Source organism: Anoxybacillus sp. TBDG-1 (genome assembly GCF_054815885.1).
The window spans coordinates 1-115,343 of the sequence record NZ_JBTZSY010000003.1 but is presented as its reverse complement, the minus strand read 5'-3'; the positions used below and the strand labels follow the sequence as shown (position 1 = coordinate 115,343).

The window sequence follows — 115,343 nt, the reverse complement described above, 5'->3', positions numbered from 1 at the left end:
AACTCGCCTATACTATAATACTTCATCATCATCACCTCTCTATATACAATAATGCCATACTTTTTTTACAATTTGTATATAGAGTTTTACAATTTTTTATAAAAACATTTTAACAGCACTTCACCTCCCTAAACGATTGTTTCCAAATACATTCTCCTTTTATTTGCAATGTGCAAATATTTATGCAAACCATAGACAAGAAAAACTTTGCCTTAAAACAACGGTTTGCAACAGACAGTTGATTTCGCCATACATTCATTCAATAAGCGAATCGAACGAATCACAGTTTCGCGCTCAAACTCGCTCATATGCGAAAGTACTTCTCCCAAATATTCATTCACTTCCGAGTCAATTTTCGCTACAACATATTTTCCTTCTGGCGTTAATGACAAAATGTAAATACGACGATCGTGCGGATAAGGCGTTTTTTTCACTAAATTCATTTTCACAAGCGTTTGAATTTGACGGCTAAACGTCGTAATGTCGATCGCCAAGGCGTCAGCGACTTGCTGCATCGACGGTTCGTTCATGCGACCGATTTCGTATAAAATATGGCTTTGCACGAGCGATAGCTCAACACCGCCAACCGTGCAGCAATTGCGGTCTAACAGCCCAAGCCGTTTCGTCATCGTATGGAATAGTTCGCGAACATTTTCCATTTTCTCACCTCTTGCTTTTATTATACGTTATTATTTGTATTTTGCAAATAAAAAATTGTCGCTTCGTTTTTTCAACAACAAAGACAGAAGCCGATCGACTTCTGTCTTTTGCGTTTATGCAATTTGAAGCGGCATGCTTTCTTTTAAGCCAAGCGTTTGGGCAGCAAGCGTTTGTACATCGCGTAAAAGCGTTTCGTTTTTCATAAGTGATACACCATACGATGGAATCATTTCTTTAATTTTCGCTTCCCATTGTTTCATTTCGTTCGGGAAACATTTTTCAATCACTTCAAGCATGACGTGAACAGCCGTTGACGCGCCTGGCGATGCACCAAGTAAAGCAGCAACTGATCCGTCATGGGCGGCAACAACTTCCGTACCGAATTGAAGCGTACCTTTGCCACCTGCTTCTGTATCTTTAATGACTTGTACACGCTGACCGGCAATAATGACATCCCAATCTTCACTTTTCGCATGCGGGATAAATTCACGCAATTCTTCCATACGCTGTTCTTTTGATAACATCACTTGTTCAATCAAATATTTTGTTAGCGCCATGTTTTTAGCCCCTGCCGCAAGCATCGTTAACACGTTATGTGGCTTGACAGACGTGATTAAATCAAACAGCGATCCGTTCTTTAAAAACTTCGGTGAAAATCCAGCGAATGGTCCGAACAATAACATTTTTTTACCGTCAATAAAACGTGTATCTAAATGAGGAACAGACATCGGCGGAGCGCCAACTTTCGCTTTGCCGTACACTTTCGCATGATGTTGGTCGATAATGTCTTGATTGTTGCACACCATAAATAGCCCGCTTACTGGGAAGCCACCGATTCCTTTTCCTTCAGGGATCCCCGACTTTTGTAATAAATGCAAACTTCCCCCACCCGCGCCGATAAAAACGAACTTCGCTATGTGAACGTCAACTTCCCCAGTCGCTAAATTGCGCACTTTTACTTCCCATAAGTTGTCATTTGTCCGTTTCATATCTTCCACATGATGTTTATAATACAAATTCACATGCTTATGTTCTAAATGTTCAAATAACATGCGCGTTAAAGCGCCAAAATTCACATCTGTACCTGACTCGATGTGCGTTGCGGCAATCGGTTCGGTGACGATTCGGTCTTCCATCATCAGCGGAATCCATTCTTTTAATTTTTGTGGATCATCAGAAAATTCCATGCCCTTAAACAAAGGATGAGCCGCCATTTGTTCAAAGCGCTTCTTCAAAAATGCGACGTTTTCTTCCCCTTGTACGAAACTCATATGTGGGATTGGCATAATAAATTGTTTCGGATCACGGATGCGTTTGTTTTGAACGAGATAAGACCAGAATTGCAATGACTCTTGAAACTGCTCATTAATTTTAATCGCTTTGCTTATATCAATTGATCCATCCGCTTTTTCAACTGTGTAGTTTAGTTCACAAAGTGCGGCATGACCCGTTCCGGCATTGTTCCATTCATTCGAGCTTTCTTCTGCTGGTTGGTCAAGTCGTTCAAATACAGTGATCTCCCACTCTGGTGCTAGCTCTTTCAACAACGTCCCTAATGTCGCACTCATAATCCCCGCGCCAATTAAAATGACATCTGTCTTCATTGTAGACCCCCTAAATGTTCCCGTCGATTCGACTAAAAATTTCTCCATATTTATTATAACACATTTCAATTATAGTATGTCACTATTATTCTTCATTTTACAAACGTGCGTATATGGTTAAATAAAAACGAATGCAGTTACATATTTTCGACAAAAAGAAACAATATTCTTTTTTTAATGATTTTACAAAATGATTTGATATTTTGCTAGTTTTATTTATAAAAAAACGAACAAGGCTGCCCTTGTTCGGTTTACTCAGCTTGCACTTCTTGCGTCCGAATAAATTGATCATAAAATGCAGCAAGCGATGTGTAGACGTACGGAACGAGCCATAAAAGTCCGATCCCGAACGTTACAATAGAGAGAAGTCCCCAGCCGATAAAACTCAAATATAATAAAAATAATTTCCCTTTATACCCTTTCATTCGTTTTTTACTTTCGCTAATCGCTTGCAGTGAACCATATTCTGGATGGTCTTTTAATAAAAAGAATGTTTGTGAGTAAGATAACGTTTTAATGATTCCGGGGATAATAAGTAGTAAACTCCATAAAAATACAAAAATACCAAACAAAATAGACGTACCAATGAGTTTTAATGATAGCTTTCCATTTTTATATACCGTAAACATCGGGGAGATCCGAACAGGTTCATGGCGATACGCATCCAAAAACACCCAATACAAGACCACACTAAACGGAATGAGTGCAAATGAAATAATCATACTGACAATCGAAGCGGATACGGGCACGTTTTCTTGTTCAATCCATATATCCCATCCTCCACTTAATCCAATTTCAACTACCATCGGGAAAATAATTGTTACAACCGCATAAACAAGCATAAGAAGTACCGCACTGCCCCATTTTCCTCTCAACGCTTCCCTTGCTTCACGCCTTAATGATGATAATGTCATATGATGAAACCTCCCTTTGCATAATAATGCCTACACATATATTGTATGGTATCCATGTTCATTGTAGCATATATTCTAACTTTTTTATCCAAAAACAAATGAATAATCCTTATTTTTTGTATATAATGGATGCAGCAAACAGATTGGGGGAAAACAAATGAAAAGCATTAAACCTGGTCGTGGACCATCGATACAGGGGTTCGTTGGAAGCATTTTCTCGATTATTTTTGGTGTTTTCTGGACATTTATGACCCTTTCTATGACGCGAGATTCGCCGTTTCCAGGGACACAAATTTTTCCTCTTTTCGGACTCATTTTTATTGGTCTTAGTATTTTTCAGGCAGTTTATCATTATAAAAACGCCACAGGAAAAGAACGGATGTCCATCGTTGATATCGTTGATGAAAGTGAAGAAAAAGATCCGCTAAACACTCACTTTCGTCGTAACGGAGGAGAAAAATTTTGTCCGTATTGTGGAACAACCGTACAAACAAACTTTCAATTTTGTCCATCTTGTGGGAAATGATTATAAAACCCGAGCATGTCGCTCGGGTTTAATGTCCAATCGTTTGTTCAAGACCGCCCGGCTTGTTATACAGTGCAAGGCGATTTACAAGTGTTTCGCATGCTTCACTTAAACCGATGACATGGGCTTCAATGCCATTTTGATGCATTTTCAGCACGACGCGATCGATTGCATGTACGCCCGTTTCATCTTTAATACGTGCTTTCGCTAAGTTAATGTTTACTTTTTTTACATTATCACTGTAATGAAATGAACGGACAAAATCGTTTGCCGAAGCAAAAAATAGTGTTCCCTCTACGTCGTATATCGCCACATCGCCTTTCATCGTTTTTGTTACTTTCACTTTTGACATGTCTGCCGCAAAAAATAAAGCACTTAAAACAATTCCGACGATCACGCCAATCGCTAAGTTATGCGTGATTACCACCGTGGCAACAGTTAAAATCATGACAAAAGCATCCGCTCTCGGCACTTTTGCTAGTCGTTGAAGCGAACCCCAATCAAACGTACTAATAGATACCATAATCATAACTGCAACGAGTGCCGCAAGCGGAATTGCAATAACAAGACGGTTCAACGCAACGATGAGCACCATTAAAAACACACCAGCAACCAAGGTAGAGAGACGGCCGCGTCCGCCAGATTTGACATTAATAACCGATTGTCCAATCATTGCGCAACCTGCCATACCGCCAAAAAAGCCGGTAATAATATTAGCGATCCCTTGTCCGCGTGACTCTTTATTTTTATCGCTTTCTGAATCCGTCAAATCATCGACAATTTGCGCAGTCAAAAGAGATTCAATTAATCCAACGAGCGCAAGTGATAAGGAATATGGAAAAATGATGGTAAGCGTTTCAAGCGTCAATGGCACATTTGGGATAAAAAAACTTGGCAACGTTGCTGAAATTTCTCCCATGTCCCCTACTGTACGCACATCAAGTTTAGCTACGAAAGCAATTGCTGTAATGACAACAATCGCAACAAGAGGAGATGGAACAGCCGTTGTCATGCGCGGAAACACGTAAATAATGAATAAGCCAAGCGCAACAAGCGCGTACATTATCCAAGATTCACCTTGAAAATGCGGCAGTTGAGCTGCAAAAATTAAAATCGCAAGTGCATTAACAAAACCGACAATCACTGGACGTGGAATAAATTTTATTAAATTTCCGACCCGAAGTATTCCTAAAACAATTTGAATAACTCCTGTCAAGATCGTTGCTGCAAGCATATATTGAACTCCATGTTCTGCCACTAAATTGACGAGAATAAGCGCCATCGCTCCCGTTGCAGCTGAAACCATTCCAGATCTTCCACCGACAAAAGCGATAACGACAGCAATACAAAACGAAGCGTATAAACCAACCATTGGATCGACACCTAGAATAATTGAAAAAGCAATTGCTTCTGGAATAAGTGCAAGCGCAACAACAAGCCCTGCCAGTACATCTCCTCGAACGTTTCCAAACCATTCTTGTTTCCAACTATTAAACATACAACCCCTCTTTCCTTGTTATATTGCTTCTCCCATAGAGAAGCCGTTCCGAACATAACAAAGCGATTATACATAACAACGTTCATATACTCAACCTTGCGCACAATAAAAAAAAGCGCTATAAACATATACATATCAAGTAGGAAAGCGGTACCAAAAATTTTTTTGAAAAACCTTTCTTAACAAGGTATAATGAATAAAAAACGATTGCGAGGTTAAAACAATGAAACGTATTTTATTAGCATCAGACGGATCAGAGCATGCTTTACGCGCAGCCAAAAAAGCGATTGAATTTTGTTTATATATAAAAGATGCAATGATTACAGTTGTGTACGTCATTAATACGACGACAGCGAAAACAGATGTATTGTTAGAAGGAAATGCGGAAGAACGTGAAGCAATGCGTAAAAAACGGTTAGCTTCAACCGAGTCGTTGCTGAAAGAAGCAAATATTCCGTACGAGATTCGTATGTTAAAAGGGGAACCAGGGCCAGCTATTGTGGAATTTGCAAATGCTCATCCTTTTGACCTCGTCGTTGTCGGTAGCCGTGGATTAAATACGTTACAAGAAATGGTGCTAGGGAGCGTTAGCCATAAAATTGCAAAACGAGTGGAAGCACCCGTATTAATCGTCAAATAAAAAAGTTCGGCAATCGCCGAACTTTTTTGCTGATTTTTCCTTATTGTTAAACGTATGAACCATATCACTCCGAAAACAAATAAAGCAATCATTCCAAGCATGACGAGTTGAAAAATAATGTCCCCAATGTACATGAAATCACCTCTTTTTATTTCCATTGTACATTATTTTTCATATACGAGCCATGTCGGTTGATTAATTTTCGCTGACAAATTTACAATCTTTGTTTTTACGCGACTTGCTTCTTCTCCTTGAAGCGGAATCGGTTGATAATTGTTTCGTGTCGTCACAGACGAGATGCGGAATGGGATAATGCGAATTGTTGTTTTTGGTTGTTTTATGCCGCTTGCGAAATAAAATGTTTGTTGATAAACGAACGTATCTTTATCGCTCGGATTTTTGTTGCCTCCAAACATAAAGTTGCCTAAGCTATAAACAATTATTTTTCCCTTATATTGTTCAATACCTTGAATGACATGCGGATGATGACCTACAACAAGATCTGCTCCACTGTCGATCGCAAATCTTCCTAACGCTTTTTGCGTAGGATTTGGTACATAGCTTCGCTCTTCGCCCCAATGAAAATGAACGAGAATAATTTGTGCCCCTTGCTTTTGTAATGAACGTATGTCGTTTGTGATTTGCTTGCGTACCGCTGTCGTATCGCTCCAACCTTTATAGCCGAGCGTTCCAATTTTCACTCCTTTGACTGTTTTTACAAGCGGTATGCCGTTTCCAAAATAACCGATGTTCGCTCGTTTTAACGTCGCAATCGTATCCGTATATCCCTTTTGTCCATAGTCGAACGTATGATTATTGGCAAGATTCACCCCTTCAATGCTCGCGCGCGTTAAAATATCGACATACGACGGATCGCCTCGAAACCGAAACTTCTTCTCTGCTTTTTGCGTGGCTGTCGTTAACGTCGTTTCCAAATTAACTGTTGTAAAATCATCTTGTTTAAAAATGGGCTCGATATATTTAGTAAAAAAAGCAAGACCGTTTTTTTTCGCCTCATGATCAAATGAATAAGCATAGCCATAATTTTCATCACGACCGAGCGTGACATCGCCAGCAACGCTTAATGTAATGCTCGTTTCCCCTTGTGCCCAAGCTGGGCGGGCGAATAAAAATAGACAAACGCCTAAACATATACATATGCTTCTCATGTCTCCTACTCCCCCTTTTATGTATATCATTCTTTTTCTACGCATGGGTTAGAAATCCTTTTTTTATTTTATTTGTTGATTATTTAGAACATAGTTTTATAAAAATATATAAAAAATGATCGTAGATGTTGTTGCGATTGCTATGCCGATAAGCGTTTCGTATGGAAGCAATGTTAGTCTTTCTTTCGTTGACATATGTATACTGGCTGCAGTAATATGAAAAAAGCTACCGTGCGGTAAATGATCGAGCACTGTTGCGCCCGCATGCACCATGGCCGCTCCGGCAAGCGATGAAACACCAGCTTCAATTAATGTTTCTCCAAACACGTGGCTCGCGATGGCTGTGCCTGCTGTTGTTGATGCGGTAACACCTGATAATAGCGCACCGGCAAGAGGGGCGATCACATATGGAGAAAAACCAAACGATTCAAGCGTAAGCATAAACGTTTGATGTAACGATGAATTTGCAATCACCCCCGCTAACGTTCCTGTGCCAACAAGCATAAAAACAACGCCGCTCATTTTTTCCATCCCTACACGTAAAAAGACGTTTAGCTCACTCATTTTATTCATAACCATTACGCCAATTAATGCGCCGACCGGTAAAGCAATAAGTGGATCAATTGACACCCCTAAAAGCGGACGAGACAATAAAAGAATGATCGCAACACTAGGAGCAACGATCGCCTTTTGCCATGAAAGTGTTTCTTTTTCAACTGTTTCGACTTCTAATATATGTCCCATATCATGATCGCGCCGCCATCGCTTGGCGAGTTGATACGTCACAAAAAGACCGACAATAGCTGGTACGATGCCTGCGATCATAAGTGAAGAAAGGGGCACATGAAACGCCTCCGCTGCGGTGATCGTGTTTGGGTTAGGTGAAATGATATTCCCTGCTTTTCCCCCACCAATTAATGCGAGCAATATCGCAAAACGCGAAATTTCAAGCCGATGCGCAATAGCAAGCGCAACAGGGGCAATTGTCATAATGGCAACATCAACAAACACCCCACAAGCTGTTAAAACCATTGCTGTACAACATAACGCAAATAGCGCATATTTTTCCCCACACGCTCGCACAAGCTTTTCCGCAATTGCCACAGCCGCTCCCGATTCCATCAATACACCAGCAAGCACACCCGCAGCTAAAATGCGCAAAATAGACGGAGTCATCTCTTTTGCCCCATTAATCATCAAATAAACTGCCCCATCGATGGAAGCACCACCAAGTAAAGCACCAATAAACGCTCCGCACATCATTCCATACCCTACTGGAACGTTTCGTAAAATAAGAACAACAGCTAACAAAAAAGCGATTATTGCTCCAAATGTGCTCACTTTCATTCCCCCAAACATGTCATTTATAAATGTTAACGACTTTTTTTGTAAATATATCATAAAACAATATCAATGATGTGTAAAAATTCTAAAAAATACATACATACGTATTGCTACACATATATGATTGTAGTACTTTTGAAATAGTCTTTTTGTTGGAGGTGACATATGTGTTGTCAAGTGTAACTGGACGCTTTTTACTTACTTCTGTTGGAACAGGCATTGCAATGGGGCTTGCCTTTCCGATCATTGCTAGTTTTTTTACGGTATATAAACATCCGTCATACGCTACATATTTTACACTTCTTTGTATTGGAGCTGGTATCATCGTCGGACTGATTAGTTTTTTTATCGGAAAAGTGACATTCATTCGAGCGATGAAAGAGATGAACAAACAGTTCGAAACCATTGTACAAAATGGAGATTTTACATCTCGACTTGCCTTAAAGAGCAATGACGAAATCGGACGTATCGTTGCTAACTTTAACGTCGTATTAGATACGCTCGCCACGATGATTTGGCGTATCCAACACGAAGCCCATGAGCTTGATGGAATCATTTCTACCGTCTATCAAGATATTCGCCATTTAAGTAATCAACTTGGACATATTTCATCTGCAACGAAAAACATGTCTGGAAACGTCGAAGAAACAGCAGCGTTTGCTGAGCAAATGTCTGCTACATCAAAAGAGATTGAAAACGCTGTTCAACAAATGATTTACAAAATGAAAGAGGGCGAACAAAGCGCTTCAACTATTCGCCAACAAGCTATGAAAATTGACCATACCGTCACATCATCATCGGAAAAGGCAGTCAAACTGTTAACAGAAACGAAAACAAGATTAGAAAAAGCGATTGAAGCTTCACATGTTGTAACAGATATTGAACTATTTACAAATACGATTATGAATATTGCAAAACAAACAAATTTATTAGCCCTCAATGCTTCGATTGAAGCTTCTCGCGTTGGAGAACAAGGAAGAGGTTTTGCTGTCGTTGCAGAAGAAATTCGTAAATTAGCTGAACAATCACAACAAGCGGTTGAAAATATTCAACATGTCGCCAAACAGTTGACATCTGCTGTAGAGCAGCTGTCAACAAGCGCTTCAGCTGTAGTATTATACGTTTCAACAGACGTCCAACGCGATTATGAACAAATGAAAAATGTTACAAAACAATATGAACAAACCGCCTCCTTTATCGAACATGTTGTCGCTCAATTCAGCCGCACAGCTACCGAGTTAAATCGTGCTTTACATGAAATGATTACTTCTATTCATGAAGTGTCTACAGCCACAGCAAATAGTGCTCGAGAAGTAAATGAACTATCTAGCCGATTAATCGAAACAAATGAGGTTATTGAACAAATAGCAACATCTGCTTCAAAATCAGAGTATATTTCGAATGAAATGAAACGAGCCATCCGACAATTTTCTGTATAAAAAGATAAAAAAGGTGCCCAGTTGGACACCTTTTTCTTATAATGAAATGGTACGTTGAAACGTATCAAATTGCTCTGTAATCTTTTTCTCTGGGGTAGCTGTCAATAAGCTAACGATAATGATCGCAACAAAGCTTGCAATAAAGCCTGGTACCATTTCGTACATGACGCTTGCGTATGAAGAGTTCGCCCAAACGATAACAGTCGTTGCACCCGCAATCATCCCTGCAAGCGCTCCCCATTTTGTCATACGACGCCAATATAGGCTTAATATAATGACAGGACCAAACGAAGCACCAAATCCAGCCCATGCATAACCAACGAGATTTAAAATCGTATTGTTTTGCTCGTATGCTAGTATTAAAGCAACAATAGCAACAAGCAACACCGATAAACGACCGACAAATACAAGCTCTTTATCGGACGCTGAGCGACGGAATAAAATTTTATATAAATCTTCCGTTAGCGAGCTTGATGTCACAAGTAATTGCGATGAAATCGTGCTCATAATTGCCGCTAAAATGGCTGCAAGTAAAAATCCTGTAATAAGCGGATGGAATAAAATTTCACCAAGTTTAATAAATACCGTTTCTGGATCTTCTAACGTCATACCGGCTTGTTTAAAGTAAGCGATTCCAAAAAGACCTGTTAACATCGCGCCAACAGACGAAAAGATCATCCATCCCATCCCGATACGACGCGCTTGTTTCATCTCTTTGACCGATGAAATCGCCATAAAGCGAACGATAATGTGTGGCTGTCCGAAATAACCAAGCCCCCATGCAAATAAGGAAATGATACCGACGACGCTTGTCCCTTTAAACAAATCGAGCAAATTCGGATCGATGTCGCGAATCGTTGTTGTTGTCTCTGTTAATCCCCCTGTATGCATAAGCGTCACAACAGGGACGAGAATAAGTGCAATAAACATGATGAGACCTTGTACAAAATCTGTCCAACTAACCGCTAAAAATCCCCCAAACAACGTGTATGCAACGACAACGCCTGCGACAATCCATAGCCCTGTATGATAATCTGTACCGAACGAGTTTTTAAACATAACCCCGCCAGAGACGAGACCAGAAGAAACGTAAAACGTAAAGAAAATCATAATCACGAATCCGGAGACGAGACGCAATAGCTTCGATGTATCACCAAAACGATTTTCTAAAAATGACGGAATTGTAATCGAATCGTTCGCCACTTCCGTATATACCCGTAAGCGTGGCGCAACATATAGCCAGTTCGCATATGCACCAAGGGCTAATCCGATGACAATCCATGAAGCGCTTAACCCTTGCGCATACATGGCACCAGGTAAACCGAGAAGCAACCAACCGCTCATGTCGGACGCCCCGGCGCTTAACGCCGTCACCGCTGGTCCGAGCGTTCGTCCACCTAACATATAATCGGACAAGTTCGATGTCCGCTTATACGCCCAATACCCGATAAGCAACATCCCAATTAAATACGTCACAACTGATGCAATAACCAAAGTAATCTCCCCTTCCCTTGTTGTCGATAAAACCCCTTTGTAACTATCATTATACTAAAATATGTTCACAATTTGTACAAAAAATTATTTTCCAAAAAACCCTTTGAATGCGAACGCCACGTTTTGTGGACGTTCTGCTAGCCGACGCATAAAATAACCGAACCAGTCATTTCCGAACGGAACGTATACACGCATCGTATATCCTTCTTTTGCTAACTGTCGTTGCATATCTGTCCGAAAACCATACAACATTTGAAACTCAAATTGATTACGCGAAATGTTATTTTCTTCTACAAATTTTTTTACTTTTTCGATAATATGATGGTCGTGTGTAGCAATTGCTGTATAACTTCCGCTTAATAAATGAAGTCGAATAATATTCATATAGTTTTCATCAATTTGTTGTTTATCTTGAAACGCCACTTCTGGCGGCTCTTTATACGCCCCTTTCACCAAACGAAGCGATACTCCTTTCAAATCTTTTACATCTTGTTCAGCGCGATATAAATAGGCTTGAATGACAGTTCCAACGTTGTCGTACGTGCGGCGAAGTTCATGTAATAAATCGAGCGTCGCTTGGCAATGTCCTGAATCTTCCATATCGATGCGCACAAAATTGTTGTACCGTTTTGCCGTTTCAACAATTTGACGCATATTGTTTAAACAAAAATCAAAATCAATATCGAGCCCAAGTTGTGTCAACTTGACAGATAAATTGCTATGGACGCCTGCGCGATAAATCGCTTCTAACGTGCGAATATTATATTGTGTCGCTTCAAGGGCTTCTTCGCGGCTTGAAACAAACTCTCCTAAATGATCAAGTGTACAAACGAGCCCTTTTTCGTTTAGTTCACGCACTTTTTTGATAGCGCTTTCAATCGTCTCCCCTGCAACGACTTGGGAAGCTCCGAAACGGAGCCCCCATTTTTTCGCAGCCTGATTTAGCATTTTACTTTGCGAAGCATATAGAAAGATGTTTTTCGATAGTTGTGCGAGCATGTTGTTCACCTCTTTTAAATGTTAAAACATTTCGCTAACCGTTTTTGCTTGCATATGGAGCAATAAATAGTCCGGACCGCCTGCTTTAGAATCTGTTCCTGACATGTTAAACCCACCAAACGGATGATAGCCGACAATCGCACCTGTGCAACCGCGATTGAAATATAAATTCCCAACATGAAACTGTTCACGCGCTTTTTCTAAATGAGCACGATTGTTTGAAATGACTGCCCCTGTTAATCCGTAATCTGTATTGTTCGCCACGTCAAGCGCTTCATCAAACGTACGCACTTTCGTAAACGCAACGATCGGACCAAAAATTTCTTCTTGCATAATTCGGGCAGTTGGTGCGACGTCTGCAAAAATTGTCGGTTCGATAAAAAATCCTTGTGAATCGTCTCCTTTCCCACCCGTCATGAGTCTCCCTTCTTGCTTGCCAATTTCGATATAGCCCATAATTTTATCGTACGATACTTGATCAATGACCGGTCCCATAAATGTGCTTTGCTCTTTTGGATTGCCAACTTTTAATTGTTTTGTTAGCTCGACAACACGCGCAAGCACTTCATCGTATACATCTTCAAGCACGATCGCTCGCGAGCATGCGGAACATTTTTGCCCTGAAAAACCGAATGCAGAAGCGACAATTGACTGTGCTGCTAATTCAAGGTCAGCATCCTTGTCAACGATAATCGCATCTTTTCCACCCATTTCCGCAATAACACGCTTCAACCATTTTTGACCAGGTTGAACAATTGCAGCACGCTCGTAAATGCGGCAGCCAACGGCGCGTGATCCTGTAAACGAAATAAAGCGCGTTTGCGGATGTTCGACGATATATTCCCCTACTTCTGCTTCCCCGCCCGGCAAATAATTTAATACCCCTTTTGGAAGACCGGCTTCTTCCATGAGCTCAACAAATTTTGCAGCGACAATTGGCGCACGATCAGATGGACGTAAAATAACCGTGTTGCCTGTCACAATAGCAGCCACCGTCGTTCCAGCCATAATCGCAAGCGGAAAGTTAAATGGCGAAATAATTAAACCGACACCAAGCGGCACGTAAAAAAATCGGTTCGCTTCACCCGGACGACTCAATACGGGCACACCTTCCGAAAGAGAAATCATTTGCCGAGCGTAATACTCTAAAAAATCAATCGCTTCTGCCGTATCAGCATCTGCTTCTTTCCACGGCTTACCGACTTCTTTCACTAGCCATGCGGAAAATTCATGTTTTCTTCTTCTTAACATCGCTGCGGCACGAAGTAACACATCGGCACGTGCCTGTGGTGACACGCGCTTCCACGTTTCAAACGCAGAAAGTGCAGCAGACATCGCTTCATCAGCAAGCGCTTTCGTCGCTTTCGACACAACGCCAACGACTTGTTGTTTATTGGCTGGATTCGTCGACACCACCTTTTCTTCGGTGATGACTCGCCTTTCCCCGATGATGAGGGGATACTCTTGTCCAAGTTGCGTTTCGACGTAAGCAAGCGCTTTCCGAAACGCTTCCGATTCATGTTCAAGAGCAAAGTTTGTAAATGGTTCATGTTTGTATGGTACTGTCACATGCATCGATCCTTTCACGAATTTGTCACATATTCTACGATTCATTATAATTTATACTTTCTGAAAATTGTTTGTCGTCTACATATAATCATTTCTACTTATTTTTGTTGTTCATCCACAACATCTTCCTTATATTTGTATAAAAGGAGATCAATATACAACATCATTCGTTGTTCAAAATCATGAAGCGGTAGATTTGTAATTGCCTGCATGCGCTTTAGTCGATAATGCAACGTGTTGGGATGAATGTATAAACTTTCGGCTGTTTGCTTTATATTGCAGTCATGTTGAATGTATGCACGAAGCGTGTGCAAAAAGTCCGTCCCGTGTTGTTCGTCGTGCTTTTTTAGTTTTGCTAATGCTTCGTTTGTATAGCGACGTTGTTTGTATTGTTCGTATATGAATGGAATGATGCGATAAATCCCTAAATCACCGTAAGCATGTGGTAAACACTCATCTATATGTCTTTTCAAATGGATCACTTCGATCGCTTCTTTGTAGCTATCACGCAGTCTTTGAAATCCACTATATTCATTGCCAATACCAACAATAACGTCACGATCCATATCACAACGAAAGTCCTGTTGTAATTTTGTAATTATCATTTTTAACACATCAATCGGTCGTTGTGTAGTCGTCCCTCCGACAATGAGTAAAAATGGGTGATGATGTTCGATAAAAAAAATTGGGGCATGTATTGTTCTTGTTATAAACGTCATGTATTGACGAATATCATCTTTCTTTTCATTCTTCTGAACATATAAAGCGGAAACAACAAATGACGAAGGGAGCGTCACACCAAGTAGCTGGGCTTCCATTTGAACATCACGTTCACTTATGTCACGATATTGAATAAAACGGAGAAAGAGATCATTGATTTCTTCTTGACGTTTATAACGTTTTCCCATTTGTTCATGTAACATATGTGCCGCTTCTTTTGCTACGTCTTCGATTCGTTTTCGCTGTTCCTCTGTCAAATCGTGAAACGCAGCTTGCACCCAAAGATAGCCATACACTTTCTCTCCATGCTTTAAACAAACGACCGCGCGAGCACCAAGATCAATATCGGGAAGTGGAGGGATGCTAACAACTCCGTCTGCCTGTTCAATTTTTTTCATCCATCCATGTTCGTGTAAATATTGAAAGACGTGGGCAGCCGCCCTTTTACTTAAAATCGTGCGCATGCGTACTTCGTCCGTTTGATCATGATGACCGCTATATGCAAGCAATTCAAAATCGCGTGATTCAATCGTTACTGGACGCTGCAATTCAAAAAATAATTGATCAACTAATTTATGCAATGAAATCCCCTCCTTACTTTTATTATGCGTGATCGAGCATGCGAAAAAAAGACTTCGGGCTGTCCCGAAGTCTTTTGTCATTAACGTTTTCCTTTTACATAAGGCGTACCGAGCGCTTTTGGCGCATCTGCTCGTCCGATAAAGCCAGTTAGCGCTAAAATCGTTAAGGCATACGGTAAAATGAGCAAATAAACAGTCGGTACGTTTTTTAAAAACGGAATGGTTTGCCCAACGATACTTAAGCTTTGTGCAAATCCAAAGAAAAGGGCCGCTCCCATTGCACCAAGCGGATGCCATTTTCCGAAAATCATCGCAGCGAGCGCCATAAATCCTTGACCAGAAATTGTCGCATGGCTAAAATCGCGTGAAATGATTGTTGCATAAATGGAACCGCCAATTCCCGCGAGTGCACCACTTAACATCACCGCGATATAACGCATTTTCGCTACGTTAATTCCCATTGTATCCGCCGCCATCGGATGTTCCCCAACCGCGCGAAGACGAAGACCAAACGGCGTTTTGTAAATGACGTACCATACAACAAACGCGAGTACAATCGCTAAATAAGATGGCAAATATCCGTTTGAAAATAAAATCGGACCGATGACTGGAATTTTGCTTAAAATCGGAATATCGATTTTATCGAATCCAACTTGCACTTGATCTGTTTGGCCTTTTCCATACCACATTTTCACAAGGAATAACGATAATCCTAACGCTAGAAAGTTGATAGCTACCCCACTAACAACTTGATCGGCACGAAGCGAAATGGCTGCCACTGCATGCATAAGCGAGAAAATAGAAGCAACAACCATCGCAACAAGTATGGCGAGCCACGGTGTTAATTCGCCAAATTGATCGGCAAACGTTAAGTTAAACACTACACCGGTAAACGCACCGATGACCATCAACCCTTCTAATCCGATATTTACAACACCGGAGCGTTCACTAAATACGCCACCGAGCGCCGTAAAAATGAGCGGTGCCGCAAAGAAAATCGCGGAAGGAATAATAATTTCAAGGATGTGTAACATTTATTTTCCCTCCTTTTTGAAGCGCGTAAGCACAAGACGAATTAAGTAGCTTGAAGCCACGAAGAAAATAATTAACGCAATGACGATGTCAACAAGCTCTGTCGGCACGTCGGCTGCTGATGGCATTTCAAGCGCTCCGACTTTTAACGCTCCAAATAAAACGGCTGCTAAAATAATTCCAAATGCATGATTTCCGCCAAGAAGAGCGACCGCGATTCCATCAAATCCGACTCCGGTAAACCCAGCTTTGACAGAGACGTTTTCAAACGTTCCTAATCCTTCCATCGCCCCGGCGATGCCTGCGAATGCCCCTGAAATAACCATCGCTAATACAATATTGCGATTGACGTTCATACCGGCATAATGCGATGCATGTTGATTAAAACCGACGGCACGAAGTTCATATCCTGTCGTTGTTTTTTCAAGCAAAAACCACATGACGACAGCCGCAATTAATGAAATAATAATGCCGTAATGAAGCGTAGAGTAATCTGTTAACGATTGTAAAAACTCTGAACGTAACGATGCTGACGGATGGATTTTTTCTGATTTAAATCCTTGATCGGATAAAACAGAACGAATGACCGCATTCGATACATATAGCGCAATATAGTTCATCATAATTGTAACGATGACTTCATGCACGCGGAAACGTGCTTTTAAAAAGCCTGGAATGAACCCCCAAAGCGCCCCGGCTGCCGCGGCTGCAAAAATGGCGAGCGGCAAATGAATGACTTTTGGTAGTTCAAACGCCACACCAACCCAAACGGCAGCTAGCCATCCAACAATAAGCTGTCCTTCTACACCGATATTAAATAACCCTGTACGAAAAGCGAACGCAACAGCTAAACCTGCTAAAATATATGGTGTCACTTGACGAATCGTTTCCCCAATATAATATCGATCACCAAAAGCGCCATACAATAAAGCAGAATATCCCGCAATTGGGTCGTAGCCGCTGACGATCATGACAATGGCTCCGGCGATAATTCCGAGAATGACCGCAAACACAGGGACGAGAATATTCGTTAAACGATTTTCACTCATGATGATACACCTGCTTCCTTCCGTTTGCTTCCTGCCATCAATAAACCAAGCTCTTGCTCCGTCGTTTCTTTCGGATCGACAATCGCCACAATTTTCCCTTCATAAATAACAGCAATGCGATCGCTAACATTCATAATTTCATCTAATTCGAACGAAACAAGCAATACTGCTTTTCCCCTATCGCGTTGTTCAATAAGACGTTTATGAATAAACTCAATCGCCCCAACGTCGAGCCCGCGCGTCGGTTGCGCTGCAATGAGTAAATCCGGATCGCGGTCTACTTCGCGTCCAATAATGGCTTTTTGTTGGTTTCCCCCTGATAAGGCGCGCGCTTTCGTATATTCATCTGGCGTACGAACATCGAACTCTTGAATAAGCTGGCGCGCTTTATCGTAAATGGCTTTAAAGTTCAAAATACCGCGTTTTGAATATGGCTCTTTATAATACGTTTGGAGCACCATGTTTTCTCCAATTGGGAAGTCAAGCACAAGACCATGTTTATGACGGTCTTGTGGAATGTGTCCTACACCTGTTTCTGTAATTTGACGTGGTGTTAAATTGCGAATTTCTTTTCCATTTAGACGAATGGAGCCTGATTCTGATTTGATTAAGCCCGTAATCGCTTCAATCAACTCTGTTTGTCCATTTCCGTCTACCCCTGCAATGCCGACGATTTCCCCTGCATGTACCGTTAAATTTAAATGATCAACAGCGGTAATTCCACGTGAATCTTTTACAACTAAATTTTCAATTTCAAGGACAGGATTACCAACTTTCGGCGGTTGTTTTTCTGTTTTGAAATGTACTTCACGTCCAACCATTAATGAAGCGAGTTCGTTCGGATTTGTTTCCGATACATTTAATGTGCCAATGCCTTTTCCGCGTCGAATGACAGTGACGCGATCGCACACTTCCATAATTTCTTTTAATTTGTGCGTAATTAAAATAATGGATTTCCCTTCGCGTACAAGCGCTTTCATAATTTGGATAAGTTCTTGAATTTCTTGTGGTGTTAACACAGCTGTCGGCTCGTCAAAAATTAAAATATCTGCTCCGCGATATAGCGTTTTTAAAATTTCTACACGTTGTTGCATACCGACAGAAATGTCTGCAATCTTCGCTTTTGGATCAACCGCTAACCCATAACGTTCAGAAAGCTCGCGCACTTCTTTTTCTGCTTTTTCAATATCAATTTGACCAGCCTTTGTTGGCTCACTTCCTAAAATAATGTTTTCTGTCACCGTAAACGTATCAACAAGCATAAAATGTTGATGTACCATCCCAATCCCTAAGTCGTTCGCAACATTCGGGTTTGCGATATTTACTTTTTTTCCTTTGACACGAATTTCTCCACCATCCGGTTGATATAAACCGAATAGCACGTTCATTAACGTCGATTTCCCTGCACCGTTTTCACCTAATAGCGCATGAATTTCCCCTTTTTTCAGCTGTAACGTAATGTTATCATTCGCCACAAAATTCCCGAAAACTTTGCGGATGTTTAGCATCTCAATTACGTATTCCAAACGTGATCCACTCCTTATATGAGCATGGTTTACATCACTAAATGAAAAGCTGCAACATGTTGCAACTTTTCATTTAGTGATTCTCCGAAGAGCTTCCCCTTCGGAGAACAGTCATTTTCTTATTTCAATTCTTCACGAGTTGTAGGTACTTTTACTTCACCGTTAATAATTTTTTGCTTCCATTCGTCTACTTTTTTCAACACGTCTTCAGGAACGTTGTTTTTCGATGTTGGCGCAATACCTACACCATCTTCTTGTAAGCCATACTCTACTACTTGACCGCCAGGGAAGTTACCGTTTTTCGTTTTTGTCGCTAAATCATATACAGCAACGTCAACACGTTTCACCATAGATGTTAACGTTACGCTTTTATCTGTTCCTGGTACTTTTCCTTCTTCGTATTGGTCGCGGTCAACACCGATCACCCAAATTTCTTTGTTCGGATCTTGTTTTTTCAAGTCAATCGCTTCAGAAAATACACCGTTTCCTGTTCCACCAGAAGCATGGTAAATGATATCAATACCAGAAGCGTACATGCTTGATGCGATCGCTTTTCCTTTATCCGCTTTGTCAAACGCACCGGCATATTGCACTTCAACTGTTGCATTTGGATTTACAGCTTTCACACCTGCGATAAAACCGCTTTCGAATTTTTCGATTAACGGCATTTCTACTCCGCCAACGAAACCGATTTTATTTGTTTTTGTCATTAACCCAGCAACAACACCGACAAGGAATGAGCCTTCATGCTCTTTAAATGTAATGCTTGCTACGTTTGGTTTTTCCACAACGCTATCAACAATCGCGAATTTGTTATCAGGCTTTTGATCTGCAATTTCTGTAATAGCATCTGTCATTAAAAAGCCGATTCCGTAAATTAAATCAAAATCGTTACGTACAAGTTTATTTAAGTTTGTTGCATAATCAGCATCGCCTTTTGACTGTAAGTAGTCATAGCCACCTTTTCCTTTTTTCAAGCCGTTTTCTTCACCAAATCTTTGCAAACCTTCCCATGCAGATTGGTTGAACGACTTATCGTCAATTCCACCTACGTCTGTAACCATTGCTACGCTAAACTCAGACGCTTTTCCTTCTTCTTTTTTCGGCTCTTCTTTTGCTTGTCCGCAACCGCCAAGAAGCATGCCGGCAGTTAATAATAGAGACATCGTCAATCCAAAACGCTTTTTATTCATGAATCATTACCCCCTAAGTTTTAAAATATAGTTTAGTGAAAAAAGTATAAAATAACCTTCTCCCTCCAATGTCACCTCCTTAATAGGATAAGCGCTTTTATAAGTTACACACGTTTCCGTAAAACGTGGAAGCTAAACTTATCTGATTTGAAATAGTCGATCGAGTATAAAATAGGTTCGTCATTTTCATCAAAATGCATTTGTTTTAAAACTAAAAGTGCTGTTTCTGGCTCACATTCTAAAATCGGTGACACTTTTTCATGATAGCCGAGCGGTTCAATGTGGGTAACAGCATACGCGATATATCGATTCGCTTCATTATGTAATATTTCTAATAACGACTCATTTTCATAAGCAATTCCTTTAGGTAAATATTTACACGGTATTTTATCAATGCAGTAAACGACCGGCTCGTTATTCGCTGTGCGCACCCGCTCAACAACAAGTAAATCTTCCTCTTTATGACATTGAAAGCGCTTTACATCATCTTCAGTCGGTTTCTGAATGGAAGAAGATAAAAAAATCGTTCCTGGTTTACGTCCAGCTTGGCGAATCATCTCCGTCACACTACTTAGTTGTTCAATACCTGATGTAAACATCGGTCGGGAACTCACAAACGTCCCAACACCGTGGCGGCGGATGATGACGTTTTCTTCTTCTAATACCCGCAATGCTTCACGCAACGTCGCTCGGCTAACTCCTAATTGTTTTGCTAATTCAAACTCAGAAGGAAGCTTTTCTTTCTCCTTATATACCCCTTGCTCAATATCTTTTTTAATCCGATCAATGACTTGTAAATATAAGTGTCGATGATCCGTTTTAACAGACATTCACCATCCCCCACCTTAGATATCAGACATCTGATGTTAGACAAATTTCCTACTAATAATATAACATTTTTTCACGTATAAATAAATAGTGAATAAAAAAAATGTCGAAAAAAGTCGTACGAAATGATATGTAAGCGATTGTAATAATATATCATTATTATGTCCCATTTATACAAAAAAGAGGCTTATTTTTCAGCCTCTTTTACGACGTTTTTGCTTCATCATTTGACGATACGAGCACAGCGCGTGGTTTACTTCCTTCATAAGGCCCGACGATGCCACGCGCTTCCATCGCATCAATTAAACGTGCAGCTCGGTTATAACCGATGCGAAATCGTCGTTGCAACATCGAAACAGATGCACTTTGCATGTCAATGACGAGCTGGACCGCTTCATCAAACAACTCATCATCGAACGCTTCTTGCGGTTCATCATCTTGCGCCATCATCGTTTCTTCGTATTGTGCTTTTTGTTGTGAAATGACATATTGCACGATGTTTTCTACTTCTTGATCGGACACAAAAGCACCTTGCACGCGAACAGGCTTGGAAGCACCAACAGGTAAAAAGAGCATGTCACCACGTCCAAGTAACTTTTCGGCCCCTCCCATGTCTAAAATCGTTCGGGAGTCGGTTTGTGATGATACGCTAAATGCGATGCGAGACGGGATGTTTGCTTTAATGACGCCTGTAATGACATCAACAGATGGACGCTGCGTGGCAATAATTAAATGAATGCCCGCCGCACGTGCCATTTGAGCAAGACGGGTAATGGAATCTTCTACATCACTTGAGGCAACCATCATTAAATCAGCGAGCTCATCAACAATAACAACTATATACGGCAACAGTGGCTGCTTCGTTTCCGCTGTTTCATTATGTCGCTCGATATATTCGTTATATCCTTCAATATTGCGCGTGCCAGTATGCGAAAATAATTCATAGCGTCGCTCCATTTCGCTTACTACTTTTTTTAATGCTTGGGACGCTTTTTTCGGATCGGTTACGACCGGAGAAAGCAAATGCGGAATACCATTATATACGCTTAACTCAACCATTTTCGGGTCAATCATCATCATTTTTACTTCATGTGGTTTCGTACGCATCAGTAAACTAACGATAATGGCATTAATACATACACTTTTTCCGCTTCCTGTCGCACCTGCAACAAGTAAATGTGGCATTTTATTCAGTTCAGCAAGCACCGCTTGTCCGGAGATGTCACGGCCAAGTCCTATTAACAGCTTCGCCTCTTTCTTATCTGCTTCTTTCGCCTCTAACACTTCACGTAAACAAACCATTGCAATTTCCTCATTTGGCACTTCAATGCCGATCGCTGATTTTCCTGGAATCGGTGCTTCAATGCGAATATCTTTTGCTGCTAAGGCAAGCGCTAAATCATCGCTTAAACTAACAATTTTACTTACTTTCACACCGACATCTGGATATACTTCATATCTTGTGACGGCTGGTCCAATATGCACTTTTGTTACTTTTGCCTTTACACCGAAGCTTTGAAACGTTTTTTCAAGTTTGCGAGCATTTTCATAAATACTTTCTTTTTCTTGCGATTGATCAACGGTTCTTGATGGAGAAAGCAAGTCAATAGGTGGCAACGCATAATCTGTTTCATTTGTTTGCATAAATGCGATCGGCTTTTCTTCTTCCACTCCTTCATTGAAGTTAGAAATGACAGGACCTTCCACGACGATCATTTCGTCTTCCTCTTCCTCTTTTTCTTTTTCCTCCAGCGCCGTCACCACTTCAATATGTGGCTGCTGTTGTTTTTCTTTTTTCGGACGATTCAAAAACGAACGAACATCAGCGATGACAGCTGCTGTTTGCGTCCGCATAAACGAAAGGAACCACTCTATTCCTTTTCCTGCTGTATCACGCAACGTTTTACCTGTGAGAAGCAACACGCCAATGACCAGCAACAATGAAGCAATCCATTTTGTTCCTAATTGATCAAATAAATAGTAGCTTATCGTATACAGTAAAGCGCCAAGCATCCCACCGCCTAAATCAGAAAAAGAGCCACTTTCTCCACGCACATCTGCCCAAAATAATTCCCACGTTGTTTGAATAATGCTTGGATTTACTAATTTCCCATTGCGCGATAAAATGTGAAATAACGTTTCGTGACTAAATAACAATAATGAAAAAATAATTAAATACAATCCAATCAACACGCGTTGAAAAAACTGTGGCCACGCTCGTTTCCAAATGACATATAGCGACGTCACAAGCGCCCCTAATAACGCAACGATATACCACTCGCCCATAAAAAAGCGGGTAGCAAAAACGAGCGAACGCCCGACGGCTCCGACATTCGCCATCGCAATGACCGTACATGCTAACATCGTTAAACCGATTAACTCGAAGCGTAACGTTTTTTTCCATTGATCTTGTTTGTTTGCGCGACGCTTACTTTTCTTTCCCATTTCGCCCACTCCAACATGTAAGATGAAAAAGCAGCCAACAGAGAAGCGTGGCTGCTTGTTCTTATTATACCATAAATTGTAGTGATGTCGCATGAAGTTTTGTGCCCGGTTCATACGTCAAATAATGTTTCGGATCGCTGCTTAATACACGCACAATTTCATACTCATTCGTTTCGGTTTGTTGTACAAGTAACGTCACTCCGTTATGTTGAACGGTGCGGTGTTTTCTATACTCCGTTTCGTTCGTTTGAAAAACTAAAAACTCTGGAACGATTGTATGTAAAATCATTGTAACATTGCCCCTTGTTGGTTGGAATGATCAATTAATTCGCCCAATTTGCGCATCGCCTGTGAAAGACCTCCGACTTCATCAATTAAACCGTATTTCACGGCATCTGTTCCTACCACATTCGTTCCGATATCACGCGTTAAATTGCCTTTAGAAAACATAAGTTCTTTAAATTTTTCTTCACTAATGTTTGAATGTTTCACAACAAAATTGACGACGCGCTCTTGCATTTTATCTAAGTACTCAAACGTTTGCGGCACGCCGATAACAAGACCTGTGAGGCGAATCGGGTGAATCGTCATCGTTGCCGTTTCTGCGATAAACGAATAGTCGCACGATACCGCAATTGGCACTCCGATCGAATGTCCTCCGCCGAGCACAATAGAAACAGTCGGCTTGGACATCGATGCTAACATTTCTGCAATGGCTAGCCCCGCCTCAACATCTCCCCCAACTGTATTCAATACGACAAGCAATCCTTCAATATTAGGGTTTTGCTCGATTGCTACAATTTGTGGAATAATATGTTCGTACTTTGTCGTTTTATTTTGCGGTGGTAGTTGAATGTGTCCTTCAATTTGTCCAACGATCGTTAAACAATGGATCGTTGAATCAGAAGAAAGTTGCGGAACATTCGTTTGACCGAGCTGAACAATATTTTCTGCTGGAGACGGCTTCGTTTCCTCTTGAGATATATCTCGTTCTTCCATAACAATCCCCTTTCTGTTGCGTGATGTCGTTAGTATACGTGAACATCGACATGTTCATACAAAAAACACCTGCGTATCGCAGGTGTTTTTCTTGACTTTGAGCATGTTGTTTTATACTTCCATAATAATTGGTAAAATCATCGGTTTTCGTTTTGTTTTTTCAAATAAATATTGGCTAAGTGCATCACGAATGTTTGTTTTTAATGAAGACCATTCAATGACGTAATCTTCCATACTCTTTTCTACAATCTCTTTCACAATTTTTACGGACTCCCCAAACAGCGTTTCCGATTCGCGCACATATACGAAACCGCGTGAAATGATTTCCGGACCAGCAACAATGCGCTTATCTTGCTTACTTAACGTCACAACAACGATCATTATTCCATCTTGTGAAAGCAGGCGACGATCGCGCAACACAATATTTCCTACATCGCCAATGCCCAATCCGTCAATTAAAATTTGACCACTCGGCACTTTGCCACCGAAACGGGCGTGACCATTACGAAATTCAATTACTTCTCCTTTTTCAATCAAAAAGATCGCATCTTGACGAATGCCTACAGCTTGGGCGATTTTTCCATGCGCTTTTTGCATACGAAATTCTCCGTGTACCGGGATAAAGTATTTTGGTTTCATAAAATTTAACATTAGCTTTAATTCTTCCTGATATCCGTGACCAGACACATGAACTTGGCGTTGTCCGTATACGACATTTGCTCCTGCACGATATAATGCATCAATCGTTCGAGCAATAAATAGTTCATGACCTGGCATTGGAGAAGAAGCGACGATGACCGTGTCCCCTTCTTTAATGTTGATATATTTATGCGCTTGTTTCGCCATGCGCGCTAGTGCCGCCATCGGTTCTCCTTGATTGCCTGTCGTTAAAATGACTAAATCACGATCATTGTAGCGATCCACTTCGCTCATTGGAATGATCATATGTTCATCAAATCTCAAATACCCTAGACGCACGGCAATATCAATCACTTTATGCATGTGACGGCTCATAATGACGACTTTCCTTCTATGATCACGTGCAGCATTTAACACTTGTTGAATGCGTGTAATGTTTGATGCAAAGCAAGCAACAATAATGCGTCCGTGCGCGTTGTAAATGACATCGGAAATTTCTTGACCAACGACAGCTTCTGATCCGGTATATCCCGGCTTTTCTGCATTCGTGCTATCGGATAATAAGCAGAGCACACCTTTCTCCCCGATTTTTGCCATTTTACCAAAATCGGTACGGCATATACCAACAGGTGTTTGATCAAATTTAAAATCGCTCGTATATACTATGGCACCTTGCGATGTTTGAATACTTACCCCTAGACAATCTGGAATGCTATGATTCGTTTGGAAAAATGATACGACAGCTTTGTCAAATACAATTTCACTATCTGCGTTTATTTCGATACGTTTTGCTTTCGTTGTAATTCCTTGTTCCTTTAACTTTTCTTCCATCAACGCAAGCGTTAATTTCGCCCCGTACACAGGTACAGTCATTTTTCTTAACACATACGCAATAGCGCCAATATGATCGTCATGACCGTGCGTTAAGAAAATGCCACGAATACGCTCTTGTTGCTCAGCTAAGTACGAAATATCAGGAATGACCATATCAATACCGAACATTTCGTCCTCTGGAAACATAAGACCTGCATCAAGGACGAAAATGTCTTCGTCGACCTCGACGACATACATATTTTTTCCTACCTCTCCAACGCCGCCGAGGGCAAACACACGAATTTTCTCTGCTTGTTTCATCTTAAAATCCTCCTACAGTCAACCAAACTCACCCGCTCAAAGTCACTTACATCCATTATAACTGATTCAACAATAAAAAAGAAAGGGATGAATTCCCTTTCTTTTAACCTTGTAACACATGCATCAGTTGCAAACGTTCTGATTCAGTAAGTGGCACAAGTGGAAGTCGAACAGAACCAACATCTAATCCCTTCAACTGTAAAGCCGTTTTTACTGGCACAGGGCTTGGCGCAGCAAATAATGCTTTCATGATCGGTAGTAGCTGTTGATGCATCGTTGCCGCTTTTTTATTGTCTCCACGCATGAAAGCTTCCATCATTTCTTTCATTTCATTGCCGATAATATGGGAGGCAACGGAAACAACGCCCTTTCCGCCAATGGCTAACACCGGGAGCGTCAAGCCATCATCTCCGCTATACAACATGAAATCATCGCGCGTTTTTGCGATAATTTCCGTCATCGCATCTAAATTGCCGCTTGCATCTTTGACGGCTACAATGTTCGGAATTTCGGAAAGACGAACGATCGTTTCAACGGAAATATTGACGACCGCCCGACCCGGAATGTTATACACCATAACGGGCAACGATGTGTTTTCAGCAATCGCTTTATAATGTTGGTAAATTCCTTCTTGATTTGGCTTATTGTAATAAGGTGCGACGACCATAACAGCATCGACACCGATTTCTTCTGCCTTTTTCGTTAGTTCAATCGATGCACGCGTATTGTTGCTTCCTGTTCCTGCAATGACAGGTACGCGCCCGTTAACAACTTCGACAACATGGCGAAAAAGTGCCAATTTTTCTTCTGTCGTTAACGTCGGCGATTCCCCTGTTGTTCCAGCAACAACAAGTGAATCCGTACCGTTTTCAATTAAATAGTTAATTAATTGCGTTGTTTTCGCAAAATCAATGTTCCCTTTATTGTCAAATGGGGTGACCATCGCTGTGGCAATTTGACCAAATTGAACCACAATTTTTCACTCCTAACTAAAATCATATTGTTTCTGTTCGGCAAGTTGAAATGCATCGTGTAATGCATTCACCGCTTCTTTTAAATGCTCTTCCTTCACCAATACCCAAATGGTCGTATGGCTATCGGCTGATTGTAAAATTTGAATGCCGCGTTCAGATAATGCGGTGACAATTTTCGCTGTCACACCTGGAACACCAGCAATGCCTGCCCCAACAGTCGATACTTTCGCGCAACCACGTGTGACTGTTGGCTCATAACCAAGCTTTTGCAACGTCGCAATAGCTCGATCTGCCACATCGCTTGATACGGTATATACGACCCCGTTCGGTGAAATGTTAATAAAGTCCACACTAATTCCTTCGTTCGCCATTGCTTTAAATACTTCTGCTTGTAAATCGTAATGTCCCTCTTTCGCTGGCACTTTAATTTGCGTAATGTTTGAAACGTGGGCAATTCCTGTCACTAGCCGCTCTTTCACATCGCTTCCTTTTTTCCCAATCGAAGTGACAAGCGTCCCTGGGGCATCAGAATACGTCGAGCGAATACGAAGCGGCACTTTCGCTTGCATTGCAATTTCGACCGCACGTGGATGAATGACTTTCGCCCCTTGATATGCCATATTGCAAATTTCTGTATATGTCACAACATCAAGTGGTCGTGCATTTTCTACGATGCGTGGATCTGCTGTCATCACACCTTCGACGTCGGTAAAAATGTCAATCCATTCCGCCCCAAGTGCAGCGCCGAGTGCGGCTGCTGACGTGTCGCTCCCACCGCGTCCAATCGTTGTCACATCTCCGTTTTCAGCAGCACCTTGAAAACCTGCGACAACGACAACATCATGCTCTTTTAGTGCACGCAACAACCGTTCACAACGCATATCGATAATTTTCGCATTCGTATGATCGTTGTTTGTACGAAAGCCTGCTTGCGCTCCGGTAAAGGCTGTCGCTTTGACACCATGTTTGTTTAACATGTTTGAAAAAACGACGCTTGAAATAATTTCCCCACACGCCATCAATAAATCTTTTTCACGGTTTGTCACATATGCATTCGCTCCGTCAATGAGGCTAAGAAGGGTATCCGTTGCATACGGATCCCCTTTTCGTCCCATCGCTGAAACGACGACAACGGCTTTATAACCGTCTTGCAACGCTTTTTCAATATGTTTGCGCGCTAAATTTCGGCCGTGTTCATCACGAACAGACGTACCGCCAAACTTTTGAACGATAATTTTCAACGTCAACACCTCGATGCTGATTTTACGCTTTCACAAGCCCTAATTTTAAAAGACTTTCAGCAATTTGAACAGAGTTCCATGCCGCTCCTTTTAACAAGTTATCAGAAACGATCCATAAATGGAACCCTGTATCGCGATGTAAATCTTTGCGAATGCGACCGACGAATACGTCATTTTGCCCTGTTGCAAACAACGGCATCGGATATAGCTGTTCGCTCGGATCGTCTTGCAACACGACGCCAGGCGCTTCTTTTAATAACGACTTCAACTGCTCGACCGTCACGCCTTCTTGCTCAATTTCAATATATACAGATTCGGAATGCCCTGTCATGACCGGAATGCGTACGCACGTTGCTGCTACTTCCAATTCAGGCATATGCATAATTTTTTTCGTCTCGTTAATCATTTTCATTTCTTCAAATGTAAACCCGTTATCTTGAAATTTATCAATTTGTGGAATGGCGTTAAATGCAATCGGATAATGTTTGCGATCCGATTTCACCGGTAAAATTTCTGGTGTCACTTCTTCTCCGTTTAACATATGCGCGGTTTGCGTTTTTAACTCTTCAACTGCTTGCGCTCCCGCTCCTGACACCGCTTGATATGTCGAGACGATGACACGCTTTAGTCCGAACGCTTGACGAATCGGTTCAAGGGCAACGACCATTTGAATCGTTGAGCAGTTTGGATTAGCAATAATTCCATTATGCCAATGTACATCTGTTTCATTCACTTCAGGAACGACAAGCGGAACGTTTTCATCCATACGAAACGCGCTCGTATTATCAACAACAATCGCTCCACGTTTCACCGCTTCAGGAGCAAGTTGCTTCGATACCGCTCCTCCTGCACTAAATAATGCAATATGCACTCCTTCAAAGCTTTCTGGCTTTGCTGCTTGCACTTCAATTTCTTCACCTTTAAACATGACTTTTTTTCCAGCTGAACGCTCTGATGAAAGTAAAGATAATTTAGCAATGGGGAAGTTTCTTTTTTCTAACGTTTGAATCATTTGCTGTCCGACAGCTCCTGTCGCGCCAACGACGGCGACATGTAATCCTTTTTGCTCCATCTCTTCTTCTCCTTCCAACTGATAGACAATTTTAATATCATTTATTTTAGCACATTCATTCATAAAGGAGAGACATTTTTTATAAATTTTCTTGCAACTGTTTATTTATGAGCGACGATATTCAACGATGACCGGCTGAATTTGCCGACCTTCTAGCGCTGCTTCTACTGTATCGAGCAGTAAAGGCATATGAGCCACCATCGAATTTGGTTTTTTAAATGGATCATCTTGCCCAAATGGAATGAAGTAAATATTTTTTGCCGCCATCAATCGCATTAAATTCACTCCATTTAAACCGAGCGCGTCGTTTGTCGAAATGCCGATCACAACGGGACGATGGTTGCGCATCGTCGCTTTCGCAGCCATTAGTACAGGAGAATCTGTCATTGCGTTCGCTAATTTGCTCATCGAATTTCCGGTTAACGGTGCAATGACCATACAATCAAGCGGTAATTTCGGTCCTAACGGCTCCGCCTTTACAATTGTATCAATGACTTGATGACCTGTCATCTCTTCAAGTTTTTTCACCCATTCTTCTCCTTTGCCAAATCGGGTATTTGTCGATTGTACGGTATAGGAAACGATCGGAATGACGTCTGCCCCTTTAGCAATTAATTTTTCAATTTCCGGCATCACCGCATCATATGTGCAATGTGATCCCGTTAAACCGAAGCCAATACGCTTTCCTTGTACGTTCATTTTTTATTCTCCTTTCTTTTTTTCAAATCTGCTGAAAGAAGTTGTGCCAATACGTTCGCGACAATTTGCCCCGCTGTTTTCGGAGCGACAATACCAGGAAGCCCTGGAGCTAATAATGCTTGAATGCCGCGTTTTTCCGCATATCGAAAATCCGTTCCGCCCGGTTTTGACGCTAAATCGATGATGAGCGTATGAGCAGGCATTTTCGCAATGACGCTTGCGGTTACAACGGGATGTGGGATCGTATTAATACAAACGTCAATATCTTTCACGTGTTGTTCTAAATCGTTTAAATGAAACGGTTCGAGCGCCATCTCTGCAATGCGCGCTAAATGTTCGGAGCGGCGGGCTCCCACTTTTACTTTCGCTCCTAAAGCCGCAAACGTTCGGGCAACGGTCATACCTACACGCCCTAACCCTAAAACAGCAACGCGTGATCCATGAATTGTCACATCTGTATGTTGAATGACCATCATGATCGTTCCTTCTGCCGTAGGAATCGAGTTATAAATAGCGACATCATCCCGTTCGAATAGTTGAACATGTTTTCGTCCGACCGACTTAACGACACGATCTAAATAGTCGTTGGTAATCCCTGAGTAAACGGTACAATGCATCGGGGTCTGGCGGAGTAATTCTTCTGTAAACGTCATTTTTTCGTTTGAAAATACCGTTTGAATTTCACCATCCATACTCGTTCCGTGAACAGGTAAAATGATAGCATCCACTTCGTGGAAATCGACTTCGTGAATTTTCATTTTCGTTACCCCAGCAAAGCCATGGTCTAATTGATCGAAGCCAACAAGTGACAATCTCGCGTCAAGTTCCATCAATTTCCGAATGACTTCAAGCTGCCGAGCGTCCCCACCGATGATCGCAACGTGCATTCCTGTCAGCATGAGTTCATTCACCCTCTTATACATCTAGTTTTTTGCCCATCGTTACTTTCACATCTTATGATATCGGTCATAAAACGGTGAGCGGAAAATGAAAAAAGACACCCCTTCAGGTGTCTAGTCATCGACATCAATTAAAATCATATCAGAGCCGATCTTTTTTACACGACTCCACGGCACGCGTATATCTGTCCCATCTTTCCGAAAACCGAACCATTTTGTTGTCGGAATTAAAAGCGCTTGAATTTGACCCGTTCGCTCATTGATTTCTAAATCCGTTTGTCCTAGAATACCGAGACGCTCTGCTCGCTTCATATCGACAATTTCTTTCCCGCTTAATTCACTTAATCGCATACGACGTCCCCCTTTCTTTATCATTGTAGAAAAAAGAGCATAAAAAAATGCCTGCAAGTTTATTGTTGCAGGCTTTTTGGTAATGTTCCTTCCGGACTAATGAGCGCAACGGAGAAATCGTCTGTAAAAATCGTTTGCGCCATGCGGTCAACGCTTTCTTTTGTCACGCGATCAATGCTTTCAATGATTTCATCAAGCGAGCGATGACGACCGAGCAACAGCTCATTTTTTCCATTTCGGCTCATACGACTATTTGTACTTTCTAAACTTAACATTAAGTTCCCTTTCATTTGCTCTTTGCTATTTTCTAGCTCTTTTTCGGTAATTCCATTTTGTTTTAGTTGTTCAATCGTTTGTTGAATCGTATCGAATAAAAGATTAAGCTGATGGCTTCCTGTCCCTCCATAAATTGTGATCATTCCTCCGTCGCGATAGGCGGAATGATAAGAGAAAACAGAATAAGCTAATCCACGTTGCTCACGCACTTCTTGGAAAAGGCGGCTACTCATACTTCCACCTAAAATGTTGTTTAAAATAATTAAGCTATAAATATCTTCATGACCGATTGGCAATCCATTAAATCCAATACATACGTGTGCTTGCTCCGTATCTTTTTTGCGTGCAATTTTATTTGGATAAAACGTTGGTGCAATGTGCACATCGTTACTTTTTTGTCTTGTAAATGATCCAAAATAAGCTTCGACTTGTTGAATAAACGACTTATCGACATTTCCTGCAATGGAAATGACAACACGATCGGGCGTATACGATTCATGCATATATTGTCGTAACGTGTCCCCTGTAAACGCCGCTAGTGTTTGCTCTGTTCCTAAAATCGGATAACCGAGCGGATGATCTCCATAACTTGCCTTACTTAATAGGTCATGAACGAGATCATCTGGTGTATCTTCATACATTTTGATTTCTTCGAATACGACATTTTTTTCTTTTTGTAACTCTTCATCTACAAACGTAGAGTGGAAAAACATATCGGCTAGTATATCTAAAGCAAATGATGCATGTGTATCTAATACTTTAGCATAGTAGCACGTATATTCTTTTGATGTAAATGCATTTACTTGACCGCCGATGCGATCAAACGATTCCGCAATATCACGCGCTGAACGCGTTTTCGTTCCTTTGAAAAACATATGCTCGAGAAAATGCGAAATGCCATTGTTTCGTTCGTTTTCATTGCGTGATCCGGTGCCAATCCAAATTCCGATCGCCACAGAGCGAACAGTTGGAATGTGCTCGAGTACAACTCTTACCCCGTTTTGACACGTATATGTTTTAATCAAGTCCCTTCCTCCTACTTTTTACAATTCTTTCCTCACTTAATAATGTAGACACGTTGTCAATTGCGTATTCTTGTTTTTGTAACGATTGAATTAACGGCTCTAACGCCTTTACCGTTGATACAGTCGGATGCATTAAAATCATCGCTCCGTTATGCACTTTTGATGTTACTCGTTCCACTATAACAGAAGGCGATGGTTTTTGCCAATCAATTGTATCGACCGTCCATAAAATCGTGTACATGCCAAGCTCATGAGCGATATATACGACATCATCTCGATAGCTACCGCTTGGCGGAGCAAATAAACGAGGTTTGATGTCTGTCGCTGCTTCAATCGCATCGTTCGTTTTGACGATTTGTTCCCGAATCGCTTGTTTACTCATCATTTTCATATCTGGATGGTTGTACGAATGATTGCCAATTTCATGACCGGCATCTGCAATCATTTTTGCCAGTTGTGGGTTTTCTTTTACCCAACGCCCTTCTAAAAAAAACGTTGCACGGACGTTGTATTTTTTAAAAATATGTAACATGCTTGGGATATGCTCGCTTCCCCAAGCGACGTTAATTAGAAAAGAGACCATCGGTTTATCTGGATGCCCCCGATAAATAGGTGATGGAGGCAAATCAGACAAATGAATAGACGGCGATACTTGTTTATATACAAGCTGTTGTTCAGAAAATATTCCATTTTGCTTCATTTGCTTATATGATGCCTCAATATCTACTTCTAATCCGTTGTAACCAGGGATTGCTTTCCATACACGATCAACTTTCGCATTTTGCGCAGGAACGTTATATTGTTTTGCCCGTTCGATAACTTGAATATATAACGGATCGCTTTGTTTCGCCGCTGTCATATGCCGTAATTCGTGGATATACGTCGTCGTCCATGGATTTTGTACAATGATGGCCGACACACATATGATTATCGTTAAAAAAAACGCTCGCCGCACGCTTCGTCCCCTCCTTTTCTAATAAAGAGGGTATGTGTAAGAGGGACAAGGTAGAACGGGCGCACAAAAATTTTACACACAGCAAAGAAGCCAAGGGGATGTGAACCCAAGGCTTCGGTTTTATTGCTCGGCTTCTTTTTGATCGCGCAATACCGCTTTTCGCGATAAATTTACACGACCTTGTTTATCGATTTCCGTTACTTTCACTAAAATTTCATCGCCAATAGAAACGACATCTTCCACTTTTCCGACACGTTCCTCCGCCAATTCTGAAATGTGTACGAGACCGTCTTTGCCGCTAAACAATTCGACAAACGCTCCGAATTTTTCAATCCGCTTGACTTTTCCTAAATACACTTGTCCAACTTCCACTTCACGAACGATATCTTCAATAATCTTTTTCGCCTTTTGATTCATTTCTTCATTTACAGACGAAATGAAAATTGTACCATCTTGTTCAATATCAATTTTCACGCCAGTTTCTTCAATAATTTTGTTAATTTGTTTTCCGCTTGGACCGATGACGTCACGAATTTTATCCGGGTTAATTTGCATCGTTAAAATTTTTGGCGCATATCTCGATAATTCTTTGCGCGGTTCGCTAATCGTTTGCATCATATGTTTTAAAATTTCGAGGCGACCTTTGCGTGCTTGTTGCAACGCTTCTTCTAAAATTTCACGCGACAATCCTTTAATTTTAATATCCATCTGCAAGGCGGTAACTCCTTTTTCCGTACCGGCCACTTTAAAGTCCATGTCACCAAGATGGTCTTCCATGCCTTGAATATCCGTTAAAATTGTATAATGTTCACCACTTTTCACAAGTCCCATCGCAATACCAGCAACCGGTGCTTTAATTGGCACTCCCGCATCCATCATCGCAAGCGTACTTGCACAAATGCTCGCTTGAGACGTTGAGCCGTTTGACTCTAACACTTCCGATACAAGGCGAATCGTATATGGAAAGTCTTTTTCAGACGGAATGATCGGTTCAAGCGCGCGCTCACCAAGCGCTCCATGCCCGATTTCCCGACGGCCTGGTCCACGCATCGGTCCTGTTTCTCCAACAGAAAACGGTGGGAAGTTATAATGATGCATAAACCGTTTCGTTTCTTCAATACCAAGCCCATCTAAAATTTGTACATCGCCAAGTGCTCCAAGCGTACATACGCTAAGCGCTTGCGTTTGACCGCGTGTAAACAAGCCGGATCCGTGCGTACGTGGTAAAAGTCCAACAGCTGACGAAAGCGGGCGAATTTCATCGACTTTTCGTCCGTCTGGGCGTACTTTTTCTTCTGTAATTAAGCGACGCACTTCTTCTTTCACAAGTTTATATAAAATTTCTTTTACTTGCTTAATCGTGTCTTCGTCTGCTTCTTGCTCTTCATATGAAGCAACAACTTCCGCTTTTAATTGTTCAATCGCTGCCTCGCGCGCTAATTTTTCAGGCACTTGAACGGCACGCTTCACTTCGCCTTCGACACGAGCGCGAATATGTGCTTCTAGCTGAGGGTCAAGTTCGTAGAGAACGACTTCCATTTTTTCTTTGCCCACTTTTGCTGCGATGTCTTCTTGGAAGGCGATAAGCCGCTTAATTTCTTCATGTCCAAACATGATCGCTTCAAGCATGACTTCTTCTGGTACTTCATTCGCCCCTGCTTCAACCATGTTGATCGCATCCTTTGTCCCTGCAACAACAAGATGCATATCGCTTTGTTCCATTTGTGCGACAGATGGGTTAATGACAAACTCCCCATTGACGCGACCGACTGTCACTCCTGCAATCGGTCCTTCAAACGGAATGTCAGAAATCGTCAACGCTAACGAAGAACCAAACATGGCTGCCATTTCTGGTGAGCAGTCTTGATCAACGCTCATCACCATGCTGACAACTTGCACTTCGTTACGAAATCCTTCAGCAAATAGCGGCCGAATCGGGCGGTCGATGAGACGGCTCGCCAAAATCGCTTTTTCGCTCGGACGTCCTTCTCGTTTAATAAATCCCCCTGGAATTTTACCGACAGCGTATAAACGTTCCTCATAGTTAACTGTTAACGGGAAAAAATCCACGTTTTTTGGTTCTTTGGACGCTGTCGCTGTGCTCAATACGACCGTATCACCGTAGCGAACTAATACAGCGCCGTTTGCTTGTTTGGCTAATTCGCCAATTTCAACGGTTAACGGCCGACCTGCCCAGTCGATCGAAAACAGATGTTTTTCTTTTTCCATATAAACCGAGTACCCCTCTCTATGTACAAATGAAAAATCGTATTTGTTTTAGTATAATCAAATATCGGTGCAAATACTAATAAAAAGCGGGAATGCTCCCGCTTTTTACTTATCGGCGTAATCCGAGTTTGTTAATTAATTCACGATAACGGTTGACATCTTTGTTTCGTAAGTACGTAAGTAGGTTACGACGACGACCAACCATTTTCAAAAGACCACGACGAGAATGATGGTCTTTACGATGAACGCGTAAATGTTCGTTCAAGTTGTTAATTTGCTCTGTAAGGATAGCAACTTGTACTTCAGGAGAACCTGTGTCAGTTTCGTGAATTTTGAACTGGTTGATGATCTCGTTTTTACGCTCTTGTGTTAATGCCATCCTTGTTCACCTCCTCTTTTTTCAGCCCCAATTACCGAGCAAACGGCGGTGACTCGTATTGCCCAGCAATGGTTAACATACATTAAATAGAATACATGTTTTTCCGGCAAAATGCAAGGGGATTTTGAAAATATTCGCGTGCCGCTTGAACATCGCGGTGAATTTGTTCGATCAGCTCATGAACAGAAGAAAATGCCCGTTCGTCACGCAATCGTTTATGCCATTGGATCGATACGCTCGCACCGTAAATATGTGCTGAAAAATCGAATAAATGCACTTCAATCGTTGGCTCTTTCGGCTGTTCCGTATGAAATGTCGGCTTATATCCAACATTACATACTCCCGTCCACGTTTGATCGTCGATCGTGACTGTTACCGCATATACACCGATATGCGGAATAATGTAATCATCGTCAAGTGCAACATTCGCCGTTGGAAATCCGATTGTACGCCCGCGTTTATCCCCATGAACTACTGTGCCTGTCACTTCATATAATCGCCCAAGCAAATGTGGAAGTTGCTCCACGTCCCCTTTAGCTAAACATTGGCGAATATATGTCGAACTAATTTTCTCTTCACCAAACGTCTGTTTTGGAATAACCGTTTGCGTAAATTGTTCACGGGAATGAAACGGCAATGTTTCCATCGTTCCTTTCCCTAACCGTCCGTACGTAAAGTCAAAGCCAGCTACCACATGTTTGACACCAAGCCCAATAATGTATTCGTCAACAAATTGTTGCGGTAACAAATGAGCAAATTCAGGCGTAAATTGAACGATGTATAAATAATCTACCCCAAGTTTTGCAATTTGGTTTTCTTTTTCTTTTAAAGGCGTAATAAAACGAACATGTTGCTGTGAGCGTCCAAGCACGACAGACGGATGCGGATGAAATGTCATGACCGCACTTTTGTATTGATGATCGTCGGCAATTCGCTTTGCCGTCTGAATAACTTTTTGATGTCCAAGATGAACACCGTCAAAATAACCGAGTGCCATGACGAGCGGATCATCGTTTTTTTCTTTTAACGGATGGGACAGCCAAATCGTTTTCATCGTTTTCACCTACAATATTTTTAAAGGTTTCATATAGCTTTGCTTTGTCGGATGAGGCATGTAGATCGCTAACGCTTCACCTTGCTTATTTATCATCAATAGACGTGTAGGCATAGCAGATAAGGCAGGTAAAACCGACCCGTTTTTTACTTTTTTTTCTTCCTCATCGCTCAGTACGTATGTCGGCAAATGGGCTAACGCTCGTTCAATCGGCAAAAGCAACGTATGCGCTGTACCATTTTCTATATGTTGTTCAATATCGGCAAACGTCACGCATTGATCGAGCGTAAACGATCCAGACGCTGTGCGAACAAGATGTGACATGTGCGCCGGATACCCAAGTCGCTCTCCGATTTGAACAGCGAGTGTACGCACGTATGTCCCTTTACTACATGTCACACGAAAACGAAACGATATCCTTTCACCTGTAAATACTTGTCTATCATCAAGAAGGAGCAGTTCAAAAATGTGGACGTTTCGTTTCGGCCGTTCCACGTCAATACCTGCGCGTGCATACTCATATAGTTTTTTTCCATTTACTTTTACTGCGGAATACATCGGTGGAACTTGTTCAATGTCCCCTGTGAGATTAGCAAATACTTGCTCGATGTCATGTCGGAAAATCGGCTGTTCGATCGATTTTACTGAAACGATGTCACCTGATGCATCTTCTGTTGTCGTCGCTATGCCTAACGTCACTTCCCCTTCATACGTTTTTTTCTCCGCCGTTAATAGTTCAACAATTTTCGTCGCTTTGCCGATACAAATCGGCAATACACCACACACATTAGGGTCGAGCGTTCCTGTATGACCAACTTTTTTCGTTTGGAATAACTTACGAATACGCATGACACAATCGTGCGACGTCATGCCAGCAGGTTTATGTAACAATAACACTCCGTCCATCGCTTCACCTCTAAAATAGCGGAAATGGATAGACCGATGTCTATCCATTATTCTTCTTTATGTTCTTTTTCTTCGGAAATTTGTTTAATTAAACTTTCAATTCGTTGTCCGTAATCAATTGTTTCATCAATTTCAAAGTAAATTTCCGGCGTCTTGCGTAAACGAATACGTTGACCAATTTCTGAACGGATAAATCCCGTTGCTTTTGCTAATCCTTTGAGCGTATTCTTCTTTTGCTCTTCATCCCCAAGAACAGAAATGTACACTTTTGCTTGTTGCAAATCGCCCGTTACTCGAACATCCGTTACAGTAACGAAACCGATGCGTGGGTCTTTTAGTTTGCGTCCGATAATATCACTTAATTCTTTTTTCATTTGTTCGCCTACACGTGTGGCTCGCAAACTCATCATCATCACCTCGATTAAAACCACTCAAATGTTGTAACCGTTCGCTCGATTTCTGGAAACGAATCGATCAATTGCAACGCACGTTGAAGTTCTTGTTCCGTCGCTATTCGCTCGGCTGTAATAGCTACAATTCCAAGCTTCGTTCGTTGCCATACGTTTTGATAATCTACTTCGGCTACGGATATATTATATTTTTGTTTGAGCCGTGTGACAATGCGTTGCAACACGGCTCGCTTTTCTTTCAATGATTGAACGTCGTAAATGATACATTCACATTCGACGTACCCGATCATTTTCGTGCCACTTCTTGCATGACATATGCTTCAATAATGTCGCCTTCTTTAATATCATTAAAGTTTTTAATCGTTATACCACACTCGTATCCTTGTGCCACTTCTTTCACATCGTCTTTGTAACGTTTTAGCGTATCGATTTGTCCTTCATAAACAACGATGCCTTGACGAATGAGGCGAACGCTACTATCGCGCGTAATTTTTCCATCTGTCACATAGCATCCAGCTATTGTGCCGACTTTCGATACTTTAAACGTTTGACGAACTTCTGCTTGACCGATCACTTTTTCTTCGTACTCTGGATCAAGCATACCTTTCATCGCTGCTTCAATTTCTTCGATAACTTTGTAAATGATACGGTGGAGACGAATATCGACTTTTTCTGCTTCTGCAACACGTTTAGCATTCGCATCCGGACGAACGTTAAAGCCGATGACAATCGCGTTCGATGCAGATGCAAGCATAATGTCGTACTCTGTTACTGCGCCAACACCAGAGTGAATAATTTTGACGCGCACACCTTCTACTTCAATTTTTTGCAATGCGGCCACAAGCGCCTCGACAGAACCTTGAACATCCGCTTTGACGATAATGTTTAATTCTTTCATTTCGCCTTGTTTAATTTTTTCAAACAAGTCATCTAGGCTTACGCGCGCTTTGACGCTTCGTTGTTGCACAATTTGTTTTTGGGCACGCGCTTCACCAATTTGACGTGCTTTTTTCTCATCTTCAAATACCATAAAGCGATCGCCCGCTTGTGGTACTTCGTTTAATCCTGTAATTTCCACAGGTGTCGATGGACCTGCTTCTTTCACACGGCGACCGAGATCATTTGTCATCGCCCGCACGCGTCCATACGTATAGCCGACAACAATCGGGTCACCGACATGCAACGTACCAGATTGAACGAGAAGGGTAGCAACTGGTCCGCGGCCTTTATCTAATTTTGCTTCAATGACCGTTCCTGTCGCACGGCGGTTTGGATTTGCTTTTAATTCTTCCATTTCGCTAACAAGCAAAATCATTTCAAGTAAGTTGTCAATTCCTTCTCCTGTTAACGCTGATAATTTACAATAAATTGTATCTCCGCCCCATTCTTCCGGAACGAGTTCGTATTCCATTAATTCTTGCATGACGCGGTCTGGATTTGCCGTTGGCTTGTCGATTTTATTGACTGCGACGATGATTGGAACTTTTGCCGCTTTCGCATGGTTAATCGCCTCAACGGTTTGTGGCATGACACCATCATCAGCTGCGACAACAAGAATAACGATGTCCGTTACTTGCGCACCGCGTGCACGCATCGTTGTGAACGCTTCATGACCCGGTGTATCTAAAAACGTAATTTTTTTGCCGTTAACAACGACTTGATACGCACCGATATGTTGTGTAATACCGCCTGCCTCTTGTTCCGTTACTTTCGTATGACGAATTGAGTCAAGCAACGTTGTTTTTCCGTGGTCAACGTGCCCCATAATCGTGACGACTGGTGGGCGCTCGACTAAATCTTCTGGATTATCAACAATTTCAATCGTCTCAAATTCTGTTTCGTCAATCGTTACTTTTTCTTCTACTTCGACACCGTAATCCGAGCAGATTAACTCGATGGCATCTTTGTCTAAATCTTTGTTAATCGTTGCAATAATGCCAAGCATAAATAGCTTTTTAATAATTTCAGAAGGCTCTTTACCTAGTTTTTTCGCTAGTTCAGCAACCGTTAATGATCCTTCAAACGTAATTTTTTTCGGAAGCTCTTTTTCCTTTTTCTTTTGTACTTCTTGTTGTGGAGCTTGCTGAGGTTTTTGTTTTTTATTTTTTTTGTTATTGAAAATTTTCTTTTCTTTTTGTTGAATTTGCAAGTCGTGTTTTTTCCCTTCGCGATTTTTTACTACTGCTTTTTTAATTGGCACTTTCGTTTGAATGACTTCTTCGTCTTCTTCAAATTGTTCTAAAACAGGCTTTTTCACTGGTGCCTTCTTTTCTTCTTTTTTCGCTTCTTGTTTTTGTTCTTGTTTTTGCCCGTTTTTAAATGAACGATTTAATTGCTCAACAACATCTGCTTCAATCATCGTCATATGGTTCGATACGTCGATGTTCATTTCTTTTAGCTTATGAATCACATCTTTACTTGACACATTATGTTTTTTGGCATATTCGTATACACGCATTTTTGACATACATTCACCCCCAAAATGTTAGAGCATCGTTTTCAGTTTTTGTGCGAATCCTTCATCCGTAATCGCTACAACAACTCGTGCTCCTTTTCCAATCGCCCAACCTAATTCGTGACGATTGTCCACGTAACAAAGCGGAACGCGATAAAACGCACATTTATCGGAAATTTTTTTTCTTGTATTTTCTGACGCATCTTCCGATAAAATAACAAGCTTCGCGCGCTTACGCTGAATCTCTTTCACAACAAGCTCTTCTCCCGAAATGACTTTGCGCGCCCGATTCGCTAATCCGAGAAAAGAAGTCCACGGTTTATGATCCATTTGTTTCTCCGTTCTCCTTTTCAGCGAGCTGTAATAGCTGTTCATAAATGGAATCGTCAATGGTCGTTTTTAAATGATACGCTAAAGTATTTTTCTTTTTCGCAAGCAAAATACATTCTTTGCTTAGCGTAATGTACGCACCACGTCCCGCTTTTTTTCCTGTTGGGTCAATCGACACGTCGCCTTCTTTCGAACGAACAATGCGAATGAGCTCTTTTTTTGGTTTCATTTCCCCTGTGACTACGCATTTGCGCATCGGGATTTTTTTTGGCATATCATTCCACCTCACTAATCTCCTCTTCGTCAACTTGGAACGATGATGAAGAACGAGGGTAAATACCTAGTTGCTCCGCTTCAGACTCACTTTTAATATCAATTTTCCAATTCGTTAATTTCGCTGCTAGACGAGCGTTTTGCCCACGCTTTCCGATCGCAAGCGACAGTTGATAATCTGGTACAATGACCGTTGTCGCTTTTTCTTCTTCGTTAACGATGACGTCAAGCACTTTAGATGGACTTAGCGCATTCGCTACAAATTCAACCGGATCAGCAGACCAACGAACGATATCGATTTTTTCGCCTTTTAACTCGTTCACAATTGCTTGTACACGTTGTCCTTTTGGTCCAACGCATGCACCAACTGGATCGACCTCTGGATTATCAGAATGAACAGAAATTTTCGAGCGATCTCCCGCTTCGCGTGCAACGGACTTAATTTCGACTGTCCCGTCATAAATTTCCGGCACTTCTAATTCAAACAACCGCTTTAATAGCCCTGGATGCGTGCGCGATACGTAAATTTGTGGCCCTTTTGTCGTTTTTTCTACCTTTGTAATGTACACTTTAATGCGATCATGTGGTTTATATGTCTCATTCGGCATTTGTTCGCTCACCGGAAGCAACGCCTCAATTTTACCGAGGCTGACGTAAATAAATTTCGAGTCTGTCCGCTGGACAATGCCAGTCATAATATCTTCTTCACGATCGACAAATTCAGAATAAATGACGCCACGTTCTGCTTCGCGAACGCGTTGTGTCACGACTTGCTTCGCTGTTTGGGCAGCGATGCGTCCAAAGTTTTTCGGCGTCACTTCAATTTCAACAACGTCGCCTACTTGATAATTTGGATTGATTCGCTTCGCTTCATCGAGCGAAATTTCTAAGCGTGAATCGTACACTTCATCTACGACTTCTTTGCGCGCAAATACGCGAATCGTTCCCGTTTCTTGATTAAAATCAACGCGAACGTTTTGCGCTTGATTAAAATTGCGTTTATAAGCGGACACGATCGCCGCCTCAATCGCTTCAATTAACACTTCTTTACTAATGCCTTTATCGCGCTCAAGCGCCGTTAAGGCATCTAACAATTCTGTATTCATGAACCGGTCGTCCCCCTTTAATGTGAATTAAGAGAAAATGACAGCTAGCCGTGCACTAGCTACTTTTTCATATGGAATCGTGATCGTTTTTTTCTTTGTTTTCACTTTCACTTCTACCGTCACCGTTTGCCCGTCAAATGCAGTTAGCAATCCTTCAAACTCTTTTTGACCGTCGATTGGCTCATACGTTTTGACATAAATGTTTTTCCCGACAGCGCGCTCGAAATCTTTCGTCTTTTTGAGCGGACGCTCTGCCCCTGGTGATGATACTTCTAAAAAGTAATTGTGTGGAATTGGATCAACTTCATCAAGCTTTTCACTTAGCCGCTCACTTACGACACCGCATTGATCGATATCAATTCCCGTTGGTGAATCAATAAAAATACGTAGAAACCAATTTTTACCTTCTTTCACATATTCAATGTCGACAAGTTCTAACCCCATCTCTGTCACAATCGGAGTAACGAGCTCCTCGACGATGTGCGTGACTTTTTTCATGTCGATCCTCCTAACTGCAAGAAAATCCCTTGCAACGGCAAGGAATCTCGAATCAATACGAAAGAGTGGGTTTCCCCACTCTTTTTGTCCATTATCTTTACCATTTCCACTAGAACTATAACATATTGACAAAAAAATTGCAACTCATTCAAAAGAGCGACAATTGATTGTGATCTGGTAGCGACTGCAAGCACCCTCGGCTTTCAAGATATTCTAAAATCGTTTTTGACACTTTGCCTCGTTGTTGCAAGTCTTCTTTCGATAAAAACTCCCCTTCTTCACGTGCTCGCACAATGCTGAGGGCAACGTTTGTCCCTAGTCCAGGAATGGCATTAAACGGTGGAATAAGCGAGTTTCCGTCAATGATAAACTCTGTTGCTTGTGAACGATACAAATCAATATTTTTAAATGAAAAGCCTCGTTCGCACATTTCTAGCGCGATTTCAAGCACGGTTAACAAGTTTTTCTCCTTCGCAGACGCATCAAGCCCTTTTGACTGAATTTCCTCAATGCGTTTGCGAATCGCCGCAGATCCTTGAATCATGGCGTCTAAATCAAAGTCTTCTGCACGTACGGTAAAATACGATGCGTAATAAAGAAGCGGATGGTGGACTTTAAAGTACGCGATGCGTACCGCCATGAGAACATAGGCGGCTGCATGCGCTTTCGGGAACATGTATTTAATTTTTTTACATGATTCAATGTACCATTCTGGCACGTCATGTTTGCGCATTTCTTCTTCAAATTCTGGCGTCAATCCTTTTCCTTTACGAACGGACTCCATAATTTTAAATGCTAATGACGGTTCTAAACCGCGGTAAATTAAATACACCATAATGTCATCGCGACATCCAATCACTTCTGATAGTGTACACGTTCCGCTTTGAATAAGCTCTTGCGCGTTGCCGAGCCAAACGTCCGTCCCATGCGATAAGCCTGAAATTTGCACAAGCTCTGAAAACGTCTTCGGTTTCGTTTCCTCTAACATTTGGCGAACAAAGCGCGTGCCAAACTCTGGGATACCGAGCGTTCCTGTATTACACATAATTTGTTCAGGTGTCACCCCAAGCGATTCCGTACTACTAAAAATTTTCATCACCTCGGGATCATCGGTCGGAATGGTCTTTGGATCAATTCCGCTCAAATCTTGTAACATCCGAATGACTGTCGGATCATCGTGCCCGAGAATATCGAGTTTTAATAAATTGTCGTGAATAGAGTGGAAGTCAAAATGCGTCGTGCGCCACTCCGCGCTCGTATCGTCGGCTGGATATTGAATTGGTGTAAAGTCATAAATATCCATGTAATCTGGCACGACAATAATCCCACCTGGATGTTGCCCTGTCGTTCGTTTCACTCCCGTGCATCCGGCTGCTAAACGATCAATTTCTGCTGCGCGTACATGAAGGTTTTTATCGCTTATATACCCTTTGACAAATCCGTACGCCGTTTTGTCAGCGACAGTACCGATCGTCCCTGCACGATATACGTTATCTCCACCGAATAGCACCTTCGTGTAGTTATGCGCTCGCGGTTGATACTCGCCTGAAAAGTTTAAATCAATATCTGGAACTTTATCACCTTTAAACCCTAAAAATGTCTCGAACGGAATGTCGTGACCGTCTTTATTGTATCGCGTACCACATTTTGGGCAGTCTTTATCTGGCAAGTCAAATCCCGACCCGACCGAACCGTCATCGAAAAACTCGGAATGTTTGCAGTTCGGACAAACGTAATGCGGTGGGAGCGGATTCACCTCTGTAATCTCGGTCATCGTCGCGACAAACGATGAGCCAACTGAACCGCGCGAACCGACAAGATAACCGTCATCAAGCGATTTTTTTACGAGTTTATGAGAGATTAAATAAATGACCGCAAAGCCGTGACCAATAATGCTTTTTAATTCTTTTTCTAACCGTTTTTCAACGATGTCTGGAAGTGGGTCACCATAAATGCTCTTCGCTCGTTCGTAACTCATTCGGCGAATTTCTTCGTCCGCTCCCTCAATTCTCGGTGTGTATAACTCATCTTTAATCGGTTTCACGTCTCCAATGAGGTCGGCAATTTTTCTTGTATTTATGATAACAATTTCTTTTGCTTTTTGTTCACCGAGAAACGAAAATGCTTCTAACATTTCGTTTGTTGTACGGAAGTGAACATTTGGGAGTTTATGACGATTTAACGGATGACCACCAGATTGTGAGTGAATTAAAATTTTGCGATAAATTTTATCTTCTTTATTGATATAATGCACGTTCCCTGTCGCGACAACCGGAATGCCGAGCCGTTCGCCAAGCTGCACAATATTTGTAATAATTTCTTTTAGTGCCTCTTCGTCGCGTACATATTCCATCTCAATAAGGGGAGCGTATACTTCTGGCGGATGCACTTCAAGGAAATCATAAAATGGGGCAATTGCCTCTGCTTCTTCGATTCCTTTTTGCATCATCGCTTCAAATAGCTCGCCTTTATCACAGCCTGATCCGACTAAAATACCTTCGCGATGGTGTTGCAATACCGAACGCGGAATGCGTGGAACGCGATAAAAATAGTTCACATGTGAAAATGATACGAGTTTAAATAAATTTTTTAACCCAACTTCATTTTGTACAAGCAATGTTGCATGAAACGGTCGAGATCGTTGAAACGCCCCTTGCTCCTTTGATGCTTCGTTGAGCTGATCAAGATATTGAATTCCTTTTTCCTCAAGTTCTTTTAACAAGTGAATGAGCAAATACCCTGTCGCTTCTGCATCATAAATTGCGCGATGGTGTTGAGTTAATTCAATATTAAACTTTTTACAAAGCGTATTTAAACGATGGTTTTTTAACTCTGGATATAAATAGCGAGCAAGTTCTAATGTATCAATCACCGGATTTGTTACTTTGCCGCGATTGATTTTTTTAAACCCTGCATTTAAAAAACCAATATCAAACGTGGCATTATGGGCAACGAGCACACAATCGTCGATCCAATGGTAAAACTTTTTTAATACTTCTTCGACGTCTGGTGCGTCTTTTAACATATCATCTGTAATCTTTGTTAGTTCGATTGTCGTTGCGGAAAGCGGGTGATGCGGATTCGCAAACGACTCAAAACGGTCGATAATTTCTCCGTTTTTCACTTTTACTGCTGCCAACTCAATGATCGTGTCATATACAGCGGAAAGCCCCGTCGTTTCCACGTCAAATACGACAAACGTATCGTCCATGAGCCGACGATGCGCTTCATTATAAGCGATTGGTACCCCGTCATCGACAATATTTGCCTCTAGTCCATATAAAATTTTCACACCGTATTTTTTTCCTGCACTATACGCTTCCGGAAACGACTGAACGACCGCATGATCCGTTACAGCAATTGCTTCATGCCCCCATTTTTTCGCTTGTTCGACAAGCTTTGTAATGGAAGCGACCGCATCCATTTGACTCATTTGGGTATGAACGTGCAATTCTACACGCTTTTCTTCGGCTGTATCTTGACGCTCGTTTGGTTTCACTTCATTTAAGTCATTTGCAATAAGTACAAGATCGCGAACGAATGTGTCGTTTTGTACGCTGCCGCGCACTTTCACCCACATACCTTTTTTTACACGTTGCATCAATTCCGCGTCTTCTTTATCGCGTGAAAACATTTTGACAAGAATAGAGTTTGTATAGTCTGTCATTTTTAACGTCAATAACGTTCGTCCGCTTTTTAGTTCTTTTGCTTCAGCATCAAATACGTATCCTTGCACAACGACACGACGTTCTTCTTCTACAATTTGATCAAGCGAACGAATATGTTCCTCATCTTTAATTTGATAACCAATCACAAGCGAACCACTTTCTTCCCTTACGTTAGACGGTTCTTGTTTCGGCATCGCCTCTATAAAAGCAGCTAACGCTCGCTCCTCATCTTCTTTTTGTTTTTGTGCTAAAAATTGTTCAAACTGTTGTTCATCGTATTTCACGTCCGCTTCTAATTGTAAATATGGGAAGCCAAACGAAGCGTACGTCTCAGCAAATATTTCTGCAAATCGCTTTTTTAAAGCAATCGCTTCTGCTTCATTGCGTGCTTGGACAATTACTTTCGTTCCTTTGACGTGCGGTTGCTGCTGTGTCATTAGTGGAAGAAGAGGCGAGCTTTGTTGAATCGTTTCCACAAACATCGGCCAATACGATATGACGTCTTCGTCGGTAAACGTTTGATCTTCCGCTTCAATCGTGCATTGCACATGAGCGATGTGACGAAACTGTTCGATTAATCGTTTACGAAATTCCGCATATACATCCGCTCGTAAAATCGCTGGAAATTGAAAATAAAAATGCCAACATTTCGCACGTTTGTCGACAACTACTTTGTTAATCTGTCCATGTGCTAAGTCATTCGCTATATTAGACGAAGAAAGTTGTAGCTGTTGCAACAAAATAGAAAATCGTTCTTTTTGTTCTTCTCTCATCGTTGTTCGTTACAAAAAATGTAACGGTACACCTCCCTTTCTTTTTTATACATCGTTTGGGAGCGATAGACGACAGAAAGAGGGGGGGATCCCCCTCTCTGCCTATAAGTAACGGTGCAACGTTTCGATTAATTGCGACACGTGTACTTCTTCTGTTTCACCTGTTTTTCGTACTTTTACTTCAACGATTCCTTCATTTGCACGTTTTCCGACCGTCACACGCACAGGTAACCCAATTAAATCGCTGTCAGCAAATTTGACTCCTGGGCGCTCTGCTCGATCGTCATACAACACTTCAAACCCTTCTTGTTGCAAACGTACGTACCATTCGTCTGCAAGTTCTCGTTGCTCGTCCACTTTCGGATTGACAGAAATTAAATGCACATGGAACGGTGCAACCGCTGTCGGCCAAATGAGCCCATGCTCATCGTTATATTGTTCAGCGATGGCTGCAAGCGTACGAGATACGCCAATGCCATAGCATCCCATAATCATCGGTTGCATGCGTCCATTTTCATCTAAATACGTGGCATTCATCGCTTCGCTATAACGTGTTCCGAGTTTAAATACGTGACCAACTTCAATGCCGCGTGCAAAACGAATCGTTCCTTTTCCATCTGGCGACGGATCCCCTTCTTGAATGAAACGAACATCCGCATATTGCGCAACAAAGTCACGATCTGGATTGACCCCTTTATAATGATAATGTACTTCATTGGCTCCGCATACACCGTTGACAATCGCTTTTACCGCATGGTCAGCTAAAACGAGTACATCATGGCTCACGCCGATTGGGCCAAGCGAACCAACTTCACAGTTCATGACTTGCTTCGTTTCTTCTGGCGTCGCTAATTCCACAACAGTGGCTTCTAATATATTTTTTACTTTCACGTCATTGACTTCATGATCGCCGCGCACAAGAACAAGCACATAACGATCGTCTACTTTAAATAATAACGACTTGATGCATTTTTCTTTTGGTACTTGCAGAAATTGACTTACTTCTTCAATCGAACGTTGTTCCGGTGTATGCACTTTCTCAAGCGGCGCATGCGGTTCATCGCTTCGCTCATACGTCGCAATGACTGGCGCCATTTCAATATTCGCTGCATAATCGGACGAATCGGAATATGCAATCGTATCTTCCCCAACATCAGATAAAACCATGAACTCATGCGTATCTTTTCCACCCATCGCACCAGAGTCAGCAATGACCGCGCGGAAATTTAATCCGCAACGACGGAATACGTTTGCATATGCTTCGTACATTTTATTGTACACTTCATCTAAACTTTCGTGTGAAGCATGAAACGAATACGCGTCTTTCATAATAAACTCACGACCACGAAGTAAACCGAAACGCGGACGTTTTTCGTCGCGAAACTTCGTTTGAATTTGGTAAAGCGTAAGTGGCAAACGTTTATACGATTTCACTTCATCGCGAACGAGAGCCGTAATGACTTCCTCATGTGTTGCACCGAGCGCAAAATCACGATCGTGGCGATCTTTTAAGCGCATTAATTCCGGCCCATATGAATACCAGCGGCCTGACTCTTGCCATAACTCTGCTTGTTGTAGCGCTGGCATCAACAGCTCTATAGCACCTGCACGATCCATTTCTTCACGAATGATCGCTTCAACTTTTTGTAATACACGTTTACCAAGTGGTAAAAAGCTATATACTCCACTCGCGTTTTGACGAATGAAGCCAGCGCGAAGCAGCAGTTGATGACTTTTAATTTCTGCATCTGCCGGCACTTCACGCAATGTAGGAATAAACGACATACTTTGTTTCATCTTTTTTTAGCACCTCTTACTTCATTGATTTATAGGAAAAATTTTTGAATATCATTCCATGTAACAACAAGCATAAGCAACATCAGAAGAGCAAAACCGATAAAATGCACAATCCCTTCTTTTTGGCGATCAATTGGCTTTCCACGCAACGCTTCAATCGCAAAAAACGTTAAGCGTCCTCCATCAAGTGCTGGAAGCGGAAGTAAGTTGATAATCCCTAAGTTAATGCTTAAAATCGCACCCCATTTCATTAAGTAATACACGCCAGATTGAGCGACTTTATGTGTGGAAACGGCAATGCCAACAGGTCCAGATAGCATATCAAATGAAAATTTCCCCGTCAATAAATGACCCAAACCAACGATAATTTCCTTTGTCCAATAGTACGTTTCTAACGCACCTTGCTTGATCGCCCCAACAACCGATTTTTCCATCGGTCCATATACACCGATCAGTCCGATCGTCTCCCCTTCTATCGTTTTCTTTTCTGGTGTGACAGTGAGATCGATCATTTGACCGTTGCGCTTCACTTGAAATTGGAGCGGTTTTTCTGGGCTTTTTCGAATCATTGTAACGACATCCGTCCATGAAGACATCGGCTGTCCGTCAATCGAAACGACAATATCACCTTGTTTCAATCCTGCTTGACGCGCAGCACCGTCTTCTGTCAATTCACCAACAATCGGTTTATCAACAGGGTAGCCTTGTAATAGTCCAATAACAATAAAAATGACAAGCGCTAAGATGAAATTCATAAGCGGACCAGCGAAAATAGCCATCGCCCGCTGTCCGAGCGTTTTTGAACCGAATTGACGATCGTACGGTGCTATTTGTACTTCTTCGCGATCAATAACGATGTACGCTGGATCGCTTAGCTCAAAGCGTTGTAAGCGATCATCCTCATTCTCGTAACCTTCAATATATAGCTCATGTTCAAAGTCTGCGCGCTCCACCTCAATGATTTTCGCATCGGGATATTCGTCTTTATGATTGATGATCACTTTTTTCACTTTCCCGTCTGAATGAAACAATAAGCCGACAACTTGACCGCGCTTAACATCAATCATCTCTGGGTCTTCACCCGCCATGCGTACAAAACCGCCGAGCGGGAGCAAACGAATCGTATATGTCGTTTCTCCTTTTTTTATCGAAAACACTTTCGGACCGAATCCAATCGCAAACTCGCGGCATAAAATACCTGCTCGCTTAGCGAAAATGAAGTGACCTAATTCATGAAAAAACACAAGCGCACCAAAAATGATAAGAAAAGCAATAACCGTCTCCAAAGTTTCAACCACCTTTTACATGTGTAGTGATTTTACATATCGTCTCGTTTCAAGATCAACTGCATGAATCGTCTCAAGATCCGGATGAGCAATCGGTACGTGCCGCTCCATCGCTTTTTCAATACATTGTTCAATTGCTAGAAACGATATTCGTCCAGCTAAAAAGGCTGCCACCGCTTCTTCGTTGGCTGCGTTTAATACCGTTGGCATCGTTCCGCCTATTTTTCCTGCTTCATAAGCAAATTGTAAACAACGAAATCGGTTCATGTCCACTTTTTGAAAATGCAACGTGGCTACTTGTGCTAAGTTCAGTCGTTCATTATGTAGCGGAAAACGATCAGGATATGTTAATGCATATTGAATCGGTACCCGCATATCTGGCGTTCCGAGTTGAGCAATGACACTCCCATCATGAAATTGCACCATCGAATGAATGATGCTTTCTTTATGTAAAAGGACGTCAATTTGTTCATACGGTAATTGGAATAACCAATGTGCTTCGATCACTTCGAGTCCTTTGTTCATCATCGTTGCAGAATCAATTGTAATTTTTGCTCCCATCGACCAATTCGGGTGTTTTAACGCTTCTTCGACTGTGACGTATTGTAGTTGTTCGCGAGTCCGATCGCGAAAACTACCACCAGATGCCGTCAAAATAATACATTCGATATTTTTTTGCTGTTCTCCTTGCAGGCATTGAAAAATCGCAGAATGCTCACTATCGACAGGCAAAATAGTTACGCCGTAATCGGCAGCGTGTTTCATGACAAGATGACCTGCGGTAACTAACGTTTCTTTATTCGCTAACGCAATCGTTTTTTTCGCCTCAATCGCTCGTAACGTAGGTACTAATCCAACGCTTCCGACAACCGCATTGACGACAATGTCTGCTTCTTGAACTGTCGCTACTTCAACGAGACCATCTTCACCAGAAACGATGCGCACTCGCCCCGTATATTCGCTTTGTAGCATATGTGCATCTTCTTTTTGAGCAACACATACGACTTTCGGTGAAAATTGTTCAATAATATGTCGAGCTTGTTCTATATTTCGCCCGGCGGAAAACGCGACGAGACGAAACGCATCGCGATGAGTACGAATGACGTCTAGCGTTTGCATGCCGATTGAGCCCGTCGCTCCTAATAAACTAATTGCTCGCAAAAGCCCCACTCCTTTTTACGCAATAAGGTAAAACAGATGCAAAATTGGCAAAACAAATAACAAACTATCGAAGCGATCTAAAATGCCACCATGTCCTGGCAAAATAGCTCCTGAATCCTTTACTCCATAGTGGCGTTTAAATGCCGATTCCACTAAATCACCAAGCTGTCCGAAAACGGATAAAACGACTGTCGCAATGAGTAACATGAGAGAAGACGGAGCAAATGGCGATAACCACTCATACACGCTCACGACAACAAGGGCGCACAAAACACCACCAATAGCACCTTCAACTGTTTTGTTTGGGCTAATATGCTCCCATAGCTTTCTTTTTCCGAACGCGCGACCAACAAAGTACGCTCCGCTATCTGTTGCCCAAATTAAAAAGAGCGCATAAAAAATGTACGACAGCCCTGCTTCACGCACTTGAACAAAAGAATAAAAACCAACCCCTACATATAGTAAAGAGACAATCATAAATCCAACATCATCAAACGTAAACGCATTTTTAGATATTACCGTATAAATAAGCAACAAAAAGAGCCCAACGACGAGGATCCATATATTTATCATATGTTCATATGGATATAAAAAGAGCCATAATATAAGAAAACTAACGATGCTCGGAAACGAAAAAAGCGATATGCGTTTCATACGAATCAGTTCAAATAAACCAACTGTAGCTAGTATATACGTTAACACTAAAAATGGCCATCTGCCATATATGACGATCGGTAAAAAGACTGAAGCTGCAATAATTGCTGTTACAATTCTTTGTTTCATATGAAATTATACGCCCCCAAATCGACGGCTTCGTTGTTGAAATTCATGTACCGCCTGTAAAAAATGTTGTTCGGTGAAGTCTGGCCATAATACGTCTGTAAACCAAAATTCTGTATAAGCCAATTGCCAAAGCATAAAATTACTTAAACGAATCTCTCCGCTTGTACGAATAAGCAAATCGGGATCTGGTAAATCGTTTGTCATTAAATAGGAATGGAACATCTGTTCATTCACATCGCTTGCTTGAATCGTTCCATGTTGCACATCGTCAACAAGCTTTTGAACGGCATGCACAATTTCCGCACGACTTCCGTAGTTTAACGCAAAGTTTAAAATTAAGCCCGTATTTTGTTTTGTCTCTTCGATTGCTTTATCGACTGCACGTAACGTATGTAAAGGTAGCTGATCTTTATGTCCCATGACGCGTACTTGCACATTTTCAGCAATTAACTCTGGCAAAAATGTGTTCAAAAATTGCTCAGGCAACTGCATTAAATAATCGACTTCTGTTTTTGGTCGTTTCCAATTTTCTGTTGAAAATGCGTATAACGTTAACACTTTTACGCCGAGTTCATTCGCAAAGCGCGTAATTTTTCGTACCGTTTGCATGCCTTCATAATGTCCAGCCATCCGTGGCAACGCGCGTTTGTTCGCCCATCGCCCGTTCCCGTCCATGATGATCGCCACATGCGCAGGAATCGGTCCTTGTAAAATTGTTTCTTTTTCATATCCTTCTTCTTTGTTTTTCCATCTTTTTATCTTTTCAAACATAAGCGCGTGTCCTCCAGCTTTGATCCAACATGATTAGGCTGTGCGCCCTATTTTGTAATTATAACAAAAAACCCTCTATAAACATAGAGGGACTTATACTTCCATCACTTCTTTCTCTTTTTCTTTCGTAATCACATCAATTTTTGCGATATGATCGTCTGTTAATTTTTGAATGTCTTCTGTATAACCACGCAACTCATCTTCTGTAATTTCGCCATTTTTCTCTAGCTTTTTCAACTCATCATTTGCATCGCGGCGAATGTTGCGCACAGCGACTTTCGCTTCTTCCGCATATTTTTTTACTAACTTCACCAACTCACGACGGCGCTCTTCCGTTAGCGGTGGGATGGAAATACGAATGACTGAACCGTCGTTTGAAGGTGTTAAACCTAAATCTGATGCTAAAATCGCTTTTTCGATTTCCTTTAATACGGATTTGTCATACGGCTGAATAACAAGAAGGCGCGCTTCTGGCACTTGAATGCCTGCTAACTGAATAATTGGTGTCGGCATGCCGTAGTAATCGACTGTAATTTTTTCTAATAATGCAGGATTCGCACGACCTGCACGAATCGTTGCAAGTTCACGTGAAAAAGCTTGAACCGCTTTATCCATCTTTTCTTTCGCGTTCGTTAATACTTGCATATTATTTCCCCCTTACAATTGTTCCGATATTTTCGCCTAATACGGCACGTTTTATATTTCCTTCTTCCATGATCGAGAAAACAATAAGTGGAATATCGTTATCCATACATAACGATGAAGCGGTTGAATCCATGACGCCTAACCCTTGTTTAATCACATCTAAGTAGGAAAGTTCATCGTACTTCACTGCATTTTTGTCTACTTTTGGATCGGCGCTATATACACCGTCTACGTTGTTTTTCGCCATTAAAATGACGTCCGCTTCAATTTCTGCAGCACGAAGCGCAGCTGTCGTATCTGTCGAAAAGTACGGATTCCCTGTTCCTGCCGCAAAAATGACGACACGTTTTTTCTCTAAGTGACGAATCGCTCTTCGACGAATGTACGGCTCTGCCACTTGGCGCATTTCAATAGACGTTTGTACGCGCGTTTGCACACCAAGTTGCTCTAGGCTATCTTGCAAAGCAAGCGAGTTCATCACCGTTGCTAACATGCCCATGTAATCAGCTGTGGCGCGATCCATTCCCATTTCACTGCCGATTTTTCCGCGCCAAATGTTTCCGCCCCCAACGACAACGGCAACTTCGACTCCTAGTTCTGCTACTTCTTTTACTTGTTGCGCAATAGATTTAATGACAGACGGATTAATGCCAAATCCTTGATCACCAGCTAGCGCTTCACCGCTTAATTTTAAAACGACACGTTTATATTTTGGGCTTTTCATTGTAAACCTCCATACCGTTCTTTAAAAATAGGGAACACATATGTGTTCCCTATTTGTATTCATTACTTACGAACTTGGCTCATAACTTCTTCAGCGAAGTTATCTTGACGTTTTTCAATACCTTCGCCTACTTCGTAACGGATGAAGCTTTTTACAGTTGCGCCATTAGATTCTACAAATTGACGTACTTTTACATCTGGATTTTTTACAAAGCTTTGCTCAAGTAGGCAAATGTCTTCAAAGAATTTGCCTAAGCGACCTTCAACCATTTTTTCAACGATGTTTTCTGGTTTTCCTTCATTTAATGCTTGTTGTTTTAATACTTCGCGCTCACGAGCGATTTCTTCCGCAGATACTGCATCGCGAGAGACGTACTTTGGATTAATCGCAGCAATGTGCATCGCTACATCTTTTGCAATGTCGCTATTTGTTGTACCTTCCAATACTGTTAATACGGCAATGCGACCACCCATGTGTAAATATGCACCGAACGCTGCATGATCATCTTTTTCTACAACTGCAAAGCGACGTAACGTAATTTTTTCACCAATTTTAGCGATCGCTGCGTTGATATGTTCCTCTACTGTCGCACCGTTATCCATTTTTTGCTGCAACGCTTCTTCTACTGTTGCAGGCTTATGTTTTAATAAATGATCTGCTAATTCTTTTACTAATGTTTTAAATCCTTCGTTTTTCGCAACGAAGTCTGTTTCAGAGTTTACTTCTAAAATGACAGCTGCATTTCCGTCAACTTCAATTAATGTTGTCCCTTCAGCTGCAATGCGATCCGCTTTTTTCGCTGCCTTTGCCATTCCTTTTTCACGAAGCCAGTCAATCGCTTTTTCCATATCACCGTTTGTTTCTGTTAACGCTTTTTTGCAGTCCATCATTCCTGCGCCAGTTTTTTCGCGCAATTCTTTTACCATTTGAGCAGTAATTGCCATATTAAACATCCTCCTTTTTATGTGCCAAATCGTATGTACACAAACCGAAATGGTTCGTATGCTTATTATGCCCGATTTTCTTAAAAAAAGGTGATAAAAGGCTCCCCCTCTTATCACCTTTCACATGCTTACTCAGCTGTGACAACGGCCTCTTCGCCTTGTTTTGCTTCTAAAATCGCATCAGCAATTTTAGATGTAAGAAGTTTCACAGCGCGAATCGCATCGTCGTTCGCAGGAATGACATAGTCGATTTCATCTGGATCACAGTTTGTATCCACGATTCCGATGATCGGAATGTTTAATTTACGAGCTTCTGCAACGGCAATGCGCTCTTTGCGTGGGTCGATGACAAATAATGCATCTGGCAATTCTTTCATTTCTTTAATACCGCCTAAAAACTTTTCAAGACGCTCTAACTCTTTCTTTAGTTTTACCACTTCTTTTTTAGGCAATACATCGAATGTGCCATCTTCAGCCATTCTTTCGATTTCTTTTAAGCGTTTAATGCGTTTTTGAATAGTCGCAAAGTTTGTTAACGTTCCACCTAACCAACGTTGGTTCACGTAGAACATGCCAGAGCGCTCTGCTTCTTCTTTCACAGAATCTTGCGCTTGTTTTTTCGTACCAACGAATAAAATTTTACCACCGTTTGCCGCAAGTTCTTTGACGAAGTTATACGCTTCTTCTACTTTTTTCACTGTTTTTTGTAAGTCAATGATATAAATACCATTGCGCTCAGTGAAAATGTACTTTTTCATTTTCGGGTTCCAGCGACGTGTTTGATGCCCGAAGTGAACCCCTGCTTCAAGCAATTGTTTCATTGAAATGACAGACATCTTTCATCCTCCTACACGGTTTTTTTCCTCCGCTCATGTCATTTTTAAGCAAGACTGCAATGCAGCACCGTTGCTTAAATCGATGAGCGTGTGTATTCACACCAAGTAGAACTATATCATAATTAAAAAGCACATTCAACTACTTTTGGTGAAATTTAAGCAAAAGCTCCATTTCTGTTTTGCCACGTTTGAGCGTCTTCGCGATCTCATCGATCGTTTTTCCTTGTTGTTGAAGTTTTAATGCTTCTGAAACAAGCGACTCGAGCGGTTGCTCTTCCTTTGGCGCAGTTGACGATAATTCGATCCGATCAACAACATGCTCAACTGGAGGAGACATTTGTTCTTTTCGCAACGAACGAAAATGTTGGCGAACAGTCGATGATGTAATTTGTTTCACAAATCGTTCATTTTCTTCTTTAAACTGCATTAAATATGTTGTCATCATCGTTTCCATTTCGCGAATAAGCTCCGCTTGCTCTTTTTCCGTCTCTTTAATTTTCACCCATCTTAAAGATAAAAGGATGATAAGAAAGAGCGAAATACCATGCAAAACAAAGCTAATAAACCATAAAAACGTTGTCATATCATCCCTCTTATCCGGTAAAATCAATATGCGTTCCTTTGTAAGGATGTTTGCTTTTTTCTTTCTTCTCAGATTGCTTTTTCCATTTGGCACGTTCGCTTTGTTCAGCTTTCGTCACTTGCTGCCGAATACGCTCGTCTTGTTTTTTCATTTCTGTTGCAAGCTGTTGTTGAGCAAGCTGTCCGTACTGTTGCATATGTTCTTGCCACTTTCCGAGCTCATGCGTTTTCGGCAACGCTACTTGTAACTCGACTAACTTTAAGCTCATCGTTTCACTTCCTTCATAAAAATTGTTTGATGAAGGACTGTCATATCGCTTGCTCAATCAGTTTGCGCATTTTAAATAAAGCTTTTGCATGAATTTGGGAAATCCGTGACGTCGACAGTCCCATAATATGCCCGATTTCTGTAAACGTCAGTTCCTCTTTGTAAAACAAACTAATGACTAACTGTTCTTTTTCATTCAATTGTTGTATGACGTTTGCTAGTTGAGCAATTTGTTCTTCTCGCAATATGTGCTCTTCAGGCGATGGCGATCGGTCATCACGTATCGTAAACGATGATTGATCATCGTCATCGTCAAACGGTCGCTCATCAAGCGATAAAATATTCGCGAAAAATTGCTCATTCATGATTGCGTATACTTCATCTTCTGATATATTTAACGCGTGAGCCACTTCCTCGGCACTAACGTCACGCATATGCATTTGTTGCAACTGCTCAATTGTCGCTTCAATTTTTTTCGCTTTTTCTCGCACACTTCGGGGAAGCCAATCTTCTTTGCGCAAACCATCTAAAATGGCGCCACGAATACGAAATGAAGCATACGTGTCAAACTTTAAATCACGCGAAGGATCGAATTTTTCAAGCGCATCGTATAAACCGAGTAGCGCTAAACTTTTTAAATCTTCTTTTTTCACGCTTTTCGGAAGGGATGAAGCCATACGTTGTACGTGATAATCGACAAGTGGCATATACTTTTCAATCAGTTGGTTGCCCGCCTCACGATCGCGGGCATCAATCCACTTTTGCCAGCACAATATATCATCCCCCCTAAGCTACTATTTGTCTTCGTGACTTAATAATTGACGAATATACTCGGCTACTTTTTGTTGTTCTTCTTCACTTAAGTCTTCAATCATCTGTTCAACTTCAGTGTCATTCCGTTGTGCAAACGAAACGTTCGATGTTGATTCATCTCTTTGGATAAATCCGATCATCCAGCGAACAATAAATGCAAAGACAAAGAAAACAACAAATGTAATGAACGCCCGTATTGTAGATGTCCATATACTATTTTGCAATAGTGAAGAAAAAAAGGCGATCATACAGCCGAATAAAGCAAAGCCAATGTTAAATTTCCATGTACCAGTCATTACATTTCCCGTACCCCTTGATTTACTGTTCGAATGAGCAATATACCTGTTTTCGGATGAAATTCAATTGTCCGTCCACTACTTCCCCCAACGTCTTCCGCAACAACAGAGATGCGAAAGCGTTGAAGCTGCTGGCGAACAGCCTCAACGTTGCGCGGTCCGATTCGCATCATATCCGTCGTTCCTGTGCGAAACTGAAACATTTGTGCACCACCAGCCATCTTCGCTTTCAAATGACCGTTCCTTCCCCCTGCCTCAATGACGCGCCGTACTAACTCTTCAATCGCAGTGTCGGCATATTTGGCTACATTCATTTGGTCAGATTTTGCTAACGATGAATCAGGTAACATGACGTGCGCCATCCCGGCCACTTCTTTTGCTAAATCATATACGACCACACCAACGCACGAGCCAAGCCCGCATGTACGAATGACATGTGGCGCTTTTACAACGTTCATGTCAGCAATCCCGACTTTCACTACTTGAACAATTTCACTCATCATCGTCCACACCTAAAGCCCGAAAAATGATACGAAATGATTCAGGGTCAGGAAGTAGGAAAAAGTGGCCATTGACACGATCATCCGGCTGATGTTCTTCATGAATGGCTGTATCAACGACGATGACATGATCACCGACGCGCGACATTTCAATTAATCCGTAGCTTAAAATTGCACCGATCATATCAATGCTGAGCGCCGGAACAGATGGATGTAAATTTAAATTGGTAAAATCTGATAAAGATGATAAATACGAACCAGCTAAAATGTTACCCAGCTCTTGCAATGCCGACAACGATAGTTCTGAACAATCTTGTTGTAATTTAAACTGTTCGTCACCAATCATTTGTTGAATAAATCGTTCCGCCTGCTCGATTGATAATACGAAAAACATATTGCCCGGTGCATCTCCTTCAATACGCAAAAAAACAGCAGCAACGACATTGTCAGCTCCTCCGACAATGTCCATCATTTCATCAAAAGAAATGATGCGCACATCAGGAATCGTCATTTCAATTCTTTTATTTAAAAGCTTTGATAACGCTGTTGCTGCGTGACCCGCACCAATATTTCCAATTTCTTTTAGTATGTCCATATGGACGGCATTCATCCGTTCAAAATATGACATGGACGATTTATCCTTTCTCTGTTTTTAATACTTTTTCTAAGTTTAATAAAATAAATAGGCGCTTTCCGATTTTTACAACACCGTTAATATAGTCTGCTGTTGTTGCATCAACTACTTCTGGCGGCGGTTCAATCGCTTCTGTTGAAATATCAACGACATCGTTTGCCGCATCAACAATTAAACCGACTTCCATATCATCAAGCGCGACGATAATGACGCGCGTATGATCGGAAAATGTCGCTTCTTCCAATCCAAACCGCATGCGTAAATCGATAATCGGTGTAACGACTCCACGCAAATTAATGACGCCCTTTACATATTTCGGAACGCGTGGAACGCGTGTAATATGTTGAATTTTTTCAATCGAGCGCACTTGTTGAACCGGAATCGCGTATTCTTCGTCTTTTAGTTGGAACACAATTACTTTCAGCTCAGCCACATTTCATTCCCCCTCTCGCTTGCTCCTACTTAATTAACGCGTTGCAATCAATAATGAGCGCGACTTGTCCGTCACCTAAAATCGTTGCCCCAGAAATCGCAAACACGGACGTTAAGTAGTTACCAAGCGATTTTAACACCACTTCCTGTTGACCGATAAATGAATCGACGACAAGTCCAGCCATTTTTTCACCTTTACGCACCATGACGACCGATAAGAAATCGTCTTCTTCTGTAATGACCGGCACTTCAAAAATATCTTTTAAGAATAAAAGCGGAACAACTTTTCCACGAAAATCAATAACTTTTTGATTGTGAGCATGTAAAATATCTTCTTTTTTCACAATGGCTGTCTCGATAATCGATGACAACGGAATCGCATATTTTTCGTTTTGAATTTCAACTAGCATGACAGAGATGATCGATAATGTAAGCGGTAGCTGAATCGAAAAGACTGAACCGATCCCTTCTTCCGAGTCAATCGATACCGATCCACCAAGCGACTCAATCGTACTTTTTACAACATCTAATCCGACACCACGTCCTGAAATGTCAGATACTTTATCCGCTGTTGAAAAACCTGAAGCAAAAATAAGTTCATATACTTGCTTATCCGTTAAATTGGCTGCGTTTTGTTCCGAGATAACGCCTTTACTAATGGCTTTTTTCAACACTTTTTCACGGCTAATGCCCGCACCGTCATCTTCAATTTCAATGAATACATGGTTGCCGCTATGATATGCTTTGAGTTTGACTGTTCCTTCTTCCGGTTTCCCTTTCGCCCGACGCACATCTGGTGTTTCAATGCCATGATCGATCGCGTTGCGCAACAAGTGAACAAGCGGATCGCCAATTTCATCAATCACTGTGCGATCGAGCTCCGTTTCTGCTCCGATAATTTCAAGATTAATTTTCTTTCCTAAATCACGAGCTAATTGACGAACCATCCGCGGAAAGCGGTTAAATACCGTTTCAACAGGCACCATGCGCATATTTAAAATAATGTTTTGTAAGTCTCCTGAAATGCGCGACATCCGTTCAACTGTTTCATGTAATTCAGGGTTGTTTAACTCACGCGAAATTTGTTCTAGTCGACCGCGATCAATGACAAGTTCTTCAAATAAGTTCATTAATACGTCAAGACGTTCAATATTGACGCGAATCGTTTTGTTGCTTACTTGCTTTCCGATCGCTTTTTCTTCTTGTCCTTCTTGTTTTTTCTCCACAACTTGTTCAACTGTTTTTGGCTCTTCTTTTTGTTCCACCGGTTTTTCGTGCGCATTTTCCTGCGCAACAGGTCTATGTAAATCAACCGGTTGGACGTTTACTTCTTCTACTTCAGATACTTTCATAATGCGCTTTTGTAATTCATCTTGTGATACTTTTGTCACTACCGTCACAACAAATTGATCGTCAAACTGTTCGGCCTCAAGCATTTCAACAGTCGGAACAGACTTGATCACTTCCCCGACTTGTTCAATCACTTCAAAAATCATAAATACACGGGCAGCTTTTAATAAACAGTCAGAGCGCAGTTTGATCGTCACTTCATAACTGTGGAACCCTTGTTCAGCCGACTGTTTTAAAATCGTGTATTCAAACTCATCGTATGTTTGTTCATATGTTGGAGTGCTTTTTTGTGCTACAACGGCTTCTCCTTTTTCAATTTGCTTTAACTGCGCAACAACTTCTGCGACGTCACGTTTTCCATCTCCGCCTTCTGCAATGGAAACGACCATCGCTTCTAAATCGTCAACAGCGCGAAAAATAACGTCAAGCAGCTCAGGCGTAACCGCAATTTTCCCATTACGAATCGCATCGAGTACATTTTCCATTTGATGTGTTAAATTTGCTAAGTCCTCAAATCCCATCGTTGCTGACATTCCTTTTAACGTATGGGCGGAGCGGAAAATTTCATTGACGATCGACACATCGTCTGGATTTTTCTCCAGTTCTAGCAGTTGCTCGTTAATTGTTTGTAAATGCTCTTTACTTTCATCAATAAACACTTCGAGGTATTGACTCATGTCCATTGTTCCTATCCCCCTCAAACTTGTACGTGTTTCATTACCGCTTCAGCAATATCGTCCACGTGAACGATCTCGTCAACAACGTTTGCAGCAATGGCTGACTTAGGCATGCCGAATACAACGGAAGATTCGGCAGATTCTGCAATAACAAACGTCTTACCCGAAGACTTTAATTGTTTTAATCCTGCTGTACCGTCTGAACCCATGCCTGTCATAATAACAGCGATTTTCTCGTAATCTGTGAACACACTTAACGATTCAAACATGACATCAACAGAAGGACGATGTCCGTTTCGCGGTGTTCCTTCATCGAGATGAATGGCAAGCGATGTGCCGACACGTTTGACACATAAATGTTTTCCTCCTGGTGCGATATACGCTGTCCCCTTTTGAATAATTTCACCATCTTCTGCTTCTTTGACGCGAATGTGACATAATGAATCAAGTCGAGTCGCTAACGACTTTGTAAACCCTTTTGGCATATGTTGAACGACTAAAATCGGTGCGGCAATCGTTGCTGGAAATTTTGTTAATACGTGTTGAAGCGCACGCGGTCCACCTGTTGATGTACCGATCGCGATGATTTTTTTCTTTCCACTTACATTTTGTCGTTCACTTACCTCTATTTTACTATATTGCTTTTGTGGCAACATAGACATTTTTTGTTTTGTTTTCACCGTTCGTAAATTCGCTTCGCTTGCCAAAAGCACTTTTTCGATCATTTTATCTTTGATTTTATATAAATCTAGCGAGATCGCTCCGGAAGGCTTCGCAATAAAGTCAACCGCCCCGTATTGCAACGCTAAAATCGTATTTTCCGCCCCTTCTGTCGTCGTGCTTGAGATCATCACGACAGGAAGAGGTCGTTTCTGCATAATATGCTTTAACGTTTCAAGCCCGTTCATGACAGGCATCTCAACATCTAGCGTCACGACATCCGGATTTAATTTCTCAATTTTTTGTAACGCTTCTTGTCCGTCACGTGCTGTACCGACAACGTGCAGCCGCGGATGTTCGGACAAAAAATCGCTAATTAATTTTCGCATAAAAGCCGAGTCATCAACGACGAGCACTTTTGCTTTCTTCACAGCGATGATAACCTACCTTTCTAAAAAGTATTGACGCAGCTTGGCAAAAAAGTGAAACGGGCGTTTCGCTTGTTCTTCATGTTCTTCATTTGCTAAATAGCGATCTGCCATTTGCACAAGCGCCCTGCTCGCCTTCGCGCCTGGGTCAAACAAAATAAAAGGCGTTTGACGAATGACAGCAGTGCTTACTATTCGATCTTCTGGTACATAACCTAACGCATGTAGTTCTTTTCCTAAAAACCGTTTCGCCACTTGTTTTAAACGTTGCAACGTTTCAGCTCCTTCTTTATCCGAACGTGCGCGATTGACTAACACATAAATCGGGAGTTGGGGAGCCGTTACATGAATGTATTTCATTGTTGCATATGCATCTGTCAACGCGGTCGGTTCAGGTGTCGTTACGATAAAAATATCATCTACTGCCTTGAGCAACTGAAGACGATCTTCAGACATACCCGCTCCCATATCGAAAATGAGATAGTCGTATTGCTCGGAAACGAGTTGCAATTGTTCAATAAAATATTCGACTTTTTGCCCATCCATATGAAAAATTTCCGTTAATCCCGTTCCCCCTGCAATAAACGATAACTGTTCTGGTCCTGTTTTTATAATATCATGAATAGTAACGTTTGGACGAAAAATATCCATAATTGTATGAGATGACGTTTGTCCAAGTAAAATATCGATGTTTCCCATGCCAATATCCATATCAAACAACAATACATGTTTTCCTCGTTGGCGCAACGCTAAGGAAAAGTTTAACGAAACGTTCGACTTTCCAACGCCACCTTTGCCGCTCAATACAGCAATCGCTTTCGTTTCTGCTCCATGTTGCATTTTTTTCACACGTAAACGTAAGCTTTCCGCTTGATCTCTCATCATCATTGCTCGACCCCAGTAACCATATTTGCCACAAGCTGTGGAGTAGCTTCAACAATATCATCAGGTACGTTTTGCCCGTGCGTCATATACGCTGCACCGATGCCGCACTGGATCATCATATTTAACATCGCTCCGTGTCGACTCGTTTCATCGACTTTCGTAAAAATAAATTTATGAATCGGAATAATGGAAAACTGCGTGTAAATGTCTTTCATATCCCGCCATTTTGCTGTAAGTGATAATACAAGGAACGTTTCCATTTCTTCATTAAAATCAATCATTTCTTTTAAATCGTTCACATATTGAGCGTTACGAAAATTTCGTCCGGCTGTATCAATAAATACAATATCGTATGACGCGAGCTTTTCTTTCGCTTGGCGAAAATCTTCAAGATTGTAGCATACTTCAAGTGGAACATTTAAAATTTTGGCATATGTTTTTAACTGATCGATCGCGGCAATACGATACGTATCTGTCGTAATAAACGCGACTTTTTTTCCATGTTTAATGACGCAATCGGCGGCCATTTTCGCAAGCGTTGTCGTTTTGCCAACACCCGTCGGTCCAACAACGTTGACAAATTTTTTTTGAAAAGAAATACCGCCGAACGAAAGAGAAGATAATGTGTTTACAATTTCCTCATAAAGCCATTTCTTTACTTCGTCATCCGATCCGTTCGCACCCGACGTGTACCATCGTTGCAACAACGTAGACATAAACATCGCTCGCACATCATCGCTTACTTCTTGATCAATTAAATGGGCATCTATCGCTTTCAACGAAGCGGGGTAATGCTCAACTCCCCCTCCTTGTGACAATTGACGGATCGTCGCCTTTAATTCATGAATTTCTTTTAATAGCTGTTCATCACGCAACGGTTCTGTGCGCTCTTTTCGTTTTTCTTTCATTTTTTGAACAGGCGGAGTGGTTGGTTTTGGATCAACAGCAGCAATCACTTCAATATTTTTTCGGGAAAACAATCCAAAAAAACCTTTTTTGTGTACAACTTTCGAGTTTAAAATAACAGCATCATTTCCAAGTTCCGCACGAATCATTTTCATCGCTTCTGGCATAGACGAAGCAACAAACTTTTTTACTTTCATTCCACATTCACCACCCCAACACTTTGAACTTCCACATTGGCTTCAAGTTCATTATACGACAATACCGGAACGTGACGGAAATATCGTTCGGTTAATTGTCTCACATACATGCGCACAGCCGGCGAGCAAAGCAAAATCGGCGATTGATCTTGAAAAGGAAATTGCTCAATTTGCATCGCAATTGCTTCAATAATTGCTTGTGAAACAACGGGATCAAGCGCTAAATAATTACCGTGCTCCGTTTGTTGCACACCTTCGGCAATCATTTTTTCGACTTTTCCTGATAACGTAATGACACGTAACGGTTGACCTTCAACCACATATTGGCTCGTAATTTGACGGGCGAGTGCTTGACGAACGTATTCTGTTAAAAGATCTGGATCTGTCGTCATTCGAGCAAAATCCGCAAGCGTCTCAAAAATGACCGGCAAATTGCGAATCGATACTTTTTCACGCAATAAATTCGCCAGCACTTTTTGAATGTCGCCTACCGATAACGGATTTGGTGTCACTTCTTCGACTAAAATAGGATACGATTCTTTCACATGATCGATTAACTGCTTCGTTTCTTGACGACCAAGCAACTCATGCGCATGCGCTTTTAACAACTCCGTTATATGTGTCGATACGACAGACGGAGGATCAACAACTGTATATCCAAACATTTCAGCTCGCTCTTTCATTTCTTCAGAAATCCATTTTGCCGGCAAGCCGAATGCTGGCTCAACCGTATCGATTCCTTCAATCGAATCATCTTCAATGCCCGGACTCATCGCCAAATAATGATCAAGCAGCAACTCCCCTCGTGCCACTTCATTCCCTTTAATTTTTAGTCGATATTCATTCGGTTGCAGTTGAATGTTATCGCGAATACGAACAACTGGAATAACGATACCAAGCTCTAAAGCAAGTTGGCGACGAATCATGACGATACGATCTAATAAATCCCCACCTTGATTCGCGTCAGCAAGCGGAATTAATCCATATCCAAACTCGAACTCAATCGGATCAACGCTTAATAAACTAACGACGCTTTCTGGGCTTTTCATTTGATCCATTTCGATTTCTTCTTCTGTTTCTTCTTGTGTTGTTTCAGACACATGCGCTTGTTTTGTTAATTGATATGCTCCAAAAGCAAGCAAAGCCGCGATCGGCATCGTTAATAAATCATAAATTGGCGTCAACAATCCGAGTAAAAAAATCGTCCCTGCTGTGACATATAGCATTTTCGGATAAGCAAACAGTTGCCGCATAATGTCGGCACCTAAGTTATCATCGGAAGCGGCACGCGTGACGACAATTCCTGTCGCTGTTGAAATTAATAGCGCTGGAATTTGGCTAACAATTCCATCTCCAACAGTTAATAGTGTATATCGTCTTGCCGCCTCCCCAATATCCATCCCTTGTTGTACCATACCGATGACAATTCCAAATAGCATATTAATTAACACAATAATAATTCCTGCGATGGCATCACCTTTAACAAATTTGCTTGCTCCGTCCATCGCACCATAAAAATCAGCTTCTTGCGCAACTTTTTCGCGTCGTTCTCTCGCCTGTTGTTCAGAGATGATGCCCGCATTTAAATCCGCATCAATGCTCATTTGTTTTCCAGGCATCGCATCGAGCGTAAAGCGCGCCGCAACTTCAGATACGCGCTCTGCCCCTTTTGTGATGACAACGAATTGAATAATAACTAAAATTAAAAACACAACGAAACCGACAACAACATTTCCACCAATAACGAACGTTCCAAACGTTTCAACAACTCCCCCTGCTTCTCCTTTACTTAAAATCGAACGAGTCGTTGAAACGTTTAAACCGAGGCGAAATAATGTAAGCAAAAGGAGAAGCGAAGGGAAGATCGAAAATTGGAGCGGTTCGCGCATATTCATTGATGTTAAGAGAACGAGCAACGCAAGAGAAATATTCATAATAATGAGGACGCTAAGCAACCATGATGGTAGAGGAATGATAAGCATCGCTACAATTAATACAACCATAAGTAATACAGATAAGTCCCTTGCCGACATAAACGTTCTCTCCTGTCTACATACATGAAATTAAAGTTTATTTTTCGTTTTATAGACGTACGCTAAAATTTCCGCCACCGCTTTAAAAAACGCTTCTGGAATGACCATCCCGACATCGGTTTGATCGTATAATGCGCGGGCGAGCGGACGATTTTCAACGATCATGACATCGTTTTTTTTAGCAATATCTTTTATTTTTTGTGCCATATAGTCTGCTCCTTTAGCGACAACGATTGGGGCATCTGCTTGTTGTTCATCATACTTTAACGCAACCGCAAAATGTGTCGGGTTTGTAATGACGACATCCGCTTTCGGTACTTCTTGCATCATGCGACGCATTGCCATTTCCCGTTGCTTTTGCTTAATGCGCGATTTAATTAATGGATCACCTTCTGTCTTTTTGTATTCATCTTTAATGTCTTGCTTTGACATACGAATATTTTTTTCAAAATCGTACCGTTGATACAAATAATCGAACAGCGAAAGAAACAGTAAAGCGACAGAAGCAGCAATCCCCATTTGAATCGTTAAACGTCCAAGCGTAGCCGCGCTTGCGCCAATGGATTTATGGGATAGTGATAAAATATCGTCGATGTGTAGCCATAAAACAGAAAATGTGACAACACCAACAAACAATACTTTTAAAATGGACTTTAACAATTCCACAAGCGCACGAAGTGAAAATATGCGCTTAAACCCTTGAATCGGATCGAGTTTACTTAATTTCATTTGCAACGGTTCCGTCGTGAATAAAAAACCGACTTGTACAAAATTAGCAAATAGTGCCGCGGCAATCGCAGCTAAAAAAATTGGTCCGACGAGCATAGCAAGTTGTCGCAGAAGATCAACGAAAATGAGATGCACAGAATCGACCGTGACGTCCATAAAAAAGTAATGTTGAAACGACTGGCGAAATAGCCGTACAACCGCATCTCCCCATACGCCCGAAGAAAACGAAAGAACGAGAAAAACAACGAGCATTAAAAAGGCAGCGGTCGCATCCGCACTTTTTGCTACTTGTCCTTTTTTACGCACTTCTTGCCGTTTTCTCGGCGTTGCTTTTTCTGTTTTTTCTGCGGCGAAAAACTGCAAATCAACGGACAGCCAGTTCACGCTACGCGCCTCCTAATAGTTTCATCATGCCGCGCATCGACATAAAGGTGAATTCAAACAATTGTTTTGTAACGACAAACATACTTGAAAACACAATGACAAACAAAACAAAACTAACGATAATTTTCACAGGTAGTCCAATGACAAAAATGTTCATTTGTGGAACAGTACGCGCCACAATGCCAAGCGCTACATCAACTAAAAATAAACAACCGACAATCGGAATCGCCATTTGCAATGCAATAACAAACATCGCTTGAAATAAACGAACTGCTTGTTCTGCGATTTGTCCATTCCCGAAAGAAATGAGATGATCGAGCGGAATAAACTGATAGCTATAAAAAATACCGTCTAACAACAAATGATGTCCATTGACGGCGAGCAAAAAAAACAAAGCAAGCGTGTATAAATATTGTCCCATTAATGGGCTTTGGGCGCCTGTTTGCGGATCGATAACGTTTGCGATCGCAAATCCCATTTGAAAATCAATGAATCCGCCTGCAATTTGAATTGCTGACATGATCATAAAAGCAACAAGCCCAATAAGTAGCCCAACAAGCACTTCTTTCATTAGCAACATCATATACGTTCCGTCAATATTTAATGGCTTTGGATCAAGTGAAAAAAACATGAGCCAACTGATAAAAAAAGCAAAACCGATTTTATGAACGTTTGGTATGTTACGATAAGAGAAAAGCGGCATCGTCACAAAAAACGAAGCGACGCGCGCAAAAATAAGCAAAAACGTCGGTACATACGTGTATAACTCCATACGCTTCATCCTACAAATTTGCTTAAGTTATTAAAAATGTTGTATGCATATGAAATCATGCGCGAAAGCATCCACGGTCCGAAAAAAACTAAACCAATTAACACAGCAACAATTTTTGGAACAAATGCTAACGTTTGTTCTTGAATTTGCGTCGTCGCTTGCAAAATGCTGACAAACAATCCGACGGCAAGCGCCAGCAACATAAGCGGTCCACATACAATTAGCACCATATATACGCCACGCTCAGCAACTTGAATGACAAAATCGGGACTCATTTTCCCACCTACTTTAAAAACTTTCTAATAATGATTTTACGACTAAATACCAACCATCCACTAGGACAAACAATAAAATTTTAAACGGCAACGAAATCATAACCGGCGGTAACATCATCATTCCCATCGACATTAATACACTTGCAACAATTATATCAATAACTAAAAACGGGATGAATAACATAAAGCCGATTTGAAACGCTGTTTTTAATTCACTGATCGCAAAAGCGGGGACGAGCGCTGACATCGGAATGTCTTGTACCGTCTTTGGCTGTTCAGCCCCTGCGTAGCTTAAAAATAAAGCTAAATCTTTTTGACGCGTATGTTTGCTCATAAATTCTTTTAGCGGTGCTTCGGCTCGTTCATAAGCTTGCTCTAAATTAATTTTTTCATCAAACAATGGCTGCAAAGCGTCACGATTTATTTGTTGAAACGTCGGCGCCATAATAAAAAACGTTAAAAATAGCGACAGTCCAATAATGACTTGGTTTGGCGGCATTTGTTGCGTGCCGAGCGCCGTTCTAACAAACGATAAAACAATGACGATGCGCGTAAACGATGTCACCATAATTAAAATGCCTGGCGCAATCGACAAAACCGTCAAGAGCAATAACAGTTTGACAGATGTTGCTACGTTTTCAGGCGCGCTATTATTAAAAAACTGCATCACTTCATTCATGTGAATCCCTTTCTTTTTCGAGCGCTCTCATCGCCTGTTTTCGCTTTTCAGCCAACTGTTGTAATTCTCGATCAAACAACTGGCGAAAGCGAGGTTCGTTTGTTTTTCGTTGCAAAAGCGATTGGAGCGATTTCCATACGTTCGTATCAAGCAATGAATCAAGACGCGCTTCATGTTGCTTAAGCAACTCTTCGATTTCTTGTTCATCTGTAATTTCTTTCAATAAGTGGATCGACTCACCTACACCGACAACAAATACGCGTCGACCGACTTTCACGATTTGAATCGTTCGATTCGTTCCTAAACTTGTCCCACCTAAATGTTGGATAAGACCTTTTCGCTCATAAAATCGGTTTTGTTTATTTAACCACTTTAAAAGCGCATATAACAAAAATATAACAAAAGCCGTTGCAGCAATCAGTTTGACAAAGTCCCAAACTGTAATCGGAGACGGTTGGGCAACGATTTCCGATTCCGTTGCCTTGTCCGCTTGTTGTCCTTTACACTTTTCTGGATGTTCTACACATTCTTTTACGCTATTCGCTTGTTCTGCAAAAGCAGGAGAAACTGCTTGCAGAACAACGAACGCGCACAACATGATGATGCGAATATAGCGCAATGAATTCCACCTCTAACCGAGCGTTTTGTTAATCGCTTCAATGACGCGATCTGCTTGGAACGGCTTGACGATAAAGTCTTTTGCTCCTGCTTGAATTGCATCAATAACCATCGCTTGTTGCCCCATAGCTGAACACATAATGACTTTGGCGTTGCTGTCAATTTTTTTAATTTCTTTCAGCGCCGTAATGCCATCCATTTCTGGCATCGTAATGTCCATTGTGACTAAGTCAGGGCGAAACTCTTTATATTTTTCGACCGCTTGCGCTCCGTCTGCTGCTTCTGCGACGACTTCATGTCCGTTTTTCGTTAAAATATCTTTAATCATCATTCTCATAAATGCTGCATCATCAACAATTAAAATTCTCGCCATTCTCCAAAAACCTCCCAAATTATCGTAATTTGTTTAACCGATCGCTTTGGCTAATAATACTTGTCACACGTACCCCAAAATTTTCATCAATGACAACAACTTCGCCTTTCGCGATCAATTTATTGTTCACTAAAATGTCAACCGGTTCACCAGCCAGCTTATCGAGTTCAATGATAGAACCTGACGATAAACTTAAAATGTCTTGTACAGAGCGCTTCGTTCGCCCGAGCTCTACCGTCACTTGCAGCGGGATATCAAGCAACATGTCGAGATTGCGCGTCTCGGCTTCTGGCAATGGCGCTGGTTCAAAACTTGCAAAAGCAACAGGCTGAACGTTGACAGGCTGCTGCACAGCTCCTACGCCAAAATGCTGAGGAGCTTCCTTTTGCGTTTGTTGAGCCGATGAAGGCGCTGGTTGCGTTTGTGCGGATGGCGCGGTTTGACGTGGCTCGTTCGTATTTATTGTAGCTGATGTTTGTGCATTTGTACTAGACGGATTTAATAAATTTTCGACTAATTCTTTCGCAAAATGAATCGGCAACAATTGCATAATGTTAGAATCAATTAAGTTACCTACTTTTAAACGGAACGATACTTTTACAAGCACGTCGTCCGGCGGTAAATATTCAAATCCTTCGCCTTCCGATAAATCAAGCAAGTGTAAGGTTGGTGGTGAAATATCAACTTTTTTACTAAAAATTGTGGACATCGATGTCGCAGCTGAACCCATCATTTGGTTCATCGCTTCTTGTACAGCACTTAGTTGAATTTCATCCATAAAGGCAGGCGGATTTGTACCATCTCCCCCCATCATTAAATCTGCGATAATCGCGGCATCAGATTGTTTAATGACAAGTAAATTCGTTCCTAAAAATCCTTCCGTATAACTAACTTGAATCGCAACGTACGGATGCGGAAACTCTTCTGCCACGCGCGCTCGTTCAATAAGTGAAACGCTCGGCGTCGTAATTTCAACCTTTTGATTTAATAACATCGATAACGCTGTCGCGGAACTGCCAAATGAAATATTTCCAATTTCACCAAGTGCATCTTGTTCAATTGGTGTTAACACTTCATCGATCGACATTGTGCTAGACGGCATCGGATCTTCATCAATTCCTCGCAACAACGCATCAATCTCGTCTTGAGATAACATATCGTCACTCATCATCGCCGTCTTCCCCCTTTATGACATCTAAAATTTGTACAGCTAGTCGTTTATTCATTTTTCCAGGCTGCCCAATAAATTTCGGCACCTCTCCTACCTTAATGATGAGCGGATCGCGCACCGTTTGATCAAGCTGAATGACATCGCCAACGGAAAGTTGCAAAAATTCTTGGACAGAAATAGTTGACGTACCAAGCTCTGCGATCATCGGGACTTTCGTTTGTCTTAACCGCTTTTGTAACGCTTCAACTTCTTCTGGTTCACGCTCTTTCTTTTGCGTTTGCATCCAATAATGAACAGATAATTTCGGGATAATTGGTTCTAACACAACATGTGGGATACAAATGTTAATCATTCCACTCGTATCACCAATTTGTGTATTTAACGAAATGACAACAACCGTTTCATTTGGTGATACCATTTGTAAAAATTGTGGATTGACTTCAAAGTCTGTGAGCATCGGATCCATGTCCGCGACAGACTCCCACGCTTCACGTAAGTTGCTAAACGCTTTTTCAAACAAGTTGGACATAATTTTTGTTTCAATTTCAGTTAAATTTTCGATTTTATTTAAACTGACACCTCTGCCACCTAGTACGCGATCAAGCATCGCATAAGCGATATTAGGGTTCACTTCTAACAGTACGCGCCCATCAAGCGGTGGAACTTCAAACACTGTTAAAATGGTCATTTTCGGAATGGAACGAATAAATTCCTCATACGGCAATTGGTCAGCTGATGCGACTGAAATTTGCACGTACGTGCGCAACTGCGCGGAAAAAAACGTCGTTAATAACCGAGCAAAGTTTTCATGTATGCGCGTTAAACTGCGAATTTGGTCTTTCGAAAACCGCAACGCCCGTTTAAAGTCATACACTTTTACTTTTTTCTCTGCTTCTTCTTTTTTCAACTCATCCGCGCTCATCTCTCCAGCAGATAGCGCCGCCAGCAAGGCATCAATTTCACTTTGCGATAAAACTTCTCCTGACACCGTTCTCACCTCCTGCTCCTATTCATTTTATTTACTGGAGAATAAAGGAGGTTATATAAATTTTCTCAACTTTTCCTTCTTGCATAAGCTCATTTATACGTTCGCGCAGTTTTTTCTCTAAAAGGAGCTTTCCTTGTTTTCCTTTAAACTGCTCCGCTGTCATTTCTGATAGCTCTTCAATAATGATGTTTTTAATTTGAAAATCGCGTTTTTCCGCTTCTTCTTTTGCTTTTTTACTATCTGTTTGAACTTTAAACGCAATTTTAATAAAACTTCCGTCCATTAAATTTGTCATCATTTCAGGTACATCAAACGAACTGGCGACAATTTCATCAACCGTCGGTTCTTTCGGCTCATCATTGCCCATAAATTTCATGACAACAACAAGGGCGACGACGCTAACAAGCGTAATAACCCCCATAACAATAAGCATCATTTTTAACATTTTATTGTCCTTCAATGTCGGATCCCTCCGCATCTCTCCTTAATCCGAGAACAGAAATGTTACGATAAAACGTTTCTACTAATAACATAACATCTTCCACAGACTCCCGCACGACAAACTTTTTGCCATTCGTTAACGTAATAGTCGTGTCTGGGAACGCTTCAACTTGCTCTATGTAAATGGCATTCAGTGTGAATGGTTTTCCATTTAGACGAGTTAATGTAATCATATGTATGTGGGCACTAGACAGAGCCTAGTGCCCTCCCTCCCTTATTATTTCTTTAAGTTAACTAATTCTTGTAAAATCTCATCCGATGTTGTAATAATGCGCGTATTTGCTTGGAATCCACGTTGAGCGACGATCATTTCTGTAAACTCTTCAGATAAATCAACGTTGGACATTTCAAGCGCACCAGAAATAATTTCACCTGCGCCGTTCAAACCAGGTCGTGATAACTCATTAATCGTCAACCCGTTGGCATTTCGGTCGAGCTTACCAGAGTTGTTTGTTTCTTTAAACGTATTCCCGCCCATTTTTTCTAAACCGCTCGGATTTGGAAATTGTGCTAATAAAATTTGTCCTGCAATTTTTAATTGCCCATTGCTATCAATGAACGTCACTTTTCCATCCGCCGTAATCCCGAAGCTTTTTGCCGTTTTCGGGATTTGAATTAATCCTGGCTCAAAGCTTGTCACATTTCCGTATTTCGGTTCGCTATAATCTTGTAATACTTGCTGGACGCTTTCCACAAAACCGCTAATCCCTTCTAAGTACGGTCCCATCATTTTTTCAGCCTCCGCTAACGTATCCGGCCAATCGGCATCGTTTTCTGGAAGTAGCGGAACTGGATTAATACTTGCTTTCGGAGATACACGATCATTGAAATACGTCCCAGCCGCAGCAAGCGTTTGATCATCTGGATCTGTCTTTCCTGTAATTTTTTCGTTTAGACTTTTGAGTTCATTGTTAAAGTTTTTAATAAAATTAGTGAAATCTGTTTGTGTAGTTGGGTTATTATCAGGGTCTTTCGTAAACTCATCCTTCCACTTCTTTATAAAGTTCACAAGACCATTCGTGCTATTAAGAAATGTGTCCAAATCACGTCTCGCCTGAGCCACATGGGAAGCATTTGCAAGGACTGTATCTACATCTTTAATCGCAGCTTCCCCAATTAAATATTGTCCGTCCGAGTTAACGATATAACCGTACTCATCTAAATAAAAGTTACCCGCACGTGTAAAACTTAAGTTAAATACACGATCAATCGGTACACCTGTATTTACTTTATTTGTTCCTAATTTCCCAGCTGGACCGTCCATGCTAATTAGCGTTACATCATTAATCGAGCCAACGACGAAAAAGCCGTCGCCGCCGAGTGCTAAGTCAAGTGGGCGTGCTGTTGTTTGCGTTGATCCTTGCGTATGAATCGTTTCGATCGAACCGAGCCCGCTTCCTAATCCGATTTGTTTTCCGTTAATTCCCCCGCGCGTTCCTGTCGATGATGTCGCGGCAGAAATTTGTTGGGAAACGAGATCTTTAAATGTGACGCGCGCTTTTTTGTAGCCATACGTATTGACGTTAGAAATATTGTTACCAATTACATCTAATTTATATTGAAAGTTGCGGATACCACCAATTCCAGTAAACATGGAACGTAACATAATAATCCTCTCCTTTTCGTTGTTTGAGCGGCTTCTGTCATTCCGCACGCTCGAAGGCTTCCTATAAAGGTCCGGCCTTATATAATAATGGCTCCGTTAATGTTTGTGAACAATTGGCTCTGTGCTTCTTCCCGATGCATCGCTGTAATGACCGTTTGATTGACAGCGCTCACGATTAAGGCAGCTTCATCTGTAATGACGAGCGAGTCGCGCACACCTTTTTGTTTTGCCTCGACAATTTTTTGTCCAATCACCGCCCATTGTTCCTCGTTAATGTGAATATTTCGTTCTTGTAACCGTTGCTGGGCATGTTTGCTTATTTTTAATGCTTTTCCTGCTTCCGCAAGCGCATCGCGAAACGATTGCCGCTCCGTTGAAACGACTGTCTGTTTTTGCGACGGAATCAATGGGGTGTGCGGAAAAAACTGAATGCGATTCATTTTTTCACCTCCTTTATTGCGACACTTTTGTGACGCGAGAGGCTAACACGATCTCCCCTTGATCAAGCTCTAACCATACGTCTGTTCCTTTTTGAACGACAGCTTTCACTACACCGCTTTGTTCATCCCATGTGACGGTTTTGCCAATCCATTCGCTATATTGAGCCAAGGACGGTGTGGATTGTTGTTGAATGAGCTTTTGCAATGCATCTAATGTGCCTGCAAGTTTTTCGGATGTGCCCGTTTGTGTCTCAATAAATTTGCCCATCATATTCGACATATTAACCATTTGTTCAAGCGATGAAAAGTTTGCCATTTGCGAAATAAATTCACGGTCTTCCATCGGATTTAACGGATCTTGATGTTGCAATTGAGCAATTAAAATTTTTAAAAAATCATCTTTCCCTAACGAGCTTTTCCCGGTCTCACGTTGTGCGGCTTGGCGCTGCGATAAAAGCAAACTCGGATCGATCGTTGCCACGTACATCACCTCTACATATCAAAATCAAACCACTCTTTTAACCACTCATCAAAAGATTGATCAGACTGATTTTTTTCTTCTCTTTGCTGTTCTTGCTGCTGTTGCTGCTGTTTTTGTTGGTGGAAAGAATGGTCGCGAAATTTCGTTTGATCAAATACATTGAATTGCTCCACCGTAATACGGTCGGCAATGTGCGCAAGCTGATGAATATGCTGTTCCACTAACTGCTTCGCTGCTTCGGTTGACGTAATCATTTTTGCAGTGAGTTTCCCTTTTTGTTCAATGAGTTTAATCGTTACATGTCCTAAATGTTCAGGATGTAAACGAATAAGCAGTTGCGTATTGCCATTTTTCCACCTTGTCAATTGACTCGAACGAATGATTCGCTCGAATTGTGCAGCAAACGGTGTTTCATTTGTCGTATCAATTGTTCGTAGTTCAAACGGTATATGTTTATCGTTTGATTGTTGAACAGTATGGTTCAAATCAAAAATACGAGTACTTGTTATCCATTGTTTGTGCTTTTGTGGCAATGAAGCCACTTCCTTTGGCATAGTCCCCGATAATTGTCGTTCTTGTAAATGCGTGCTTACTAATTGAGTTTGAGAAGTGATTGAATACTTTTCGGTTAAACCACGATGTATGTTTCCATTTTTCAATATTTTTTCGAAATCTGTAGCTGACAACTCACGAGCTAACGGAGTTGTGTTCAACAATCTGCCTTGTTTTACTTTTTCTTTACTATTCCATCGCGCTTGATGGTCTACAATCGTTTCGCCCGTCAATTGCATCGCTTTACTGTCCACTTCGTTTGCGCGATGCACATCGCTTAAACGCGTTTGACTGTCTATCACTGCTTGCAACATGTCTTTCATCGTATGGCTTTGTTCATTGTTTGTTCCAAACATGTTGCGAAGCGTTGCACGTGCATGTTCAATGATCGGCTCTGGAATCGTCCATTGCTTTTGTTCAAGTTGAAACAAAGCGATGACGAGCATCAGTTCATCTTTCTCATCCCGATCATCTTGTAGTGAAAACATCGTTTCAAACGGCTGATCGGCTGAAAATTGTTGAACGATTTGCTCTTTCGCTTCTTCTGGTAAAAGAGAAAGAAACGATTGTATCATTTCGTTTGATAATATTTGTTTGTCTGCGTATCCATCATGAAGCGGAAGTTGGGCAAACCATTGCTGCAACTGCTCCCAATCTATTCGTTGCATCGTTTCTGGCTGTTCCGATAATGATTGTAACGATTGTGACGTTTGACGCAACGAAGAAAGCAACTGAGCAAATGCATGTCCATCGCCCGTTTCAACAGTCGTCTGTTGATTTGATCCGCTAAATGGAGCCATGAAAGAAACCCCGACGATATTCATTTTTTCACCTCCTTTCAATTGTTCGCTTTTTTCGCAAGTAAGCTCGTATATTTTGCTGCGTTTGTTGCATCCATTTTTTCTAAAATGGCCGCCACTTTGTCTGTTTTAAGCTTGGACAATAAATTAACCGCTTCTTGATCGGACATTTGTGGAATAATTTCTGCAGCTTTTTTTGGTGACATCGTTTCGTACATTTTCACAACGTCTACACGCGTACCACTCGTCTGCTCAGGCGTAGGCGTTGTTGTTGGCTCTTGCGCTTGTTCTTTTTCCGCTTGTAAGCGTGCGATTTCTTGCTTCAGCGCATCTATTTCCGCTTCTTTTTCTTTGAGCGTATCATTCGCTTTTTTTAGTTGTTTTTCTTTTTCAACAATCGCTGCTTTGAACTCAACAATTTGTTCTTGCAGTTTCTTTTTTTCGTTTGCCTCTGTTCCTTCAATCCATTGCGAAACAAACGGCAATTGACTTGCATATTTTTTTCCTTGTTCAAATACGTTAATGCCAGAGAATGTTAAAATTAACAAAACAACCGAAATTGTAAATAAAAGCGGAATAAAAATGACAAAAAGAAACCATTGAAACTTGCTTGTTTTTTTCGTCTCTTCTTCTTTTTCAAACTGTTCCATCGATGCTCACCTTGTTTCTCGATAACAATATTGTTGTATAGAAATATCGTCCATTTGTTTTTGTTCAGCGATCCGCATTTGCGTTGCTATCATTTCATCATGCTTTTCTTTTATTTTTTCGTATTTTTTCACTTCGATATTTAATTCAACTAATTTTAGTTGTTTCAACTCCATATGCTGACGTGCTTGCATAACAAGATGCTGATAATGGTCGATGACCCGCTGCAAGTTGCTCATAAAATGTTGAAACGAGCGAATATGTTGAATCGCTAACCCCGATTGTAATTGTTGTTTATGTTGTTCTTCGTAATCTTCTTTTTGTTTCAAAAAATGATATAGTTTTTCTGCCACTTCTTCAAATCGGTTGCGTGCTTCTTCATATTCATGTAACGCTTTTTGTTTTTCATGTTCTTTTAAATGTAAAATTTTTGTGAATTTAAATGGTGTCATCGTTTATTCACCCTTGTTCAATAAGTTGAAACAACTGTTGAACACTTTCATTTATTGTGTACGATTCATGAACATCTTGCTTTAAAAACGAAATGATTTTTGGATAATAACGAATCGCTTCGTCAATTTCTCGCGATGAGCCACGCTTATACGCACCAATTTGAATTAAATCTTCAGATTGAACGTATGTCGCTAACAACTCACGCAACTTTTCAGCTACTTTTCGATGTTCTGGCGTCACGATGTAGTTCATGACGCGGCTGACGCTTTTTAATACGTTAATCGCTGGATACTGACCTTTATTTGCTAGTTGTCGCTCTAATACAAAATGACCATCTAAAATGCCCCGAACCGTATCAGCAATCGGCTCATTCATATCATCGCCATCAACGAGCACCGTATAAAAGGCAGTAATTGTGCCATGTTCGTTCGTCCCTGTTCGCTCAAGCAATTTCGGTAAAATCGCAAAAACAGACGGTGTATATCCTTTCGTCGTCGGCGGCTCCCCAACAGCTAATCCGACTTCACGCTGCGCCATCGCGATGCGAGTAATGGAGTCCATCATAAACATAACGTTTAGTCCTTGGTCGCGAAAATATTCGGCAATAGCCGTTGCTGTATACGCTCCTTTAATGCGCATAAGCGCCGGCTGATCAGATGTCGCCACAACGACGATAGAACGTTTCAACCCTTCTATGCCAAGATCCCGTTCAATAAATTCTCGCACTTCACGTCCACGCTCTCCAATGAGGGCAATAACGTTTAAATCGGCGTTTGTGTTGCGAGCAATCATCCCCATTAACGTACTTTTTCCAACGCCAGAGCCAGCAAAAATACCGATACGCTGTCCTTTTCCAACCGTCAATAAACTGTCAATCATTTTCACGCCGACTTCAATCGGTTCTGAAATCGGAGGGCGCGTCATCGGATTTGGCGGTTGACGGTCGATTGGAACAGTCGTCAATCCTTTCGGAAGCGGACGATCGTCAAGCGGAGCGCCTAACGCATCAATAACACGTCCGACAAGCGCTGATCCGACTTTGATGTCAAGCGGAGCGCCTGTTGCTTCAACAATGCAACCAGGGGCGATATCTTGGACGGTTGCATACGGCATTAAAAGCACATATTCGTCACGAAATCCGACAACTTCCGCCTGAATTTTTTTCTTTTTTTTATGACCGATATGAATGTAACAAACATCCCCAATCGAACTTTCTGGTCCTTTTGCTTCGATCATTAAGCCGATGACGCGCGTCACTTTACCAAATCGTTTATACGGGTCAAGCAGCTCGATTTCATTGATCAATGCTTGCCAGTTCATTCGCTCGCCCCCTCGATTCGCTCAAGCAATTGCTGCTTCAGTTGCTCAAGCTGCGTATCAACGCTTGCATCAATACGACCGAACGGCGATTCGACAATACAACTTGTTTCAGCTAACGTTTCATCAGGATAAATAAACAAATGAACGTCTTGGCTAAATAATGCTTTCAACTCATCTTTTTGGCGAATGACGACGTCATAGTAAGTCGGGTGAACATATATTTTTACTTCTTCGTGTTCCCGTACTTCTTTTATCACTTGTTTCACAAGCCCAAGAAAATGTTCTTTATTTTCAGCAAGACGCTCTCCCATGATTCGTTCGGCTACTTTGCACGCGACAAGCAAAATCGTTTCATCCGCCGACTCTAATATATGATAAAATTGCTCATTGGCTGATTGCGCAATTTGCTTCGCTTCACGAATCGCCTCCGTATATTGCTGAAGCCCGTCTTGTCGCCCTTGTTCGAAGCCGACCGCGTATCCTTCTTGACGCGCTTGCTCAATCCATTCGTTTCGTTCCTTTTCCCATTGCCTTTGCTCTTCGGCAATTTGTTGTTGGACGGATGCGTAATACATGTCCGCTTCTTGACGAATATGTGCTGCTTGTTGCTCCGCTTGCTCGATTAACATTTGCACATGTTGTATCGTCATTTCGTCATGTTGCTCATGTTCTTCTTGTTGCATGTCGGGCAGCACTTTTTTCACTTGAATAACCGCTCGTTGCTCCGAACACGTTCGAGCAAACGGGGCTTTAATGACTTTAGACAATAATATCATCTCCTCCGCCACGAGCGACGACGATTTCACCCGCTTCTTCGAGACGACGAATCACTGCAACAATACGCGATTGCGCTTCTTCCACGTCGCGAAGGCGAACAGGCCCCATAAACTCCATTTCTTCTTTAAACGTTTCCGCCATGCGTGAAGACATGTTGCGAAATACAACTTCTTTTACTTCGTCGCTAGACACTTTCAACGCAAGCAACAAGTCGGCATTGTCCACTTCGCGAATGACACGTTGAATCGCACGGTTATCAAGTGTAACGATGTCTTCAAAGACAAACATGCGCTTTTTAATTTCTTCTGCTAATTCTGGGTCTTGAATTTCGAGCGCATCTAAAATTGTGCGCTCCGTTGCACGATCGACGCCGTTTAATACTTCAACAACAGCTTCAATGCCGCCGGTTTGCGTATAATCTTGCACAACTGTCGTCGATAGCTTCCGCTCAAGCACTTGTTCGACTTCATTAATCATTTCTGGCGACGTGCGATCCATTAACGCGATGCGACGAGCGACATCCGCTTGCATTTCTTGCGGAAGCGCTGATAAAATTTGACCCGCTTGCGTTGGTTCTAAATACGACAATACAAGTGCAATCGTTTGTGGATGTTCGTTTTGTAAAAAGTTTAGGATTTGTGCTGGATCCGCCTTGCGTGCAAAATCAAACGGACGCACTTGCAAAGCAGATGTTAAGCGATTAATAATGTTCATCGCCTGCTCTGGTCCGAGCGCTTTTTCAAGCACTTGTTTGGCGTAGGCAATACCGCCTTGTGAAATGTAATCTTGCGCTAAGGCGATTTGGTGAAACTCTTCTAAAATCGTTTCTTTTTTCTCGGCATCCACTTGGCGAACGTTAGAAATTTCAAGCGTTAATTTTTCAATTTCTTCTTCAGATAAATGTTTATATACAGATGCTGAAACGTCTGGTCCTAATGAAATGAGGAGAATGGCTGCTTTTTGTTTTCCAGTTAATTCGCCTTTTTGATCGCGCTTTGCCATATAATCCCCTCCTTATTCTTCTGCAAGCCATGTTCGTAATAATTTCGCAAACTCTTCTGGTTTTTCTTTTGCAAGTTTTTCAAGCTGCTTGCGACGCAATGTTGCTTCTGTTTCGACTTCTTCGTTTACATCTGGAATGTGCACCGCCACTTGCTCTTCTTGCACTAGTTGTTCGTCCATTTCTTCTTTTTTTCGTTTACGCAACCATAAAAACGCGATCAATGCAAGAAGCAAAATAAGCACACCGCCGCCAGCAATATATGCCCATGTTGGAACGGTTGTTGTTTGTTCGTCAAACTGCACTTTTCCGTTAAACGGTTGCACAGAAACAACAACACGATTTTGTAAATCGGCATCCGTCCATTGTCCTGCCATATCTTTATCGACTGACGTCCGCACAATCGTGCCTAGAATTTTCGTAATATCATCAACCGTTTGAGCAGGAAGTGAGTTTGGATCGTTCGGTTTTGGTGGTTCAACCATCACTTGAATGCCTAAATCTTTTACTTTATAAGGACTTGCAACAATTTCTTTTTTTATTCTATTAACCTCGTTATTAATTGTTTCCTCAATTCGCTCATAATCCCCGTTTGTCTCGCCATTGGCTCCTTGATAGCCAGGTACATCGTTTTCTCCTACTCCTGTCGTGCCACCTGGTTGAGCTCCTTGACCGGAAAACGTTTCCGTAATGCGCTGTACACTTACAGCGATGCCTTCCATATTTTCTTTATCTACTGGTTCAACAAGCTCTTCATGACGGTTTTCTTGTGTAAAATCAACATCTGCTGTCACAGAGACGACGACTTTATCTTGCCCGATCATCGTCCCTAACATTTGTTGGACGCGGCGTTGAATATCGCGTTCAATTTGTTGTTTTATTTCGTACTGTTCAGCAAATGTTTTTCCAGACGAAAAATTTTCTTCATTTTTTAAGTCAAAGTACTCAAAATATTGATTCATAATGACGATATTTTCAGTAGGAAGGTTCGGCACGCTTTTGGAAACAAGGTGGTATAACGATTTGATTTGCTGTTCATTAAATTTATATCCCGCCTTTGTTTTCAAAACAATGGATGCAGATGCCTCTTCCTGTTGGTCACCAACAAAGATCGTCGGCTGGGGTAGATTAATCATCACTTTCGCATCTTCTACCCCGTCAATACCTTTTATTAAATTGGCGAGTTCTGTTTGCATCGCCTCAATTTTTAACACGTTAAATTCATTATCCGTCATACCGAAACCAGAGTTTTTTCCGAAAAACGAATAATCAATGCTTCCGCTATCTGGAATGCCTTCTGCGGCTAATTCTACTTTTAACGTGTTGACAAGTTGTTCAGACACTAAAATGGTCGTGCCGTTATCAACAATTTGCGATTTAATGCCTCGCTGGTCAAGCGTCGCTTTAATTTGTCCCGCTTCTTGCGGCGATAAATTGCTGTAGAGAGGAACAAAGTTCGTTCGCGTCGCAAAAAAAGCAGTGAGGGCAACGGCAACGATCAACAGCCCAACAAGCCCAAGCGCCATCGCTTTTTGTTGCTTTGTTCTCTCACTCCAAAACAATTTCAATCGTTCTACTGCTTGTTTTAATTGCTCGTTCATATGCTTCCTCCGCTATCTCATGAGGTCCATTATACTTGCATTCTCATCACTTCTTGATATGCTTCAATCACTTTGTTGCGCACTTCAATCGCTAATTGAAGCGATACGCTTGCTTTTTGTGAAGCGATCATCACATTGTGTAAATCAACATGTTCCCCTTTTACTAACTTTGTCGTCAGCTGATCTGACTCGATTTGTTGTTTATTTACTTCGTTAATCGCTTCTTTTAAAAATTGTGAAAACGCCTGTTGTGCTTCCACGGGCTTTATCGCTTGATGCTGTACAGCTGGCGAGAGCACTGTACGTTGAATGCGATCAATCATCATTTATCCCCCTATTTTCCGATTTCTAATGCCTTCATTAACATCCCTTTTGTCGCATTTAACACGGTCACGTTCGCTTCATACGAGCGAGTCGCGCTCATTAAATCGACCATTTCTTTTAACGGATCGACGTTTGGTAATTGTACATATCCGTTTTCATCTGCATCCGGGTGAGATGGGTCATATACAAGTTTAAACGGCGTTTGATCTTCGACAATTTTTGTCACTTTTACCCCGCCTGCCGACCGCTCGTTCATCGCTTGATGCAAAAAAGAAGAAAACGATTCGTTCGGCTGCATCACGACCATTTTTCGTCGATATGGTTGCCACTTTCCGTCTACCATTTTCGCACGCGTCGTATCGACATTCGCCATATTTGCTGAAATAACGTCCATGCGCAACCGTTGAGCCGTTAGCGCAGACGCAGACACATTGAAACTTTGAAACATGTATTATTTTCCTCCTTTAATGACCGTTTTTAAGGAGTTAAACTTTCCGTTTAGTCGTTCGACTAAAGCGTTGTAATAAATTTGATTTTGCGCTAAATCCGACATTTCTTTATCTAGATCGACATTATTCTTATTATGATTGTAAACGAGATCGTTTTTAGTTGTCACGAAAAATTTGTTTGTGCTTCCTTTAAACTCAAAATGGCGTGGATCAGTACGATACGCTTGCAACGCTTGCTGAAATTCGGTACGAAACTGAACTTCTTTTGCTCGGAAATTTGGTGTATCCACATTCGCAATGTTATTTGCGATCACTTTTTGTTTCAACGATGAGTAATTTAATCCTTGTTCTAACATTTGAATTGTATTTGAAAACAATTTCACGGCATATTCCCCCTTATCAAAACACCGTTCGACATTCCACCCTTATTGTAAAAAATTATTTCCAATATGTATATAGGGAACATTGGACTATTTTTCACATACTTTAACAAAAGAGGCATCTTCGCGAGAAAGATGCCTTCTTGTTTGTCCTTCTTGTTTTTAATGATGTTTTAATTTCTCGAGCTCTGTTAAAAACTTATCATTTAATACTTTAATGTACGTTCCTTTCATGCCAAGTGAGCGAGATTCAATGACTCCAGCACTTTCTAATTTACGAAGCGCGTTGACAATAACTGAGCGTGTAATCCCGACTCGGTCAGCAATTTTACTTGCAACAAGCAATCCTTCTGTCCCATCTAACTCTTCAAAAATATGCTCAATTGCTTCTAATTCACTATATGAAAGGGAGCTGATCGCCATCTGAACGACCGCTTTGCTGCGTGCTTCTTCTTCAATTTCTTCCGCTTTTTCACGTAAAATTTCCATTCCGACAACTGTTGCTCCGTATTCTGCTAAAATTAAATCGTCATCGTGAAACTCTTTATCTAAGCGGGATAAAATAAGCGTCCCTAAGCGCTCACCGCCACCGATAATTGGCACGATTGTCGTTAAACCATTTTTAAATAAGTCTTTATTTTCGACAGGAAATGCCGTATACTCACTATGAATATCAAGGTTTGGCGACGTTTCTGTAATGTTAAATAAATTTTTCGTATACTCTTCTGGAAATTGACGATCCGCTAACATTTTTTTCATTCGTTCATTTTCAATCGTTTGTTTAATCGCAAAACCGAGCAACTTTCCGCGCCGGCTTACAACGAACACGTTAGCTTCGATGACTTCGCAAAGCGTTTCTGCCATTTCTTTAAAGTTTACTGGTTTTCCAGCCGCATTTTGTAGCATCGCATTAATTTTTCTCGTTTTTTCAAGTAAATTCATATCGCATCCTCCTTATAAAATAAACTCGCTTAAATCTTTATTTCGTACAATGTTTCCTAATTTCTTTTCAACGTATTGTGGAGTAATAACAACCTTTTCTAAATGAACATCTGGAGCTTCATACAATAAATCTTCTAACAACTTTTCCATAATCGTATGAAGACGACGTGCTCCAATGTTATCAGTTTGTTGATTGACTTCAAAAGCGACTTCCGCAATTTTACGAATAGCATCGTCAGAAAATTCAAGTTGTATACCTTCTGTCGCAAGCAAAGCCACATATTGTTTTAAAAGCGCGTTATTTGGTTCAACTAATATTTTGACGAAATCATCGACGGTGAGCTTCGTCAATTCCACGCGAATCGGAAAACGTCCTTGCAATTCTGGGATTAAATCAGACGGTTTTGCCATATGGAACGCTCCAGCAGCAATAAATAAAATATAGTCCGTTTTGACTGGTCCGTATTTCGTCATGACGGTTGAACCTTCGACGATTGGCAAAATGTCGCGTTGCACACCTTCACGGGAAACGTCAGCCGATGCCCCTGTCTGTCCTTTGCGCGCAATTTTGTCAATCTCGTCAATAAAAATAATGCCGGACTGTTCTGCTAGACGAATCGCTTCTTGTGTCACTTCGTCCATATCAATGAGCTTTTGTGCTTCTTCGTTTGTCAGTACTTGGCGGGCTTCTTTCACTTTTAATTTCCGTTTTTTTCGTTTTTTCGGCATAAAGCTACTGAGCATATCTTGCATATTCACACCCATTTGCTCCATGCCCGCTCCTTGGAATAAGTCGAACATAAGCGGTTGTTGTTCTTCTATTTCCACCGTTACTAATTCATCTTCTAGCTCACCGTTTGCAAGCTTCCAAGCTACTTGTCGCCGCTTTTCAGCGAGCTGTTGCTCATCGTGTCCAACGTCTTGTTGCTCTTGTGCACCCCCAAATAAGAGTTCAAACGGATTTTTCATCGGTTGTTTCGTTTTCCCAGGTACAAGCAGTTCAACAAGCCTTTTGTTTGCTAATTGCTCCGCTTGTTCTTTTACTTCGTTCATTTTTTTCTCTTTTACGATGCGCACAGACGTTTCAACGAGATCGCGTACCATTGACTCAACGTCACGACCAACATAACCGACTTCTGTAAATTTCGTCGCCTCTACTTTTACGAATGGAGCGCCAACAAGTTTCGCTAATCGCCGAGCAATTTCCGTTTTTCCGACACCTGTTGGTCCAATCATTAAAATATTTTTCGGCACGACTTCATCGCGCAACTTTTCATCTAATAAACTGCGGCGATAACGATTTCTTAGCGCAATGGCCACCGCTTTTTTCGCTTCATGCTGACCGACGATAAATTGATCAAGCTTTTCAACAATTTGTTTTGGCGTTAACATGCCGCTCCCCCCTCTACAGCTCTTCGACAATAATGCAATCGTTTGTGTATACGCAAATATCGCTCGCTACTTTTAATGCAGCTTCTGCAATTTGCTTCGCTGTTAAATGTTCACCTGCATACGTTTTTAACGCTCTACCAGCCGCTAGCGCATAGTTTCCACCGGAACCGATCGCTAAAATATCATCATCTGGTTCGATGACTTCACCCGTTCCAGAAATGAGCAGTACATGTGTTGCATCCATGACGATTAACATCGCCTCTAATCGTCGCAACACTTTATCGCTCCGCCACTCTTTCGCTAGTTCAACCGCAGCCCGTTGTAGATTTCCGTTATATTCTTCTAACTTTCCTTCGAACATTTCAAACAGTGTAAACGCATCAGCTACTGCGCCTGCAAAACCAGCTAATACTTTGCCATGAAAAAGTTTACGAATTTTTCGCGCTGTATGTTTCATTACTACGGCATTGCCGAATGTCACTTGACCATCGCCCGCCATCGCTCCTTTTCCTTGATGGCGAATGGCAAATATCGTCGTCGCATGAAATTGACTCATAAACATCCTCCTTTTTATGCACGCGGATGGGAATGTAAATAAACATAGCGCAAATGATCTTTCGTTACATGTGTATACACTTGCGTTGATGAAAGATGCGCATGACCTAACAATTCTTGCACGGAACGTAAATCAGCCCCTTCATTCAACAAGTGTGTCGCAAACGTATGACGAAACACATGAGGGCTTACTTTTAAAGAAAGAGCAGCCTGTTCGACGATCTCGTTTAAAATATGACGTACCCCTCTTGGCGTTAACGCTCCCCCACGCGCATTTAAAAAAAGTATATCAGTCGGTGTCTTCGCTTTACTTGCTAGTTGCTGACGTCCGTCTTGTATATATCGCTCAAGCGCTTCTTTTGCATACGCACCGAACGGGACATATCGCTGTTTATTTCCTTTTCCATAAATTAAAATCGTACATACAGAAAAATCAATGTGCGACAGGCGAATGTTACAACATTCACTTACACGAATACCTGTGGCATATAATAGTTCAATGAGCGCTTGGTTTCGTTGACCGATCGCTGTATTTAAATCATTGACAACAAACAGCTGTTCTAATTCATCTGGATACAAAAAATGTGGAATTTTCTGTTCTTTTTTCGGCAGTGATGCAAGCGCAAACGGATTTTCAGAAACGATATGCTCCCGCATTAAAAATTTATAAAAGCTACGCAAGCTCGACATTTTTCGGGCAATCGAACGGCTTGATTGCTTTCGTTCATGAAGCTCTGTTAAAAACAAGCGAACGTCGCTATAAGACACCTCATGTAACCCTTTAATTTGTTCGCGCTCCATAAATTCAAAAAATTCACCAATATCATGCTTATAACACGCAATTGTATATTCTGAATAATTTTTTTCTATTTGTAAATATTCAATGAACAAATTTAACGTAAAATTCACATTTTCCATTCGATCACCCCATAAGAGCTACTAAATAGTAGCATAATTTAGTAGCTCTTGCAACGAATTTCACAACTTTTTTAAAAAATTCTGAATTGTTTTCAATGCTCGTTCCGCATACTGTTCATTTTTTTTCTTTTTATCTTTGATCGGTTCATCAAGCGAAGCGAATAAGCCAAAATTCGCGTTCATCGGTTGAAAATGTTTTGGGTTTGCTGATGTAATATAGTGCGCCATGCTGCCGATCGCTGTTTCTTGTGGAAATACGACAAGTTCTTTCCCAAGCATATAGTGCGCAGCATTAATCCCTGCCACAAGTCCTGATGCGGCTGACTCAACATACCCTTCGACCCCGGTCATTTGTCCTGCAAAAAATAAATTTTCTCTTTCTTTATATTGATATGTCGGTTTTAATAACTTGGGCGAATTAATAAACGTATTGCGATGCATGACGCCATATCGTACAATTTCTGCTTGTTCAAGCCCTGGGATGAGACGAATGACTTCTTTTTGTGCCCCCCATTTTAAATGCGTTTGAAACCCGACAATATTGTACAACGTTCCTGCCGCATCATCTTGGCGAAGTTGGACGACGGCAAAAGGGCGTTTCCCTGTACGCGGATCTTCTAAGCCGACAGGTTTCATTGGTCCAAACAACAACGTCTTTTTGCCGCGCCGCGCCATCACTTCAATCGGCATACATCCTTCAAAATAAATCTCTTTTTCAAACTCTTTTAAAGGCACGGCTTCAGCAGAAACGAGCGCATCATAAAATCGGTCAAACTCCTCTTCTGTCATCGGGCAGTTAATGTATGCTGCTTCCCCTTTGTCGTAGCGAGACTTTATATACACTTTTTCCATATCAATGCTTTCTTTCTCAACAATCGGTGCAGCCGCATCGTAAAAATATAAATATTCTTCCCCTGTCAACGCTTGAAGCTGTTCCGAAAGCGGCTGCGATGTTAACGGACCTGTCGCAATAATCGTTGGGCCTGTTGGAATTGTTGTTACTTCTTCGCGCACAACCGTCACATTCGGATGATTCGCTACCATGTCTGTGACTTTCGCTGCAAATTCGTGACGGTCGACTGCTAAAGCTCCGCCAGCTGGTACAGAACAAGAGTCCGCTGCTTTCATAATAACAGAATCTAATCGGCGCATTTCTTCTTTCAACACGCCGACGGCATTCGTTAACGTATTTGCTCGCAGCGAGTTGCTACATACAAGCTCAGCGAATTTATCGGTATGGTGAGCTGGCGTTTGTTTGATCGGACGCATTTCATACAATCGAACACGAATGCCACGTTTCGCGAGTTGCCACGCGGCTTCACTTCCTGCTAATCCCGCTCCAATGACGGTTACTTCCATTGATATTCCCTCCTCGATAAAATGGGTGAGGGTATGCGCCTCACCTTACTGTTGTTCGTTATATTCACATTGCGTACATTGAATATGTACACTCTTTTTCCCTTTTTTCTCAACAAGCATGCCGCCGCACCTTGGACACGGACGACTGATCGGTTTATCCCATGAAACGAAATCGCACGTTGGGAAACGATCGCAACCATAAAACATCCGCTTCTTTTTGCTTTTTCGTTCGACGATGTTTCCTTCGTGACACCGCGGGCATTTCACACCGATGTCTTTGACGATCGCTTTTGTATTGCGACATTGTGGGAAGTTCGAACAAGCGATAAACTTTCCGAAACGCCCCATTTTATATACCATCGGACTTCCGCATACTTCGCAATCTACATCTGCTGATTCATCAGCTATTTCTACTTTCTCCATTTCTACTTCAGCAATTTTTAATCGTTTTTCAAACTCGCGATAAAATTCGTCAATGATGCGTACCCATTCGACTTTCCCTTCTTCGATGTCGTCTAAGTTTTTTTCCATTTTTGCTGTAAATTCGACATCTAAAATTTCAGGGAAAAATTGCATCATTAAATCAAGTACAATTTCGCCAAGTTCCGTTGGCACAAATCGCTTATTTTCAAGCGTCACATAATTGCGCTTTTGAATCGTATCGAGCGTCGGGGCATACGTCGATGGGCGGCCGATGCCGAGCTCTTCTAACGTTTTCACAAGGCGAGCTTCCGTATAACGTGGTGGAGGCTGGGTAAAATGTTGTTTTCCTTCGATATCTTTACTAAATACGCGCTCTCCTTCCACAAAGTCCGGCAATAATCGCTGTTGTTCATCTTTCGGATCATCCGTTCCTTCGACATACACTTTCATAAAGCCCGGAAACTTGACTGTCGAACCTGTCGTACGAAAGACGACCAAACCGTTTGAAAGTTCGACCGCTACTGTATCGAGTACAGCTGGCGCCATTTGACTCGCGATAAAGCGCTCCCAAATAAGTTTATATAGCTGATATTGATCGCGCGTGACATACGGCTTAATCGCGCTCGGATGACGCCAGACGGACGTTGGGCGAATCGCTTCGTGCGCATCTTGTGCATTTGTTTTTTGTTTTTCTTTTCTTTTTTCTGTGGCTACATATGATGTGCCGAACGTCTGTTCAATATACTGACTCGCCTCTTGTTGAGCGCTTTCTGATACACGCGTTGAGTCTGTACGCATATATGTAATTAAACCAACAGTTCCTTCGCTTCCAAGGTCAATTCCTTCATATAGTTGTTGGGCAACCATCATCGTTTTTTTCGTACGAAAATTTAATTTCCGAGCCGCCTCTTGCTGTAACGACGATGTAATGAACGGGGCAACGGGATTGCGCTTTCGTTCTTTTTTCGTTACCGCTGTAACAACAAATTCATTGCCTTGAATACGATTTAACACATGTTGGACATCTTGTTCTGTTTTTAAATCGAACGTTTCGTTATCAAGTCGGTAAAATTGTGCTTCAAATATGTCGTTTCCTTTCACAAATGTTCCTTGAATCGTCCAATATTCTTCGGGCTGGAACGATTGGATTTCCTTTTCTCGATCGATAATTAAGCGAAGCGCAACAGATTGCACACGTCCTGCACTTAATCCTTTTTTTACTTTTTTCCAAAGCAGTGGGCTAATGTTGTAGCCGACAAGGCGATCGAGCACGCGCCGCGCTTGTTGGGCATGAACTAAATGCATATTAATGGCACGCGGCTGTTCGAATGACTGTTTAATGGCATCTTTCGTGATTTCGTTAAATACAACGCGACATGGTGAGTCTGTATTTAAATCAAGCAAATGTGCTAAATGCCAAGCAATTGCTTCCCCTTCTCGATCCGGGTCGGCGGCAAGAAATACTTTTTTTGCTTTTTTCGCTGCCGCCTTCAGCTCTTTAATCACGGAGCCTTTTCCACGAATCGTAATATATTTCGGCTCATAGTCGTTTTGTATATCAACGCCCATCTGACTTTTTGGCAAATCACGCACATGACCCATCGATGCTTTTACTTTATACTTTTTTCCTAAATATCGTTCAATCGTTTTCGCCTTCGCCGGCGACTCTACAATGACTAAGTAGTCTGACATCATTTTGTCCTCCCTCAAGAGGTAATTCGTAAAGTAAAATCTTCATTATTATTAATGATGATTCGTTCATTTGTCAAACATCATTTTTCGATTTTTTCTTTCGTTCATGTAAAAAGATGTCGAAATTCCTCTTCAATATCGTTACTTGACAATATTAATTTCGCCCCTTGTTGAATGAGAAGATTCGTTCCACGTGCTTCTTTTGTCGATATGTCACCCGGAATCGCAAACACTTCTCTTCCTTGTTGCAACGCAAAATGAGCGGTAATGAGCGATCCGCTTCGCTCTTTTGCTTGCACGACAAGCGTACCGACAGACAAACCGCTAATGATGCGATTGCGCATCGGAAAATGCCACGTTTGCGGACGGACAAACGGCGGATATTCCGAAATAATAAGTTGCGTTGTCGCTAATTGTCGAAATAATGATTCGTTTTCAGGGGGGTACATGTAATGCAGTCCCCCAGCAATGACCGCAATCGTTTCGCCATTGTAGCGCAAACATAAACGGTGCGCCTCTGCATCAATGCCTTTTGCTAGTCCGCTCACAACGACCCAACCGTCTTGAATCAGTGGCGGAAGTACGATGTGCATCGCTGTAATTCCTTGCCGAGTCGGTGTTCTTGTTCCGACGACACTAATCATTTTTTTTCGCTTAAGCAATGCCACGTTTCCTTTCGCATATAGTACCCACGGGGGATCATATATATGTTTCAGCCACTCCGGGTAGCCATCTTCGTTTATTGTTACAATATGAATGTTTTGCTCCTCATATGTTTTTATCATACGTTTCAACTTGTGACAATGCAAATCATGGAAAAAAGCAGTGAAATGTTTTTGGGAAATCGGCAGTAATCGTTGGAGTTGATGAGAAGAAAGGTGAAAAATCGAGGTGAGCGATGAGTCAAAATGAAGTAAGCGTGCAATGCTTTTCCACCCAATGCCGCGACAATGATGCAAATGAATGAGTCGTTCGCGAGTTGTGTCGTACATCATATTCCTCCTTTTTTATAAAAATCGTCCTAAGGCTTGTTCCTTAGGACGATTGGATGATTAATGTGTTTTACATTTTTCGTATAAGCCACGCTCTTTTAATACCGAGATGAGCGTTTCGCCAATGACTGCCGGCGTCTCTGCAACTTTAATGCCGCATGCTGTCATCGTTTGAATTTTTTCTGCCGCTGTTCCTTTTCCGCCAGAAATAATCGCACCCGCATGTCCCATACGTTTTCCTGGAGGAGCTGTTTGTCCACCAATAAAGCCGACAACCGGTTTTGTCATGTTCGCTTTTACCCATTCTGCCGCTTCTTCTTCTGCTGTTCCACCAATTTCACCAATCATAATGACCGCATATGTGTCTTCATCTTCGTTAAACGCCTTTAATACGTCGATAAAGTTTGTACCGTTGACTGGGTCACCACCAATGCCAACCGCTGTCGATTGACCGATACCTGCTTGTGTTAATTGATGAACAGCTTCATACGTTAACGTACCCGAACGCGAAACAATACCGACGTGACCTTTTTTATGAATGTAACCCGGCATAATGCCGATTTTACATTCTTCTGGCGTAATGACGCCAGGGCAGTTCGGACCGATGAGACGCGTTTTCTTTCCTTCCATGTAGCGCTTTACTTTCACCATATCTAATACTGGAATGCCTTCTGTAATACAAACAACTAAGTCGATTTCCGCATCGACAGCTTCCATAATGGCATCCGCAGCAAATGCCGGCGGAACATAGATGACGGAAGCGTTCGCACCTGTTTTTTCAACCGCTTCGGAAACTGTATCAAAAACAGGCACACCTTCTACTTCTGTACCGCCTTTTCCTGGTGTGACACCGCCAACGATGTTTGTGCCGTATTCGATCATTTGTTTTGTATGGAACAATCCTTGTGAACCTGTAATTCCTTGCACGATTACTTTCGTATCTTTATTAACAAAAACGCTCACGTTTCTCCCATCCCTTCTATTAGCTTACTAGCGAAACGATTTTTTGCGCGCCGTCTGCCATCGATTCAGCCGCTGTAATATTTAAGCCAGACTGTTCTAAAATCTTTTTCCCTAATTCAACATTTGTTCCTTCTAAACGAACGACGAGCGGAAGGTTTAAACCGACTTGTTTTGTCGCTTCAACAATCCCGTTTGCGATCACGTCGCATTTCATAATGCCGCCAAAAATGTTAACGAAAATACCTTTTACGTTCGGGTCAGATAAGATGATTTTAAACGCTTCTGTTACTTTTTCTGTCGTCGCACCGCCACCGACATCTAAAAAGTTCGCTGGCTCACCGCCGTAATATTTAATAATGTCCATCGTTGCCATCGCTAAGCCCGCACCGTTTACCATGCAGCCGATGTTCCCGTCAAGCGAAATGTAGTTTAAATCATATTTTGATGCTTCAATTTCTTTCGGATCTTCTTCGTCTAAATCGCGGTATTCTAAAATGTCTTTATGACGATATAGTGCATTAGAATCAAAGTTAAGCTTTGCATCGAGCGCCATCACTTTTCCGTCTCCTGTCACAACGAGCGGGTTAATTTCAGCGATCGAGCAGTCTTTTTCAACGAACACTTGATATAACCCTAACATAAATTTTACCGCTTGGTTGACAAGCTCTTTTGGAATGTTGATGTTAAACGCCATGCGACGCGCTTGAAACGCCTGTAAGCCGACAGCTGGGTCGATATACTCCTTAAAAATTTTCTCCGGCGTTTTTGCTGCGACTTCTTCAATTTCTGTTCCGCCTTCTTCTGATCCCATTAAAACAACGCGGGACGTTGCACGATCGACAACAAGTCCGATGTAATATTCTTTTTTAATGTCGCATCCTTCTTCGATCAAAAGACGCTTCACTTCTTTTCCTTCTGGACCTGTTTGGTGCGTGACAAGCACTTTGCCTAATAGCTCACTTGCATATGTACGAACGTCTTCTAAGCTTTTTGCGACTTTTACCCCCCCTGCTTTTCCGCGACCGCCAGCATGAATTTGCGCTTTGACGACACAAACGCTACTGCCGAGCTCTTTCGCCGCCTCGACTGCTTCTTCAACCGTAAACGCTACACGACCGTTCGGCACGCTCACTCCGTAGCTTCTGAGGATCTCTTTTCCTTGATACTCATGAATATTCATACCCCATCCTCCTATGTATAAAAATAAAAGTACTAGCGCTTTCATTGTATAATGATACTTTGTCAGTTGTCTACCATTTAGACAGAAAATTCTTTAACAAAAGAAAAAGAAGCGACGACTACAATCGCCCCTCCATCTTTTTTTCGACTTGATAAATAAATGCAAATACTTCCGCAACGACTTTGTATAGTTCTTCTGGAATCGTTTCATTTAACTGCAATTGCCCAAGCATCGCAACAAGCGTTTCATCTTCGTAAATCGGGACGTTGTATTGTTTCGCACGTTCAATGATGCGCTCAGCAACCGCTCCTTCCCCTTTTGCTACAACGATTGGGGCAATATGTTGTTCGTCGTACGATAAAGCAACGGCACGCTTTCGTTTCATATGCGATAATCCACTCCTTTATACGAAAATGGTTCAACAAGTAACCGTTCGCTTCGCTTGTTCATCGGCAGTTTAACGGAAACGGTAGAAAGCGTGTAGCCATGTTCAGCAAGCTTCTCCTTTAGTGACGGCTCAAGGGCGGATGCGTACAGTTCTACATAGGGCGTGTCGTTAATGATCGAAATATGAACGATGCGTTGTTGAATGTGAACGTCTACAATCGTTTCTTTTAACGTCGCCATCGTCAAATAAAATAAAATGCGACAATAGTCTGGATCCATTTTTCCGTTTTCTCGCTGTTTTCCGCGCCATTGAATCGTCACATCTGTTGCATGCGTCCCGATGAGTAACGGAAATTGAGTAAATATATGTTGGAGCGAATTGCTGTTTGTTGATAACAACTGATATGCTTTCATCCGATCAAGTAATGTGGTGATCTCCCCTTTCAACTCTCCTGTCGCTTCTTCTGCTGCTGTGTGCAATAAAACGAGCCATTCATCTTGTTGTTTCATCGTTTCTTCGAGCAATCGTTGCATGTGTTTAGGCGAAAGAGAGGAAAGGGTTGGTATATGACGCAAATGAGCAGAAAGTGTCGCTAACGTTCCTTTCGGGTGAAGGCGATCAATCATCATCGCTAGCGTGAGTTGTTGTTCATATAGCGGTCGGTCGTTTTGCAATGCAACGAACGCACGAAACACATCGTCATGAAGCGGCAAATCGTGCATCAATAGCCATTTGATTGCTTGCACCTCTTTTTCGCCGCCTGTTTGCAACCATTGTCGAATGAGCGCCATATCATTTTTTTTAAACGAAAATGATTCATTCATCATCCAGCGAACGAGCGCCTTCGTTTGCTCATTCATCGGTAAACGAAAATGGCGGATGACGCTTTCTTCATCTGTAAGCTTTGCTGTTTGTTGCAATATTTTGAGTTCAAGCGGAGATGTCTTTTGCACGTGAAACGTATATGCGCCACCTTCTTTGACAAGCGACTGCAATTCAGCTGTAAGCGTATGATTTCCAATCCGAACGAGCGCTGTTCGGTCTTCGTTTATTTTTTCGATTTTTCCATAGATGATGTCGCCAACTTGAAACGTCGGTGCTTTTGGTAAACGTATCGTTTGTGCATCATTAAATAACGTGCGCAGCCATTGAACGTTCATCTCATTCCCCCCGTTTTAATCGCTCGCGAATCGGGGCAAAAGAACGACGATGCTCTTCAATAACTCCGTATCGTTCAATCGCTTGTAAATGCGCTTTCGTGCCGTATCCCATATGTTTTTCAAAGCCATATTGTGGATATGTTTCACCTAACTGTTTCATCATCCGATCGCGCGTCACTTTTGCTATAATGGAGCTTGCAGCAATGGATGCACTGTGCGCATCTCCTTTCACAATGGATGTTTGCGGAATAGATAGCGGAATGTGCATCGCATCAATAAGCAAATGTTCGGGAGCGATCGGAAGCGCTTGAACGGCTTGCACCATCGCCTTTTTCGTCGCTTCGTAAATGTTTAACTCATCAATTTCACGGGCGGTCACAATGCCGATGCCGATCGCGAGCGCCGTTTGTTGAATAATAGAAAACAATTGCTCACGTTTTGTTTCCGATAGTTTTTTCGAATCGTCCAAATGAGGTAAAAACACGTCTTTCGGCAAAATGACCGCAGCCGCAACGACTGGGCCAGCGAGCGGACCACGTCCAACTTCATCTACGCCAGCGATGTAGGGCACTCCTTTTTCATATAGCGCCTGTTCATATTGCAACATATGCGAAAAACGTTCCCGTTCGCGTTTTTCTGCTTCTTTTTGTTTATACCATTGTTGAACGAGGCGTTGGACACCTTTTCGCTCATCATGTAATAGTTGTTGAAACCATTCGTCTGTTTCATCGTGAATCGTTTGTAGCCGTTTTTTTATTTCTTGTATATTCACCGTCATCACTCCTTACATCTTATATCGACAAATAAGCAAAAAAATAAAGGCTCGCGTATGCGAACCTTACGGGCGGTCAAAACTAAGTCGTCCTAATTTTTCTGTGCGGATATCGCGCAACACAAGCTCAGCGACTTTATCGTAGTCGACGACGCCACCAGAAGCTAAACAGCCGCGTTTTTTCCCGATTTCGTCAAACAATTGGACGATGTCTTCTGGAATATGTGAAAGGGCATATCGTTCTTTTAAACGGTCTTGGTAATGAGCCGCTAAAAAACGTAACGCATATACAGCGACGTCCTGCAAATTTAAAATCGTATCTTTAATCGCTCCCGTCGTTGCAAGCTTTAATCCGACTTCTTCATCTTCAAATTTCGGCCATAAAATCCCTGGTGTATCAAGCAGCTCAAGCTCCTTGCCGACTTTAATCCATTGTTGTGCTTTCGTCACTCCCGGCGTATCGCCTGTTTTGGCGATATGTTTTCCTGCGAGTCGGTTAATGAGCGTCGATTTTCCGACGTTTGGAATGCCGACAATTAACGCGCGCATCGCACGTGGACGTTTAATTCCTTTCGCCATCATTTTTTCAAATTTTGGGCGTAACCGCTCTTTTGCTACCGCTACAATTTGTTTGACCCCTGTTCCGCTTTGTGAGTCGATCGCAAGCGCTTCAATTTGCTGCGTAGCGAAAAAGTCAATCCATTGTTTTGTGACGTCTGGATCAGCCATATCTGCTTTATTTAACAGCATGATGCGCGGTTTATTCGCGACAATTTCATCAATTAACGGATTGCGCGATGAAATAGGGATGCGGGCATCCACTAGTTCAAATACGATATCAATGAGCTTTAGCTTTTCTGTTACTTCCCGTTTCGCTTTTGCCATGTGGCCAGGAAACCATTGAATCGTCATCGTTGCCACCTACTTTTATTATGTTATTCAACAATGCGAGCATCAGAAAGAGGCCAATAGACGACCGACGTTTTGCCTACGACTTTTTCCATCGGAATAAATCCGATATGACGGCTATCTTTACTATACCGACGATTATCTCCGAGCACGAACAAATGACCTTCTGGAACCGTTTTTTGTCCCCATAGCTCTTCGAGTGTAAATGACTCCGTTAACGGACCGTCAAACAGTTGTTTTTTCTCCTCATCTAAGTAAGGTTCTTTGTAAGGCTTTCCGTTGACGTATAACGTGTCGTTTCTATATTCGATCCGATCGCCCGGCAACCCAATGACGCGCTTAATATAGTCTTTTCCTTCTTCAGCGTGAAACACAATAATATCAAATCGTTCTGGTTCGCCAATTTTGTATGCCATTTTATTGACGATCATCCGATCTTGGTTATGTAACGTCGGCATCATCGATTCCCCTTCAACGATAATCGGAGCAAAAATAAAATAGCGAATGCCTCCTGCTAACGCTACAGCAATTAAAATTGCTTTCAACCATTCAAACCATTCGTTTTTTTGTTTTGCCATCCTTCTCCCACCTATATGATGAATGTTGAAAAAGGAGCTTGATGATCAAGCTCCTCGCAATCATTTCGTTTGTTAGATGATTTCTTTGATGCGTGCTGCTTTACCGCGGAGTTGACGCAAGTAGTACAACTTCGCACGACGAACTTTACCGCGACGAACAACTTCTAATTTAGCAATCTTCGGCGTGTGTAATGGGAATGTACGCTCAACACCTACACCGTAAGATACTTTACGAACTGTAAATGTTTCGCTAATTCCACCACCACGACGCTTAATGACAACGCCCTCGAATACTTGGATACGTTCACGGTTTCCTTCAACAACTTTCACGTGAACGCGCACTGTGTCACCAGGGCGGAATTCAGGAAGATCGTTACGTAGTTGTTCTTTTGTAATTTCTTGAATTAAATGATGCATCATTTTCATCTCCTTCCAACAGATGCTCATGCCTATGTTTATCGTTCATAGCAGCGGAACATCGTTTTACGTGCGACATAAGCCACAACGCTTATACTAGCATAAAGATGTATCGGATGCAAGAGTTACCGCTTATTTTTTTCCCATTGTTCAATCCATTTTTTTTGTTGTTCCGTTAGATCATACGTCTCAAGCAAGTCTGGTCGGCGCAGCCATGTGCGACGCAACGATTCTTTTTGACGCCACTCTTCAATTAATCGATGGTTGCCAGAAAGAAGGACGTCTGGCACTTTCATCCCTCGAAAATCCGCAGGGCGCGTATAATGTGGATGCTCAAGCAAACCAGAGCTGTACGAATCGTGTACGGGCGAATGTTCATTGCCAAGCACGCCAGGAAGCAGACGAACGACGCTGTCGATGACGACCATCGCTGCGAGCTCTCCGCCTGTTAAGACGTAATCACCAATGGAAATTTCGTCTGTGACAAGATGCTCACGAATGCGCTCGTCGTATCCTTCATAATGTCCGCAAATGAAAATTAAATGTTGTTCTTTGGCGAGTTCCTCCGCCTTTTTTTGCGTGTAACGTTCGCCTTGTGGACAAAGTAAAATAATGCGCGGACGATGGCTTTGTTTCGTTAAATGATCAACCGCATCAAAAATCGGTTGCGGCTTTAATACCATGCCCGCTCCCCCGCCGTAAGGATAGTCGTCTACCGTTTGATGTTTATTATCGGCAAATTCACGAAAATTGACGAGCTGGAACGTGACCGCCCCTTTTTCTTGCGCACGCTTTAAAATTGACTCGTTGAAAACACCAGTAAACATTGTTGGAAATAAGGTGAGTACATCAATTTTCATTCGTCAAGCAATCCTTCCATGACATGAATCGTAATCGTTTTGTTTTCAACATCAACTTGTTTGACGACATCTGCAATGTATGGGATTAACACATCGCCACCTTTTTTTCGTTTGACGACCCATACATCATTAGCGCCTGGGGTTAAAATTTCTTTTACTTCGCCAATCATTTCACCATCTTCAGTGACAACCGTACAACCGATAATTTCGTGAAAATAATATTCTCCTTCGTTAAGCGGTTGTAATTGGGTTTCTGGTACTTTAATGATTGCCCCTTTAAACTGTTCAACTAAGTTAATGTTGTCGTATCCTTCAAACGTTAATAAGTCAAACGTCTTATGAACGCGATGGCTCGCCACTTTGACTTCAATTGGCGGTTTGTTTTCCATAAAAATATATAGCACATTTCCGACTTTATAGCGCTCTTCTGCAAAATCTGTGCGTGAAATGACGCGCACTTCACCGCGAATGCCATGCGTATTGACAATTTTTCCGACATGAAACCACTTCACAACGATCACTCCTCGCGTATATCAACAACGATTCCGTCTTCAATAATAATCGTTTTCTGAGGCGTCCAACGCGCACCGATGTGAATGTCAATGATCGCCTCTACCTCTCGTTCTTTTATTTCGCTCCCTATCGGTAATATGCGCAATTGTTCGAGCAGGAAATCAAGTTCCGCTATTTTTTGACGACGAACTTGCATTTCCCGTTCAAACTTTTCTTTAATTTGTTTCGGTGAAAAAGATGTTTGCTTTTCCATTCGTTTTTGTTCAAAGACGAGCTGTTCACATTGTTGTTCAAGTTGCTGTTTTTGTTTTGTAAATTGTTGCATAAGTTGTTGCTTGCTTTTTTCTGTCAATCGTTGCTTCACTTCAATCGTTTGAATGATTTTCATGGCGCACCGCCTTTCTGAACGAAAAAAGGGGAGGTGTCTCCCCCTCCCTTACTCTTCGATGCGTACGTCTATTCGCTTCTTCGACTCATTTGCTGCTTGAACAACGGTGCGAATCGCTTGAATCATTCGTCCATTTTTTCCGATCACTTTTCCAACGTCTTCTTGATGAAGCGCAATCGCATATGTGATCGATTGTTGTTGTTCCGTTTCGCGAATGACGACGCATTCCGGATGATCGACAAGTGACCGAACAATCGTCTCAAGCAACGTTTTCATATATTACTTTCCGTACTTTAAGTTGTGGAATTTTTCTAAAATTCCTTGTTTTGAAAGCAAGTTGCGCACCGTGTCAGATGGTTTCGCACCGTTTTGTAACCATTTTAATGCAAGTTCTTCGTTAATTTTAATTTCTGCAGGCTCTGTTAACGGATTGTACGTGCCGATTGTTTCGATGAAACGACCGTCACGTGGAGAACGAGAGTCTGCAACAACGATGCGATAAAATGGTGATTTTTTTGCACCCATACGTTTTAAACGAATTTTTACTGCCATGATGATAGCACCTCCGAAAATATTTCACACAAGATAGTATATTAGCAATAAACGTTTTGTTTGTAAAGTGTTTTTTCTTAACACTATCATTTTGTTTACATGAACGGGAAGCGGAACCCTTTCTTTTTCCCTTTTGGCATAGTTGTCATCATTTTCATCATTTTTTTCATTTCGTCAAACTGTTTCAACAAGCGGTTGACGTCTTGAACCGTCGTTCCGCTTCCTTTGGCGATTCGCTTTTTGCGGCTTGAGTTAATGATGTCTGGATTCATTTTTTCTTCTTTTGTCATTGACCGAATAATCGCTTCGACGCGGCTAATTTGTTTTTCATCAATTTGTAAGTTGTTTAAGCCTTTTACTTTGTTTGCACCCGGAAGCATTTTTAAAATTTCATCAAGCGGGCCAAGTTTGCGCACTTGTCCAAGCTGTTCTAAAAAGTCGTCAAGGGTAAATGAAGCTGTGCGCATTTTTTGTTCGAGCTCTTTTGCTTTTTCTTCATCGACGGCGGCCTGCGCTTTTTCAATGAGCGTCAGTACGTCGCCCATGCCTAAAATGCGCGATGCCATCCGCTCTGGATGAAACGGTTCAAGCGCATCGAGCTTTTCGCCCATTCCGACGAACTTAATTGGCGTGTTCGTGACCGCTTTAATCGACAACGCCGCTCCGCCACGCGTATCGCCATCGAGCTTCGTCAAAATGACGCCCGTTAAGCCAAGCTGTTCGTTAAAGCTTTGCGCGACGTTTACCGCATCTTGTCCTGTCATCGCATCGACGACAAGGAAAATTTCATCCGGTTTCGTCACTTCTTTAATTTGTTTTAATTCATCCATGAGCGCTTCGTCGATGTGCAGTCGCCCTGCGGTATCGATTAACACATAATCGTGGTGTTCTTCTTTTGCTTTTGCGATCGCTTGCTTGGCGATTTCAACCGGGCTTACTCGATCACCGAGCGAAAACACAGGGATGTTCAATTGTTTACCTAGCGTTTCAAGCTGTTTGATCGCCGCTGGACGATAAATGTCAGCGGCGACGAGCAACGGTTTGCGATTATGTTTTTTGCGCAGTAAGTTCGCTAATTTCCCCGTCGTCGTCGTTTTTCCTGCCCCTTGCAAACCGACCATCATAACGACGGTTGGCGGACGACTTGCGACAGCAATTTTGCTATTTTCTCCTCCCATCAATTCCGTCAATTCTTCTTTGACGACTTTGATGACTTGCTGCCCCGGGGTCAAACTTTTTAACACTTCTTGTCCGACAGCTCGCTCGCTTACTTTTTTCACAAAGTCTTTGACGACTTTAAAATTGACGTCAGCTTCTAATAGCGCTAGCCGCACTTCGCGCATCATTTCTTTTACATCGGCTTCCGTGACTTTGCCTTTGCCACGAATTTTATTCATGACATGTTGCAGACGGTCGGCCAATCCTTCAAATGCCATCGTTACCGCCCCCTACTCTAATTTCTCCAACTCCGCAACGAGCTTTATCAGCTCTTCATCGTTCGGATAGCGTTCGGCAATATGCGTTTTTAACGAATGCAATAGTTTTTGCCGCTGTTGAAATTTTTGAAACAGCAATAGCTTTTGCTCATAATCTTCTAGCATCGCTTCCGTTCGTTTAATGTTATCATATACAGCTTGACGACTCACTTCGTACTCTTCGGCAATTTCACCGAGGGAGTAATCGTCTAAATAATAAAGGGACATATAGTTCCGCTGCTTCGGCGTCAACAACGATTGGTAAAAGTCATATAAGTAGTTCATTCTCGTTGTTTTTTCTAGCATGAAACTCCCCCCTGTTAAGTGAAACGCCTTTACATGACTTTAGTGTATATGTTTTAGCCGATGCTGTCAAGTCATTCTCCTTGCGTCTCTTCGCGTTCCATAAACGTTGAAAATAGTCCGTACACGAATTGTTCTGCATTAAACGGCTCTAAGTCGTCCATTTTTTCTCCTAAGCCAACAAACTTCACCGGAATGTTTAACTCATGGCGGATCGCTAACACAATGCCACCTTTTGCTGTTCCATCTAGTTTCGTGAGTACAATGCCGGTAACATTCGTTGCTTCTTTAAACGTCTTCGCTTGGCTCATCGCATTTTGTCCCGTCGTTGCATCTAACACGAGCAACACTTCATGCGGTGCACCTGGTACTTCTCGTTCAATGACGCGTTTGACTTTTTCAAGCTCTTTCATTAAGTTCACTTTATTTTGCAAGCGACCAGCTGTATCACACAACAAAATGTCAACGTTGCGCGATTTCGCCGCTTGAATCGCATCGTACATCACCGCAGCCGGATCGGAGCCTGCTGACTGTTTAATCACTTCGACGCCTACTCGCTCTCCCCATACTTCTAACTGTTCAATCGCACCAGCACGGAACGTATCGCCTGCCGCAAGCATCACTTTTTTTCCTTCGTTTTTTAATTTATACGCGAGCTTTCCGATCGTCGTCGTTTTTCCGACGCCGTTTACACCGACAAATAAAATGACCGTTAAACCGTTTGGCTGAATGTTTAATTCTGTCGTTTCATCGCCGCTCGCTTGATATATATCGATGAGTTTTTCGGAAATGACGCTATACATTTCTTTCGGGTCTTGAATGTTGCGGCGCTTTACTTCCATTTTCAACTCATCAATGAAATCCATCACCGTTGCCACACCGACGTCTGAAGCAATTAAAATTTCTTCTAGTTCTTCAAAAAACTCTTCGTCCACTTTTCGATAGCGGGCAATTAAGTCATTCACTTTTCCTGCAAAAGAGTCGCGCGTTTTTTCTAAGCCGCGCTTAAACTTTTCCGTCACTGTATCCGCTTGTTTTGCAATTTTTTCTTTTAATTTTTTAAAAAAGCTCATCGTTTTTCATCCTTTCTTTCCAGCTGCTTCTTCAAGTCGAACGGAAACAAGTTTCGATACACCTGATTGTTGCATCGTTACTCCGTATAGTACATCCGCTTCTTCCATCGTTCCTTTTCGATGAGTAATGACGATAAATTGCGTTTCATTGCTAAATTTCTTTAAATATTTCGCATATCGTTGCACGTTTGCTTCATCGAGTGCAGCTTCCACTTCATCGAGCACGCAAAACGGAACAGGGCGAACGTTTAAAATAGCAAATAAAAGAGCGATCGCCGTCAACGCCCGCTCGCCCCCTGATAATAAGCTTAAATGTTGCAGTTTTTTTCCTGGCGGTTGGGCGACGATATCGACACCTGTATGAAGTAAATCGTTCGGATCGGTCAGCTTTAAATCCGCTTTTCCTCCTCCAAACAATTCGACGAACACGCGCGCAAATTGGGCGCGAATTTGTTCAAACGTCGCCGCAAATCTTCGTTTCATTTCATCGTCCATTTCGTCAATGACTTGATAAAGTGTATCTTTCGCGCGTTGTAAATCTTCTTTTTGTTCCGTTAAAAAGCGATGGCGCTCGAATACACGTTCATATTCTTCAATGGCGCCAAGGTTCACCGTCCCAAGCTCATCAATCGCCAGTTGAATGAGCTTTACTTTTTTTCGGGCTTCTTGCGCTGGGATGTGGAGCGGGAACGCTTCTTTTGCCGATTCAAACGATAGTTTATATTCTTCACGAAGTCGGTTCAACAAATGATCCAGCTCCATATCAAAACGCGCAAGTTTCACTTCTTCGTCTTTTAACGTATCCGTTAACTGTTTATGTTGACGTTTCAGCTCTTTTATTTCTTTTTCGAGCTGTTCAAGCTTCGTTTGGTATTGTAGTCGTTGTTCACGCCGACTTGCGATCAGTTGAATCGTTTCTTCTTTTTGCTTCGTTTTTTCTTGGCATATTCGTTCGAGTTGTTGCTCATCTTCCTTTTGCTCGTTCATATGATGAATGAGTTGATGCCGCTCCTCTTCCATTTTTGCGCGCGTTCGTTTCGTTTCTTCCCATTCTTCGACAAGTCGACGCACATGTTGTTCTTCATTTCTCACGTGTTCTTGCTTTTCTGCGAGCGCGACTTTTAAAGCGGTCAGCTGTTCTTGCATTTGTTCTTTTGATTGTTGTTCGAGCTGTTTTTTTTCTGTCCATTGCTGTACTTGTTCGTCAATATGAGCGATTTTTTTCTCTAGCTCATCAAGCTGTTGTATAACATCGTGAAGTCGAGCGGTCAGCCTTTGTTTTTCTTCTTCAAGCGTTTGTTGTTCATAGCGATATATAGCGAGTCGCTCGTCCATATGTTTTTTTCGGAGATCTAGTTCCGTCCATGCGCTTTTTTCTTCTTGCAGCGCCATACGGTTTGCTTCTAGTTGGGCATAAAGATGTTCCCGTTGCTGTTCTGCTTGGGCGATCGCCCCTTTTTCACGCTGGATGCGCTGTTCGAGTTCAATCGTTTTTCGTTCGATTTCGCGAAAACTTGCTGTCACTTCTTCAAGTTCACGCGTACGACTTAATAATGAACTTGTCTGTTTATTTACCGTTCCTCCCGTCATCGCTCCGCCCGGATTCACAACATCCCCGTCAAGCGTGACGAAACGATAGCGATATTGCAGTTGGCGAGCGAGCTCATTCGCTCCTTTTAAGTCCCGCGTAATAATGACCGTTCCAAGAATGTTTGTCATCACTTGCGCGTACGTTGCTTCATACGTAATTAATTCGGAAGCGACGCCAACATATGCTGGATGTTTCGCCATATCCGCTCGCACAGATGGAGGAAGCGATTTTCCTTGAATGACGTTAAGTGGTAAAAAAGTAGCTCGTCCGTACGCCTGTCGCTTTAAAAACTGAATCGCTTCGCGTGCGCTTTGTTCGTTTTCTACAACGATATGTTGCGCTGCTCCTCCGAGCGCCACTTCGATCGCCGTCTCTAGTTCAGACGGCACCGCCATCAGCTCAACGACTGCTCCATGAATGCCTGAGAGGCGATCTTTTGCTTTCAATACTTCTTTTACGCCTTGGAAAAATCCGACGTACTCTTGTTGCATCGCTTCAAGCATTTCTTTTTTTGATTTCATCTTTTGAACGTATTGATACGCTTCATATAACGCCGCTTCTTTTTTGCGATATTGTTCTTTTTGCGCTGTTAATTGTTGTTCTTTTGCTTTCATTGCTTCTTCTTGCTCGGCGATGCGCTGTTGTAATTTGTGAACAAGCTGTTGCTTTTGTTCCCATTGTTGAACGATTTGCTCGTATACCTGAATATGCTCGTCGTTTGCAGCGATCAGCTGTCGTTGTTTCTCTTCGTTTTTTTGCAACTGTGCTTCCGTGTGCGTCCGTTCATTTTTTAACGTCGCTTGTTCATGGACGAGATCAATATATTCACTTTTAAGCCGTTCAATTTCTGCCTCCGCTTTCGGACCGTAAGCAGAAAGCACGTTGGTTTTTTCTTTTAATTCCGCTTGAAGCGCTTGCACATTTGTTTGAAGCTGTCGAAGCAGCTTCTTTTTTTCTGCAATAGTCGCTTCCAGTGCACGTTCGCGCTCAGCCAATTGGGCCATCGTTTGTTCAATTTGGTTTTGTTGCTTATGAGCGTTGTTTTTTCGCTCTTTTAATACTTGTTTTTTTCCTTCCATTTTTTCGAGCTCTTCGCTCACAAGCAATAACACTTGTTGTAAGCCGTCAATCGACTCATCAAGCGCCGTCAGTTCATGACGCAATTCAGCGATGTGCGCTTCTTCTTTTTGCAGCGTCGTTGCTAGTTCCATCTCGCTTTGTTCATGTAAGGCGAGATGTTCTTTTAACGCTTCCCATTTTTCGTGTAGCTGTTCAATTTCATAGACGATTAGCCCGACTTCGTACGTTTGTAATTGTTCTTTTTTCTCGATATATTCTTTCGCAATGGACGCTTGTTGTTTCAACGGTTCAAGCTGTTGGTTTAATTCGTGTAAAATATCTTGCACGCGCTGCAAATGATCTTCCGTTTCGCTCAACTTGTGTTCAGCCTTTTTTTTCCTCATTTTATATTTTAACACACCGGCTGCATCTTCAAAAATCATGCGGCGGTCTTCCGGTTTACTGCTTAAAATTTCTTCGACTTTTCCTTGGCTAATGATCGAAAACGCTTCACGACCAACACCTGAATCCATAAATAAATCGACAATATCTTTTAAGCGACACGGCTGTTTATTAATAAAAAATTCGCTATCTCCAGAGCGATATACACGTCTTGTTACACTGACTTCTTCGTATTCAAGCGGCAAAAATTGATCGCTATTATCAAGCGTTAATGTCACTTCCGCAACGTTTAACGGCTTGCGCGATTCGCTCCCTGAAAAGATAACGTCTTCCATTTTTGCCCCGCGAAGCGACTTCGCTGATTGTTCCCCGAGCACCCAACGAATCGCATCTGTAATGTTGCTTTTCCCGCTTCCGTTCGGACCGACAATTGCCGTCATACCCGGAACAAAATCGATAGAAATGCGATCCGCAAAAGATTTAAATCCGATAGCTTCTAAACGTTTGAGGAACACATATATCCCCCTTTATCTAAAGATGTGACAGTAAACAAGGCTGTCCTTTCGCACCGGATCAGCCTTGTTGTAATTGTTTTAGCTTAGCTAATGCCATTTGTGCGGCGCGTTGCTCTGCCTCTTTTTTCGATCGTCCGACTCCAATGCCGAGCTCTTCGCCATTTAACGATACGCGCGATACGAATTCTTTATTATGGGCAGGACCTTTTTCCTGTAAAATTTTATATTCTAAAACTCCGCTGCCATCACGTTGTACAAGTTCTTGTAGTTGACTTTTGTAATCCATCACATGAGAAAAAGCACCTTGGCGAATTTTCGGGAACATCGTTTTCTCTAAAAATTGTACGACTGCTTCAATCCCTTGATCTAAATAAAGCGCCCCGATAAACGCTTCAAACACGTCCGCTAACAGCGACGGACGCATGCGCCCCCCCGTCAGCTCTTCTCCTTTTCCGAGCAAGACGAGATCGCCAAACGATAGCTCATGAGCGAACGTAACAAGCGACGGTTCACAAACGATCGCCGCCCGCAGTTTCGTTAGTTCCCCTTCGCTCATTTGCGGAAACTGTTCAAATAAATATTGAGAAACGGTCAATTCAAGAACAGCATCTCCTAAAAATTCAAGGCGCTCATTATCTTCATGTAGCCGCTTCCGATGCTCATTCACATATGATGAATGGGTAAATGCTTGAATAAGCAATTTTTCATTGCGAAAAAAAATGCCGATTTGCTCTTGAAACTGTTTAAATTTCATGTACGGTCGTTGCTTCGACATGCATATGAACCCCCAACTATAAACGTAAAAAGCATAGAAAGCCCCGCTTACAAAACGGGACTTTACTTATTATGATAGACGGCTTTTTATGTAGTTTACTGCGTCACCGACAGTAACAATTTTCTCCGCCTCTTCATCTGAAATTTCCATATCAAATTCATCTTCTAATTCCATAACAAGCTCAACGACATCAAGCGAATCTGCCCCTAAATCTTCTTTGAATGAAGATTCAAGTGTTACTTGTGATTCCTCAACACCTAGGCGATCAACAATAATTTTCGTTACACGCTCGAACACATCTGCCATTTTATTCACCTCCCCTCAAGTCATTATACTGAATTATATCAGAAAATAAAACGAATTTTTACATGACCATGCCGCCATCAACATGAATCGTTTGCCCTGTCATATAGCTTGCCCCATCTGAAACGAGAAACGCTACGACATGCGCAATATCTTGTGGATTTCCAAAGCGAGCAAGCGGAATTTGCTGCAGCATCGCTTGGCGCACATCTTCGCTTAATTGATCGGTCATATCTGTCGTAATAAATCCAGGCGCAACAGCATTTACCGTAATGTTTCGGCTCGCAAGCTCTTTTGCGGCTGTTTTTGTTAGCCCGATGACACCTGCTTTTGCAGCAACATAGTTTGCTTGCCCAGGATTACCGCTTACGCCGACAATGGACGCCACGTTTACAATTCGACCGTATCGTTGTTTCATCATTGGACGCGTCACCGCTTTTGTGCATAAAAAGACACCTTTTAAGTTCGTATTGATGACCGCATCCCATTCTTCTTCTTTCATGCGCATAAGCAAGTTGTCGCGCGTAATGCCTGCGTTGTTAACTAAAATATCGACGCGCCCCCAACGCTCAAGCACTTCTCTCACCATGCGCTCGACCGCTTCGCTATTTGCTACATCCGCTTGTACAGCGAACGCTTCGCCACCCTGTTCAACAATTTGAGCGACAACTTCATTTGCTTTCGTTTCACTTCCTGCATAATTGACTGCTACTTTTGCGCCAAGACGAGCGAGATGCAAAGCAATTTCGCGCCCAATGCCACGTGATGCTCCTGTCACAATCGCTACTTTTCCTTCCATCTTCATTCCCCTTTCACCGTAGCCACCGTCGCTATAAACGAAACTTCATCAAAAATCGAATAGACGTTGACATGACGGTTTATTTTTTTCACAAGACCGCTTAATACTTTCCCAGGACCGATTTCGATAAACGTATCTACACCTAAATCAATCATCGTTTGAATCGATTGCTCCCAACGAACAGGCGAATACAATTGTTCAACAAGACGTTGTCTCATTTCCGTTGGATCTGTCATCGGCTCAGCTGTCACGTTCGAAATGACAGGCACTTCACTTGGTTGGAATGACAATGTGTTAAGCACCGCTGAAAACTGTTCTGCTGCAGGCTTCATTAAACTCGAATGAAACGGTCCGCTCACTTCAAGCGGGATGACCCGCTTGGCTCCTTTTTCTTTTGCAAGTTGCGATGCTCGCTCGACCGCTTCTTTTGCCCCTGAAATGACAATTTGTCCCGGACAGTTTAAGTTCGCTAATTGAACAGGTGATGATTCCGTTGATGCTTCATCGACAACTTGTTGCAATAAAGCTTCATCCATACCAAGCACCGCAGCCATCGTTCCTTGTCCTGACGGCACTGCTTTTTCCATCAATTCTCCGCGCTTCCGCACCGCATATACCGCATCGGAAAACGACAGCACAGACGCTGCAACGAGCGCGCTATATTCTCCGAGGCTATGTCCTGCGACATAATGCGGAACAATACCTGCTTCTTTTACTTTTTGTAAAAATGCAATGCTTGTCGTGAGCAATGCTGGCTGAGCGTTTTCTGTTTTTGTTAATACGGCTTGTGGTCCTTCAAAAATAAGTTGTGACAAAGAAACTTGCAATCGTTCATCCGCTTGGCGAAAAACAGCAGCTACTGCTTCATCTTTTTCCGCCCATTCTTTTCCCATACCGACCGTTTGTGAACCTTGTCCCGGAAAAATAAATGCGATTTTCCCCATCATGCCACCTCTTATTGTTTTATTTCAGCTACGGATTGTTTCACCGTTTGTACAACGTCATTGGCAACCATTTCGCGCGCTTGGCGCACCGCATGGAAAATAGCGTGGGCATCCGATGAACCGTGCGCTTTAATGACCGGTGCACGTAAACCGAACAGCGCTGCCCCACCGTATTCAGCGTAATCCATCTTTTTCTTCAATTGCATGAGCTGCGGTTTTAAAGCAAGCGCTGCTACTTTGCTTACTACTCCGCTTGTCAGCGCCGATTTTAACATCGAAAAAACAGCAATCGCCGTTCCTTCGATTGTTTTTAACGCCACGTTGCCGGTAAATCCGTCAGTGACGACGACGTCAGCTGCTCCTTCTAATAAATCGCGCGCTTCCACGTTGCCGATAAAGTTTAGTGGCGTCTCTTGTATAAGTAGAAACGCTTTTTTTGCTAATTCATTTCCTTTTTGATCTTCTGTTCCGACATTTAATAAACCAATGCGTGGGCGACCAATGCCACGCACTTTTTCAGCATATGCTGCGCCCATGAGCGCATATTGCAATAAATGTTCTGGGCGAGCATCGACGTTTGCGCCAACGTCTAACAATACAAATCCTTTTCCATCAATCGTTGGCAACGTCGGGGCAAGCGCAGGACGATCAATGCCGTCTATGCGACCGACGATAAACAGCCCTGCTGCCATTAAAGCTCCTGTATTGCCTGCTGAAATGCACGCATGGGCGCGCCCTTCGCTCACTTCATTGGCCATTAATACCATGGACGCCTCTTTTTTACGGCGAACGGCACGAACGGGTTCATCTGTTGCTTCAATCACTTGTTCCGTATGAATGATCGATAGTCGTTCATCATTTGTGATGTATGGGCGAATGAGCGTCTCATTCCCGACAAGCGTAATTTCGATATCTTGAAAGTGCTCAATCGCCTTTTGTGCACCGATCACGACTTCTTTCGGTGCGTGATCGCCTCCCATGGCATCGATTGCGATTTTCATCTTTCTTCTCCGTCCTTTTTCACAACGTTTGAGCGATACATATGAAATTCTCCTTGAAAAACAAGTTCTTTTCCTACATAGCTATTTACTTCGACGACGGTACGCCCGTTTTCGTTTAAATTTTTCACTTTTGCTTTGGCGACGACGCGCTCGCCTTCTTTGACAGGACGCATAAAACGAATGTTCGCCTTTGCCGTTAATGCGAGTTCATCGTTAATAACTGCTACAGCGAGCGAATTCGCTTGGGCAAATAAATGATGTCCTCGTGCAATTTGATTGCGTTTAAACACATGTTCTTGTTTGACATCAAAAATCGAAATCGCACTTTCGTCCAATTGCATATCAATAATTTCCCCAATGACTTCTTCAATAGGCAACGACTTTACTTCGTCAGCGAATGTGCGTTCAGCGACATGTTTAATGCGCTCGCGCAACTCCGGAATCGATAGTTCTAGGCGATCGAGGCGGATCGTTTGAATGCTGACTGAAAATTTTTCGGCAAGCTGTTCATCCGTAATAAAAGGGTTTTCTTCAATCGTTGCTTGCAGTAATCGTTGCCGTTCTCGTTTATTTCTTCTCATGTTCGATCCACCATCCGAATTATTACTAGGTACTAATAGTAGTATATAACACCCGAAATGATATTTCAACAACTTTTAATCTAATTTTTCGCCGTTTAAAACGCCCGATTGTTGTAAATGTTCACGAAGTAGCGCATACGTTTCATCGTGCCAAAACGAAGGCGAAGCAATGAGGCGTGCCGCATCTTGTCGCGCCACTTCTAAAATGCGATAGTCGTGAACAAGATCGCCAAGGCGAAACTCGGGCATGCCGCTTTGCTTCGTTCCGAAAAAGTCGCCCGGCCCACGCAGCTCTAAATCTTTTTCAGACAATACAAAGCCATCGTTCGTTTCTGTCATAATGCGCATTCGCTCTTTTCCGGTTTCCGATTTTGGATCGGCTACTAAAATACAGTACGACTGCGCTTGTCCGCGCCCAACACGCCCACGCAACTGATGAAGTTGGGCAAGACCGAAACGATCCGCATCGTAAATAACCATGACCGTTGCATTCGGAACGTTTACGCCGACCTCAACAACCGTTGTAGAAACTAAAATATGGATGTCGTTTATGCTAAAGGAGCGCATCACTTCTTCTTTTTCTTCTGAAGATAAACGGCCGTGCATCAATCCAATGCGATAACGTCCTTTATAATAGTGCGTCAGCATCGCATGTACATCAATGGCGTTTTGAACATCAAGTTTTTCTGATTCTTCAATGAGCGGGCAAATGACGTACGCTTGATGACCGGCATCGACTTGTTTAGCGATAAATTGAAATACACGTTCAAGCATATCGTGTTTCACCCAATATGTTTCAATTTTTTTTCTTCCTTTTGGCATTTCATCAATGACGGACACGTCCATTTCTCCAAAGGCCGTAATCGCAAGCGTGCGTGGAATGGGTGTCGCCGTCATAAATAATACATCAGGTGATTGGCCTTTTTCACGTAAAATACGTCGCTGTTCGACCCCGAAACGATGTTGTTCATCTGTGATGACAACACCAAGTTTCGCAAAATTGACGTCGTCTTGAATGAGCGCGTGCGTACCGACAACAACGTGAACGGCACCTGCTGCGAGCTGTTCAAGTAGCTGTTTACGCCTTTTTCCTTTTACCGAGCTCGTCAACAGCTCGACATGAATACCCATCGGCGCAAGCAGCGAACAAAGTGATTCAGCATGTTGCTCAGCTAAAATTTCTGTCGGTACCATTAACGCTCCTTGATACCCTGACAAATGCACCGCATATAATACAATAGCAGCAACGACTGTTTTTCCCGAACCGACATCGCCTTGTAATAGGCGATTCATGCGGTACGGTGATTTTAAATCTTGCACAATTTCACGCACAACGCGCTGTTGAGCGTTCGTTAACGGAAAAGGAAGCGACTGAATAAAAGCATGAAGCTGTTCATCGGAAAAACGATGCGCAATGCCCGGTGATTGTTCGCGACGATATTTTTTTAACGCTTGCATTTTTAATTGAAAAAGTAAAAATTCTTCATAAACGAGACGGCGCCGCGCTTGTTTCAGCTGCTCGTGCGAAAGCGGCATATGAATGGCTCGTATCGCATCACGTTTTGGTATAAGCCGATATGTTTGCAGCAACTCGTTCGGCAATGGGTCGACAATCGCATCACTGTATTGTTGCAGAGCTAGCGCAATAAAACGTCGCATACCTTTCACCGTTACATCGCCACGCGTCGAATAAACCGGTTCAATTTCTTTTTGCTGTTTCATTTCCCCGATGTACAGTTGTTGCGCCGTGATCGTTTGTCGATGTTTATCCCACTTGCCTGTGATCGTTACCGTTTCGTGTAAAGCAAGTTTCTTTTTCAAATACGGTTGGTTAAAACAAACGGCGGTTACTAAAAATCGGTCAACAAGTATACGAAACGTTAGGCGTGACTTTTTTCGGCTATAGTACGTCAATACAGGCTCGCTATACACTTTGCCGACAATCGTTATTTTTTCATCGTGCTTTGCTTCTTCTAATGGACATATGCGATAATCTTCATACCGAAAAGGGAAATGATACAACAGTTGTTCAATTGTATGAATCCCCATCTCATGAAGCGTAGCCGCCGTCTCTTCTCCAATTCCTTTAATCGCTGTGACTGCTTGTTGTAATACGTCACTCACGTTTCTCATTCGGCTTGCCGAAAATATCCGCTTCCCATTTACGAGCGGTCGGCGTTGCCGCTAACCCTCCTTGTGCTGTTTCTTTTAACGCAATCGGCATCGTTTGACCGATGCGAAACATCGCTTCAATGACTTCATCGCACGGAATGCGACTTTGTATCCCAGCAAGCGCCATATCAGCAGCAATCATCGCATTTGCTGCTCCGATCGCATTTCGTTTCACACATGGTACTTCGACTAACCCTGCAACGGGATCACAGACGAGCCCAAGCATATTTTTTAAAGCGATCGCCATCGCTTCTGCCGCTTGTCTTGGCGTACCACCAGCCATTTCGACAAGCGCTGCCGCTGCCATGCCTGCTGCTGAGCCGACTTCTGCTTGACAGCCTCCCGCCGCTCCAGAAATCGATGCATTGTTTGCAACAACAAATCCGAACGCACCAGCTGTAAATAAAAACTCAACCATTTGTTCACGCGTCGGCTGCAGTTTTTCTTTTACTGCAAATAGCGTACCTGGAACGACACCAGCTGATCCTGCTGTCGGGGTGGCACAAATCATTCCCATCGCCGCGTTCACTTCGTTCGTCGCCATCGCTTTGCTGACGGCATCTAAAATCGTTTCTCCCGATAAAAATTGACCGCGTGCAATATATTGTTGCAAGCGAGTCGCATCGCCCCCTGTTAACCCGGAATGCGAACGAACGCCTGCCAATCCACGCATGACAGCTTGTTCCATCACTTGTAAGTTTTTCTCCATTTGCGCAACGATATCCTCTCGGCTACGCTCAGTCACTTCCATTTCTTGTCGAATCATCACTTCAGCAATTTTCATTTGTTCTCGTTCCGCTCGCTCCACAAGTTCTGCTACATTTCGAAACATCGTTATCTCCGTTACAGAAAACTTACAAAACTTTATAAATAATCTATTCATTATTTATAAA

The 115,343-nt window shown here is 42.0% G+C and carries 119 protein-coding genes and 1 pseudogene (1 of these 120 running past the window's edge); 3 read left to right on the top strand and 117 right to left on the bottom strand.

Translation table 11 applies throughout. The annotated features are described in order from the left end of the window. The 4 genes from ACYQY7_RS02135 to ACYQY7_RS02120 all read right to left on the bottom strand — a co-directional run. On the bottom strand, positions 1–26 hold the beginning of the coding sequence (locus ACYQY7_RS02135; RefSeq protein ID WP_461200501.1) for a MerR family transcriptional regulator. It extends 262 nt beyond the left edge of the window; 26 of the gene's 288 nt are visible here — the first part of the coding sequence; it begins with the start codon at positions 24–26; its stop codon lies beyond the left edge, outside the window. Positions 27–212: 186 nt separating this feature from the next. Continuing rightward, a complete protein-coding gene (locus ACYQY7_RS02130; RefSeq protein WP_461200500.1) occupies positions 213–659 on the bottom strand; it encodes a MarR family winged helix-turn-helix transcriptional regulator in 447 nt (148 codons plus the stop codon). 114 nt (positions 660–773) lie between these two features. Next, positions 774–2,312: a malate:quinone oxidoreductase gene (locus ACYQY7_RS02125; protein ID WP_461200499.1), complete on the bottom strand. Its 1,539-nt coding sequence runs from the start codon at positions 2,310–2,312 to the stop codon at positions 774–776. A 203-nt stretch (positions 2,313–2,515) separates the two neighbouring features. Then, entirely contained in the window at positions 2,516–3,178 is a 663-nt protein-coding gene (locus ACYQY7_RS02120) for a DUF975 family protein (RefSeq protein ID WP_461200498.1), read from the bottom strand. A 157-nt stretch (positions 3,179–3,335) separates the two neighbouring features. On the opposite strand from ACYQY7_RS02120, the gene ACYQY7_RS02115 reads away from it, so the two are divergent. Beyond that, positions 3,336–3,704 (top strand): zinc ribbon domain-containing protein, encoded by a 369-nt coding sequence (locus tag ACYQY7_RS02115; RefSeq protein WP_461200497.1) that lies wholly within the window; start codon positions 3,336–3,338, stop codon positions 3,702–3,704. 28 nt (positions 3,705–3,732) lie between these two features. On the opposite strand, the gene ACYQY7_RS02110 is transcribed toward ACYQY7_RS02115, so the two are convergent. Further along, positions 3,733–5,202: a SulP family inorganic anion transporter gene (locus tag ACYQY7_RS02110; RefSeq protein WP_461200496.1), complete on the bottom strand. Its 1,470-nt coding sequence runs from the start codon at positions 5,200–5,202 to the stop codon at positions 3,733–3,735. A 223-nt stretch (positions 5,203–5,425) separates the two neighbouring features. Between ACYQY7_RS02110 and ACYQY7_RS02105 the strand changes: the two genes are divergently transcribed. Continuing rightward, positions 5,426–5,842, top strand: a complete 417-nt coding sequence (locus ACYQY7_RS02105; protein WP_461200495.1) for a universal stress protein — start codon at positions 5,426–5,428, stop codon at positions 5,840–5,842. Positions 5,843–5,871: 29 nt separating this feature from the next. Here ACYQY7_RS02105 and ACYQY7_RS02100 read toward each other — a convergent pair. From ACYQY7_RS02100 to ACYQY7_RS02090, 3 genes and pseudogenes are all read right to left on the bottom strand, one after another. After that, positions 5,872–5,976 (bottom strand): annotated as a pseudogene (locus tag ACYQY7_RS02100) (DUF4083 family protein); the annotation flags it as partial. Between the two features lie 30 nt (positions 5,977–6,006). Further along, on the bottom strand, positions 6,007–7,011 hold the full coding sequence (locus ACYQY7_RS02095) for a CapA family protein (protein WP_461200494.1): 1,005 nt from the start codon (positions 7,009–7,011) through the stop codon (positions 6,007–6,009). A 96-nt stretch (positions 7,012–7,107) separates the two neighbouring features. Then, positions 7,108–8,358 carry a GntP family permease gene (locus tag ACYQY7_RS02090; protein WP_461200493.1) on the bottom strand — a complete coding sequence of 417 codons (1,251 nt, stop codon included), beginning with the start codon at positions 8,356–8,358 and terminating at the stop codon, positions 7,108–7,110. Between the two features lie 164 nt (positions 8,359–8,522). On the opposite strand from ACYQY7_RS02090, the gene ACYQY7_RS02085 reads away from it, so the two are divergent. Next, positions 8,523–9,794, top strand: a complete 1,272-nt coding sequence (locus ACYQY7_RS02085) for a methyl-accepting chemotaxis protein (RefSeq protein ID WP_461200492.1) — start codon at positions 8,523–8,525, stop codon at positions 9,792–9,794. Positions 9,795–9,830: 36 nt separating this feature from the next. Here ACYQY7_RS02085 and putP read toward each other — a convergent pair whose 3' ends face one another. From putP to sdaAA, 109 genes are all read right to left on the bottom strand, one after another. Continuing rightward, on the bottom strand, positions 9,831–11,288 hold the full coding sequence (gene putP / locus ACYQY7_RS02080) for a sodium/proline symporter PutP (protein WP_461200491.1): 1,458 nt from the start codon (positions 11,286–11,288) through the stop codon (positions 9,831–9,833). Between the two features lie 84 nt (positions 11,289–11,372). Continuing rightward, positions 11,373–12,287, bottom strand: a complete 915-nt coding sequence (locus ACYQY7_RS02075) for a proline dehydrogenase family protein (protein WP_461200490.1) — start codon at positions 12,285–12,287, stop codon at positions 11,373–11,375. A 21-nt stretch (positions 12,288–12,308) separates the two neighbouring features. Further along, positions 12,309–13,856, bottom strand: a complete 1,548-nt coding sequence (pruA, locus tag ACYQY7_RS02070) for an L-glutamate gamma-semialdehyde dehydrogenase (RefSeq protein ID WP_461200489.1) — start codon at positions 13,854–13,856, stop codon at positions 12,309–12,311. Positions 13,857–13,954: 98 nt separating this feature from the next. Continuing rightward, positions 13,955–15,157 carry a PucR family transcriptional regulator gene (locus tag ACYQY7_RS02065; protein WP_461200488.1) on the bottom strand — a complete coding sequence of 401 codons (1,203 nt, stop codon included), beginning with the start codon at positions 15,155–15,157 and terminating at the stop codon, positions 13,955–13,957. Between the two features lie 80 nt (positions 15,158–15,237). After that, entirely contained in the window at positions 15,238–16,191 is a 954-nt protein-coding gene (locus ACYQY7_RS02060; protein WP_461200487.1) for an ABC transporter permease, read from the bottom strand. Continuing rightward, the gene (locus tag ACYQY7_RS02055) at positions 16,192–17,238 is read right to left on the bottom strand and encodes an ABC transporter permease (protein ID WP_461200486.1); all 1,047 of its coding nucleotides are present in this window, start codon (positions 17,236–17,238) and stop codon (positions 16,192–16,194) included. It lies immediately after the preceding gene. After that, the gene (locus ACYQY7_RS02050) at positions 17,235–18,764 is read right to left on the bottom strand and encodes an ABC transporter ATP-binding protein (protein ID WP_461200485.1); all 1,530 of its coding nucleotides are present in this window, start codon (positions 18,762–18,764) and stop codon (positions 17,235–17,237) included. Before ACYQY7_RS02050 ends, ACYQY7_RS02055 begins: the two co-directional genes overlap by 4 nt. Positions 18,765–18,883: 119 nt before the next feature. Next, on the bottom strand, positions 18,884–19,957 hold the full coding sequence (locus ACYQY7_RS02045) for a BMP family lipoprotein (RefSeq protein ID WP_461200484.1): 1,074 nt from the start codon (positions 19,955–19,957) through the stop codon (positions 18,884–18,886). Positions 19,958–20,061: 104 nt separating this feature from the next. Further along, positions 20,062–20,787: a GntR family transcriptional regulator gene (locus tag ACYQY7_RS02040; protein WP_461200483.1), complete on the bottom strand. Its 726-nt coding sequence runs from the start codon at positions 20,785–20,787 to the stop codon at positions 20,062–20,064. Positions 20,788–20,989: 202 nt separating this feature from the next. Continuing rightward, positions 20,990–23,230 (bottom strand): DNA translocase FtsK, encoded by a 2,241-nt coding sequence (locus ACYQY7_RS02035; RefSeq protein ID WP_461200482.1) that lies wholly within the window; start codon positions 23,228–23,230, stop codon positions 20,990–20,992. Positions 23,231–23,294: 64 nt separating this feature from the next. Further along, on the bottom strand, positions 23,295–23,519 hold the full coding sequence (locus ACYQY7_RS02030) for a YlzJ-like family protein (protein WP_461200481.1): 225 nt from the start codon (positions 23,517–23,519) through the stop codon (positions 23,295–23,297). Continuing rightward, complete coding sequence (locus ACYQY7_RS02025) at positions 23,516–24,229, bottom strand: ClpP family protease (RefSeq protein WP_461200480.1); 714 nt, start codon at positions 24,227–24,229, stop codon at positions 23,516–23,518. The genes ACYQY7_RS02030 and ACYQY7_RS02025 overlap by 4 nt, the downstream gene beginning before the upstream one ends. 111 nt (positions 24,230–24,340) lie before the next feature. After that, on the bottom strand, positions 24,341–26,002 hold the full coding sequence (locus tag ACYQY7_RS02020) for a ribonuclease J (protein ID WP_461200479.1): 1,662 nt from the start codon (positions 26,000–26,002) through the stop codon (positions 24,341–24,343). 103 nt (positions 26,003–26,105) lie between these two features. Then, positions 26,106–26,975 (bottom strand): 4-hydroxy-tetrahydrodipicolinate synthase, encoded by an 870-nt coding sequence (dapA, locus tag ACYQY7_RS02015; protein ID WP_461200478.1) that lies wholly within the window; start codon positions 26,973–26,975, stop codon positions 26,106–26,108. 12 nt (positions 26,976–26,987) lie between these two features. Then, a complete protein-coding gene (gene dapG / locus ACYQY7_RS02010) occupies positions 26,988–28,217 on the bottom strand; it encodes an aspartate kinase (protein WP_461200477.1) in 1,230 nt (409 codons plus the stop codon). A 22-nt stretch (positions 28,218–28,239) separates the two neighbouring features. Continuing rightward, the gene (gene asd / locus ACYQY7_RS02005; RefSeq protein WP_461200476.1) at positions 28,240–29,289 is read right to left on the bottom strand and encodes an aspartate-semialdehyde dehydrogenase; all 1,050 of its coding nucleotides are present in this window, start codon (positions 29,287–29,289) and stop codon (positions 28,240–28,242) included. Positions 29,290–29,394: 105 nt separating this feature from the next. Next, positions 29,395–29,988, bottom strand: a complete 594-nt coding sequence (gene dpaB / locus ACYQY7_RS02000) for a dipicolinate synthase subunit B (RefSeq protein ID WP_035047304.1) — start codon at positions 29,986–29,988, stop codon at positions 29,395–29,397. Continuing rightward, positions 29,985–30,887, bottom strand: coding sequence for a dipicolinic acid synthetase subunit A (gene dpaA / locus ACYQY7_RS01995; protein WP_246348845.1), 903 nt, complete (start codon positions 30,885–30,887; stop codon positions 29,985–29,987). Before dpaA ends, dpaB begins: the two co-directional genes overlap by 4 nt. 114 nt (positions 30,888–31,001) lie before the next feature. Further along, a complete protein-coding gene (locus ACYQY7_RS01990; protein ID WP_004891000.1) occupies positions 31,002–31,238 on the bottom strand; it encodes a YlmC/YmxH family sporulation protein in 237 nt (78 codons plus the stop codon). Positions 31,239–31,297: 59 nt separating this feature from the next. After that, the gene (locus ACYQY7_RS01985) at positions 31,298–32,539 is read right to left on the bottom strand and encodes a M16 family metallopeptidase (protein WP_461200475.1); all 1,242 of its coding nucleotides are present in this window, start codon (positions 32,537–32,539) and stop codon (positions 31,298–31,300) included. Next, positions 32,532–33,494 (bottom strand): polysaccharide deacetylase family protein, encoded by a 963-nt coding sequence (locus ACYQY7_RS01980; RefSeq protein ID WP_461200474.1) that lies wholly within the window; start codon positions 33,492–33,494, stop codon positions 32,532–32,534. The genes ACYQY7_RS01985 and ACYQY7_RS01980 overlap by 8 nt, the downstream gene beginning before the upstream one ends. A gap of 120 nt (positions 33,495–33,614) precedes the next feature. Next, positions 33,615–35,723 (bottom strand): polyribonucleotide nucleotidyltransferase, encoded by a 2,109-nt coding sequence (pnp, locus tag ACYQY7_RS01975; RefSeq protein ID WP_461200473.1) that lies wholly within the window; start codon positions 35,721–35,723, stop codon positions 33,615–33,617. A 109-nt stretch (positions 35,724–35,832) separates the two neighbouring features. After that, on the bottom strand, positions 35,833–36,102 hold the full coding sequence (rpsO, locus tag ACYQY7_RS01970; RefSeq protein ID WP_091699953.1) for a 30S ribosomal protein S15: 270 nt from the start codon (positions 36,100–36,102) through the stop codon (positions 35,833–35,835). A gap of 82 nt (positions 36,103–36,184) precedes the next feature. Next, the gene (gene ribF / locus ACYQY7_RS01965; RefSeq protein ID WP_461200472.1) at positions 36,185–37,156 is read right to left on the bottom strand and encodes a bifunctional riboflavin kinase/FAD synthetase; all 972 of its coding nucleotides are present in this window, start codon (positions 37,154–37,156) and stop codon (positions 36,185–36,187) included. Positions 37,157–37,165: 9 nt separating this feature from the next. Continuing rightward, positions 37,166–38,062, bottom strand: a complete 897-nt coding sequence (gene truB / locus ACYQY7_RS01960; RefSeq protein ID WP_461200471.1) for a tRNA pseudouridine(55) synthase TruB — start codon at positions 38,060–38,062, stop codon at positions 37,166–37,168. 47 nt (positions 38,063–38,109) lie between these two features. Next, positions 38,110–38,469 carry a 30S ribosome-binding factor RbfA gene (gene rbfA, locus ACYQY7_RS01955; RefSeq protein WP_003394813.1) on the bottom strand — a complete coding sequence of 120 codons (360 nt, stop codon included), beginning with the start codon at positions 38,467–38,469 and terminating at the stop codon, positions 38,110–38,112. A gap of 14 nt (positions 38,470–38,483) precedes the next feature. Continuing rightward, positions 38,484–38,762, bottom strand: coding sequence for a DUF503 domain-containing protein (locus ACYQY7_RS01950; RefSeq protein ID WP_461200470.1), 279 nt, complete (start codon positions 38,760–38,762; stop codon positions 38,484–38,486). Further along, entirely contained in the window at positions 38,759–40,939 is a 2,181-nt protein-coding gene (gene infB, locus ACYQY7_RS01945; protein ID WP_461200469.1) for a translation initiation factor IF-2, read from the bottom strand. Before infB ends, ACYQY7_RS01950 begins: the two co-directional genes overlap by 4 nt. Before the next feature lie 18 nt (positions 40,940–40,957). Then, a complete protein-coding gene (locus ACYQY7_RS01940) occupies positions 40,958–41,257 on the bottom strand; it encodes a YlxQ family RNA-binding protein (protein ID WP_461200468.1) in 300 nt (99 codons plus the stop codon). After that, complete coding sequence (gene rnpM / locus ACYQY7_RS01935) at positions 41,247–41,531, bottom strand: RNase P modulator RnpM (RefSeq protein ID WP_461200467.1); 285 nt, start codon at positions 41,529–41,531, stop codon at positions 41,247–41,249. Before rnpM ends, ACYQY7_RS01940 begins: the two co-directional genes overlap by 11 nt. A gap of 1 nt (position 41,532) precedes the next feature. After that, on the bottom strand, positions 41,533–42,636 hold the full coding sequence (gene nusA, locus ACYQY7_RS01930; RefSeq protein ID WP_461200466.1) for a transcription termination factor NusA: 1,104 nt from the start codon (positions 42,634–42,636) through the stop codon (positions 41,533–41,535). A 27-nt stretch (positions 42,637–42,663) separates the two neighbouring features. Then, positions 42,664–43,134, bottom strand: coding sequence for a ribosome maturation factor RimP (gene rimP / locus ACYQY7_RS01925; protein ID WP_461200465.1), 471 nt, complete (start codon positions 43,132–43,134; stop codon positions 42,664–42,666). A gap of 148 nt (positions 43,135–43,282) precedes the next feature. Continuing rightward, positions 43,283–47,575: a PolC-type DNA polymerase III gene (locus ACYQY7_RS01920; RefSeq protein ID WP_461200464.1), complete on the bottom strand. Its 4,293-nt coding sequence runs from the start codon at positions 47,573–47,575 to the stop codon at positions 43,283–43,285. 102 nt (positions 47,576–47,677) lie between these two features. Next, positions 47,678–49,372: a proline--tRNA ligase gene (locus ACYQY7_RS01915; RefSeq protein WP_461200463.1), complete on the bottom strand. Its 1,695-nt coding sequence runs from the start codon at positions 49,370–49,372 to the stop codon at positions 47,678–47,680. 29 nt (positions 49,373–49,401) lie between these two features. Beyond that, the gene (rseP, locus tag ACYQY7_RS01910; protein WP_461200462.1) at positions 49,402–50,658 is read right to left on the bottom strand and encodes an RIP metalloprotease RseP; all 1,257 of its coding nucleotides are present in this window, start codon (positions 50,656–50,658) and stop codon (positions 49,402–49,404) included. A 15-nt stretch (positions 50,659–50,673) separates the two neighbouring features. Next, a complete protein-coding gene (dxr, locus tag ACYQY7_RS01905) occupies positions 50,674–51,819 on the bottom strand; it encodes a 1-deoxy-D-xylulose-5-phosphate reductoisomerase (protein ID WP_461200461.1) in 1,146 nt (381 codons plus the stop codon). Positions 51,820–51,834: 15 nt separating this feature from the next. After that, on the bottom strand, positions 51,835–52,602 hold the full coding sequence (locus ACYQY7_RS01900) for a phosphatidate cytidylyltransferase (protein ID WP_461200460.1): 768 nt from the start codon (positions 52,600–52,602) through the stop codon (positions 51,835–51,837). 6 nt (positions 52,603–52,608) lie between these two features. Beyond that, the gene (locus ACYQY7_RS01895; protein WP_461200459.1) at positions 52,609–53,373 is read right to left on the bottom strand and encodes an isoprenyl transferase; all 765 of its coding nucleotides are present in this window, start codon (positions 53,371–53,373) and stop codon (positions 52,609–52,611) included. A 93-nt stretch (positions 53,374–53,466) separates the two neighbouring features. Beyond that, positions 53,467–54,018, bottom strand: a complete 552-nt coding sequence (gene frr / locus ACYQY7_RS01890; RefSeq protein ID WP_035047341.1) for a ribosome recycling factor — start codon at positions 54,016–54,018, stop codon at positions 53,467–53,469. A gap of 1 nt (position 54,019) precedes the next feature. Next, positions 54,020–54,742 (bottom strand): UMP kinase, encoded by a 723-nt coding sequence (gene pyrH, locus ACYQY7_RS01885; protein WP_004891026.1) that lies wholly within the window; start codon positions 54,740–54,742, stop codon positions 54,020–54,022. 62 nt (positions 54,743–54,804) lie between these two features. After that, positions 54,805–55,686 carry a translation elongation factor Ts gene (gene tsf, locus ACYQY7_RS01880; RefSeq protein WP_461200458.1) on the bottom strand — a complete coding sequence of 294 codons (882 nt, stop codon included), beginning with the start codon at positions 55,684–55,686 and terminating at the stop codon, positions 54,805–54,807. A gap of 128 nt (positions 55,687–55,814) precedes the next feature. Further along, positions 55,815–56,522, bottom strand: coding sequence for a 30S ribosomal protein S2 (gene rpsB / locus ACYQY7_RS01875; RefSeq protein ID WP_004891029.1), 708 nt, complete (start codon positions 56,520–56,522; stop codon positions 55,815–55,817). A gap of 139 nt (positions 56,523–56,661) precedes the next feature. Further along, positions 56,662–57,105, bottom strand: coding sequence for a hypothetical protein (locus ACYQY7_RS01870; RefSeq protein ID WP_461200457.1), 444 nt, complete (start codon positions 57,103–57,105; stop codon positions 56,662–56,664). A gap of 10 nt (positions 57,106–57,115) precedes the next feature. Beyond that, positions 57,116–57,373 (bottom strand): hypothetical protein, encoded by a 258-nt coding sequence (locus ACYQY7_RS01865; RefSeq protein WP_461200456.1) that lies wholly within the window; start codon positions 57,371–57,373, stop codon positions 57,116–57,118. A gap of 40 nt (positions 57,374–57,413) precedes the next feature. Further along, positions 57,414–58,145, bottom strand: a complete 732-nt coding sequence (locus ACYQY7_RS01860) for a FliA/WhiG family RNA polymerase sigma factor (RefSeq protein ID WP_461200455.1) — start codon at positions 58,143–58,145, stop codon at positions 57,414–57,416. Between the two features lie 21 nt (positions 58,146–58,166). After that, on the bottom strand, positions 58,167–58,481 hold the full coding sequence (locus tag ACYQY7_RS01855; RefSeq protein ID WP_461200454.1) for a hypothetical protein: 315 nt from the start codon (positions 58,479–58,481) through the stop codon (positions 58,167–58,169). Further along, a complete protein-coding gene (locus tag ACYQY7_RS01850; protein WP_461200453.1) occupies positions 58,481–58,981 on the bottom strand; it encodes a chemotaxis protein CheD in 501 nt (166 codons plus the stop codon). Before ACYQY7_RS01850 ends, ACYQY7_RS01855 begins: the two co-directional genes overlap by 1 nt. Beyond that, positions 58,974–59,609 carry a chemotaxis protein CheC gene (locus ACYQY7_RS01845; protein ID WP_461200452.1) on the bottom strand — a complete coding sequence of 212 codons (636 nt, stop codon included), beginning with the start codon at positions 59,607–59,609 and terminating at the stop codon, positions 58,974–58,976. The genes ACYQY7_RS01850 and ACYQY7_RS01845 overlap by 8 nt, the downstream gene beginning before the upstream one ends. 7 nt (positions 59,610–59,616) lie before the next feature. Continuing rightward, complete coding sequence (locus ACYQY7_RS01840; RefSeq protein WP_461200451.1) at positions 59,617–60,048, bottom strand: chemotaxis protein CheW; 432 nt, start codon at positions 60,046–60,048, stop codon at positions 59,617–59,619. Between the two features lie 25 nt (positions 60,049–60,073). Then, complete coding sequence (locus tag ACYQY7_RS01835) at positions 60,074–62,080, bottom strand: chemotaxis protein CheW (RefSeq protein WP_461200450.1); 2,007 nt, start codon at positions 62,078–62,080, stop codon at positions 60,074–60,076. 14 nt (positions 62,081–62,094) lie between these two features. Further along, positions 62,095–63,165, bottom strand: a complete 1,071-nt coding sequence (locus tag ACYQY7_RS01830) for a protein-glutamate methylesterase/protein-glutamine glutaminase (protein WP_461200449.1) — start codon at positions 63,163–63,165, stop codon at positions 62,095–62,097. Between the two features lie 12 nt (positions 63,166–63,177). Then, a complete protein-coding gene (locus ACYQY7_RS01825; protein WP_461200448.1) occupies positions 63,178–64,047 on the bottom strand; it encodes a MinD/ParA family protein in 870 nt (289 codons plus the stop codon). Further along, positions 64,047–65,150: a flagellar biosynthesis protein FlhF gene (flhF, locus tag ACYQY7_RS01820; protein WP_461200447.1), complete on the bottom strand. Its 1,104-nt coding sequence runs from the start codon at positions 65,148–65,150 to the stop codon at positions 64,047–64,049. Before flhF ends, ACYQY7_RS01825 begins: the two co-directional genes overlap by 1 nt. Beyond that, a complete protein-coding gene (gene flhA / locus ACYQY7_RS01815) occupies positions 65,147–67,183 on the bottom strand; it encodes a flagellar biosynthesis protein FlhA (RefSeq protein ID WP_461200446.1) in 2,037 nt (678 codons plus the stop codon). The genes flhF and flhA overlap by 4 nt, the downstream gene beginning before the upstream one ends. Before the next feature lie 30 nt (positions 67,184–67,213). Beyond that, entirely contained in the window at positions 67,214–68,296 is a 1,083-nt protein-coding gene (gene flhB / locus ACYQY7_RS01810) for a flagellar biosynthesis protein FlhB (RefSeq protein WP_461200445.1), read from the bottom strand. A 1-nt stretch (position 68,297) separates the two neighbouring features. Continuing rightward, complete coding sequence (fliR, locus tag ACYQY7_RS01805; RefSeq protein WP_461200444.1) at positions 68,298–69,077, bottom strand: flagellar biosynthetic protein FliR; 780 nt, start codon at positions 69,075–69,077, stop codon at positions 68,298–68,300. Further along, the gene (gene fliQ / locus ACYQY7_RS01800; RefSeq protein WP_461200443.1) at positions 69,074–69,343 is read right to left on the bottom strand and encodes a flagellar biosynthesis protein FliQ; all 270 of its coding nucleotides are present in this window, start codon (positions 69,341–69,343) and stop codon (positions 69,074–69,076) included. Before fliQ ends, fliR begins: the two co-directional genes overlap by 4 nt. 13 nt (positions 69,344–69,356) lie before the next feature. Continuing rightward, the gene (gene fliP, locus ACYQY7_RS01795) at positions 69,357–70,022 is read right to left on the bottom strand and encodes a flagellar type III secretion system pore protein FliP (protein ID WP_461200442.1); all 666 of its coding nucleotides are present in this window, start codon (positions 70,020–70,022) and stop codon (positions 69,357–69,359) included. Then, on the bottom strand, positions 70,015–70,641 hold the full coding sequence (gene fliZ / locus ACYQY7_RS01790) for a flagella biosynthesis regulatory protein FliZ (RefSeq protein ID WP_461200441.1): 627 nt from the start codon (positions 70,639–70,641) through the stop codon (positions 70,015–70,017). The genes fliP and fliZ overlap by 8 nt, the downstream gene beginning before the upstream one ends. A 12-nt stretch (positions 70,642–70,653) precedes the next feature. Next, the gene (locus ACYQY7_RS01785) at positions 70,654–71,013 is read right to left on the bottom strand and encodes a response regulator (RefSeq protein WP_003394872.1); all 360 of its coding nucleotides are present in this window, start codon (positions 71,011–71,013) and stop codon (positions 70,654–70,656) included. A 19-nt stretch (positions 71,014–71,032) separates the two neighbouring features. Then, on the bottom strand, positions 71,033–72,184 hold the full coding sequence (fliY, locus tag ACYQY7_RS01780) for a flagellar motor switch phosphatase FliY (protein WP_461200440.1): 1,152 nt from the start codon (positions 72,182–72,184) through the stop codon (positions 71,033–71,035). Continuing rightward, positions 72,174–73,172, bottom strand: a complete 999-nt coding sequence (gene fliM, locus ACYQY7_RS01775; RefSeq protein ID WP_461200439.1) for a flagellar motor switch protein FliM — start codon at positions 73,170–73,172, stop codon at positions 72,174–72,176. The genes fliY and fliM overlap by 11 nt, the downstream gene beginning before the upstream one ends. A gap of 31 nt (positions 73,173–73,203) precedes the next feature. Beyond that, positions 73,204–73,617, bottom strand: coding sequence for a flagellar basal body-associated protein FliL (fliL, locus tag ACYQY7_RS01770; protein ID WP_461200503.1), 414 nt, complete (start codon positions 73,615–73,617; stop codon positions 73,204–73,206). Position 73,618: 1 nt separating this feature from the next. Then, positions 73,619–73,846, bottom strand: a complete 228-nt coding sequence (locus ACYQY7_RS01765) for a flagellar FlbD family protein (protein ID WP_461200437.1) — start codon at positions 73,844–73,846, stop codon at positions 73,619–73,621. A 44-nt stretch (positions 73,847–73,890) separates the two neighbouring features. Next, positions 73,891–75,279, bottom strand: coding sequence for a flagellar hook-basal body complex protein (locus ACYQY7_RS01760; RefSeq protein ID WP_461200436.1), 1,389 nt, complete (start codon positions 75,277–75,279; stop codon positions 73,891–73,893). A 77-nt stretch (positions 75,280–75,356) separates the two neighbouring features. Continuing rightward, positions 75,357–75,719: a TIGR02530 family flagellar biosynthesis protein gene (locus tag ACYQY7_RS01755; RefSeq protein ID WP_461200435.1), complete on the bottom strand. Its 363-nt coding sequence runs from the start codon at positions 75,717–75,719 to the stop codon at positions 75,357–75,359. A 13-nt stretch (positions 75,720–75,732) separates the two neighbouring features. Beyond that, positions 75,733–76,200: a flagellar hook assembly protein FlgD gene (gene flgD, locus ACYQY7_RS01750; RefSeq protein WP_461200433.1), complete on the bottom strand. Its 468-nt coding sequence runs from the start codon at positions 76,198–76,200 to the stop codon at positions 75,733–75,735. A gap of 11 nt (positions 76,201–76,211) precedes the next feature. Beyond that, complete coding sequence (locus ACYQY7_RS01745; RefSeq protein WP_461200432.1) at positions 76,212–77,576, bottom strand: flagellar hook-length control protein FliK; 1,365 nt, start codon at positions 77,574–77,576, stop codon at positions 76,212–76,214. Between the two features lie 14 nt (positions 77,577–77,590). Then, positions 77,591–78,202: a MotE family protein gene (locus ACYQY7_RS01740; RefSeq protein WP_461200431.1), complete on the bottom strand. Its 612-nt coding sequence runs from the start codon at positions 78,200–78,202 to the stop codon at positions 77,591–77,593. A gap of 6 nt (positions 78,203–78,208) precedes the next feature. Then, complete coding sequence (gene fliJ / locus ACYQY7_RS01735) at positions 78,209–78,652, bottom strand: flagellar export protein FliJ (RefSeq protein WP_461200430.1); 444 nt, start codon at positions 78,650–78,652, stop codon at positions 78,209–78,211. A gap of 7 nt (positions 78,653–78,659) precedes the next feature. Then, positions 78,660–79,973, bottom strand: coding sequence for a flagellar protein export ATPase FliI (gene fliI / locus ACYQY7_RS01730; protein ID WP_461200429.1), 1,314 nt, complete (start codon positions 79,971–79,973; stop codon positions 78,660–78,662). Then, positions 79,970–80,749: a flagellar assembly protein FliH gene (gene fliH, locus ACYQY7_RS01725; RefSeq protein WP_461200428.1), complete on the bottom strand. Its 780-nt coding sequence runs from the start codon at positions 80,747–80,749 to the stop codon at positions 79,970–79,972. The genes fliI and fliH overlap by 4 nt, the downstream gene beginning before the upstream one ends. Beyond that, entirely contained in the window at positions 80,733–81,752 is a 1,020-nt protein-coding gene (gene fliG / locus ACYQY7_RS01720; protein WP_032099723.1) for a flagellar motor switch protein FliG, read from the bottom strand. Before fliG ends, fliH begins: the two co-directional genes overlap by 17 nt. A gap of 12 nt (positions 81,753–81,764) precedes the next feature. Then, the gene (fliF, locus tag ACYQY7_RS01715; RefSeq protein WP_461200427.1) at positions 81,765–83,351 is read right to left on the bottom strand and encodes a flagellar basal-body MS-ring/collar protein FliF; all 1,587 of its coding nucleotides are present in this window, start codon (positions 83,349–83,351) and stop codon (positions 81,765–81,767) included. Positions 83,352–83,380: 29 nt separating this feature from the next. Continuing rightward, positions 83,381–83,674: a flagellar hook-basal body complex protein FliE gene (gene fliE, locus ACYQY7_RS01710; RefSeq protein WP_461200426.1), complete on the bottom strand. Its 294-nt coding sequence runs from the start codon at positions 83,672–83,674 to the stop codon at positions 83,381–83,383. Positions 83,675–83,685: 11 nt separating this feature from the next. Next, complete coding sequence (gene flgC / locus ACYQY7_RS01705) at positions 83,686–84,123, bottom strand: flagellar basal body rod protein FlgC (RefSeq protein WP_429631789.1); 438 nt, start codon at positions 84,121–84,123, stop codon at positions 83,686–83,688. Between the two features lie 3 nt (positions 84,124–84,126). Beyond that, positions 84,127–84,507, bottom strand: a complete 381-nt coding sequence (gene flgB / locus ACYQY7_RS01700; protein ID WP_461200425.1) for a flagellar basal body rod protein FlgB — start codon at positions 84,505–84,507, stop codon at positions 84,127–84,129. Between the two features lie 159 nt (positions 84,508–84,666). Then, positions 84,667–85,446 (bottom strand): GTP-sensing pleiotropic transcriptional regulator CodY, encoded by a 780-nt coding sequence (gene codY, locus ACYQY7_RS01695; protein ID WP_004891076.1) that lies wholly within the window; start codon positions 85,444–85,446, stop codon positions 84,667–84,669. Positions 85,447–85,458: 12 nt separating this feature from the next. Continuing rightward, positions 85,459–86,838, bottom strand: a complete 1,380-nt coding sequence (hslU, locus tag ACYQY7_RS01690) for an HslU--HslV peptidase ATPase subunit (protein ID WP_461200424.1) — start codon at positions 86,836–86,838, stop codon at positions 85,459–85,461. 13 nt (positions 86,839–86,851) lie between these two features. Beyond that, positions 86,852–87,400, bottom strand: coding sequence for an ATP-dependent protease subunit HslV (gene hslV, locus ACYQY7_RS01685; RefSeq protein ID WP_461200423.1), 549 nt, complete (start codon positions 87,398–87,400; stop codon positions 86,852–86,854). A gap of 8 nt (positions 87,401–87,408) precedes the next feature. Continuing rightward, positions 87,409–88,311: a tyrosine recombinase XerC gene (xerC, locus tag ACYQY7_RS01680; RefSeq protein WP_461200422.1), complete on the bottom strand. Its 903-nt coding sequence runs from the start codon at positions 88,309–88,311 to the stop codon at positions 87,409–87,411. A gap of 60 nt (positions 88,312–88,371) precedes the next feature. Beyond that, positions 88,372–89,670 carry an FADH(2)-oxidizing methylenetetrahydrofolate--tRNA-(uracil(54)-C(5))-methyltransferase TrmFO gene (gene trmFO / locus ACYQY7_RS01675; RefSeq protein ID WP_461200421.1) on the bottom strand — a complete coding sequence of 433 codons (1,299 nt, stop codon included), beginning with the start codon at positions 89,668–89,670 and terminating at the stop codon, positions 88,372–88,374. Positions 89,671–89,715: 45 nt separating this feature from the next. Then, positions 89,716–91,785, bottom strand: coding sequence for a type I DNA topoisomerase (gene topA / locus ACYQY7_RS01670; protein WP_461200420.1), 2,070 nt, complete (start codon positions 91,783–91,785; stop codon positions 89,716–89,718). Between the two features lie 104 nt (positions 91,786–91,889). After that, positions 91,890–92,777: a DNA-processing protein DprA gene (gene dprA, locus ACYQY7_RS01665; protein ID WP_461200419.1), complete on the bottom strand. Its 888-nt coding sequence runs from the start codon at positions 92,775–92,777 to the stop codon at positions 91,890–91,892. Positions 92,778–92,837: 60 nt separating this feature from the next. After that, positions 92,838–93,740 carry a succinate--CoA ligase subunit alpha gene (gene sucD / locus ACYQY7_RS01660; protein WP_461200418.1) on the bottom strand — a complete coding sequence of 301 codons (903 nt, stop codon included), beginning with the start codon at positions 93,738–93,740 and terminating at the stop codon, positions 92,838–92,840. Positions 93,741–93,759: 19 nt separating this feature from the next. After that, complete coding sequence (sucC, locus tag ACYQY7_RS01655) at positions 93,760–94,920, bottom strand: ADP-forming succinate--CoA ligase subunit beta (protein ID WP_461200417.1); 1,161 nt, start codon at positions 94,918–94,920, stop codon at positions 93,760–93,762. A gap of 118 nt (positions 94,921–95,038) precedes the next feature. After that, positions 95,039–95,305 carry an EscU/YscU/HrcU family type III secretion system export apparatus switch protein gene (locus ACYQY7_RS01650; protein WP_461200416.1) on the bottom strand — a complete coding sequence of 89 codons (267 nt, stop codon included), beginning with the start codon at positions 95,303–95,305 and terminating at the stop codon, positions 95,039–95,041. After that, a complete protein-coding gene (locus ACYQY7_RS01645; RefSeq protein ID WP_461200415.1) occupies positions 95,302–96,468 on the bottom strand; it encodes a hypothetical protein in 1,167 nt (388 codons plus the stop codon). The genes ACYQY7_RS01650 and ACYQY7_RS01645 overlap by 4 nt, the downstream gene beginning before the upstream one ends. A 1-nt stretch (position 96,469) precedes the next feature. Beyond that, the gene (locus tag ACYQY7_RS01640) at positions 96,470–97,249 is read right to left on the bottom strand and encodes a ribonuclease HII (protein WP_461200414.1); all 780 of its coding nucleotides are present in this window, start codon (positions 97,247–97,249) and stop codon (positions 96,470–96,472) included. A 57-nt stretch (positions 97,250–97,306) separates the two neighbouring features. Next, on the bottom strand, positions 97,307–98,161 hold the full coding sequence (gene ylqF, locus ACYQY7_RS01635; protein ID WP_461200413.1) for a ribosome biogenesis GTPase YlqF: 855 nt from the start codon (positions 98,159–98,161) through the stop codon (positions 97,307–97,309). A gap of 14 nt (positions 98,162–98,175) precedes the next feature. Further along, the gene (gene lepB, locus ACYQY7_RS01630; RefSeq protein ID WP_461200412.1) at positions 98,176–98,727 is read right to left on the bottom strand and encodes a signal peptidase I; all 552 of its coding nucleotides are present in this window, start codon (positions 98,725–98,727) and stop codon (positions 98,176–98,178) included. Positions 98,728–98,799: 72 nt separating this feature from the next. Further along, positions 98,800–99,144: a 50S ribosomal protein L19 gene (gene rplS / locus ACYQY7_RS01625; protein ID WP_003394943.1), complete on the bottom strand. Its 345-nt coding sequence runs from the start codon at positions 99,142–99,144 to the stop codon at positions 98,800–98,802. Between the two features lie 125 nt (positions 99,145–99,269). After that, entirely contained in the window at positions 99,270–100,004 is a 735-nt protein-coding gene (gene trmD, locus ACYQY7_RS01620; RefSeq protein WP_461200411.1) for a tRNA (guanosine(37)-N1)-methyltransferase TrmD, read from the bottom strand. Continuing rightward, the gene (gene rimM / locus ACYQY7_RS01615) at positions 100,001–100,522 is read right to left on the bottom strand and encodes a ribosome maturation factor RimM (protein ID WP_461200502.1); all 522 of its coding nucleotides are present in this window, start codon (positions 100,520–100,522) and stop codon (positions 100,001–100,003) included. The genes trmD and rimM overlap by 4 nt, the downstream gene beginning before the upstream one ends. Continuing rightward, positions 100,522–100,905, bottom strand: coding sequence for a YlqD family protein (locus ACYQY7_RS01610; RefSeq protein WP_461200410.1), 384 nt, complete (start codon positions 100,903–100,905; stop codon positions 100,522–100,524). The genes rimM and ACYQY7_RS01610 overlap by 1 nt, the downstream gene beginning before the upstream one ends. Before the next feature lie 48 nt (positions 100,906–100,953). After that, the gene (locus ACYQY7_RS01605; protein ID WP_032099744.1) at positions 100,954–101,181 is read right to left on the bottom strand and encodes a KH domain-containing protein; all 228 of its coding nucleotides are present in this window, start codon (positions 101,179–101,181) and stop codon (positions 100,954–100,956) included. A 3-nt stretch (positions 101,182–101,184) separates the two neighbouring features. Then, positions 101,185–101,457 carry a 30S ribosomal protein S16 gene (gene rpsP, locus ACYQY7_RS01600; protein ID WP_004891099.1) on the bottom strand — a complete coding sequence of 91 codons (273 nt, stop codon included), beginning with the start codon at positions 101,455–101,457 and terminating at the stop codon, positions 101,185–101,187. Between the two features lie 95 nt (positions 101,458–101,552). Then, a complete protein-coding gene (gene ffh / locus ACYQY7_RS01595; RefSeq protein WP_461200409.1) occupies positions 101,553–102,893 on the bottom strand; it encodes a signal recognition particle protein in 1,341 nt (446 codons plus the stop codon). A gap of 12 nt (positions 102,894–102,905) precedes the next feature. Continuing rightward, a complete protein-coding gene (locus tag ACYQY7_RS01590) occupies positions 102,906–103,238 on the bottom strand; it encodes a putative DNA-binding protein (protein ID WP_461200408.1) in 333 nt (110 codons plus the stop codon). A 71-nt stretch (positions 103,239–103,309) separates the two neighbouring features. After that, positions 103,310–104,308, bottom strand: a complete 999-nt coding sequence (gene ftsY / locus ACYQY7_RS01585) for a signal recognition particle-docking protein FtsY (protein ID WP_183247074.1) — start codon at positions 104,306–104,308, stop codon at positions 103,310–103,312. Positions 104,309–104,314: 6 nt separating this feature from the next. Next, entirely contained in the window at positions 104,315–107,875 is a 3,561-nt protein-coding gene (smc, locus tag ACYQY7_RS01580; RefSeq protein WP_461200407.1) for a chromosome segregation protein SMC, read from the bottom strand. 58 nt (positions 107,876–107,933) lie between these two features. Beyond that, positions 107,934–108,650, bottom strand: a complete 717-nt coding sequence (gene rnc, locus ACYQY7_RS01575) for a ribonuclease III (protein ID WP_461200406.1) — start codon at positions 108,648–108,650, stop codon at positions 107,934–107,936. A 69-nt stretch (positions 108,651–108,719) separates the two neighbouring features. Beyond that, on the bottom strand, positions 108,720–108,956 hold the full coding sequence (gene acpP / locus ACYQY7_RS01570) for an acyl carrier protein (protein ID WP_055441167.1): 237 nt from the start codon (positions 108,954–108,956) through the stop codon (positions 108,720–108,722). A 58-nt stretch (positions 108,957–109,014) separates the two neighbouring features. Continuing rightward, positions 109,015–109,758 (bottom strand): 3-oxoacyl-[acyl-carrier-protein] reductase, encoded by a 744-nt coding sequence (fabG, locus tag ACYQY7_RS01565; RefSeq protein WP_461200405.1) that lies wholly within the window; start codon positions 109,756–109,758, stop codon positions 109,015–109,017. Next, positions 109,755–110,696, bottom strand: coding sequence for an ACP S-malonyltransferase (gene fabD, locus ACYQY7_RS01560; RefSeq protein ID WP_461200404.1), 942 nt, complete (start codon positions 110,694–110,696; stop codon positions 109,755–109,757). Before fabD ends, fabG begins: the two co-directional genes overlap by 4 nt. A gap of 11 nt (positions 110,697–110,707) precedes the next feature. Next, positions 110,708–111,697: a phosphate acyltransferase PlsX gene (gene plsX / locus ACYQY7_RS01555; protein WP_461200403.1), complete on the bottom strand. Its 990-nt coding sequence runs from the start codon at positions 111,695–111,697 to the stop codon at positions 110,708–110,710. Continuing rightward, positions 111,694–112,278: a transcription factor FapR gene (fapR, locus tag ACYQY7_RS01550; protein ID WP_461200402.1), complete on the bottom strand. Its 585-nt coding sequence runs from the start codon at positions 112,276–112,278 to the stop codon at positions 111,694–111,696. Before fapR ends, plsX begins: the two co-directional genes overlap by 4 nt. 75 nt (positions 112,279–112,353) lie before the next feature. Beyond that, positions 112,354–114,402 carry an ATP-dependent DNA helicase RecG gene (recG, locus tag ACYQY7_RS01545; RefSeq protein WP_461200401.1) on the bottom strand — a complete coding sequence of 683 codons (2,049 nt, stop codon included), beginning with the start codon at positions 114,400–114,402 and terminating at the stop codon, positions 112,354–112,356. Next, positions 114,395–115,282: an L-serine ammonia-lyase, iron-sulfur-dependent, subunit alpha gene (sdaAA, locus tag ACYQY7_RS01540; protein WP_461200400.1), complete on the bottom strand. Its 888-nt coding sequence runs from the start codon at positions 115,280–115,282 to the stop codon at positions 114,395–114,397. The genes recG and sdaAA overlap by 8 nt, the downstream gene beginning before the upstream one ends. Between the last annotated feature and the right edge of the window lie 61 nt (positions 115,283–115,343).

What these genes read in the sequence shown, in the direction of transcription:
- acpP (WP_055441167.1), bottom strand. Translation starts at nt 108,956, where the DNA reads ATGGCAGATGTGTTCGAGCGTGTAACGAAAATTATTGTTGATCGCCTA.
- rpsP (WP_004891099.1), bottom strand. Translation starts at nt 101,457, where the DNA reads ATGGCAGTAAAAATTCGTTTAAAACGTATGGGTGCAAAAAAATCACCA.
- fliL (WP_461200503.1), bottom strand. Translation starts at nt 73,617, where the DNA reads ATGTTAAAAATGATGCTTATTGTTATGGGGGTTATTACGCTTGTTAGC.
- rplS (WP_003394943.1), bottom strand. Translation starts at nt 99,144, where the DNA reads ATGCATCATTTAATTCAAGAAATTACAAAAGAACAACTACGTAACGAT.
- flhA (WP_461200446.1), bottom strand. Translation starts at nt 67,183, where the DNA reads ATGTCGGCAAGGGACTTATCTGTATTACTTATGGTTGTATTAATTGTA.
- ACYQY7_RS02040 (WP_461200483.1), bottom strand. Translation starts at nt 20,787, where the DNA reads ATGTCTGTTAAAACGGATCATCGACACTTATATTTACAAGTCATTGAT.
- dprA (WP_461200419.1), bottom strand. Translation starts at nt 92,777, where the DNA reads ATGTACGACACAACTCGCGAACGACTCATTCATTTGCATCATTGTCGC.
- truB (WP_461200471.1), bottom strand. Translation starts at nt 38,062, where the DNA reads ATGGACGGAGTGTTATTGTTACATAAACCTGCTGGCATGACGTCGCAC.
- fabD (WP_461200404.1), bottom strand. Translation starts at nt 110,696, where the DNA reads ATGGGGAAAATCGCATTTATTTTTCCGGGACAAGGTTCACAAACGGTC.
- ACYQY7_RS01895 (WP_461200459.1), bottom strand. Translation starts at nt 53,373, where the DNA reads ATGTTTGAAAAGATAAAAAGATGGAAAAACAAAGAAGAAGGATATGAA.
- ACYQY7_RS01950 (WP_461200470.1), bottom strand. Translation starts at nt 38,762, where the DNA reads ATGATCGGGTACGTCGAATGTGAATGTATCATTTACGACGTTCAATCA.
- xerC (WP_461200422.1), bottom strand. Translation starts at nt 88,311, where the DNA reads ATGGAAAATGTGAATTTTACGTTAAATTTGTTCATTGAATATTTACAA.
- sucC (WP_461200417.1), bottom strand. Translation starts at nt 94,920, where the DNA reads ATGAATATTCATGAGTATCAAGGAAAAGAGATCCTCAGAAGCTACGGA.
- fliG (WP_032099723.1), bottom strand. Translation starts at nt 81,752, where the DNA reads ATGGCAAAGCGCGATCAAAAAGGCGAATTAACTGGAAAACAAAAAGCA.
- ACYQY7_RS01740 (WP_461200431.1), bottom strand. Translation starts at nt 78,202, where the DNA reads ATGGAACAGTTTGAAAAAGAAGAAGAGACGAAAAAAACAAGCAAGTTT.
- ACYQY7_RS01825 (WP_461200448.1), bottom strand. Translation starts at nt 64,047, where the DNA reads ATGATGAGAGATCAAGCGGAAAGCTTACGTTTACGTGTGAAAAAAATG.
- fliQ (WP_461200443.1), bottom strand. Translation starts at nt 69,343, where the DNA reads ATGAGTCCCGATTTTGTCATTCAAGTTGCTGAGCGTGGCGTATATATG.
- fliE (WP_461200426.1), bottom strand. Translation starts at nt 83,674, where the DNA reads ATGATTGATCGCATTCAACGTACAGTGCTCTCGCCAGCTGTACAGCAT.
- fliF (WP_461200427.1), bottom strand. Translation starts at nt 83,351, where the DNA reads ATGAACGAGCAATTAAAACAAGCAGTAGAACGATTGAAATTGTTTTGG.
- ACYQY7_RS01865 (WP_461200456.1), bottom strand. Translation starts at nt 57,373, where the DNA reads ATGAGCTTAAAGTTAGTCGAGTTACAAGTAGCGTTGCCGAAAACGCAT.
- ACYQY7_RS01610 (WP_461200410.1), bottom strand. Translation starts at nt 100,905, where the DNA reads ATGAAAATCATTCAAACGATTGAAGTGAAGCAACGATTGACAGAAAAA.
- asd (WP_461200476.1), bottom strand. Translation starts at nt 29,289, where the DNA reads ATGGAGCAAAAAGGATTACATGTCGCCGTCGTTGGCGCGACAGGAGCT.
- ACYQY7_RS01760 (WP_461200436.1), bottom strand. Translation starts at nt 75,279, where the DNA reads ATGTTACGTTCCATGTTTACTGGAATTGGTGGTATCCGCAACTTTCAA.
- ACYQY7_RS01940 (WP_461200468.1), bottom strand. Translation starts at nt 41,257, where the DNA reads ATGGATCATAAACCGTGGACTTCTTTTCTCGGATTAGCGAATCGGGCG.
- ACYQY7_RS01990 (WP_004891000.1), bottom strand. Translation starts at nt 31,238, where the DNA reads ATGCGATTAAGTGAATTAAGCGGGAAAGAAATTGTCGATATGAAGCGA.
- frr (WP_035047341.1), bottom strand. Translation starts at nt 54,018, where the DNA reads ATGCAAGTATTAACGAACGCGAAAGAAAAGATGGATAAAGCGGTTCAA.
- ACYQY7_RS01650 (WP_461200416.1), bottom strand. Translation starts at nt 95,305, where the DNA reads ATGAAACGAAAGCGTGCCGTTGCTTTATCGTACGACGAACAACATATT.
- flgC (WP_429631789.1), bottom strand. Translation starts at nt 84,123, where the DNA reads ATGTTTCAAAGTTTCAATGTGTCTGCGTCTGCGCTAACGGCTCAACGG.
- dpaB (WP_035047304.1), bottom strand. Translation starts at nt 29,988, where the DNA reads ATGAACGTACAAGGAAAGCGTATTGGCTTCGGTTTAACGGGATCACAT.
- ACYQY7_RS02095 (WP_461200494.1), bottom strand. Translation starts at nt 7,011, where the DNA reads ATGAGAAGCATATGTATATGTTTAGGCGTTTGTCTATTTTTATTCGCC.
- ACYQY7_RS01745 (WP_461200432.1), bottom strand. Translation starts at nt 77,576, where the DNA reads ATGAATATCGTCGGGGTTTCTTTCATGGCTCCATTTAGCGGATCAAAT.
- fapR (WP_461200402.1), bottom strand. Translation starts at nt 112,278, where the DNA reads ATGAGAAGAAATAAACGAGAACGGCAACGATTACTGCAAGCAACGATT.
- rbfA (WP_003394813.1), bottom strand. Translation starts at nt 38,469, where the DNA reads ATGAGTTTGCGAGCCACACGTGTAGGCGAACAAATGAAAAAAGAATTA.
- ACYQY7_RS01645 (WP_461200415.1), bottom strand. Translation starts at nt 96,468, where the DNA reads ATGAACGTTCAATGGCTGCGCACGTTATTTAATGATGCACAAACGATA.
- ACYQY7_RS01845 (WP_461200452.1), bottom strand. Translation starts at nt 59,609, where the DNA reads ATGTCATATTTTGAACGGATGAATGCCGTCCATATGGACATACTAAAA.
- ACYQY7_RS02035 (WP_461200482.1), bottom strand. Translation starts at nt 23,230, where the DNA reads ATGGGAAAGAAAAGTAAGCGTCGCGCAAACAAACAAGATCAATGGAAA.
- ACYQY7_RS02025 (WP_461200480.1), bottom strand. Translation starts at nt 24,229, where the DNA reads ATGGAAGAACGAGATATATCTCAAGAGGAAACGAAGCCGTCTCCAGCA.
- rimP (WP_461200465.1), bottom strand. Translation starts at nt 43,134, where the DNA reads ATGAAAAAAGTCACGCACATCGTCGAGGAGCTCGTTACTCCGATTGTG.
- ACYQY7_RS01855 (WP_461200454.1), bottom strand. Translation starts at nt 58,481, where the DNA reads ATGACTGGTACATGGAAATTTAACATTGGCTTTGCTTTATTCGGCTGT.
- fliR (WP_461200444.1), bottom strand. Translation starts at nt 69,077, where the DNA reads ATGAAGCGTATGGAGTTATACACGTATGTACCGACGTTTTTGCTTATT.
- ribF (WP_461200472.1), bottom strand. Translation starts at nt 37,156, where the DNA reads ATGAAAACGATTTGGCTGTCCCATCCGTTAAAAGAAAAAAACGATGAT.
- ACYQY7_RS01850 (WP_461200453.1), bottom strand. Translation starts at nt 58,981, where the DNA reads ATGAGTGAAATTGTTCAAGTAGTGAAAGTCGGGATTGCTGACATGAAC.
- ftsY (WP_183247074.1), bottom strand. Translation starts at nt 104,308, where the DNA reads ATGAGCTTTTTTAAAAAATTAAAAGAAAAAATTGCAAAACAAGCGGAT.
- ACYQY7_RS02045 (WP_461200484.1), bottom strand. Translation starts at nt 19,957, where the DNA reads ATGAATAAAAAGCGTTTTGGATTGACGATGTCTCTATTATTAACTGCC.
- ACYQY7_RS02075 (WP_461200490.1), bottom strand. Translation starts at nt 12,287, where the DNA reads ATGCTCGCACAACTATCGAAAAACATCTTTCTATATGCTTCGCAAAGT.
- plsX (WP_461200403.1), bottom strand. Translation starts at nt 111,697, where the DNA reads ATGAAAATCGCAATCGATGCCATGGGAGGCGATCACGCACCGAAAGAA.
- fabG (WP_461200405.1), bottom strand. Translation starts at nt 109,758, where the DNA reads ATGAAGATGGAAGGAAAAGTAGCGATTGTGACAGGAGCATCACGTGGC.
- ACYQY7_RS02060 (WP_461200487.1), bottom strand. Translation starts at nt 16,191, where the DNA reads ATGTTACACATCCTTGAAATTATTATTCCTTCCGCGATTTTCTTTGCG.
- ACYQY7_RS01870 (WP_461200457.1), bottom strand. Translation starts at nt 57,105, where the DNA reads ATGACAACGTTTTTATGGTTTATTAGCTTTGTTTTGCATGGTATTTCG.
- ACYQY7_RS02110 (WP_461200496.1), bottom strand. Translation starts at nt 5,202, where the DNA reads ATGTTTAATAGTTGGAAACAAGAATGGTTTGGAAACGTTCGAGGAGAT.
- hslV (WP_461200423.1), bottom strand. Translation starts at nt 87,400, where the DNA reads ATGTTTATGAGTCAATTTCATGCGACGACGATATTTGCCATTCGCCAT.
- topA (WP_461200420.1), bottom strand. Translation starts at nt 91,785, where the DNA reads ATGTCAGACTACTTAGTCATTGTAGAGTCGCCGGCGAAGGCGAAAACG.
- infB (WP_461200469.1), bottom strand. Translation starts at nt 40,939, where the DNA reads ATGTCAAAAATGCGTGTATACGAATATGCCAAAAAACATAATGTGTCA.
- rpsO (WP_091699953.1), bottom strand. Translation starts at nt 36,102, where the DNA reads ATGGCATTAACACAAGAGCGTAAAAACGAGATCATCAACCAGTTCAAA.
- nusA (WP_461200466.1), bottom strand. Translation starts at nt 42,636, where the DNA reads ATGAATACAGAATTGTTAGATGCCTTAACGGCGCTTGAGCGCGATAAA.
- ACYQY7_RS01605 (WP_032099744.1), bottom strand. Translation starts at nt 101,181, where the DNA reads ATGAAAACGTTGCTTGAGACGATTGTTCGGTCACTTGTCGATCATCCG.
- ACYQY7_RS02130 (WP_461200500.1), bottom strand. Translation starts at nt 659, where the DNA reads ATGGAAAATGTTCGCGAACTATTCCATACGATGACGAAACGGCTTGGG.
- ACYQY7_RS02055 (WP_461200486.1), bottom strand. Translation starts at nt 17,238, where the DNA reads ATGAGTGAAAATCGTTTAACGAATATTCTCGTCCCTGTGTTTGCGGTC.
- fliY (WP_461200440.1), bottom strand. Translation starts at nt 72,184, where the DNA reads ATGATGAGTGACGATATGTTATCTCAAGACGAGATTGATGCGTTGTTG.
- ACYQY7_RS02105 (WP_461200495.1), top strand. Translation starts at nt 5,426, where the DNA reads ATGAAACGTATTTTATTAGCATCAGACGGATCAGAGCATGCTTTACGC.
- ACYQY7_RS01785 (WP_003394872.1), bottom strand. Translation starts at nt 71,013, where the DNA reads ATGGCGAGAATTTTAATTGTTGATGATGCAGCATTTATGAGAATGATG.
- ACYQY7_RS01590 (WP_461200408.1), bottom strand. Translation starts at nt 103,238, where the DNA reads ATGCTAGAAAAAACAACGAGAATGAACTACTTATATGACTTTTACCAA.
- ffh (WP_461200409.1), bottom strand. Translation starts at nt 102,893, where the DNA reads ATGGCATTTGAAGGATTGGCCGACCGTCTGCAACATGTCATGAATAAA.
- dpaA (WP_246348845.1), bottom strand. Translation starts at nt 30,887, where the DNA reads ATGCTGACAGGAATGCACGTTGCGATCATCGGTGGGGACGCTCGGCAG.
- ACYQY7_RS02115 (WP_461200497.1), top strand. Translation starts at nt 3,336, where the DNA reads ATGAAAAGCATTAAACCTGGTCGTGGACCATCGATACAGGGGTTCGTT.
- codY (WP_004891076.1), bottom strand. Translation starts at nt 85,446, where the DNA reads ATGAATTTACTTGAAAAAACGAGAAAAATTAATGCGATGCTACAAAAT.
- rnpM (WP_461200467.1), bottom strand. Translation starts at nt 41,531, where the DNA reads ATGCCAAAAAAAATCCCGATGCGCAAATGCGTAGTCACAGGGGAAATG.
- flhF (WP_461200447.1), bottom strand. Translation starts at nt 65,150, where the DNA reads ATGAAAGTAAAAAAGTTTGTTGCTTCGTCTATGCCAGAAGCGATGAAA.
- ACYQY7_RS01765 (WP_461200437.1), bottom strand. Translation starts at nt 73,846, where the DNA reads ATGATTACATTAACTCGTCTAAATGGAAAACCATTCACACTGAATGCC.
- pyrH (WP_004891026.1), bottom strand. Translation starts at nt 54,742, where the DNA reads ATGAAAAGCCCAAAATATAAACGTGTCGTTTTAAAATTAAGCGGTGAA.
- fliP (WP_461200442.1), bottom strand. Translation starts at nt 70,022, where the DNA reads ATGAATGAAGTGATGCAGTTTTTTAATAATAGCGCGCCTGAAAACGTA.
- ACYQY7_RS02030 (WP_461200481.1), bottom strand. Translation starts at nt 23,519, where the DNA reads ATGATTTTACATACAATCGTTCCAGAGTTTTTAGTTTTTCAAACGAAC.
- ACYQY7_RS01755 (WP_461200435.1), bottom strand. Translation starts at nt 75,719, where the DNA reads ATGAATCGCATTCAGTTTTTTCCGCACACCCCATTGATTCCGTCGCAA.
- rnc (WP_461200406.1), bottom strand. Translation starts at nt 108,650, where the DNA reads ATGTCGAAGCAACGACCGTACATGAAATTTAAACAGTTTCAAGAGCAA.
- lepB (WP_461200412.1), bottom strand. Translation starts at nt 98,727, where the DNA reads ATGGCAAAACAAAAAAACGAATGGTTTGAATGGTTGAAAGCAATTTTA.
- ACYQY7_RS02120 (WP_461200498.1), bottom strand. Translation starts at nt 3,178, where the DNA reads ATGACATTATCATCATTAAGGCGTGAAGCAAGGGAAGCGTTGAGAGGA.
- pnp (WP_461200473.1), bottom strand. Translation starts at nt 35,723, where the DNA reads ATGGAAAAAGAAAAACATCTGTTTTCGATCGACTGGGCAGGTCGGCCG.
- ACYQY7_RS01920 (WP_461200464.1), bottom strand. Translation starts at nt 47,575, where the DNA reads ATGAGAGAAGAACAAAAAGAACGATTTTCTATTTTGTTGCAACAGCTA.
- fliJ (WP_461200430.1), bottom strand. Translation starts at nt 78,652, where the DNA reads ATGACACCATTTAAATTCACAAAAATTTTACATTTAAAAGAACATGAA.
- ACYQY7_RS02020 (WP_461200479.1), bottom strand. Translation starts at nt 26,002, where the DNA reads ATGAAACAAGCAGAGAAAATTCGTGTGTTTGCCCTCGGCGGCGTTGGA.
- tsf (WP_461200458.1), bottom strand. Translation starts at nt 55,686, where the DNA reads ATGGCAATTACTGCTCAAATGGTAAAAGAATTGCGCGAAAAAACTGGC.
- ACYQY7_RS02090 (WP_461200493.1), bottom strand. Translation starts at nt 8,358, where the DNA reads ATGAAAGTGAGCACATTTGGAGCAATAATCGCTTTTTTGTTAGCTGTT.
- sdaAA (WP_461200400.1), bottom strand. Translation starts at nt 115,282, where the DNA reads ATGTTTCGAAATGTAGCAGAACTTGTGGAGCGAGCGGAACGAGAACAA.
- ACYQY7_RS01915 (WP_461200463.1), bottom strand. Translation starts at nt 49,372, where the DNA reads ATGAAACAAAGTATGTCGTTTATTCCTACATTGCGTGAAGTGCCGGCA.
- hslU (WP_461200424.1), bottom strand. Translation starts at nt 86,838, where the DNA reads ATGTTAACGCCAAAACAAATTGTTGAAAAGCTTGATCAATTTATCGTC.
- rpsB (WP_004891029.1), bottom strand. Translation starts at nt 56,522, where the DNA reads ATGTCTGTCATTTCAATGAAACAATTGCTTGAAGCAGGGGTTCACTTC.
- ACYQY7_RS01835 (WP_461200450.1), bottom strand. Translation starts at nt 62,080, where the DNA reads ATGGACATGAGTCAATACCTCGAAGTGTTTATTGATGAAAGTAAAGAG.
- fliI (WP_461200429.1), bottom strand. Translation starts at nt 79,973, where the DNA reads ATGAACTGGCAAGCATTGATCAATGAAATCGAGCTGCTTGACCCGTAT.
- fliH (WP_461200428.1), bottom strand. Translation starts at nt 80,749, where the DNA reads ATGATATTATTGTCTAAAGTCATTAAAGCCCCGTTTGCTCGAACGTGT.
- trmD (WP_461200411.1), bottom strand. Translation starts at nt 100,004, where the DNA reads ATGAAAATTGATGTACTCACCTTATTTCCAACAATGTTTACTGGTGTT.
- ACYQY7_RS02125 (WP_461200499.1), bottom strand. Translation starts at nt 2,312, where the DNA reads ATGGAGAAATTTTTAGTCGAATCGACGGGAACATTTAGGGGGTCTACA.
- trmFO (WP_461200421.1), bottom strand. Translation starts at nt 89,670, where the DNA reads ATGGAAGTAACCGTCATTGGAGCGGGATTAGCAGGAAGTGAAGCCGCG.
- ACYQY7_RS01900 (WP_461200460.1), bottom strand. Translation starts at nt 52,602, where the DNA reads ATGAAACAAAGAATTGTAACAGCAATTATTGCAGCTTCAGTCTTTTTA.